71 protein-coding genes (2 of these 71 cut by a window edge) are annotated in these 115,343 nt (G+C 73.6%); 24 read left to right on the top strand and 47 right to left on the bottom strand.

The window, feature by feature from the left end:
- Both ACIHAD_RS32220 and ACIHAD_RS32215 read left to right on the top strand, forming a co-directional pair.
- A protein-coding gene (locus ACIHAD_RS32220; RefSeq protein WP_397358456.1) for an SGNH/GDSL hydrolase family protein crosses the window boundary here: on the top strand, positions 1 to 535 show its 3' portion. 38 nt of this gene lie to the left of the window's left edge; the window shows 535 of its 573 coding nt (coding positions 39-573); its start codon lies beyond the left edge, outside the window; it ends in the stop codon at positions 533 to 535.
- A gap of 292 nt (positions 536 to 827) precedes the next feature.
- Positions 828 to 1,097 carry a hypothetical protein gene (locus tag ACIHAD_RS32215; protein ID WP_397358455.1) on the top strand — a complete coding sequence of 90 codons (270 nt, stop codon included), beginning with the start codon at positions 828 to 830 and terminating at the stop codon, positions 1,095 to 1,097.
- Between the two features lie 73 nt (positions 1,098 to 1,170).
- Here ACIHAD_RS32215 and ACIHAD_RS32210 read toward each other — a convergent pair whose 3' ends face one another.
- From ACIHAD_RS32210 to ACIHAD_RS32185, 6 genes are read right to left on the bottom strand one after another with little or no spacing between them, the layout of a single operon-like run.
- Positions 1,171 to 2,529 (bottom strand): carboxylesterase/lipase family protein, encoded by a 1,359-nt coding sequence (locus ACIHAD_RS32210; protein ID WP_397358454.1) that lies wholly within the window; start codon positions 2,527 to 2,529, stop codon positions 1,171 to 1,173.
- Positions 2,526 to 3,848, bottom strand: a complete 1,323-nt coding sequence (locus ACIHAD_RS32205) for a M28 family metallopeptidase (protein WP_397358453.1) — start codon at positions 3,846 to 3,848, stop codon at positions 2,526 to 2,528. The genes ACIHAD_RS32210 and ACIHAD_RS32205 overlap by 4 nt, the downstream gene beginning before the upstream one ends.
- Positions 3,845 to 4,645: a carbohydrate ABC transporter permease gene (locus tag ACIHAD_RS32200; RefSeq protein ID WP_397358452.1), complete on the bottom strand. Its 801-nt coding sequence runs from the start codon at positions 4,643 to 4,645 to the stop codon at positions 3,845 to 3,847. The genes ACIHAD_RS32205 and ACIHAD_RS32200 overlap by 4 nt, the downstream gene beginning before the upstream one ends.
- On the bottom strand, positions 4,642 to 5,565 hold the full coding sequence (locus ACIHAD_RS32195) for a carbohydrate ABC transporter permease (RefSeq protein WP_397358451.1): 924 nt from the start codon (positions 5,563 to 5,565) through the stop codon (positions 4,642 to 4,644). The genes ACIHAD_RS32200 and ACIHAD_RS32195 overlap by 4 nt, the downstream gene beginning before the upstream one ends.
- On the bottom strand, positions 5,562 to 6,815 hold the full coding sequence (locus ACIHAD_RS32190; RefSeq protein WP_397358450.1) for an extracellular solute-binding protein: 1,254 nt from the start codon (positions 6,813 to 6,815) through the stop codon (positions 5,562 to 5,564). Before ACIHAD_RS32190 ends, ACIHAD_RS32195 begins: the two co-directional genes overlap by 4 nt.
- A gap of 10 nt (positions 6,816 to 6,825) precedes the next feature.
- The gene (locus ACIHAD_RS32185; protein WP_397358449.1) at positions 6,826 to 7,683 is read right to left on the bottom strand and encodes an alpha/beta hydrolase; all 858 of its coding nucleotides are present in this window, start codon (positions 7,681 to 7,683) and stop codon (positions 6,826 to 6,828) included.
- A 66-nt stretch (positions 7,684 to 7,749) separates the two neighbouring features.
- Here ACIHAD_RS32185 and ACIHAD_RS32180 point away from each other — a divergent pair, with 66 nt between their 5' ends.
- A complete protein-coding gene (locus tag ACIHAD_RS32180; protein ID WP_397358448.1) occupies positions 7,750 to 8,436 on the top strand; it encodes a TetR/AcrR family transcriptional regulator in 687 nt (228 codons plus the stop codon).
- Here ACIHAD_RS32180 and ACIHAD_RS32175 read toward each other — a convergent pair.
- The 3 genes from ACIHAD_RS32175 to ACIHAD_RS32165 all read right to left on the bottom strand — a co-directional run bounded on the left by ACIHAD_RS32175 (position 8,406) and on the right by ACIHAD_RS32165 (position 12,960).
- Positions 8,406 to 10,298 carry a hypothetical protein gene (locus ACIHAD_RS32175; protein ID WP_397358447.1) on the bottom strand — a complete coding sequence of 631 codons (1,893 nt, stop codon included), beginning with the start codon at positions 10,296 to 10,298 and terminating at the stop codon, positions 8,406 to 8,408. The two genes, ACIHAD_RS32180 and ACIHAD_RS32175, sit on opposite strands and share 31 nt — an antisense overlap.
- A 2-nt stretch (positions 10,299 to 10,300) precedes the next feature.
- Complete coding sequence (locus ACIHAD_RS32170) at positions 10,301 to 11,881, bottom strand: hypothetical protein (RefSeq protein WP_397358446.1); 1,581 nt, start codon at positions 11,879 to 11,881, stop codon at positions 10,301 to 10,303.
- 68 nt (positions 11,882 to 11,949) lie between these two features.
- The gene (locus ACIHAD_RS32165; protein ID WP_397358445.1) at positions 11,950 to 12,960 is read right to left on the bottom strand and encodes a LacI family DNA-binding transcriptional regulator; all 1,011 of its coding nucleotides are present in this window, start codon (positions 12,958 to 12,960) and stop codon (positions 11,950 to 11,952) included.
- A 157-nt stretch (positions 12,961 to 13,117) separates the two neighbouring features.
- Between ACIHAD_RS32165 and ACIHAD_RS32160 the strand changes: the two genes are divergently transcribed.
- The 5 genes from ACIHAD_RS32160 to ACIHAD_RS32140 are packed head-to-tail and all read left to right on the top strand — an operon-like array spanning position 13,118 to position 19,665.
- Positions 13,118 to 14,407 carry an ABC transporter substrate-binding protein gene (locus tag ACIHAD_RS32160; RefSeq protein ID WP_397358444.1) on the top strand — a complete coding sequence of 430 codons (1,290 nt, stop codon included), beginning with the start codon at positions 13,118 to 13,120 and terminating at the stop codon, positions 14,405 to 14,407.
- Positions 14,401 to 15,255, top strand: coding sequence for a carbohydrate ABC transporter permease (locus ACIHAD_RS32155; protein ID WP_397358442.1), 855 nt, complete (start codon positions 14,401 to 14,403; stop codon positions 15,253 to 15,255). Before ACIHAD_RS32160 ends, ACIHAD_RS32155 begins: the two co-directional genes overlap by 7 nt.
- The gene (locus ACIHAD_RS32150; RefSeq protein WP_397358441.1) at positions 15,252 to 16,070 is read left to right on the top strand and encodes a carbohydrate ABC transporter permease; all 819 of its coding nucleotides are present in this window, start codon (positions 15,252 to 15,254) and stop codon (positions 16,068 to 16,070) included. The genes ACIHAD_RS32155 and ACIHAD_RS32150 overlap by 4 nt, the downstream gene beginning before the upstream one ends.
- Complete coding sequence (locus tag ACIHAD_RS32145) at positions 16,067 to 17,056, top strand: serine hydrolase domain-containing protein (protein WP_397358440.1); 990 nt, start codon at positions 16,067 to 16,069, stop codon at positions 17,054 to 17,056. Before ACIHAD_RS32150 ends, ACIHAD_RS32145 begins: the two co-directional genes overlap by 4 nt.
- Positions 17,053 to 19,665 carry a family 78 glycoside hydrolase catalytic domain gene (locus ACIHAD_RS32140; RefSeq protein WP_397358439.1) on the top strand — a complete coding sequence of 871 codons (2,613 nt, stop codon included), beginning with the start codon at positions 17,053 to 17,055 and terminating at the stop codon, positions 19,663 to 19,665. The genes ACIHAD_RS32145 and ACIHAD_RS32140 overlap by 4 nt, the downstream gene beginning before the upstream one ends.
- A 42-nt stretch (positions 19,666 to 19,707) precedes the next feature.
- Here ACIHAD_RS32140 and ACIHAD_RS32135 read toward each other — a convergent pair whose 3' ends face one another.
- The 4 genes from ACIHAD_RS32135 to ACIHAD_RS32120 all read right to left on the bottom strand — a co-directional run bounded on the left by ACIHAD_RS32135 (position 19,708) and on the right by ACIHAD_RS32120 (position 22,566).
- A complete protein-coding gene (locus tag ACIHAD_RS32135; protein WP_397358438.1) occupies positions 19,708 to 19,974 on the bottom strand; it encodes a hypothetical protein in 267 nt (88 codons plus the stop codon).
- Positions 19,975 to 20,055: 81 nt separating this feature from the next.
- A complete protein-coding gene (locus tag ACIHAD_RS32130; protein ID WP_397358437.1) occupies positions 20,056 to 21,138 on the bottom strand; it encodes a hypothetical protein in 1,083 nt (360 codons plus the stop codon).
- Between the two features lie 100 nt (positions 21,139 to 21,238).
- Positions 21,239 to 21,439 carry a hypothetical protein gene (locus ACIHAD_RS32125; RefSeq protein WP_397358436.1) on the bottom strand — a complete coding sequence of 67 codons (201 nt, stop codon included), beginning with the start codon at positions 21,437 to 21,439 and terminating at the stop codon, positions 21,239 to 21,241.
- Between the two features lie 176 nt (positions 21,440 to 21,615).
- Positions 21,616 to 22,566, bottom strand: a complete 951-nt coding sequence (locus ACIHAD_RS32120) for an acyl-CoA desaturase (RefSeq protein ID WP_397358435.1) — start codon at positions 22,564 to 22,566, stop codon at positions 21,616 to 21,618.
- A 217-nt stretch (positions 22,567 to 22,783) separates the two neighbouring features.
- Here ACIHAD_RS32120 and ACIHAD_RS32115 point away from each other — a divergent pair, with 217 nt between their 5' ends.
- The 5 genes from ACIHAD_RS32115 to ACIHAD_RS32095 are packed head-to-tail and all read left to right on the top strand — an operon-like array spanning position 22,784 to position 29,122.
- Positions 22,784 to 24,085 (top strand): cytochrome P450, encoded by a 1,302-nt coding sequence (locus ACIHAD_RS32115; RefSeq protein ID WP_397358434.1) that lies wholly within the window; start codon positions 22,784 to 22,786, stop codon positions 24,083 to 24,085.
- Positions 24,086 to 24,087: 2 nt separating this feature from the next.
- Positions 24,088 to 25,668, top strand: a complete 1,581-nt coding sequence (locus tag ACIHAD_RS32110; RefSeq protein WP_397358433.1) for a peroxidase family protein — start codon at positions 24,088 to 24,090, stop codon at positions 25,666 to 25,668.
- Complete coding sequence (locus ACIHAD_RS32105) at positions 25,665 to 27,830, top strand: hypothetical protein (RefSeq protein WP_397358432.1); 2,166 nt, start codon at positions 25,665 to 25,667, stop codon at positions 27,828 to 27,830. The genes ACIHAD_RS32110 and ACIHAD_RS32105 overlap by 4 nt, the downstream gene beginning before the upstream one ends.
- Positions 27,831 to 27,840: 10 nt before the next feature.
- Positions 27,841 to 28,095 (top strand): hypothetical protein, encoded by a 255-nt coding sequence (locus tag ACIHAD_RS32100; RefSeq protein ID WP_397358431.1) that lies wholly within the window; start codon positions 27,841 to 27,843, stop codon positions 28,093 to 28,095.
- 52 nt (positions 28,096 to 28,147) lie between these two features.
- On the top strand, positions 28,148 to 29,122 hold the full coding sequence (locus ACIHAD_RS32095) for a PIG-L family deacetylase (RefSeq protein WP_397358430.1): 975 nt from the start codon (positions 28,148 to 28,150) through the stop codon (positions 29,120 to 29,122).
- An 89-nt stretch (positions 29,123 to 29,211) separates the two neighbouring features.
- Here the strand turns inward: ACIHAD_RS32095 and ACIHAD_RS32090 are convergent, their stop codons facing one another.
- The 8 genes from ACIHAD_RS32090 to ACIHAD_RS32055 all read right to left on the bottom strand — a co-directional run bounded on the left by ACIHAD_RS32090 (position 29,212) and on the right by ACIHAD_RS32055 (position 39,014).
- On the bottom strand, positions 29,212 to 29,802 hold the full coding sequence (locus ACIHAD_RS32090) for a Crp/Fnr family transcriptional regulator (protein ID WP_397358428.1): 591 nt from the start codon (positions 29,800 to 29,802) through the stop codon (positions 29,212 to 29,214).
- Between the two features lie 207 nt (positions 29,803 to 30,009).
- Complete coding sequence (locus ACIHAD_RS32085) at positions 30,010 to 31,137, bottom strand: alpha/beta fold hydrolase (protein WP_397358427.1); 1,128 nt, start codon at positions 31,135 to 31,137, stop codon at positions 30,010 to 30,012.
- Positions 31,138 to 31,183: 46 nt separating this feature from the next.
- Complete coding sequence (locus ACIHAD_RS32080) at positions 31,184 to 32,128, bottom strand: chlorinating enzyme (protein WP_397358426.1); 945 nt, start codon at positions 32,126 to 32,128, stop codon at positions 31,184 to 31,186.
- 3 nt (positions 32,129 to 32,131) lie between these two features.
- The gene (locus ACIHAD_RS32075; RefSeq protein WP_397358425.1) at positions 32,132 to 33,868 is read right to left on the bottom strand and encodes an amino acid adenylation domain-containing protein; all 1,737 of its coding nucleotides are present in this window, start codon (positions 33,866 to 33,868) and stop codon (positions 32,132 to 32,134) included.
- On the bottom strand, positions 33,865 to 34,764 hold the full coding sequence (locus ACIHAD_RS32070; RefSeq protein WP_397358424.1) for a DUF6039 family protein: 900 nt from the start codon (positions 34,762 to 34,764) through the stop codon (positions 33,865 to 33,867). The genes ACIHAD_RS32075 and ACIHAD_RS32070 overlap by 4 nt, the downstream gene beginning before the upstream one ends.
- A 95-nt stretch (positions 34,765 to 34,859) precedes the next feature.
- On the bottom strand, positions 34,860 to 36,233 hold the full coding sequence (locus tag ACIHAD_RS32065; RefSeq protein WP_397358423.1) for an acyl-CoA carboxylase subunit beta: 1,374 nt from the start codon (positions 36,231 to 36,233) through the stop codon (positions 34,860 to 34,862).
- A complete protein-coding gene (locus ACIHAD_RS32060; protein WP_397358422.1) occupies positions 36,230 to 37,423 on the bottom strand; it encodes a cytochrome P450 in 1,194 nt (397 codons plus the stop codon). Before ACIHAD_RS32060 ends, ACIHAD_RS32065 begins: the two co-directional genes overlap by 4 nt.
- Before the next feature lie 100 nt (positions 37,424 to 37,523).
- Entirely contained in the window at positions 37,524 to 39,014 is a 1,491-nt protein-coding gene (locus ACIHAD_RS32055) for an MFS transporter (RefSeq protein WP_397358421.1), read from the bottom strand.
- A gap of 137 nt (positions 39,015 to 39,151) precedes the next feature.
- Here ACIHAD_RS32055 and ACIHAD_RS32050 point away from each other — a divergent pair, with 137 nt between their 5' ends.
- Complete coding sequence (locus tag ACIHAD_RS32050; protein ID WP_397358420.1) at positions 39,152 to 40,462, top strand: class I adenylate-forming enzyme family protein; 1,311 nt, start codon at positions 39,152 to 39,154, stop codon at positions 40,460 to 40,462.
- On the opposite strand, the gene ACIHAD_RS32045 is transcribed toward ACIHAD_RS32050, so the two are convergent.
- From ACIHAD_RS32045 to ACIHAD_RS32000, 10 genes are all read right to left on the bottom strand, one after another.
- Positions 40,463 to 41,002: a DUF1697 domain-containing protein gene (locus ACIHAD_RS32045; protein ID WP_397358419.1), complete on the bottom strand. Its 540-nt coding sequence runs from the start codon at positions 41,000 to 41,002 to the stop codon at positions 40,463 to 40,465. It lies immediately after the preceding gene.
- 5 nt (positions 41,003 to 41,007) lie between these two features.
- On the bottom strand, positions 41,008 to 42,069 hold the full coding sequence (locus ACIHAD_RS32040; protein WP_397358418.1) for a flavin-containing monooxygenase: 1,062 nt from the start codon (positions 42,067 to 42,069) through the stop codon (positions 41,008 to 41,010).
- A gap of 108 nt (positions 42,070 to 42,177) precedes the next feature.
- Positions 42,178 to 42,576, bottom strand: a complete 399-nt coding sequence (locus ACIHAD_RS32035) for a DUF3224 domain-containing protein (protein ID WP_397358417.1) — start codon at positions 42,574 to 42,576, stop codon at positions 42,178 to 42,180.
- A 47-nt stretch (positions 42,577 to 42,623) separates the two neighbouring features.
- Entirely contained in the window at positions 42,624 to 43,892 is a 1,269-nt protein-coding gene (locus tag ACIHAD_RS32030) for a beta-ketoacyl synthase N-terminal-like domain-containing protein (RefSeq protein ID WP_397358416.1), read from the bottom strand.
- Positions 43,889 to 44,128, bottom strand: a complete 240-nt coding sequence (locus tag ACIHAD_RS32025) for a phosphopantetheine-binding protein (protein ID WP_397358415.1) — start codon at positions 44,126 to 44,128, stop codon at positions 43,889 to 43,891. The genes ACIHAD_RS32030 and ACIHAD_RS32025 overlap by 4 nt, the downstream gene beginning before the upstream one ends.
- Entirely contained in the window at positions 44,125 to 45,342 is a 1,218-nt protein-coding gene (locus tag ACIHAD_RS32020; protein WP_397358413.1) for a hydroxymethylglutaryl-CoA synthase family protein, read from the bottom strand. The genes ACIHAD_RS32025 and ACIHAD_RS32020 overlap by 4 nt, the downstream gene beginning before the upstream one ends.
- On the bottom strand, positions 45,339 to 45,575 hold the full coding sequence (locus ACIHAD_RS32015) for a phosphopantetheine-binding protein (protein WP_397358412.1): 237 nt from the start codon (positions 45,573 to 45,575) through the stop codon (positions 45,339 to 45,341). The genes ACIHAD_RS32020 and ACIHAD_RS32015 overlap by 4 nt, the downstream gene beginning before the upstream one ends.
- The gene (locus ACIHAD_RS32010; protein WP_397358411.1) at positions 45,562 to 46,458 is read right to left on the bottom strand and encodes an LnmK family bifunctional acyltransferase/decarboxylase; all 897 of its coding nucleotides are present in this window, start codon (positions 46,456 to 46,458) and stop codon (positions 45,562 to 45,564) included. The genes ACIHAD_RS32015 and ACIHAD_RS32010 overlap by 14 nt, the downstream gene beginning before the upstream one ends.
- A 10-nt stretch (positions 46,459 to 46,468) precedes the next feature.
- Positions 46,469 to 66,772, bottom strand: a complete 20,304-nt coding sequence (locus ACIHAD_RS32005; protein ID WP_397358410.1) for an SDR family NAD(P)-dependent oxidoreductase — start codon at positions 66,770 to 66,772, stop codon at positions 46,469 to 46,471.
- A 4-nt stretch (positions 66,773 to 66,776) separates the two neighbouring features.
- Complete coding sequence (locus tag ACIHAD_RS32000; RefSeq protein WP_397358409.1) at positions 66,777 to 78,881, bottom strand: amino acid adenylation domain-containing protein; 12,105 nt, start codon at positions 78,879 to 78,881, stop codon at positions 66,777 to 66,779.
- A gap of 98 nt (positions 78,882 to 78,979) precedes the next feature.
- Here ACIHAD_RS32000 and ACIHAD_RS31995 point away from each other — a divergent pair, with 98 nt between their 5' ends.
- Complete coding sequence (locus ACIHAD_RS31995; RefSeq protein ID WP_397358408.1) at positions 78,980 to 79,714, top strand: thioesterase II family protein; 735 nt, start codon at positions 78,980 to 78,982, stop codon at positions 79,712 to 79,714.
- A gap of 6 nt (positions 79,715 to 79,720) precedes the next feature.
- Here ACIHAD_RS31995 and fabD read toward each other — a convergent pair whose 3' ends face one another.
- From fabD to ACIHAD_RS31975, 4 genes are read right to left on the bottom strand one after another with little or no spacing between them, the layout of a single operon-like run.
- Positions 79,721 to 81,985 (bottom strand): ACP S-malonyltransferase, encoded by a 2,265-nt coding sequence (fabD, locus tag ACIHAD_RS31990; RefSeq protein WP_397358407.1) that lies wholly within the window; start codon positions 81,983 to 81,985, stop codon positions 79,721 to 79,723.
- Between the two features lie 15 nt (positions 81,986 to 82,000).
- The gene (locus ACIHAD_RS31985; RefSeq protein ID WP_397358406.1) at positions 82,001 to 82,723 is read right to left on the bottom strand and encodes an enoyl-CoA hydratase-related protein; all 723 of its coding nucleotides are present in this window, start codon (positions 82,721 to 82,723) and stop codon (positions 82,001 to 82,003) included.
- The gene (locus ACIHAD_RS31980; protein ID WP_397358405.1) at positions 82,714 to 83,931 is read right to left on the bottom strand and encodes a hydroxymethylglutaryl-CoA synthase family protein; all 1,218 of its coding nucleotides are present in this window, start codon (positions 83,929 to 83,931) and stop codon (positions 82,714 to 82,716) included. The genes ACIHAD_RS31985 and ACIHAD_RS31980 overlap by 10 nt, the downstream gene beginning before the upstream one ends.
- A gap of 3 nt (positions 83,932 to 83,934) precedes the next feature.
- Positions 83,935 to 84,768: a DUF6039 family protein gene (locus ACIHAD_RS31975; protein ID WP_397358403.1), complete on the bottom strand. Its 834-nt coding sequence runs from the start codon at positions 84,766 to 84,768 to the stop codon at positions 83,935 to 83,937.
- Between the two features lie 133 nt (positions 84,769 to 84,901).
- Here ACIHAD_RS31975 and ACIHAD_RS31970 point away from each other — a divergent pair, with 133 nt between their 5' ends.
- Positions 84,902 to 86,185 (top strand): cation:proton antiporter, encoded by a 1,284-nt coding sequence (locus ACIHAD_RS31970; protein ID WP_397358402.1) that lies wholly within the window; start codon positions 84,902 to 84,904, stop codon positions 86,183 to 86,185.
- A gap of 2 nt (positions 86,186 to 86,187) precedes the next feature.
- Here ACIHAD_RS31970 and ACIHAD_RS31965 read toward each other — a convergent pair whose 3' ends face one another.
- The 3 genes from ACIHAD_RS31965 to ACIHAD_RS31955 form a co-directional block, all read right to left on the bottom strand.
- Positions 86,188 to 86,826, bottom strand: a complete 639-nt coding sequence (locus tag ACIHAD_RS31965) for a 4'-phosphopantetheinyl transferase (protein ID WP_397358401.1) — start codon at positions 86,824 to 86,826, stop codon at positions 86,188 to 86,190.
- 64 nt (positions 86,827 to 86,890) lie between these two features.
- Positions 86,891 to 87,694 (bottom strand): SMP-30/gluconolactonase/LRE family protein, encoded by an 804-nt coding sequence (locus tag ACIHAD_RS31960; protein ID WP_397358400.1) that lies wholly within the window; start codon positions 87,692 to 87,694, stop codon positions 86,891 to 86,893.
- Positions 87,695 to 87,761: 67 nt separating this feature from the next.
- Positions 87,762 to 88,679 carry a nitroreductase/quinone reductase family protein gene (locus tag ACIHAD_RS31955; protein ID WP_397358399.1) on the bottom strand — a complete coding sequence of 306 codons (918 nt, stop codon included), beginning with the start codon at positions 88,677 to 88,679 and terminating at the stop codon, positions 87,762 to 87,764.
- A gap of 147 nt (positions 88,680 to 88,826) precedes the next feature.
- On the opposite strand from ACIHAD_RS31955, the gene ACIHAD_RS31950 reads away from it, so the two are divergent.
- The 3 genes from ACIHAD_RS31950 (at position 88,827) to ACIHAD_RS31940 (ending at position 92,547) form a co-directional block, all read left to right on the top strand.
- A complete protein-coding gene (locus ACIHAD_RS31950) occupies positions 88,827 to 90,242 on the top strand; it encodes an MFS transporter (RefSeq protein ID WP_397358398.1) in 1,416 nt (471 codons plus the stop codon).
- 31 nt (positions 90,243 to 90,273) lie between these two features.
- Complete coding sequence (locus ACIHAD_RS31945) at positions 90,274 to 91,338, top strand: alkene reductase (RefSeq protein ID WP_397358397.1); 1,065 nt, start codon at positions 90,274 to 90,276, stop codon at positions 91,336 to 91,338.
- Positions 91,339 to 91,812: 474 nt separating this feature from the next.
- A complete protein-coding gene (locus tag ACIHAD_RS31940; protein ID WP_397358396.1) occupies positions 91,813 to 92,547 on the top strand; it encodes a glyoxalase in 735 nt (244 codons plus the stop codon).
- Between the two features lie 9 nt (positions 92,548 to 92,556).
- On the opposite strand, the gene ACIHAD_RS31935 is transcribed toward ACIHAD_RS31940, so the two are convergent.
- Genes ACIHAD_RS31935 through ACIHAD_RS31915 form a run of 5 tightly spaced genes read right to left on the bottom strand, consistent with a single transcriptional unit; the run spans position 92,557 to position 98,480 of the window.
- Positions 92,557 to 93,855, bottom strand: coding sequence for a phenylacetate--CoA ligase family protein (locus ACIHAD_RS31935; RefSeq protein ID WP_397358395.1), 1,299 nt, complete (start codon positions 93,853 to 93,855; stop codon positions 92,557 to 92,559).
- Positions 93,852 to 95,063: a hypothetical protein gene (locus ACIHAD_RS31930; protein ID WP_397358394.1), complete on the bottom strand. Its 1,212-nt coding sequence runs from the start codon at positions 95,061 to 95,063 to the stop codon at positions 93,852 to 93,854. The genes ACIHAD_RS31935 and ACIHAD_RS31930 overlap by 4 nt, the downstream gene beginning before the upstream one ends.
- On the bottom strand, positions 95,060 to 96,343 hold the full coding sequence (locus ACIHAD_RS31925; protein ID WP_397358393.1) for a phenylacetate--CoA ligase family protein: 1,284 nt from the start codon (positions 96,341 to 96,343) through the stop codon (positions 95,060 to 95,062). The genes ACIHAD_RS31930 and ACIHAD_RS31925 overlap by 4 nt, the downstream gene beginning before the upstream one ends.
- Positions 96,340 to 97,542: an ATP-grasp domain-containing protein gene (locus ACIHAD_RS31920; RefSeq protein WP_397358392.1), complete on the bottom strand. Its 1,203-nt coding sequence runs from the start codon at positions 97,540 to 97,542 to the stop codon at positions 96,340 to 96,342. Before ACIHAD_RS31920 ends, ACIHAD_RS31925 begins: the two co-directional genes overlap by 4 nt.
- Positions 97,539 to 98,480: a glycosyltransferase family 2 protein gene (locus tag ACIHAD_RS31915; RefSeq protein WP_397358391.1), complete on the bottom strand. Its 942-nt coding sequence runs from the start codon at positions 98,478 to 98,480 to the stop codon at positions 97,539 to 97,541. The genes ACIHAD_RS31920 and ACIHAD_RS31915 overlap by 4 nt, the downstream gene beginning before the upstream one ends.
- 199 nt (positions 98,481 to 98,679) lie before the next feature.
- On the opposite strand from ACIHAD_RS31915, the gene ACIHAD_RS31910 reads away from it, so the two are divergent.
- The 5 genes from ACIHAD_RS31910 to ACIHAD_RS31890 are packed head-to-tail and all read left to right on the top strand — an operon-like array spanning position 98,680 to position 104,894.
- Positions 98,680 to 100,476, top strand: coding sequence for a carbamoyltransferase (locus ACIHAD_RS31910; RefSeq protein ID WP_397358390.1), 1,797 nt, complete (start codon positions 98,680 to 98,682; stop codon positions 100,474 to 100,476).
- Positions 100,473 to 101,111 (top strand): hypothetical protein, encoded by a 639-nt coding sequence (locus ACIHAD_RS31905; RefSeq protein ID WP_397358388.1) that lies wholly within the window; start codon positions 100,473 to 100,475, stop codon positions 101,109 to 101,111. The genes ACIHAD_RS31910 and ACIHAD_RS31905 overlap by 4 nt, the downstream gene beginning before the upstream one ends.
- Positions 101,108 to 102,256 (top strand): UDP-galactopyranose mutase, encoded by a 1,149-nt coding sequence (gene glf / locus ACIHAD_RS31900; RefSeq protein ID WP_397358386.1) that lies wholly within the window; start codon positions 101,108 to 101,110, stop codon positions 102,254 to 102,256. Before ACIHAD_RS31905 ends, glf begins: the two co-directional genes overlap by 4 nt.
- Before the next feature lie 53 nt (positions 102,257 to 102,309).
- The gene (locus tag ACIHAD_RS31895) at positions 102,310 to 102,684 is read left to right on the top strand and encodes a hypothetical protein (RefSeq protein WP_397358385.1); all 375 of its coding nucleotides are present in this window, start codon (positions 102,310 to 102,312) and stop codon (positions 102,682 to 102,684) included.
- Positions 102,681 to 104,894 carry an Hsp70 family protein gene (locus tag ACIHAD_RS31890; RefSeq protein ID WP_397358384.1) on the top strand — a complete coding sequence of 738 codons (2,214 nt, stop codon included), beginning with the start codon at positions 102,681 to 102,683 and terminating at the stop codon, positions 104,892 to 104,894. Before ACIHAD_RS31895 ends, ACIHAD_RS31890 begins: the two co-directional genes overlap by 4 nt.
- A gap of 40 nt (positions 104,895 to 104,934) precedes the next feature.
- Here ACIHAD_RS31890 and ACIHAD_RS31885 read toward each other — a convergent pair whose 3' ends face one another.
- The 4 genes in view from ACIHAD_RS31885 to ACIHAD_RS31870 are tightly spaced (at most 24 nt apart) and all read right to left on the bottom strand, a layout consistent with a single transcriptional unit that may run on beyond the window.
- Positions 104,935 to 106,854 carry a hypothetical protein gene (locus tag ACIHAD_RS31885; protein ID WP_397358383.1) on the bottom strand — a complete coding sequence of 640 codons (1,920 nt, stop codon included), beginning with the start codon at positions 106,852 to 106,854 and terminating at the stop codon, positions 104,935 to 104,937.
- Positions 106,851 to 110,519, bottom strand: coding sequence for a DUF5682 family protein (locus tag ACIHAD_RS31880; RefSeq protein WP_397358382.1), 3,669 nt, complete (start codon positions 110,517 to 110,519; stop codon positions 106,851 to 106,853). The genes ACIHAD_RS31885 and ACIHAD_RS31880 overlap by 4 nt, the downstream gene beginning before the upstream one ends.
- Entirely contained in the window at positions 110,516 to 111,676 is a 1,161-nt protein-coding gene (locus tag ACIHAD_RS31875) for an AAA family ATPase (RefSeq protein WP_397358381.1), read from the bottom strand. The genes ACIHAD_RS31880 and ACIHAD_RS31875 overlap by 4 nt, the downstream gene beginning before the upstream one ends.
- 24 nt (positions 111,677 to 111,700) lie before the next feature.
- Positions 111,701 to 115,343: the 3' portion of a DNA-binding protein gene (locus tag ACIHAD_RS31870; RefSeq protein ID WP_397358380.1), read on the bottom strand. Its footprint extends 1,220 nt past the window's final position; 3,643 of the gene's 4,863 nt are visible here — the last part of the coding sequence; its start codon lies beyond the right edge, outside the window — the gene reads right to left on this strand; its stop codon occupies positions 111,701 to 111,703.

The raw sequence follows: 115,343 nt of genomic DNA, 5'->3' as shown, positions 1-115,343 counted from the left end.
CCACGGGGCGTTGCACACCTTCGGCTGGCGCGACTACACGCAGCTGTTCGCCGAACGGGTGCGCTTCGAGCTGAACCGGCCGGCCGACGCGGTCATCAACACCGGCGTCAGCGGCCAGCAGGTCTCCGAGCTCGACCTCGAGGGCGCGGTGCTGCGCCACCGGCCCGACGTGGTGGCGCTGATGTTCGGCCTCAACGACTGCGCGGCCGGGCCCGCGGGCCTGCCCGCCTTCGTCCGCGACTACGCCGCGGTCATCTCGCGCGTACGGGGAACCGGCGCGAAGGTCGTGCTCCAGACGCCCAACCGGGCCCCGGAGTCCGGCTGGGCCGACCTGCCCGCCTACGCGGAGGCGGTGCGCTCGCTCGACGCCGACGTACTGGTGGACCACCACGCCACCTGGGACGGCGGCGAGCACTGGATGGGAGCGGGGTGCCACCCCAACGAGTACGGGCACCGGGCGCTGGCCAGGAACCTGCTGCGGGCGCTCGACCTGTGGGAGCCGGTCGGGGTGAGCGGGTCGCTGTTCATCCCGTGACGCCGGGGATGACCGCCGCTCAGCCGGGGCGGCCTCAGCCCGGTCGTCGACGTGGAGGACCTGTCGATGGTCCTGATGCGCGTGGGCAACGGGGACCGAGGGCAGGATGGAGAACTTCGGCGACCACCGGGCCGCCGGTGTCATGTCTCGCGATTCGAGACGCCAGGCTCATCGGCCGCTTCGCAGGGGGGCGGCGTCGGGCGAGTGCCCGGCGCATGATTATGATCAAGATCGCGACGGAAACGATCTACCGTTCCGCCGCGATGGCCGCCCCACCCCCGAAGGGATGCTGATGCCCAAGCTCACCCGCGCCGCCGCGACCACGTTCGCGGCGGTCGCCCTGGCCACGACCTGCTCCGCACTGACGGCGCCCGCCAGCTCCGCGACCACCTCCGCCGCGTCGTCCACCTCGGTCGCGGCCTCCACCTGGATCAAGTACGGCGACTACTCCAGCCAGGCCAACTGCGTCGCCAAGGGCAAGCAGCTCAAGTCCAGCGGCGCCTACCTGTCGTACTACTGCGAGTACACGGGCTTCTTCACGCTGATGGTCCTGACCAGGTAATCGCCTGACCACCTCCGGCCCGGAGGTCATCTCCTCCGGGCCGGCGGGCTCGAAGATCACCAGCACCGGGATGTCACGGCGTCCGGCCGGTGGACTCGTCGAAGATCATGGCGTGCCCGAGCGGCCAGCCGGGATCGCCGGTGCGGGCGAAGCGCACCCAGGCGGCGTGCATCGCGTCGGCCACCGCCTGCGGCGCGCCCGGCCCGGCGGTGCGTTCGACGCCGGGCGCGTCCAGCACGTCGAAGACGAAGGGCAGATCGAGGTTGTGCACCGCGCCCACGCGTCCGCCGCCGACCGGGCTCTCGACGGGCGACTGCCACCGGAACTCGTAGGCGTGCGCGGGCCTGGCCTCGCGGATCCAGCGTGTCTCGCGGGTGAACAGGTGCCCGGTGACGGCGCGTCCGACGCGCTCCGCGGGGGTGAGACCGGGTTCGTCCACCTGGACGCCCAGATGGTCCAGCACGGCCTGCGCGCCGGCTTCGTCGAGACCGGCGGCCAGGCGGCGGACGAACACGTCGGCCTCCTGCGAGGTGCAGCCGACCAGCAGGGGAACGTCCGCGCTCGCGCCCGCGCGCAGGGCGGCCAGTGGGACGGCCGGGATCAGGTCGCCGTCGACGACCGGCTTGACCGGCACCGACTCGTTCAGCCCGCCGGAGTCGCCGGTGAGCGGCGGCGGCTGTTCGGCGACGAGCGTCTCGGGGGACAGCGCGGCGAAGGAGGACCTGGTCGGGGCGATCCCCAGCCGGGCGGCGAGCGTCCTGGCATAGTCGCGCGCCTCCTGCTCGGTGGCGACCAGGGTGGCCGAGCCGCTCATCACGATCGCGCGCCGGAACAGCCCTTCGGCGCGGGGCATCGTCAGCAGGGTGGCGACGGCGGCGGCGCCCGCCGACTGCCCGGCGATCGTCACGTCGCCGGGGTCGCCGCCGAACGCCGCGATGTTGTCGCGCACCCACTCCAGCGCGGCCAGCCAGTCGAGGACGCCCCGGTTGAGCGGGGCGTCCTCCAGGGCCAGGAAGCCCTCGAAGCCGAGCCGGTAGTTGACGGCCACGCAGACCACGCCGTCGCGGGCGAAGCGGTGGCCCTGGTGCCAGGCCGCCCCGTTGCCGCCGATGGAGAACGCGCCGCCGTGGATCCAGACCAGGACGGGCAGGCCCGCCGGGCCGGTCCGGGGGGTGCGCACGTCGAGGTTGAGGCAGTCCTCGCCGACCTGGAAGACGTCGGGCGCGTACAGGCCGATGTCCTCGCCGGCCGCCTGCGGGGCGGCGGGGCCGCGGGTGACGGCGGGCCGTACGCCGTCCCACGCCGGCGGCGGTACGGGCGCGCCGAAGCGGTGCTCGCCGAAGGGCGGGGCGGCGTACGGCACGCCGAGGAAGGCGAGCACACCTTCCTCGATCATGCCCTCGACCAGCCCCGCGGTGGTACGCACGATCACGTCCGGCGCCATCCGGCCGTCCCTTCGACGATTCTGACGGCCGCCCGGGTGAGCGGCTCAAGGGCGGCCTCGTCCACCTTGTCGAGGGTGTCGGCCGAGTCGAACAGGTACATGGGAGCCGACAGGAAGTGCACGAGCGGCACCCCTTCGGGATGGAAGAAGGCCCCGTCGGTGGGCGGCATCGGGGAGAACACGTCCGGCGGCAGCACGAACGAGCGCCTCAGGTCCTCCGCGACGAGGGCCGCCGCCACCAGGCTCTCCAGCTCCGGCTTCCTGGTGGTGAACCACCAGCCGGGCTCGGGGTCGCCGGTGGGCACCAGCTCGCCGTCCACGACCACGCACCGCCGGGCGGCGTGCTCCAGGTGGAGCTGGAGGACGACGTCGTCCAGCAGGCCGCGGTTCTCCTCGATGAAGGCCCGGGTGCCGGCGGCGTGCGCCATGTGGCCCGCGGTCAGCAGGAAGAGCAGGTTGTTCGGCCGGTCCCGCTCGGGCACGCCCGCCCAGTACCGGGCGGCGGCCAGCACCAGCGCGATCCCCGAGGCGTCCTCGACGGCCGAGGCCCAGGGCGCGTCGTGGTGCGAGCCGATGATCACCCACTGGTCGGAGCGGCCGGGCAGCGTGCCGATCACGTTGTGCGAGACGGCCGGGCCCGTTCGCGACTCGACGGTGAGGGTGCCCGTGCAGGGGCCCTCGTCGACCAGGTCGAGCACCCGCCGCGAGTCGCCGCCCGACAGCCAGACGGCCGGCAGGTCGCGGTGCACGGCGTCGTAGGGCACGTAGTAGTCGCGGGTCTCCCACGGCACCCCGGTCAGCGCCCCCGCGAAGGCGGCGGCGCCGCCGTCGATGACGCCCTGGAGCACGTCCAGGTAGTCGAGCTGGAACGGCAGCGTCTGGACCAGCTCGTCGAAGACGCCCTCGGGGTCGTGCACGGCCGTCGCCAGGTCCCTGACGTAGGACTGCGGCAGCTCGGTGAAGGCGTACTCGGGCACGACGATCGCGCCCGGCACGACCTCGCGGGTGACCGGCGCGCGCACGGTCGCCTTCGGCGTGGTGTACGGCAGGGCGGAGGCCGCCACCCGTACGACTCTGGACGGGTCGGCGTCCAGGCGCACCACCAGGGCCGCCGTCACCGGCCGCCAGACGGGCAGCTCGACCGGCGCCAGCCGTACGTCGTGCAGCCCGAATCCGGTGAAGCGCTCGGCGGCCCACGCGGCGGTCCAGTCGTCGGCCGGGTAGCCCGGACGCCTGACGCCCCGCGAGGTGACCGTCTCGATCCACTCCATCATGCGCGCGGCGCCGGTGATCAGGCCGGGGATCATCGTTTCAGCCCTCCGAAGGTGAGCCCCGCCACGTAGTAGCGCTGCAGCGTGACCATGAGGATGAACGGCGGCACGGCGGTGACCAGGGCCGCGGTGGTGGTCAGGTGGTAGGTGACGCCGACCTCGCTCTGGAAGTTGGCCAGCCCCACCGGCAACGGCCACAGCTCCTGCTCGTTGGCCACGATCAGCGGCCACAGCAGGTTGTCCCACTGCGCCAGGAAATGCACCAGGAACAGGGTGATGAGCGCGGGCTTCAGCAGCGGCACGGCGATGCGCGCGAAGATGCGGAACTCCCCCGCGCCGTCCACCCGCGCGGCCAGCAGCAGCTCCTTGGGGATGCCGAGGGCGAACTGCCGCACCAGGAAGACGCCGAACGCGCTGATCATGCCCGGCACCATCATGCCCTGGAACGTGTTGACCCAGCCGAGCTCCTTGACGATGAGGAAGACCGGGATGACCAGGACCATCGGGGTGAGCGCCAGCGTGCCGACCACCAGCGCGAACAGCAGGCGGCGGCCGGGGAAGGACAGCTGGGCCATCGCGTGCCCGGCGGCGGCCGAGAAGAGCACGTCCAGGACGCCGGTGCCGACGCACAGGATGAGGCTGTTGCGCAGGTACGTGGGCAGGTTGCCGTCGCCGAACAGCACCCCGATGTTCTCGGGCAGGTGGAAGCCGTTGAAGACCAGCCCGCGCAGGTCGGTGTCGTCGGGCGCCGAGGCGACGACGAGCATGGCGTAGACCGGCAGCAGCATGAACCCGACCGCGACGATCAGCCAGACGGTACGCAGGACCCTCATTCGTCGCCCCCCTTGAGGAACCTGAACTGCAGCGCCGAGACGATCACCATGGCGGCCAGCAGCACCATGCCCATCGCGGCGGCGTAGCCCATGTGCTCGTAGGGGAAGGCGTTGGCCCAGATGTAGTACGGCAGCACCTGGGTGGCGTCGGCGGGCCCGCCGCCGGTGAGCAGGAAGGCGGGCACGAACGCCTGCATCGATCCGGCCACCGAGATGACCAGGACGAACAGCAGGGTCCTGCGCAGCAGCGGGAGCGTGATCCGGGTGAACGTGGTCACCGGCCCCGAGCCGTCGATGGCGGCGGCCTCGTACACCTCGCCGGGCAGCGCCTGCAGCCCGGCGGTCAGGATGATCACGAACAGTCCCATGCTCTTCCAGACGACCATCACGACCAGGGCCCAGATGGCCAGGCCGGAGCTGGTCAGCCAGGACTGCGGCTCGATCCCGGCCAGGCCGAGGAGCGTGTTGGCCAGGCCGCGGTCGGAGTAGATGATCACCCAGACCATGGACGTGGCGGCGAGCGGCATCACGGCCGGGATCATGACGAGCGCCCTGAGCCAGCGGTTGAGCCGTCCCGGCCTGCTCAGCGGCACGGCCACCAGCAGGGCCAGCACGATCGTCGGGACGACCGTGCAGACCGTGTAGACGACGGTGATCCACGCCGAGTTGAGGAAGCCGGGGTCGGCGAACATGCGCTCGTAGTTGGCCAGGCCGATCCAGTTGGGCGTCCCCGCCATCTCGTAGTCGGTGAAGCTGAGATAGACCGCCGACAGGAACGGGACGAGCCAGAACACCACGAAGAAGACGGCCACCGGAAGGGTCAGCGCCACGCCCGCCGTGGCCTGGGGACGGGCCCTGACCCTGCCGAGCACGCCCACCGGATCATGGGGACGTGCGCCGACCCCGCCGAGCACGCTCACAGGGCCGGCCGCACGGTGGCGTCGAAGGTCGCCGCGGCCTCGGCGGGGGTCGCCTTGCCGTGGGCGACGGCGTCCACGGCACTGGCCGCGGCCTTCGCCAGTTCGAGGGTGCCGGGGATGATCGGGCCGAAGTCGACGTGCGGGAGGCTGTCGGCGACGAGCGTCATGATCTCGGACTTGCCGCGCGGCCCGGCGTCCCGCCAGCCCTTGGTCGGGATGATGATGCCGTTGTCGAGGTTGGCGGTCACCGACGGGCCGCCCTGCAGATAGTTGACGAGGTGCCAGGCGGTGAACTGGTTGGGCGAGTCCTTGGCCACGCCCCAGCCCCAGGTGTAGGCCGGGACGACGGACGGGCCGCCGGCCCAGGTGGGCATGGGCGCGACGCCGTACTGCTTGCCGAAGGTGAGCTTGTCCTTGCCCAGCTTCTCCAGCGCGGGCCCGAGGAAGGCGCCGCTGACGACCATGGCGGCCTGGCCCGAGTAGAACAGGCCGAGCGCGCCCAGCGGGTTGGACAGCTTGGGGTTGCCGATCCCCGACATGTACGTCAGGGCGGCGAGGCCCTGGTCGGTGGCGAGCGACGCCTTCGTGCCGCCCGCCGTGACGAGCTCGCCGCCCTTGCCGCGGACGAGGGCGGTCAGCATCATGAGGGCCCACTGCGGGTCGCCGTAGAGCCACTGGAGGCCGACCCGCGCGCGGTCCTTCGAGGTGAGCTTGGCGCTGTACTCGGCGATCTCCTCCCAGGTCGCCGGGGGCTTGTCGGGGTCGAGCCCGGCCTGCTCGAACCGGTCCTTGCGGTAGTAGAGCATGCAGGGGTTGAAGTCGATGGGCACGCCGTAGGGCACGTCCTGGTAGGTGAGCGGGGTGGTCGTGCCCGGCTCGTAGTTCTGCAGCGGCAGCGCCTTGGTGTCGACGGGCGCGAGCCGCTTCTTCCTGGCGTGGGCGGGGAAGCTCCAGTGGCCGATCTTGAAGACGTCGGGCGGGGCGCCGCCGCTGAAGGCGGTCAGCAGCTTGGCGTCGAGCTGGCCCACGGGCAGGTAGAGCAGCTTCACGTCGACCTTGAACTCGGCGATGTAGCGGTGCACGAGCTCCTGGAACTGCTGGCCGGTGTCCTGCGAGCCGTGCAGCCAGACGGTGACCTCGCCGTGCGGCCCGCCGTCCGCGGCCTGCTGCCGGGGCTGGTCCTTGCCGCATCCGGCGAGCAGGGTGAGCGCGCCGGCGGCGAGGAGCCCACGCCGCGTCAGATCCGCCATGGTGGTTCTCCTAGGTGAGGTTCTTGAGTGCCTGGTTCTGCCAGGCGGTGTTGGTGGGGAGCTCGGGGGCGCCGCCGGCGAACGCCGCGCGGGCCTGGGCGTCGGCCTGGAGGCGGTACCTCAGCCAGGCGGTCACGTAGCCGAGGAAGCCCCCGCCGGTGTTCTGGATGTCGTTGTGCCCCGCGCCCTTGAGCAGCGCCCGGCCCGCTCCGGCGGTGGCCTGGTCGTAGTAGCCCTGGACGGTCCCGGCCGAGGAGATCAGCCAGTCGTCCGCGCCGCTGAGGAAGAGCACCGGGCAGGTCAGGGCGGCCACGGAGAACTCGTCTCCGGGGCTGGCCATCCACTGCGCGGGCACGGCGATCGGCACGACGGTCTTGATCAGCCCGGCGGAGTGGTTGGCCGCGTTGACGACGCCGCCCGCGCCCTGGGAGTGGCCGACGGCGCCGACCTGGGCGGTGTTCAGCTTGCCGTGGAAGACGCTGGCGGGGTCGGTGCCGAGGCTGACGAGGTGCTGGGCGGCGGCGAGGATCTCGGCGCCGGTGCCCGTGGTGGTGTCGGTGGAGGCGACCACCGCGAAGCCCCAGGAGGCCAGGTGGTTGAGCAGCCCCGGGTAGTTGTCGGGGGTGGCCCACGAGCCGTTGCCCCAGGTCACGATCGGGTGGGTGACGCCGCCCTCCCCCAGGTTGGACGGGTAGTAGAGCCGGTGGCCGCCCGAGGTGCCGGTGGTGACCGGCCACGGACCCGCCGCCTTGTAGGTCGTCTCGATGGTGGAGGCGGCGCCGGCCTCGGTGGTCCACGACAGGAATCCGGCCGACATGAGGCCGAGTGCCCCTGCCCGCAACGCCTGCCGACGGGTGAAGTTCTCCATGGTCACCTCGTGGGATATTTGGAGACGTGAACGTCTCCTAAGAGAGGGAAGTACGATCGGTGAGCGATGTCAAGAGATGAACAGAAGGAAGTTCCGGCGGTCCGGCCACTTCCCAGAGGGCGGCACGGGCTCTCCCCCGACACGGTGCGCGAGTCCCAGCGCGACCGCCTCGTGCAGGCCATGCTGCGGCTCGTCGCGAGGCGCGGCTACGCCGCCACGAGCGTGCCGGACGTGATCGCCGCCGCGCGCGTCTCGCGCAACGCCTTCTACGCCCAGTTCGCCGACAAGGAGGCGTGCTTCCTCGCCGGGTGCGAGCGCGACCTGCCCGACATGATCGACTCGATCCACGCGGCCGCCTCGGGGGCGGGCGACCGCTGGCGCGAGGCGCTCCGGCTGGGCATGGACGCCTACCTGAGCTGGTGGCAGGAGCGCCCGGAGTACGCGCAGGCGTACTTCGTGGAGTTGCCCAGGGCCGGTGAGCGGGCCGTCGAGCAGCGCGAGGCCGCCTACCGGCCCTTCCTCGACATGCTCGGGGCGCTGGCCGCGCGGGCCAGGCTGGAGGATCCCGCGCTGCCGCCGCTGCGCGCCACGATCCCCCGCCTGATCGTCTACGGGACCACCGAGTTCGTCGCCTCGGAGGTGCGCGCGGGCCGCGTCGCCGGCCTGACCTCGTCGGCCGGCGACCTCTGCCACTACACGGTCGCCCTGCTCGCGGGCCCCGATCACGGCATGGCGACCACCCCTTCCGCCTGAACCAGCCAGCCTTCGGGGAAGCATCCCTCCGCCGCCATGTGGGCGACGGCGGCCAGCAGGCCGCCGTTGCCCGGCAGGTAGAGGGGCAGCAGGCCGGGCCACTGGTGGTTGTGGCCGCCGGCCAGGTAGGTGTTCTTCGGGGCGTCCATCAGCAGCGCGTCCACGGCGGTGCCGGGCTCGCCGAGCCGGGCCGCGCACATGGCGAGCATCGGGAAGTCCCAGCCCCAGGTGCTCTCCCAGTCCCAGTCGGCGAGCACGTCGTGCAGGGTGGCGCGCATGGTCTCGGGGTCGATCAGCGGGGTGGGCGGCACGAACCCGAGCGCGCCGGTCATCGAGGGATGGTCGGTCCTGATCGTGTACGGCTCCACGCCGATGGCCGCGTAGACGCCGTCGCGCACCAGCGGCCGGGCCAGGCCGTCCAGCACCCGCGCCCACTCCGGGTCGGGGCCGAGGCCGAGCAGGTCCCGCCACCGCTGGGCCGTCTCCAGCCCCCACCACCAGTAGGCCAGCTCGAACGTGGGATCGCGCACCGACCGCCTGGACTCGTGGTACGACTCCTGCGCCGGGACCAGCGGCGGCCCCAGATGCCCGCCGCCCGCGAACGAGGCCATGAACTCGGCCGTCTCGAACACCAGGTCCCGGTACTCCTCCAGCGCCCCCGGCCGGGCCCGGCGGAGCAGCTCGGCGAAGTAGATCAGGTGCGGCTGCTGCCAGACGATGAAGGCGCCGATCTCGCTCGGGCTCTCCCTGCCCTCCGGCCCCACCTGCTTGGGCCAGCGGGCGCCGCGGAAACCCTGCCGCGCGGCCGTGGCCCTGGCCCGCGGCAGGATCGAGCGGTACCACGGCAGGCTCCGCTCCAGCAGCTCCGGCCTGCCCCACAGGGCGAAGTGGGCGGCGTGCCACCAGTGCATCTCCAGGTGGAACTTGCCGCTCCAGGAGTTGACGGCCAGCCCGGTCTCCTGCGGCGGGGTGGTGCCCGCGCAGTTGACCGCGGTGAGGTACTGCGAGAGCACGACCCGGCGTTCGAGCTCGGGCGCCCGGGGGTCGGCGCTGCCGTCGAAGCTCACCGCTCCCCCGCTCGTCCAGAACCGCTCCCAGTGGGCGGCGGCGGCCGTACGGACCTCGGAGAAGGACGGCAGGGCGGCGCCGACCGGGTGGCGGGCGAACTCGACGACGAGCTCCAGCTCCTCGCCCTGGATCAGGTACACGTGCGGGCCGGGCGAGGTGAGCCGCGCCGGTCCCGTCCACTCGGCCGCCACGTGGTAGCGGTCCTGGTCCAGGACGCGGGTGAAGTCGCAGCGCGAGCCACGCCGCGTGTACGTCGTGGTGTGCCTGTCGGGTTTGTCCCAGTCGGCGGTGGTGTGCCAGCCGTCGCTGGCGTAGGGGAAGGCGATCCTGATCCCCGTGCCGCCCACGACGCGGACGGCCAGCAGGTCCCGCTCGGGATGACAGACCGTCTCCACCTCGTACGGCAGGCCGCCCAGCTCGAAGGAGCTGGACAGCGCGCCGGTCCACAGGTCGAGGGTCTGCGCCGACCGGCCGAGGGTGGCGCTCTCGCCGGCGTCGAGGCCGATCCGCCCGAGATGCAGGCGGTGCGGGTTCACGTGCAGCCAGCCCCCCGCCTCGGTGGCGGGGTACAGGTCCGGATAGCCGACGCCGTCGTAGTCGGTGAGCGCGTCCTCCAGCACGTGGCCCTTGGGGTTGGGCATCGTGTGCCAGCCCCACTGCGCCTGCGTGCCCAGCGGCTCGAAGGTCTGCAGCCCGGTGGCGTCGGCGGTGAAGGCGAACTCCCCGTTGCCCACGGTGAGCGGGCACCCGGCGTCGGCGACGGTGTGCCGGCGCACGAGTGCCCTTCTGTCCACGCTCACGCACACCCCGGCGTGCCGGAGGCGCGCTGCTGGCGCATGGCGGTCACGTCGCCCGCGACGTCCGACTGGGCCATCGGGCCGAGGTCGAGCACGACGTCGGTGAAGGCGAGCGACGCCTTGCGCATCACCGGCAGGTCGATCGCCTCGGCGCCGAACTGCGGCGAGAACAGCGTCTTGGGCGCGGCGATGGGCGCGATGACGGGCAGCAGGTGCTGGTTGTACGGCGTGCCCTCGCCGCCGAAGCTGCAGTGGCGCGGCACCGTGGCGAGGTCGGCGGCCGACAGGCCCTTGAGGATCGCGGTGCGCCGCACGTCCCGGTACTCGATGTGGCCCTTGACGAGCTCGCGCAGCGGCGTGCTCTCACTGACGGGGACCCACAGCAGCTCGGTGAGGGTGGGGCTGGCGACGAGCTGCTTGCCCGGCAGGCCGTTCGGCCTGGCGACCGCGTCGTAGCGCTTGGCGCCGAGGTGTTCGAGCACGACGACGGAGGAGACCTTGCCCTGGTCGTACTCGGCGTCGAGCTGGGCGGCGAGCTGGCCCGCGCCGCCCTCGCGGACGTCGGGACCGGTCAGGTGCTGGTAGAGGTGACCGGTCACGAACGCGAACTGCACGGTCCGCGGACGGCACTCCACCGGCAGCGACGACAGGTAGCGGGCCATCTCGATCATGGTGAGCGGGCCGTTGTCCCACACCGGGCTCATGCCGTCGGTGTGGCTCTCCACGACGATCTTCTGGGCGTTCCCGCCGGGCAGCGTGGCGAGCAGGGTCCGGGTGGTCGTCGGCGTCCAGGCGGCGTTCACGGTCAGCGCGGCCTGGACCGGCTGCCCGGCGGCCAGCGCGTCCTTGATCTGCTTGCCCTGGTCGGCGCCGACGTACGCGCCGGGCACGCCGTACGGCAGGCCCTCGTAGGGCGCGTACATGCCCTGGATCTGGGCGTGCGGGAGCTGGCTGATCTCGATCACGCCCAGCGCGCCCGCGGCGGCGGCGGCCTTGAGGTCGGCGTCGGCCGCGGCGGGGGCCTCCATCGACTCCGAGCCGAGCAGGTTGATCGTGAGGCCCGGGTCGTACATGGAGTAGCCGAGGGTGGGCGGATAGAACAGCAGGTTGGGCACGCTGGTCCAGGGCAGGTCCCGGACGACGATCTTCCCGGCGGCGTTGGCCGCGGTGATGTTCGTCCCCGCGGCCAGGTGGACGAGCGGCGCCGAGACGCCGCCCGCGCCGGTGGAGGAGGAGAACGGCACGGGGGCCGCGACCTGCACGGACGTGCCGCCGACGGTCAGGCCGGTGCCGAGGCTGTCCCAGCGGTCGATGGCGTAGGGCAGGGAGGAGAGCTGGAGGCCGGGGATGGCCGCCATTTCCTGCTCCAGCCAGTCGACGTAGCCGGCGTGCGCGGCCGAGCCGGTCGGCCGGGGCCCGAACGTCTTCTGCTGCCCGGCCAGGGTGCCCAGGCGGGCCTCGGAGGCGAAGGCGGCGGGGTCGACCCGGGCCGGGCAGGTGACCGCGGCCGGCCGGGCGAAGGCCGGTTGCGCGGGCGCGACCAGCGGGAGGAGAAGGGCTAGGAGAGCGAGTCGTCTCACGTGGGGGTCCTTCCATCGAATCGTTTTAATGCATGGTCCGCGGCAGTCCCCCGACGTGCGGCCGGCCCTCAGAGGCGAGGTGGTCCCGTGGTTCCGCGGACGATCAGCGTGGGCGACACCGACGACGCCACCGATCGTGTGCGTCCCTCGATGCGCTCGACGAGCAGGCGCGCGGCGGTCGCCCCGATCACCCGTCCGTCCTGGTCGACGCTGGTGAGCGAGACGCGTTTGAGCGAGGCGATGCCGATGTTGTCGTATCCGGCGACGGAGAGGTCCTCCGGCACCGACAGGCCCGCCTCGTCGGCGGCGCGTAGTACGCCGAGCGCCGCGATGTCGGCCCCGGCGAAGATCGCGGTGGGCCGGTCGTCGCGGGCGAGCAGTTCCCGCGCGCCCTCGAAGCCGCCCTCCTCGGTGAAGGAGGTGGCCAGCACGTCGTCGGCGAGCCCGTGGGCGCGCATCGCCTGGCGGTAGCCTTCGGCGCGCACCATGTGCGGCAGCCCCTGGGCGCGGGCCCGCTCCAGGTGGGTGATGTGCGCGATCCGGGTGTGCCCGAGCCCGACCAGGTGGTCGACCACGAGCCGGGCCCCCATCACGTCGTCGTCGACGACCGCGTCGTAGGCCGCGGCGCCGCCGTGCCTGCCCACCACGACGACCGGGACGGCCGCCGCGATGGCGGCGAGTTCGGCGTCCGTCATGACCGGTGAGATCAGGATGAGGCCGTCCATGCTCCGGTCGATCATGGCGTCGGTCATCCTGGCCTGCGTCTTGGGCTCGATCCCGCCGGGCCCGAGCAGCACCTGGTACTCGGTGTCGCCCAGCCGGCCGGTGATGCCCTCGATGATGTCGGGGAAGAACGGGTTGCGGGTGTCGGAGAGCAGGACGCCGAGGGTGTAGGTGCGCCCTCGCAGGGCGCGGGCCGCGGCGTGCGGGCGGTAGCCCAGCTCGTCGATGGCCTGCGTCACCTTGGCCTGCATCTCCGCGCTCACGCCGTAGGCCCCGCGTACCACCTTGGACACGGCGGCCGTGGAAACCCCGGCCCGCCTGGCCACATCGGCGATCGTCACCCGTCCGCTCGTCACACGCCGTCCTTCATGTGTCCCTGTAGAACGAACTACACATTTACTGAGAGCAGAGGCTAACCCCCTACTACTCCTCAGGTCCACCCCTTGACGGACGTTTCTGGCATGCCGTAGAACGTTCTACACAAATCTCCCCCACATGAACAGGAGCACGAGCGTGAGAGCACCAACTCGTCCGCTCGGCGCGGCGCTCGGCGCCGTCCTCGCCCTGTCCCTCTCCGGCTGCGGATCCTCCGCCCCCGAGGGGACCGGTCAGGTGAAGCTGACCATCTGGCACAACAGCGCGGACCCGGCGCCGCTGCTGGAGATGTACAAGAAGTTCGAGAAGCAGTCCGGCCACAAGGTCGAGCTCGTGTCGATCCCGTCCGACGGCTTCGAGGACACCACCCAGACCAAGTGGGCCACCGGCGACCGCCCGGACGTCCTTGAGTACCACGCGACGGTGAGCGGCCTGCTCGCCCTCAACCCGGCCGAGAACCTGCGCGACCTGACCGGCGAGGCCTACATCGCCAGGTCCGGCGACCTCTACCAGGCCGCCGGGTCCGTCAACGGCAAGGTCTACGCCGCCATCACCGGCTTCCCCCAGGTCTTCGGCCTCTACTACAACAAGAAGGTCTTCACCGAGGCCGGGCTGACCCCGCCCACCAGCTTCGCCGAACTCGCCACCGCCTGCCCCAAGCTCAAGGCCGCCGGTGTCACGCCGGTCTTCGAGTCGGGCGGGTCGATCTGGCCGGTGCAGATCCTGCCCATCCTCTACCTGGCCGGCGCCAACCAGGCCAACGCGTACGGCAAGGCCATCGCGGGCCACAGCAGCACGCTGGCCGACCCCGGCTCGCCGTTCGTCGCCGGCCTGACCGCCTACGCCAAGCTCAAGGCCGACGGCTGCTTCAACAAGGACATCGTCACCGCCAAGTTCGAGGACTCCATGAAGGCCCTCGTGACCGGCAAGGCCGCCATGGTCGCCCAGCACTCCGACATGCTCCCGGCCCTCCTCGCGGCCGCCGGCGGCGACCAGAAGGCCGTGGACGAGTCCGTCGGCTTCGTCGGCCTGTCGAGCGACAAGCCGCTGGTGACGTACGCGCCCGGCCCGATCGGCACGTTCTACCTGCCCAAGACCGGTGACGCGGCGCGGGAGAAGGCGTCGCTCGACTTCGTGCGCTTCATGACCGGCCCGGCCTACGCCGAGTACATCGCCGCGTCCAAGACCTTCCCCGTGCTCAAGGACGTGCCCGACCCGCAGGGCGTCTCCTCCGTGCTCCAGGACGTCAAGAAGGCGTACGACACCGGCGCCGTCATCGCCTTCAACTCCGACATCCCCGGCATGGGCGGCCTGGCGCAGCTCATGTCCGAGCTGATCGCCGGGCAGAAGGATCCGCAGAAGGCGGCGACCCAGCTCCAGGGCCAGGTCGAGCAGGCGGCCAAGGCGGCAGGGCTGCCCGGATGGTGATGCGGAACAGGGCGGCCTGGCTGCCGTGGGCCCTGCCCGCGATCGTGCTGGTCGCGGTCTTCTTCGTCGCCCCGTTCCTGCTCAACGTCCGGTTCGCGTTCTCCTCCTGGACGAGCTTCCGGGCCGAGATCACCTGGAACGGGCTGGAGAACGTCCGCACGCTGATCGACCAGGACCTGCTGGCCAACGCGGTCACCGTGACCGTGCTGTACGCGATCCTGTGCATGGCGATCCAGAACACCGTCAGCCTCTCGCTGGCCCTGGCCCTCCAGCGGACCAGCCGGATCAACACCGTCTTCCGCTCGGCGTTCTTCCTGCCGACGCTCATCTCGCCGCTGGCCGCCGGATACATCTGGCGCGGCCTGCTGGCCCCCGACGGGGCGGTCAACTCCTTCCTCGGCATCGAGTGGGCGTGGCTGGGCGAACCGTCCACCGCGCTGGTGGTGGTCGCGTTCATCGACGCGTGGAAGTGGAGCGGGCTGATCACCCTCGTCTACATCGCGGGCCTCAACTCCATCCCGCAGGCGCTGCTGGAGTCGGCGACCGTGGACGGGGCCGGCCCGTGGACCCGGCTCCGGCGGGTGGTGTTCCCGATGCTCGCCCCGGCGCTGACCTTCAACGTGGCGGTCACGCTGGTGGGCGCGCTCAGCGCGTACGACGTGATCGCCGCCACCACCGGCGGCGGGCCCGGCGACCACACGCGGGCACTGAACGTGGTGATGCGCCAGCAGTGGGGACAGGGCTTCTTCGGCTCGGCCAGCGCGCTGGGGTTCACCGTGACGCTGCTGGTGATCGCCACCGCCGTGCCCCTGGTGTGGTGGCTGCGACGCAGGGAGGTGACGGGATGAGAGCGGCACTCAAGTACGCGGCGCTGACGCTCTTCGCGATCCCGTGGGTGCTCGTGCCCGTGTGGCTCGTGGTCGTCAACTCCTTCAAGCCCGCGGGCGAGGCCGCCGAACTCGGCCTCGGCCTGCCCAGGACGTGGGCGATCGCCGAGAACTACGGCATCGTGCTCGACCGGGGCGGCTACCTGACCGGGCTGCTCAACAGCCTCAAGGTGACCGTGCCGATCGTGGTGGCCGTGGTGCTCCTCGGCGCGGCGGCGGCGTGGGCGTTCGGGCGCAGCCGGTCGCGGTGGCTGCAGGCGGCCTACTTCGTGATGGGCCTGTCGATCCTGCTGCCGCCGTCGATCATCCCGACCGTCTACCTGCTGCGCGCCCTGTCGCTGGACGGCGGCTCGCTCGGCTACGTGCTGACGATGACCGGCTCCCGCCTGGGCATCGTGATCTTCCTGGCGACCGGCTTCGTCCGGGCCTTCCCTCAGGACCTGGAGCACGCCGCCGCCATCGACGGCGCCTCGCGCCCGCAGGTGTTCGTCCGCATCCTGCTGCCCCTGCTGCGGCCGGTGCTGTTCGTCGGCGGCGTGATCCTGATCATCAACGTCTGGAACGACTTCTTCTTCGCCCTCTTCCTGCTCCAGGGCAGCGCGAACGCCACGCTGCCGCTGAGCCTGTTCCAGTTCGCCTCCGGCACCCTGCAGAGCCTGAACTGGAACCTCGTCTTCGCCCACGTCCTGCTCACCACACTGCCCCTCGTGGCGGTGTACGTCGTCGCGCAGAAGCGCGTCCTGGCCGGCCTCACGGAAGGTGCACTGAAGGGATGACCACGCACGACATCGCGCTCGACTGGGTCAGGCGCGAGATCAAGGAGGGACGGCTGCCGTGCGCGGTGTTCGGCGCCGCCACCTCCGACGGGATCCAGGTGCTGGAGGCGTTCGGCGCGCACGACGGCCGCGCGACCAGGACCGAGGACCACTTCGCGCTGTTCTCGGTGACCAAGCCGCTGATGGGGCTGCTCGCCCTGCGTCAGGTCGAGCGCGGGCTGCTGTCGCTGCGCCGCCCGCTGCGGGACGCGCTGCCGAACTTCCCGCGGCCCGACGTGACGCTCTGGCACCTGCTCACCCACACCAGCGGCATCGCCGAGCAGACGCTCACCCCCGACGACCTGCTGGAGCACCTCGTCACCGCGCCGGCGATGTTCGAGGCGGGCACGCTCAGCCACTACTCCAACCTGGCCTTCGCCGGGATCGCGGAGATGGTCCGCGACGTCACGGGCCGCGACGTGGCCGACCTGATCGACTCCGACCTGAACACGCTGGTGCCGGGCGGCGGGCGGATCACGTTCGACCCGGCGTGCGAGGCGGCCGAGGTGCACGGCGTCGAACTGCTCGGGCCCGGCTTCGACTTCGACGCGTTCGTCCGGCTGCGCCACCCGGCGGGGGCGCTGTTCTCCCGCGCCGAGGACCTCCTGGCGCTGGGCGGGGCGCTGCTGCGCGGCGACCGCTCGCTGATCCACCCGACCACCCTGGCCGCCATGACGACCCCGCAGACGACGGGCCTGGTCAAGCTGCAGCCCGACCCGGTCAACGCCGGGCAGGACTGGGGCCTGACCTGGAACCTGCGCCACTCGGCCCCCGGGCTGCTCGAACGGCGGCTGTACGGGCACGGCGGCGCCTCGGGCTGCCAGTGGTGGATGTACCCGGAGCAGGACGCGTGCTTCGTGCTGCTGATCAACGTGATGGCGCCGAGCCTGTACGGCGTCGACGTCGACGGTCTGCACAACGCCTTCACCACCGGGCTCGATGCGTGAACCGGGAATCGGGGGTGCAGGTCTCGGGCGCGCAGACGCCCTACATCCGTTCGGCCCCGTCCGGCCCGCGGGCGGGTCTGACGTGCGGTCTGGCGGATCCGGTGGGCGTGGACGAGCCGTCGCCCCGGCTGTCGTGGGACGCGCGGCTGACCGAGGAGGCCACCGTGGTGGTGGCCGCGGACGGGCGCGAGGTGTGGCGGTCGTCCGTGCCCGCCGGAGCGCACGGCGTGGACGTGCCGGATGAGCTGCTGGCGGCGCTGACGCCGTACACGTGGCGGGTGGAGGGCCAGGCGACCGGCGCGTTCACCACGGGCCTGCGGGCGCGCGGCGAGTGGGACGCTCCCTGGCTGCCGGGCGACGACCGGGCGGCGGTGGGCCTGCGCGGGTCGTTCACGTGGCGTCCCGCTCCGGGACGCGCCTGGCTGGCCGCCACCGCACTGGGCGTCTACCGGGCCCTGCTCAACGGGGCACGGCTGGGCGGGGAGGAGCTGGCCCCCGGCTGGACCGACTACGGCCACCGCACCCGCTACCGGCTGCTGGAGCTCACCGACCTGCTCGTGCCCGGCGAGAACGAGCTGGAGCTGTGGCTGGCTCCCGGCTGGTACGCCGGTCACGTCGCCGGCGGCGGCCCCCGCCGCTACGGCGACCGGCCCGCCGCCAGCGCCCAGGTGCTCGTCCGGGACGACGACGGCCTGCGCCGCGTGTTCGCCACGGACGCGTCCTGGACCCGGCGGGACCTCGGCCGGCCGCGCGCCGACCTGGTGATGGGCGAGACCGTCCAGGCGCCTTCCACGCAGACCGGACCGGCCGGGACGGTGGCCGTCCCGCGGATCCTGGTGGAGGCCGACCCCGCTCCCCCGGTGCGGGTGATCGGCACGGTGCCCGCCGTGTCCGTGACCGAGCCCGTGCCGGGCGTCCAGGTGGCCGACTTCGGGCGGAACGTCGTCGGCCGGATTCGGCTGCGCGTCGAGGCGCCGGGGCCCGTACGGATCGTGGTGCGGCACGGGGAGGAACTGACCGCGACCGGGCGGCTCTACACCGACAACCTGCGCACCGCGGAGCAGCGTGACGAGTTCGTCCTCGGCCCCGGCCCGCACGTCGTGGAGCCGGCGTTCACCCTGCACGGGTTCCGCTACGCGGAGGTCACCGGCTGGCCCGGCGCGCTGCGGCCGGACGACCTGGAGGCGGTGCTGCTGTCGTCCGCGCTCGCCGTCACCGGCTCGCTGACCGTGAGCGACCCCGCCGTACGGCAGCTCGTCGCCAACATCGGCGCGTCGGCGGACGGCAACCTGGTCAGCGTGCCGACCGACTGCCCGCAGCGCGACGAGCGGACCGGCTGGACGGCCGACATCTCGGTGTTCGGCTCGACGCTCAGCTTCCTGCGGCACACGCAGGCGTTCCTGTCCGGCTGGGTCACGACGCTGATCGACGGGCAGCGGGCCGACGGCGCGGTCCCGCACGTCGCGCCGGTCCTGCCCGAGTACGGATACGACTCCCCCGTGTGGTCCGACGCGCTGGTCGAGGTGCCGTGGCTGCTGTGGCGTCGCTACGGCGACGACCGCACGCTGCGCCGCGCGTACGACCCGATGCGGCGGTGGGCCGACTACTGCCTGGCCCAGTCCGAGGACGGCGTCAGACCGGGCAGGGCGCTGGGCGACTGGCTGGCCCCCGGCACGGTCGAGACGCCCAAGAGCCTCATCGCCACCGCCGCCCTGGCCCGCACCCTCCGCCTGGTCGCGCACGCGGCCGACGTGCTCGGCGAGCCGCACGCCCCCGAGTACGGCGAGGCGTTCACCCGCGTGTCGGACGCCTTCCGGCGGGCCTTCCTCAACGGCCCGAGGCTGCACACCGAGACGCAGACGGGCTACGCCGTCGCCCTGGCCTGGGACCTGGTCCCGCCCGAGGACCGGGCCGCGTCGGCGCAGGCGCTGGCCGACCTGGTCCGCGCCGGCGGGCACCGGCTCATGACGGGCTTCGTCGGCACCCCCCTGCTGCTGCCCGTGTTGTCGGAGACCGGCCACCACGACCTGGCGTGCCGGATCTTCAACCAGGAGGGCTACCCGTCCTGGCGTTACCAGCTCCGCGCCGGGGCGACGACCATGTGGGAGCGCTGGGACGCCTGGCATCACCGGCACGGCCTGCAGACTCCCGCCATGAACTCCTTCAACCACTACGCCTACGGCTGCGTGGGCGACTGGCTGTTCCGGCACGTGGCGGGCCTGGGCGACGACCCGCGCGGGACGGGCGGCGGCTTCGGCGAGCTGCTGCTGCGTCCCGGCCCCGTCCCGCTGCTGCGGCAGGCGCACGCCCGCTACGACAGCGCGTCGGGGACCGTCGAGTCGGGCTGGCGGGCCGGGCCGGACGGGGTCCAGTTCACCTTCGCCGTACCGGAGGGCGTGACCGCCCGCGCGGTGCTGCCCGTACGCGGCGCGTGGGACGGGATGGCCGTCAACGGCACCTTCCTCATGGGCCTCGGCGAGCAGTTGCCGACCACCAGACTGGCCGACGGGGGCTGCGCCCTGAACCTGCCGCCGGGCCGCTGGTCGTTCACGGCCCCCGCCGCGGCCACGTCCCACCTGCTCCAGGAGTGGGACGACCTGGGCCGGTGAGCCGGACCGGCGCCGCGCACGGGCGCACGGCGTCCACGGACGTCAGCCCGCGAGGTCGCCGAGCCAGCGCAGCGCGGTCAGGCTCGGCATGAAGCCGTACTCGCCGCCACGCGTGACGACGAACCGTGGCAGGGACTCCAGGCGCCGCCGTACGGGACGCCGGGGGATGGTGAAGTCGCCGGAGCCGTCCGCGGAACCGGTCAGGGGATCCCTGGCCGGGCCCGCGCCGAAGAAGACGCCGTCGTTCATCCATTCGGTCTGGACGAACTCGAACTGCCGCCCCAGATGGGCTCCGACGAAGGCGAACATCAGCCCCCGGTCGGCGCCGTCGTCGTCCAGGACGCCGTCGGGCAGCGGCGGCCCGTAGCCCGTAGACGGTGCCGCGCCTGATCATGCGGTGCAGCCTCGGGACTCCGGCCACCGCCGCGTCCCGAGGGTTGGCCCGGCGGATGTGGCAGCCGCCGGGGGTGGTGAAGCCCGCGGGGTCGTCCCGCTGGTAGAGGAAGGCGTTGCGGCGCGCGGCGTCGGCGCCGAGGCCGGGGTCGTCGTGGAGCGGGCAGAGCGCGAGCGGCGCGCCGCTGCGCCAGCGCCCCATGATCTTCGCGGCCAGCAGTTCCTCGTCCTCCGGGCCGGTGGCGTTGTCCCTGAGGTAGCGCCGGAACAGCGCGACCCGCTGGTGAAGCTTGCGGAAGGCCACGTAGGTGCCGTTGCGTCCGAGTACGTCGGGTTGCGGGGCCTGGGTGCCGCCGAGCTCGTCGGGGTGGTCACGGCGTAGTGGGGAAGGTGCATGTGGAAGTTGAAGTGGGACACCCCTTCCAGCCACCCCCGGGTGTCCAGGTCCCTGGCGATGGTCAGCGGGGCGTTCCTGCCCACGTCCGTCACCGCGGGACGCAGCCCGTAACGGTTCTCCACCGGCACGCCCAGCCCCGCCATCAGCGACCGGGTGTACCTGCCGAAGCGCTGCCGGCGGGGTACGAGCGCGTCGCCGTGATGGTGGTACTCCACGTCGCGCACCGCCAGGTCGTCGCTCGCGCCGACGTCGTGGTGCGGTCCCAGAGCCAGGCAGGTCCCTTCCCGGGTGAGGAACTCGCGCAGCGCCTCGATCTCCGCGGGCGTGGCCTCCTGCCCGGTGATCATGTGATCCAGTCCCCACACGAACAGGGTGTCGGTGTCGGCCAGCACCCGCTCGTCCAGCGGGGTGTGGAATCCGGCCTGGTCGACGCGCTGGTACACGGGCACCGGGTATCCGGTGGCCTCGTGGACGAACCGCTGGAAGGGCAGCCAGCCCCAGAAGAACAGTTCCAGGCCGCCCGCGATGCCCTGCTGGAAGCGCATGGGGTCGGACCACTGCGGGTCCTCGTAGGCCGGCCACTGGACGCGGCGCACCTCGGTCATCGTGGAGAACCGGTTGTCGAGCACGGTCACGTCCCGGCCCGCTTCGGCCGGGTAGCTCCATGCGACGTAGATGCTCACCCGCCGCCGTCCGGGGCGTACGGGCGTGGCACGTGGTTCTGGTTGTAGGTGCGTGCCGTCTTCGGCTCACTCATCTGATCTCCTGCGCCGTCCGCGGCCGTCACTGCAACTGGTCGAGCATTTCCGACAGGGCGCTCTTGACCCGCAGCGCCTTCTTGATCTCGTCGGCGGTGACGTACGGGTACTCGCCGTACTCGATGAAGCTCGGGCAGTGATGCGCGCGGACGAACCTGACGAACGCCTCGGGGTTGGTCTTCCAGTCCTCGGGGAAACCTTCGAGGTTCTCGAAGACCGTGTTCACCCCGCCCTGGTGAACAGCGCGATGGCGTCTTCGGTGTACTTGTCGAAGTCGGTGTCGAAGAGCCGTCCTCTCCACCGTCGTGCTCATGGGAGGAGGGCTGAAGCAACCTGACTGACGTCATCCTCCCATGGCGCGGCGCCGGGTCGCGGTATCACACGCGAACGCCGGCCGCCGTGTCATCGCGGGGAGTCGGGGACGTGCTCGGCGCGACGGGCCGTCAGGCGGTCGGGGGCCGGCCAGCGTACGCCGTGGGCCCACCCCGCCCGCTCGAACCAGCGGATCAGCCGCGCACTGGGGTCGAACTGGCCCTTGAGCACGCCGTGCCGGGCGCAGGCGGGCTCCACGTGGTGCCAGTTGTGCCAGCCCTCGCCGAGCGTCAGCATCGCCACCCACCACACGTTCGACGAACGGTCCCTGGTGCGGAACGGACGGTCGCCGAAGGTGTGGGCGATCGAGTTCACCGACCAGGTGACGTGGTGCACCACGGCGTAGCGGACCAGGCCGCCCCACAGGAGCCCGCTCCACGCGCCCGACCACGACATCGACCACAACCCGCCGGCGGCGGCCGGCAGCGCGAGCGACAACAGGACGACCGCCGGGTAGGCGGCGTCGAACCGGCGCACGTCCGGGTCGGCCAGCAGGTCCGGCACCCAGTGCCGGCGGCTGGAGCGCCGGCGGGCCGTGTAGAACCAGCCGATGTGGGCGTGCAGCATGCCGCGCAGCAGCGCCGGGCCGCTGTCGCCGTAGCGCCAGGGCGAGTGCGGGTCGCCTTCGCGGTCGGCGTACTTGTGGTGGCGGCGGTGCTCGGCGGCCCACAGCGTGAGCGGCCCCTCGACGGCCATGCCGCCGGCCAGCATGAGCGCGATCCGCAGCGCCCGGTTGGCCTTGAAGGCGCGGTGGGTGAACAGCCGGTGGTAGCCGATGGCGATCCCGAAGATGCTCACCAGGTACATCACGACCGCGATCACCAGGTCGCCGGGGCCGATTCCCCAGCCCCAGGCGGCCGGCACCGCGAGGGCCAGCAGCAGCACGGGCAGGACGACCAGGACGACCAGATAGGCGGTGCGGCGGCCGGTGGTGACCGTCACCGTCTCCGCCGTGCCCGGCTGCGGCATGGGTGACGTCACGTTTCCTCCCATGAGCGGTACAGGACGATCAGGCTCCTTATTCAATGACCAGGCTCATGGACTGCGGCAATGTCCCGACAGTGACGGAGTGATTACCGTGGGGCACCAAAACACTGCACTCCCTCGTCATGAAGAAAGGGTGTGACGCATCCCTAGATTGTGATTGCGCATCGTGATCATCCCTGTGCGCTCCGATATCAGGCGGAAGGTCCACGCAATGGGTGCTGTCGATCAGGCGACGACGGGCGGCTATCTGGAGAGGTACGACGAGGCCCTGGCCAGGGACCCGATCTCCGCGTTCGGCCTGGTCCGGGAGTGGATGCGGACCGACTGGCGGAGCCTGTTCGCCGAGCTGCGCGAGCGGCGTCCCGTCTTCGTCACCCCCGCCTTCACGGTCGTGACCCGCTTCGCCGACGTCGCCGAGGTGCTCTCCCACGAGCAGGTCTTCTCCGTACGCGCCTTCGGCCCACGACTCGACGCCGCGCTGGGCGCCCCCTTCATGCTGGGCAGGGACGCCACGCCGATGAACTGGCGGGAGAAGGGCCTGATGCGGCTCATGCTCGCCCCGGAGGACGCGGCCGGCGTGCGCGAGCTGACCGGCCGCCTCGCCGACGAGCTGCTCGACGCCGCCTGGCCCGGCGGGCGCGTCGAGGCGGTCCACGACTTGTTCCGCCCGGTCGCCCTCGGCGTGTGCGCGCGCTACTTCGGCGTGCCCGGCCCCGATCCGCGGACCCTGGGCCGGTGGACGCGGGCGATCGTCGCCGACGGCTTCGCCAACTTCCTCGGCGATCCCGAGCTCCAGGTGGCGTCCGTCAAGGCGGGCACCGAGCTGGTCGGACACCTGCGCGACCGCCTCGCCGAGCACCGCGCCGCGCTGCGCGCCGGAGCGGACCTCCCCGACGACGTCTTCACCCGCCTGGTCCGGTCCTCCCTGCCCGCCGGGGCCGGCGTGACCGACGACCGCATCGTGATCAACATGGCCGGGCTGCCGCTGGGCTTCGTGGAGAGCGCGCCGGGGGCCATGGTCGAGGCGGTCGAGCAGCTCCTGCTGCGCCCGGGGGTGCTCGCCGAGGCCGCGGCCGTCGCCGCGGACCCCGAACGGTTCGATCCGTACGTCTGGGAGGCGCTGCGGTTCAGCCCGTTCTTCAAGCTGCTTCCCCGGCTGTGCGAGCGCGACCATGTGCTGGCCGCCGGCACCCCGCGCGCCACGGCGATCCCCGCGGGCACGTTCGTGCTGGCGGCGCCGGCCTCGGCCATGTTCGACGCGGCCGTGGTGCCGGAGCCCGGCGAGTTCCGCCTCGACCGTCCCCGCCACCATCAGCTGTTCTTCGGGGCCGGTCATCACGCCTGCCTCGGCGTGCACGTGGCCGGGGTGGTGATCGCCGAGACCGTACGCCGCCTGCTGCTGCGTCCCGGCGTACGGCTGCTCCCGCCGCCGGCCGGACGCGTGGAGCGGACGCTCGGCATCTTCCCCGACGCCTTCGCCCTCGGGCTCGGCACCGACGCGCGGGAGGGCTGACGATGGCGGCGACCCGAGCACGCAGCATCGCCACGGACGGCCTCTCCAACCGGCTCAGGTTCCTGGCCCTGACCAACGGCCGGCCGCTCTGGGACCTGCTGCAGAGCAGCCGGCCGGTCCGGCGCCGGATCAACGCCTCGCTGATCGACCACGCGATCCGCGAGATGCCGCCGCGCCCCGAGCCGCTGAGCACCATGGCCGACTACACCTCGTGGGCCTCCTTGACCGACCGCACCTACAGCGGCCGGCACCTGCCCCCGGTCGCCGCCGCCGAAGGGAGGCTGCCCAGCGCCGAGAGGGCCGCCGACCTGTTCACCCGGGGCGAGTCCATGATTCCCTGCCCGCGTTCCACGGTGCTCTTCGCGTACTTCGCCCAATGGTTCACCGACGGTTTCCTGCGCGGCGACGTCAACGTCCCGCGCGACCCGCGCAAGAACAGCTCCAACCACCACATCGACCTCAACCAGGTCTACGGCCTCGACGAGGCGGCGACCGCCGCGCTGCGCACGTTCGACGGCGGGCTGCTCAAGAGCCGGACCGTCAACGGCGGCGAGTTCCCGCCCTACCTGTGCGAGAACGGCAAGATCAAGCCGGAGTTCGCCCCGCTGCGCGTCATCCGCTTCGAGCACCTGTCCGACGCGCGACGCGACACGCTGTTCGCCACCGGCAGCGACCGGGGCAACGGCCAGATCGGCTTCACCATGCTCACGGTGCTGTTCCTGCGCGAGCACAACAGGGTGGCCCGCCTGCTCGCCATGGAGAATCCGCGCTGGGACGACGAGCGGCTGTTCCAGACGGCCCGCAACATCCTCATCGTGCTGCTGATCAAACTGGTCGTCGAGGAGTACATCAACCACATCACCCCCTACCACTTCCGGTTCACCCTCGACCCGTGGTTGTCGGCGAGGCTTGACCGCGCGGCCTGGCACCGGCAGAACTGGGCCTCGGTGGAGTTCAACCTCGTCTACCGCTGGCACAGCCTGGTCCCGTCCCGCCTGTCGGTGGCCGGGCGCGAGCTGCCGATGGCCGAGACGTTCTTCGCCGGTGACCTGATCCCCGAGCCCGGCCTGGGGCGGCTGTTCGAGGACGCCTCCCGCCAGAGGGCCGGTCGCATCGGCCTGTTCAACACCGATCCCGTCCTGCGTGAGATCGACGTGGCCAGCATCGCCGACTCCAGGGCGCTCGGCCTGGCGCCCTACAACGGCTACCGCGAGCACTGCCGCTTCCCCGCGGTGCCCACCTTCGAGCAGATCTCCGGCGATCGGCGGGTCAGCGGCGCGCTGCGCGAGCTCTACCGCGACGTCGACGACGTCGACCTGTACGTCGGGCTGTTCGCCGAGGAACCCGGCTCCCCCGAGGCGATCCTGCCTCCGCTGCTGACCAAGATCATCGCCATCGACGCGTTCTCCCAGGCGCTCACCAACCCGCTGCTGGCTCCACGGATCTTCAACGCCGCCACGTTCTCCCCCCAGGGCCTGCGGATCATCGCGGCCACCCGCACGCTGTCGGACGTCCTGCGCCGCAACACGCCGGAGGACCCGGCGCCCCGCCTCGTCAGCATGTCCCGGCGGACCCGGCCGTGACCGGCCACGACGATCCGGCCGCCGGACCCCTGCGCGCCCTGGCCCGGGAGCTGGTGGACGTCGCGGTCACGATCCAGGACGCGGCGGCGCACGCCACGGCCGCGCTGACCGACGACGCGCTGCTGCGCGCCCTGCCGCGCGCTCCCTCGGCGGCCCCGCCCGCCTACCGCGCGCTGCTCCGCGCCACGACGAACCGCCGGGGCCTCGGGTACTCCTTCACCGGCGGCCGGCTGGCCACCGCGGCCGCCAAGGCCGGCGCCATGCTGGGGGCCGAGAGCCTGGCCGTCCGGGTGCTGGCCACGTCGCTGCGGTTGCGCGTGGCGGCCGTGGCGGTCACGCATCCCGAGCTGACCGGCGACCCCATGATCGTCCGGCTCATCGACGCGGCCGCCGCCGACCGCGACCTGGAGGCCGTCCGGGCCCTGCGCGCGCTGCTCAAGGACCGCGGCGCGGTGCGCGCGCTCAGCCAGCTCGCCCCGGTCTTCGGCGAGGTCCTGGCGCTGCGCGCGCTGCTGGACGAGAACCCGCTCAACGACGCCGCCGCCTGGCTAATCGCGACAGGAAGGGGTTTCGCCACCGCCGATCCGATCATCGGCGTGAGCAACAGGGCGATCGCCGTCCTCGACGTCGGGGAGGGCGCCGCGCGCCGCGTTGAGCTGAGCGCGGCCGAGTCGGCCCGGCTGTGCACGCGCGGGTCGCTGCTCGCCTTCCTGGCCAACATCAGCACGATCGGCACCACCGGGCGGGCCCTCATCCAGAGCGTCGAAGGCCCCGACGGCGTGATCCGTCACGTCCTCCACGCGCCGGGCATGCGCATGGGACGTCCCGACGGCGAGTCGCCCCAGGACCTGCTCGGTGCGTTCAGCAGCGCGGTCCTGGCCGGCAGCCCCTACAGCCGGGCCCTGGCCGAGGCCGTCGCCGACTACGGGCCGCCGCCCGGCGCCGAACTCGCGCTCGTCGGGCACAGCGCGGGCGGGGCGGCGATCATGAACCTGGCGCAGGACCCCGCCTTCTGCGCCCGGCACACGGTCACGCACGCCGTCGCCGTCGGGTCGCCCGTCGACTTCAAGCAGCCCGCCGACCCGCGCACCTGGGTGGCCAGCATCACCAACCAGCACGACATCATCCCCACCCTCGACGGGCAGGGCGCCGGCACCTGCTTCGACCTGCACCCCGACTGGTACGTGGTGGACTACTGCGATTCCACCCACCTGTTCCCGCAGTGTCACAGCATCGAGCGCTACCTCGCCAACATCACCGACGACCTGCCCGAGGCTCGCGATCTCATCGAGGAGCGGCTCGCGCCGTTCCGGGGGCGGGTCGTGCGTTCCCAGGCGTACCTGCTGTTCGACCGGCCGCCCGACCCGGCGGAGTTCCCCTTCCTGACCGTGCCCACCCGCGCCGTGGACGGTCTGGAGGGGGCCGTCGAGCTGCCGATCAGGTGCGGCGACGGCGACGCGCTCACGGCGTACTTCGCCGTCGGCGCGGCGGCGGCGGCCGGGCTGCTGGAGGGCACGGGGCTCGGTCCCGCCGTACAGGTGGCGGGGCGGGCGCTGGTCGCCGTGCACGCCGCCTTGAACCGGCACACCAGCGCGGGCGGCTACGCGGAGTTGCAGGTGGGCGTGGTCGTGCCCGGCCCGTTCCGTTCTCCCACCCGGTCCGGCCTGCTGGGGCGCGGCTCCCGCCTTCTCGGCCGGCCCGACCTGCTGCGGGCGGCGGACCTGCGCCGCTCCGGCAGCTTCCTCGTCGGCTCGGCGGTGGACAGCGCGGCCGTCCGGGACCTGGGGTCGCGGTTGTGGGGCGGCGAGACGTACCTGACACCTCTGGAGCTGCGGCTCGGCGCCCGGTCCGCGCACGTCGCCGCCGGCCGGATCCTCACCCTGCGCGGGCGGCTCGGTCCCGGTCTGCCGCTGAACGATCCCGGCCTGGTCGGCTACGCGGGCGAGGCCGGCGCCGTGCTGCGGTCCTGCGTACGGGCCCGCGGGCGGGCCCGGCTGCACGCGGCGCCGTCACTGCGGCTGGCCGTCGAGCCGCGGTCGGACCACCCGCTGGCCGACCGGCTCCGCGAGCTGGCGCTCGACGGCGCCCGCCCGCTGCTGTGCCTGTCGGCCACCACCCGCCAGACGCTCCGGGACGCCGCCGTCCCGGAGCCGCAGGGCTGACGGAGGAGCCATGTCCGCCCGGATCGCCGCGATCATCGCCCACGCCGAAGTCCTGCGTGCGGACGCCCGCGCCCTCGCCGCCTGCGCCGAGCGCCTGCGCACGATCGAGGCGGGGCTGAAGGCCGACGACGGGACACCACCCTGGCTGCACGCGGCGGTGACCGCCCACCTGAGGGCCTGCCTCACCGCCGCCGCCGACCTGGAATCCGCCGCCCGGCACCTCCTCCGCTACGCCGACCACGCGAAGCCCGCCGACCGGCCCTGAAGGGCGACAGCGCACCGAGGTCTGCTGGTGGCGGTACGGCGCGGGCTTCGCCGTGAACGTGTTCCTGCGCGACGGCGACGCCGTGTACCGCGCCTGGCACACCGACGGCCGCGGCACCGAGCAGCTCACGCACACCTTCGCGCTGGTCGACCTGCTGCCGTACGGGCGGCAGGAGGAGTGGCAGGACTCCCCCCGACGGCTGGCCGCGGTCGCCCGCCTACAGCCGATGGCCCTCCGCCAAGGACATCGCCGTCCGTTACGGGCCGGATCAGCAGGTTTAGCGATCTCTGTGCATGTCAGGGGGAAGGGCATGACGGACGACTTACAGCCCATGCCCGATGACTGGACCAGAGCCCTGGCCGTCGTGGCCCATCCCGACGACATGGAGTTCGGCAGCGCCGGCGCCGTGGCCGCCTGGACCGGGGCCGGCAAGCAGGTCGGCTATCTCCTGCTCACCCGCGGCGAGGCGGGCATCGACTCGATGCCGCCGGAGCAGGCACGGAAGGTGCGGGAGGAGGAGCAGCACGCGAGCGCCGCCGTCGTCGGCGTCTCGTCGGTCGAGTTCCTCGACCATCCGGACGGCGCGATCGAGCGTTCCCCCCGGCTCCGGCACGATCTGGTGGCGGCGCTGCGCCGGCACCGGCCCGAGCTGGTGGTCACGTTCAACCACCACGACTTCACCTTCACCGGGAAGTGGAACAGTCCCGACCACCGCGTCACCGGCCGGGCCGTGCTGGACGCGGTCCTCGACGCGGGCAACCGCTGGATCCTGCCCGACGCCGGCGCCGAGCCGTGGGGCGGCGTCAGATACGTGGCGATCGCCGGTTCCGTCCGGCCGACGCACGCGGTGGACGTGACCGGGTACCTGGACGCGGCGCTGGCCTCGGTCGAGGCGCACGCGGCGTACCTGGCGGCGCTGGGGGTGCCGCCTGGTGGCGCGCGGGCGCCGCTGGAAGGGTTCGTGAACGCCGCCGGGCAGCGGTTCGGCGGCCGTCCGGCGGTGCCGTTCGAGCTGATCGCCTGCTGAGCGGCCCCCGGCCCGGTCTGCTGCCTGCGGGCCGGGCCGGGGATGGGCCCGGGACGGGCCCGGGACGGGCCCGGGACGGGCCGTCGCCGTCAGTCGGCCTCGTCGACGTATTCGGCCAGGCGTTCCTCGTTCACGACCAGGTACGGGTCCGAGGTCGGCAGGACCAGGCCGGCGTCCTTGAATCGTTTGAGGAAGAATCCGACGCGGGACCGGGTGGTGCCGACCATGCCGGAGAGTTCTTCCTGGGTGATGCGTTCCTCGATGGCTCGCACATTCGGGGCACGGCGCTTACCGATCTTTCTTGATAAGCGCAGGAGAACGGAGGCGAGGCGCTGCTCGCTGTCCATCGTGACCATTGTCGCGATCACTTCCTGCTGTTCGCGGAGGCGCAACGCGAGATAGTCGACGAACCCGTCCATGAGCTCGTTCTCGGCCATGGCGGCGCGGAAGCGGGCGGCCGGGATGCGGCGCACCCAGGTGGTCCGCATGGCGGTGGCCGTCTCGCTGCGCTCGGCCCCGAGCAGGGAGGACTCGCCGAAGATGTCGCCGGCGGTGAAGATCGACAGCAGGCACTCCTTGCCGCAGCGGGCGTACATCTGGGTCTTTATCTGGCCGCTCTCGATCACGTAGATGTTGCTGTCGCGCTGGCCGCAGTTGTAGATGTTGGCGCGTCTCGGCACCCGGATCGAACAGGCGCCGGACGTTTCGTGCGAGATGAAGGAGCGGAGCCCGGATCTTAGTCGCGCGACGTCGGATGACTGCATCTTCCCGCCCCTCGGCTTTTATTTCACGTCGCCGTTGCTCCTACCCATCAATCGACTGATTAACAAGCTGCACCACAATTCCCTGACTTGTCCGGAGAATTTCCTGGAGACGAATTTCGGCTGTTATCGGGCTACCGCTGAATCAATAAAGTCGCGGGCCATATCCATCAACTCCGGGTCACCCTTGAACAGCGAGATGTGGTCGCCGTGCGCCCGCAGATGCAGGATGGCGTCGGGCAGCGCGCCCGCCACCGCCTTCGACCCCGCCGGGTGGGCGGTCTCGTCGTCGTGGCTGGAGACCACGAGGACGGGCCGGTCGATCCCGGCCAGCCAGGGGCTCACGTCCGTCGTCATGATCTGGGCGTTCAGGCGGCAGTAGCGGTGCAGCAGATCGGGCGTCGCGTACGGGTAGACCACCAGGTGCGCCAGGTCGGGCGGCGCCGAGGAGAGCATCGTCTGGCAGAGCACGGGATGGATGGAGGCGGCCCGGTCCGGGCCGGTCGCGGCCATCTCCATGAGCGCCACCAGGTTCTGCTGGTGGTGGGTCCGGTCGGCGCCCTTCACGGCGGCGAAGTCGCCGTGCCAGAGGCTGAGGGAGTCGACGCGGCCGGGGTCGAGGCGCGCGGCGGCCAGGCCGATGACGGCTCCGCCGCACAGGCACATCACATGAGCGCGCCGGACGCCGAAATGGTCCATGACCGCGAAGAGATCACCGGCCTGCGCCGTCACCCCCGCGTCGGGAAGGGCCGCCGAGGAGGCGTGCCCGAACAGCGCGCGGGTCTCCCAGGTCAGGACGCGATGGGTGCGGGACAGGAAGCGGATCCACTGCTCGCCCAGGCGGGCCGGCATGCCGCAGGCGGCCACGATCACGACGGCCGGCGCCGCCGGGTCGCCGGCCGCGTAGGCGGGCAGCGGCGGGCCTCCGTCCGCCGGTACGACCTCGTCGCGCACGCACAACCCCTCGAAGCCGTCCCGCGCCGCGCCGTCCACGACCTCGTCGACGACGGCCGGCGGCAGGTCCTCGCCCATGCCGTCGTGCAGCGCGAGATGGTCGCTGACCAGGCGTTCGAAGGTGTCGAGCGAGGCGTGGTCGGCCAGTGCGAACTCCGGTGCGCCCAGCCGTCGGGTCACACGGCCCAAGAGGGAGGCGAGGCCGGGCGGGCCGGCCAGGCGCACCGGGTGCCGCAGGACGTCCACCAGGGGCCGCGCGTCCTGCACGGCCCGGGTCAGACGTCTCAGTTCGGCGGCCACGAGATGATCACCGCATTCCGTGGGTCGGGAGAGGTCACCGCGGGCCTCATCGGGTGGTGAAGGGGTGGCCGGTGGTGGTGGCCGTGGCGATCCGGTTGCGCGGGTTGGCGTTCCGGCCGGTGACCAGGACGGCGCCGTACCGGTCCAGGCTGACCCGGCCGCCGTACTCCTCGATCTCGTCGGTGTCCGGGTAGACGTCCACCTTGGTCGGCACGTACCGCGCCGCGAACCCCAGGCGCATCTCGTCGGTCAGGCCCTTGTGCGGCAGCGAGGCGTGCATGAGCGTCGACCAGAACAGGATGGCCTCCCCCGGCCGCATCACCATGGAGACGGCCTGGGACTCGTCGGGCTTCCAGTCGGGGTCGATCTGCAGGTCGCGGTAGTCGTAGCCGAAGAAGCCGCGCCGGACGCCGTCCTTGTCCTCCTGGTTGATCTTGTTGGGGTCGTAGTGCATGCGCTTGGTCTCGTCGTAGAACATCGTCTCGTGGGTGCCGGGGATGAACTGCAGGCATCCGGTGTCCTCGTTCGCCTCGGTGAAGGCGGTCCAGACGGTGATCGTGCCGCCGAACTCCTCCGCCTGCGGCCAGACGATCTGCGGCTTGCCGGAGGCATTGGCGAAGGTGTCGGCCTGGTGCCAGTCGGTGCCCTCGTCGCCGGGGTACTTGGGGAAGAACTCGGTGCGCCAGCAGAGCACGTCCGGGCCGAGGACGCTGGCGACGCGGTCCACGATCTGCGGCCGGCTGATGTGGTCGGCCAGGAAGGCCGAGTCCAGGTGGCGGTCGTAGTTGGAGATGTTGGTGTTGCCCGAGGCGGCGTCGTCGCGGTAGACGGCGTTGCCGCGGTCCATGAGACGCATCCGCTCACGCCGCCAGTTCTGGCGCATCTCGTCGATCTCGTAGACCTTGAACGGCCCGAAGTAGCCCTGGGTGTGGAAGCTCTTCAGCTCCTCGGGGGTCATCGAGTACCCGCCCCGGAGTGTGGTCTCCTGCATGGTCTATCCCCTCACGGTCAGTCGTTCCTCGACGCAGGAGGCCAGGCAGGCGACCGACGCCTCCTCCTCCAGTTCGCGTCCCGTCAGCTCCAGCCCGAAGCGCTCGTTCACCTGGGCGATGATGCGGGTCATCGCCAGCGAGGTGGCGCCCAGGTCGAACAGGTCCACCTGGGGTGGCACCTCGTCGCGTTCGAGCACGTCCTCGGCGATGCGCTGCACGACCTTGGCGGCCGACGATGCCTGCGCGGACCTGGCCAGAGCGGCGCGGTCCGCCTTTCCCTGCGGCGTCATGGGGATCTCCGACACGATGTGGTAGGTGGACGGGCGGGCGTGCGCCGGCAGCCGGCCCGCGGCCCGCTCGGTGAGCTGCTCGATCAGGTCCGGCCCCGGATCGCCGTCCGGGACGACGAAGGCCAGCAGCCGGACGTCGCCCTCTCCGTAGTCGCGGTGGGCCACCACCGCGTGGACGACCCCCGGATGGCCCAGGAGGCACAGCTCGATCTCCCTGGGCTCCAGGCGGAACCCGCGGACCTTGATCTGGTCGTCGGACCGCCCGAGGTAGGCGTACTCGCCGCCGGGCAGGCGGGTGACGACGTCGCCCGAGTCGTAGCGGCGCCCGCCGTCCGGCGAGACCCTGAAGCGCTCGGCGGTCAGCTCGGGCCGGTCGAGGTAGCCGCGGGCGAGCCCGGGGCCGGAGACGTGCAGGTTCCCGGTGGTGGCCGGGCGTCCGTGCTCGTCGAGCACGTCGAGGCGCAGGTCGGGGATGGGCACGCCGATCGGGCTCAGCTCCGGGTGGTCGAGGTCGGCCGCGCGGACGCGGCGGTAGGTGACGTGGACGGTGGTCTCGGTGATGCCGTACATGTTGACCAGGTGCGGGCGGTCGTCGCCGTAGCGGTCGATCCACGGGCCGAGCAGGTCGACGTCCAGCCGCTCGCCGCCGAAGACGACCCGGCGCAGCCGGTAGGGCGCGGGCCGCTCCTGCCGGGCGTCGGCCGCCACCAGGTGCCGGAACGCGGAGGGCGTCTGGTTCAGCACGGTGACGCCCTCGTCCACCAGCAGCCGGCGCAGCGACTCGGGCGATCTGGCCACCTCGGCCGGGACGATCACCAGCCGGCCGCCGTACAGCAGCGCGCCCCACAGCTCCCACACCGAGAAGTCGAAGCTGACGGAGTGGAAGAGCGTCCAGACGTCGTCGTCGGCGAAGCCGAACCACTGCTCGGTCCGCTCCAGCAGGCGCACGACGTTGCGGTGCTCGACCAGCACCCCCTTCGGGGCGCCGGTCGAGCCCGAGGTGTAGATGACGTAGGCCAGGTCCTCGTCGCGGGCCGTGTCCGCGGGACGGCCCCGCGGCGGCTCGGCGTCGGCGAGCACGACCTCGCCGGGCAGGACGCCGCCGAGCCGGGCGGCCACGCCGGACGTCGTGACGACCGTGCGCACCCCGCTGTCCTCCAGCAGGTACGCGATCCGCCCGGCCGGGTAGCCGGGGTCGATCGGCACGTACGCGCCGCCCGCCTTGAGTATCGCGAGCAGCCCCGCCACCAGGTCGATGCCGCGGTCCGCGCACAGCCCCACCAGCACGCCGGGGCCGGTCCCCGCGGCCTGAAGGAGGCAGGCCAGCCGGTCGGCCCGGGCGTCCAGGTCCGCGTAGGTGATCTCCTCGGCGCCGCAGGTCACGGCGATCCGGTCGGGGGCCTTCGCGGCGCGCTCGGCGAAGATCTCGTGCAGGCAGCGGCCGCTCATGTCGCGTACATCCCCCAGTGGTGCGGGGTGAGGCCGGTGTCGGTCATGCTGCCGGGCACGAACATCCTGGCCCAGGTGCCGCCGCCGCGCTCGGGCGCGATGCGCTGCTGGAAGTACAGGTCCCGCACCTTCTCGTCCTTCACGTGCAGCGCCAGGACCTTGTAGTAGGTGCTCAGCGACTTCATGTGGATGAGCCAGTGGATGCGGTCGGCCGCGCCGAAGGCCTCCTCGTAGACGAAGACGGTCGCCTCGCCGGGCAGGTTCTCGTTGATGGACTCGGCGGCCTCGCGGGCGAACGTGCGCCCCTCGGACCGGAAGTCGTAGTCGAGCTGGGCGGTCCGGTGCAGCAGCAGGCCGCAGTTGCCCGAGTGCACGAGCTGCTCGTAGGGCTGCGGCACCTGCTCGCGGGCGCCGGGCAGCCCGGTGATCTCGCCCTGCTCCAGGTAGACCGTGGACTGCTTCTCGCGCTCGCCGTCGACCGCAGTCCCGTACATGCCCCAGAACTGCGGCAGCAGCACGGTCTCGGTCATGCTGCCGTCGACGAAGATCTCGTCCCAGCCGCTGTCGGCGGTGTTGTCGCGGTACTCGCCGTCGGAGGTGCCCATGTGCACCATCTGCTCGTAGGCGTGCAGCGAGCTGAGGTGGATCAGCCAGTGCAGCCGGTCCTTGGTCCCGAACGTCTCCTCGTACAGGAAGACGCTGGCGACGCCGACCTGCTTGGCGGTCACCATCTCCGCCATCATGCGGGCGAACTTGCGCCCTTTGGCGTGGGAGCCGTTCCTGACCTGCGCGGTCCGCTCGACGATCACGCCGGCCGTGGCCGAGTTGATCAGATCCGCCGCGGGCACCGAGGTCTGCTGCTCGGCCGGCGGGATGACGGGATTCGGGTTGGTCATCGTTCCACTCCGTCTGTCGGACTTGTCCGTCACGCTAGTGAGGGGCCGCCGTGCTGCCTGCTCAATAGTGAGCAGGGGCCTCCCGGCGGGAGGCCTCACAGCGGGATGTTGGTGTGGTCGCCGCGCAGCGGCACGGCCTTGAGCAGGGCTTCGGCGAGCCTGCGCCGGGTGCCGGCGGGCTCGATCACCTCGTCCACGACGCCGATCTCCACGGCTTTGCCGACGCCGCCGGCCTCCCGTTCGTGCTCGGCGACGAGCCGGCGGCGCAGCTCCTCGCGCCCGGCCTCGGGGCCGTCGCGCAGCTTCCTGCGGTGCAGGATGTCCACGGCGGCCTCGGCGCCCATGACGGCCACCTCGGCGGTGGGCCAGGCGTAGACCGTGGAGGCGCCCAGGGCGCGGGAGTTCATGGCGACGTACGCGCCGCCGTAGGACTTGCGCAGCACCAGCGTCACCCGGGGCACGACGGCCTCGGCGAAGGCGTGCAGCAGCTTGGCGCCGCGCCGGACCACGCCGTCCCACTCCTGCCGGACGCCGGGCAGGTAGCCGGGCACGTCCACGAGCACGACGAGCGGCACGCCGAGCGAGTCACACATCCGGACGAACCGCGCCGCCTTCTCGGCCGCCGCCGCGTCGAGGCAGCCGCCCTTGCGCAGCGGGTTGTTGGCGATGACGCCGACGGTCCTGCCGGTCAGCCGGCCGAGCGTGGTGACGAGGTTGGGCGCCCACTTCGGGTGCAGTTCCTCGCCGGGGCCGTCGAGCAGCCTGGCGACGATGGGATGCACGTCGTAGGCGCGGTTGGCGCGTTCGGGGAGCAGGTCGCCGAGCCCGGGGTCGGCGCGGGCCTGCCAGGGGCGCAGCTCGCCCTGGCAGCCGAGCAGGGTGGTGATGCGGCGGGCGGAGCCGATGGCGCCCTCGTCGTCCGGGGCGGTGAGGTGGGCCAGGCCGCTGCGGCTGCTGTGCGGGCCGGGGCCGCCGAGGTGTTCCATGTCGACGTCCTCGCCGGTGACCTTGCGGACGACGTCCGGGCCGGTGACGAACACGCGACCGCTCCCGCTCATGATCACCACGTCGGTGAGCGCCGGGCCGTAGGCCGCGCCGCCGGCGGCCGGGCCGAGCACGACGGAGATCTGCGGGACGACGCCCGAGGCCCGGACCATCGCGGCGAACACCTGGCCGACGCCGTCGAGCGCGGTGACGCCCTCGCCCAGCCGGGCGCCGCCGGAGTGCCAGAGGCCGACGACGGGCGCCCGCTCCCGGACGCCGAGGTCGATGGCACGGACGATGCAGGCGCAGCCCTCGGCGCCCATCGCGCCGCCCATGCGGCCGGGGTCGGTGGCGTAGGCGACGGCCGGGCCGCCGCCGATGCCGCCCCGGGCGGCGAGCACGCCGCAACCGTCGTCGCCGGGCAGCGGCCGGACGGTGCCGGGGTCGAAGAGCGCGCGGACCCGGTCCCGCGGGTCGCGGCTCATCCCCAGGTCACCGGGAGGGCGTGCACGCCGTACACGAACATGTCGGAGCGGAAGGGCACCTCCTCCAGCGGCACCGCGAGGCGCAGCCCCGGGAGCCGGGCGAACAGCGTGGACCAGGCGATCTCCAGCTGGGCGCGGGCCAGGAGCTGGCCCATGCACTGGTGGACGCCGAAGCCGAAGGACAGGTGCTCCCGCCGGTCGGCGAGGTCGCCGAAGCGGCCGAAGTCGAGCCGGTCCGGGTCGGCCCAGACCTCCTCGTCGCGGTTGGCCGCGGCCAGCACCACGACCACGCCCTCGCCCTTCCTGACGAGCCGGCCGCCCACCTCGACGTCGGCGGTGGCCGCGCGGCGGGCGCCGTAGTCGATGACGGTCTGGTGGCGGATGATCTCCTCGATGGCGGCGGGCAGCGCCTCGGGACGTTCGCGCAGCTCGGCCAGGCGGGCGGGGTTCTCCAGCAACGCCACGGTGCCCACGCCGATCTGGTTGGCGATGGTCTCGTAGCCGGCCACCATCAGCAGCGTCGCGATGCCGACGACCTCCTCGCGGCTGACCTTGGCCGCCTCGCGGTGGGCGCCGAGGCGGCTGAGCAGGTCGTCCGCGGGCCGCTGCTCGCGCTCGGCGACCAGCCGCTCCAGGTAGTGGCGCAGGTCCTCGCGGACCTTCATGCGCTGCTCGGGCTCCACGTTGCGGTCGCCGATGACCTTGGTCGTCTCGTGGAAGTAGTCGCGGTCCTCGTACGGCACCCCGAGCAGCTCGGTGATGACCTGGGACGGCAGCGGCAGGGCCAGCGTCTGGACCAGGTCGGCCGGCGGGCCCTGGGCGGCCATCTCCTCGACGAGCGTCCCGGTGATGCGCCGAATGGCCGGGCGCAGCGCCTCGACCCGCCTGCGGTTGAACTCCGGCAGCAGCAGGCGGCGCAGCCGCGAGTGGTCGGGCGGGTCCATCCTGATGAAGGTGCCCGGCCCCGGAGGCTGGGAGGTGAGCCGGGCCGGGAAGCCGGGGGTGGCGAAGTCGGAGCTGAAGCGGGCGTCGCCGAGCACGGCGCGGGCGTCCTCGTACCGCGTCACCAGCCAGACCTCGCTGCCGTCGAAGTCCAGCCGGACGCGCGTGATGGGCCGTCCCGCCTGCAGGTCCCGGTACTCGGACGGCGGGTCCAGCGGGCACGTCCTGGGGAGGGGGTAGGAGTCCATGCCAGCAGCCTCGCCCGCGCGCCCGCGTCCGTCTGCTCAACTGTGAGCAGGCACGGCGATGGCGGGGCCGCGCACGGCCCCGCCACCCGGTTGACCGGGATCACGCCCTGGCGGCACGCCCCTGGTTCCGCGCGGCCTGCTGGTCCGCCTTGCCCGCCTTCGACCTGCCCATGGACATGTCGCGCAGCGGGACCTCCTTCAGGAACAGGCTGGCCACCAGGCCGATGCCCACCGCGATCGCGCAGGCGAGGAACAGGTCGCCCAGCGCGTCGGCGAGCACCGCCGGCGCGACCCCCTCGCCGCCCTGGCCGGCGGCGCCGAGCCGGGACGACATGATCGAGCCGAGGATCGCCAGCGAGACCGGCCCGGCGATCATCCGCCAGAACTGGATCTGGCTGGTGCCGACGCCCACCTGCTCCATCGGGATCGCGCTCTGCACGACGGCCGTGGCCATCGGGAACGCGACGCCGATGCCGACGCCGATGAGCACCATGGCGACGATCGGCAGGCCCTGGCCGCTGTCCGGCCCGACGGCCGACAGGATGAGCAGCCCGGCGACGATGGCGGCCATGGCGAACACGCCGAGCAGCCGGTAACGCGGCATGGCCGTCATCGCCTTGCCGGCGATCGGGGCCATGAGCATCAGGCCGAGCATCATCGGGATCAGCAGCGTGCCGGAGTGGGTCGCGCTCACGCCGAGCACGCCCTGGTAGAGCAGCGGCACGTAGAAGGCCGTGCCCATCATGGCGAACGCGGAGAAGAAGGCCACCACGGCCATGACGGACACCTGGTTGCTCCGGAACAGCGCGAACGGCACCAGCGGGTTCTTGGCCACCCGCGTCTCGACGAAGTAGAACACCACGAGCAGCACCGCGCCGCCGACCAGCAGCGCCAGCACCTCGGGCGAGGTCCAGGCGTGCCCGTCACCGGTGAGCGTGAGCCCGACGAGGATCGGGACGAGCCCGGCCACGAGCGTGACGACGCCGGCGAAGTCGATGTCGCGCCAGCTCGCGCCGCTGCGCACGAACGGCACGCCGATCAGCACGGCGGCGATCGCCAGCAGCCCGATGGGCACGTTGACGTAGAAGACCCAGCGCCAGCTCCAGTTGTCGGTGATGAGCCCGCCCAGCGGCGGCCCGATCACCATGCTGAGACCGGAGAAGCCGAAGAAGACGCCCTGCATCTGGGTGCGGCGCTCGGGCGTGTAGACGTCGGCCAGCAGCGTGAAGACGTTGGCCATCAGCACGCCGCCGAACAGCCCCGCCAGCCCTCGCGCGCCGACGAGCTGGGGCATCGTCTGGGCCGCGCCGCACAGCCAGGACGCCACCAGGAAGCCCGCCAGGCCGACGAGGAGCACCGGTTTGCGGCCGAACAGGTCGCCGAGCTTCCCGGCGATCGGCACGACGACGGCGGCCGCGACGGCGTAGGAGACCCCCACCCACGCGTACATCGACAGGCCGTGCAGGTCGGCGGCGATCCGGGGCATCGCCGCCCCCACCACCGAGACGTCGATCGACGCCAGGGCCAGGGCCAGGAGTGCGCCGATGGTGGCGAACAGCTGGCCGCGCGTACTCGAACCGGTTTGGTTCATGTCATCGCCTCCCTTGTTCTTGGCAGCCGTCCCACTTCTTCGCGGACCCATGCCGACTCCAGCCCACACGAAAGCGCCCCGCGGGTCTGCTCAACACTGAGCATCCGGGAGGCGCCCGGCTTCCTAGCATCGGCCGCATGACGACGAACCCGGCAGAACTGGTCAGCGCCCGTGCGGGCGATCACGTGGCACTCGTCGTGGACGGCGAGCGCGAGCTGCGGGTGGCGGACTGGACCGCCCGGTCGGAGGAGCTGGCCGCGCGGCTGGCCCCGGTCAGGACGGCGCTGCGGCACGACGACTGGATCGAGCACGCCGTCGCCGCCCTGGCCGTGCACCTGGCCGGCGGCACCGTGCTCGGCCTGCCGCCCGCGCTGCCGGACGCCGAGGCGCGCGCCCGCCTGGCCGAGTGCGGGGTGGGCCAGGTCCTGCCCGGCCCCTCGGGTGACGCGGCGGGCGCGCGGGACGACGACGTCGCCGAGATCCTCTACACCTCGGGCACGACCGGCCGTCCCAAGGCCGTGGCGGTCCCCGTCGCGAACCTCACCTACGGCCACGAGGGCCGCGGGAAGCTGTTCACCGGCGTGGACGGGGTGCTGGCCGCCGTCCCGCTGGGCACGAACGCCGGGCACAGCGCGCTGATGACGGCCATGACCGCCCCGGCGACCACGTACGTGCTGACCGGCCTCGGGCCGGAGAACGTGGCCCGCATGCTGGAGAAGCTGCGGGTGCCGATGGCGATCGTCCCGCCGTCCACCGCGACCCGGATGGTGGCGCACGGGTGGCACGAGCGGTACGACCTGTCCGGCCTGCGGGCGCTCATGCTGGGCTCGGCGCCGGTGCCGATGGCCACGGTGGCCCGGCTCATGGAGGCGCTGCCCGGCGTGCGGATCGTCATCGGCTACGGCTCGACGGAATCGGCCCCCGCCTTCGTGCACCGCCCGGTGGAGACCATGCCCACGGAGGCGGACGAAGGGCTGCTGGGCCTGCCGAGCGCGGGCACCGAGGTGAGGATCACCGACGCGGGCGAGATCTGCCTGCGCTCGGCCGCCCCCCGCCGCCGCTACCTGAACGACGCCGCCGCCGACGAGCGGACCTTCCGCGACGGCTGGACCCACATGGGCGACCTGGGCGAACTGGACGGCGAGGGGCGGCTGCGCTTCTTCGACCGCGCCGCCGACGTGATCGACGCCGGCGGGCGCCGGATCTCCTCATTGCGGGTCGAGCACGCCCTGCACTGGCATCCCGAGGTGGTCGAGGCCGCCGCGTTCGAGGGGCCGCAGGGCGTCACGGCGGCCGTCGTGCTGCGCTCCCCCGTGCCCGAGGACGAGCTGCGCGCCTTCGCCGCCGACCGGCTGGAACCGGCCGAGCGGCCGGCGCGGTACGTCGTCACCGGGTCGCTGCCGCGCGGGCCGATCGGCAAGACGCTCAAGCGCCTGCTGGCGGGCTAGCTAGCCCCCGGCGGCCAGCTCGTGCAGCTTGGAGACGGTCTTCCAGTTGCGGGCGGTGGCGGTCACGCCGAGCTTCCCCTCCCAGAAGGAGTAGGACAGCTTGGTGTTGCGCACCCCGTCGGGGCACCAGACGTAGATCTCCCTGCCGACGTGCTCGAACACGTCCGGCTTGAAGGCGTCGGGGTCGAGCGCCTTGATCGGCTTGCCGTCGGGCCTGCCCGACAGGAACGTGACGAGGTAGAGGGCGTCGTTGTCGGCGACGTCGCCGAGCGGGTTCGCCTTGAGGATCTCGCCCAGCTCGGTGCCCGTCCTGGCCAGGACGGGCACCTGGACGCCCAGGTCGCGGGCGAGCGCGGCCTCGATCTCGGCCGCCGCCTTGTCGGGGCTCTTCCCGCTGGTGTAGACGACGTTGCCGCTCTGCAGGTGTGTTCTGACGTCCTCGAAGCCGAGGCCGGCCAGCAGCTCGCGCAGCTTCGCCATGCTCACCATGTTCCGGCCGCCGACGTTCACGCCGCGCAGCAGCGCCACCTGCCTGGACATGTCGCTCAACCCCTTCTGCCCGCCACCGCCTGGGGACGGAACTGCCTGATGCGCTCGACCAGATAAGCCGCGTCGTCCTTTACCCACCAGATGAGCGCCGAACCGTAGGAGTGCTGGCACTGCATGCCGAGGACGTACAGGCCGGGGGCGGCGGTCACGCCGCGCTCCTGCTCGATGCCGCCGCCTTCGGCCACGACGGGCGCGTGCACCCAGGAGTGGTCGTAGCGGAAGCCGGTCGCCCAGACGACGGCGTCGACGTCGGCCGAGCGGCCGTCCTCGAAGCGCATCGTGCGGCCCTCGGCGTCGACCGTACGGCCCACGAGCTCGAAGCGGTGCCGCTTGGCCAGCTTCTTCAGGCTCGGCCCGACCAGGATCGTCTTCTTGTGCAGCCGGTCGCGCTCGCCCATCAGCGGCTTGGCGATCAGCCCGAACTTGTCGCCCCACCAGTGCAGGCCCTTGCCCAGGAAACGGCGGCCGAAGTGCGGCAGCGGCGAGCCCTGCGAGAGCAGGACGCGACGCCCGGCGGCCAGCTCGGGCGCGATCTGGGCGCCGGAGTTGGCGGCGCCGACCACGACGACGGTCCCGCCCGGCACCTGGGACGGGTTGCGATAGCGGCCGGTGTGCACCTGGACGACCTCGGGGTCCAGCCTGCCGGCGAGCTCGGGCAGCTTCGGCACCCGGTAGGCGCCGGTCGCGATGATCACCTGCGGCGCCTCGTACGTGCCCTTCGTGGTCTCCAGCCGGTAGCCGCCCTCGATCGGCTCCAGGGAGGTGACGCGGGTGCCGAGCCTGACCGGCAGGTCGAACTCCTCGCCGTAGGCCTCGACGTAGTCGGCCATCTCCTCTTTGGTGGGGAAGCGGTTCTTCCCGCCGGGGAAGCGCAGGCCGGGCAGGGCACAGTACTCGGCGATCGTGAACAGCTCCAGGGAGTCCCAGCGCTGCCGCCACGCCTCTCCGAGGCGGGGTTCCTCGTCGAGGATGACGAAGGGGATGCCGGCCTGCTTCAGGTAGTAGCCCGCGACGAGCCCGCTCTGGCCGCCACCGACGACGATCACTTCAGTGTCCATGCGGCCATCGTTCCGCGCGGGCGCGAGGCGGTCTGCTCAACACTGAGCAGATCCTGACATGCGAGTACGCGGAGCCCCCGGCCCCGCGTACCCGTCCGCGTGCGGCGCCTACTTGAGGGTGAAGTTGAGGGTGACCTCCGCCGAGCCGTCGGTCTTGGAGACGTATCCTCCCTTGCCGCTCAGGCCCTTCAGCTCGTCGGTGCCGGAGTTCGGCACGACGGACCAGTCGGCCTTGGCCACGCCGCCGTCGAAGGTGCCGGTCGCCTGCAGCACGAAGGAGCCCTTCTTGCCGCGTACGCTCCCGACGACCTTCTGCAGGCCGACGAAGCTGGCCTCGGTGTCGCTGGCGTAGGCCATCAGGTACTCGGCCTGGCCCTCGCCCTCGATGTCACCGCTCCAGGCGTTGGTGACGTGGGCCTGACTGAGCTTGGGCTGGCCCTTCTTCTCCTCGTAGGGCTTCTCGTCCCATCCGGTGATCTGGTACGAGCCCTTACCTTGGGTGGTCATGTCAGCTCCTTTTTTGCTCTCTTTTTCGCTACCCCTGACCCTGGGCGCTATGCGTCGGCCGTCGGCCAGCGCTCACGCCCGAGGACTATGCAGGTGTTGAAGCCGCCGAACCCGAAGCTGTTGGACAGCGCGTAGCGGATGTCGGCGGCGCGCAGCCTGCCGGGTGCGAGCCGGCAGTCGCGGTTGATCGGATGGCGCAGGTTCAGGTTGGGATGGACGAAGCCGCGGCGCATCTGCACCACGGTCGCGATCGCCTCCACCACGCCGGCCGCGCACATGCAGTGGCCGACCAGCCCCTTGGTGGAGTTGACCCACGGCCGGCCGAAGCTGTCGCCCAGCGCCCTGCGCAGCGCGGCCAGCTCGGCCACGTCGCCGCTGGGCGTCGCCGTGGCGTGGGCGTTGACGTAGTCGATGTCGCGCGGCCCGACGCCCGCGTTGGCCATGGCGTTGACCATCACCTTGGCCTCGCCCTCCTCGCGCGGGTCGGGCAGGCTGTTGGCGTCCAGCTTCAGGTCGTAGCCGCACAGCTCGGCCAGCACGGTCGCGCCGCGGGCGGCGGCCGAGCGGGCGCTCTCCAGCACGACGCAGCCGGCGCCCTGGCCGGGCACGAACCCCTCGTGCTCCTCGTCGAACGGCCGGCACCTGGCCTGCCCGGACTCCTCGACGCCCGCGACCGCGCCCAGCGTGGCCAGGCCGCGCTTCTCCATCGGCGACAGGTCGGTCATGGCGCCCACCACCAGGCAGACGTCCACGGCGCCCGACTCCACCAGCCGGCTGCCGTTGATGATCCCCACGTTGCCGCTGGCCGAGGCGCCGCCCACGGTGTAGCCCTCGCCCCTGATGCCGAACACCTGGCTGAGCGTGCCCACCCGGTCGGTGTCCATGAAGTGCAGGGCGAACCTGGCCGGCAGGTGGGCGGGGTTGTCCTCGTACTTGGGGTGCAGATCGTGGGCGTAGCCGGAGCTGAGGTTGTGCCCGGCCACGACCAGGCCCATCCGCTCCGGGTCGGCCCGCGCCTCGTGCAGCCCCGCCTGCTCGTACGCCTGCATGGCGGCGACCAGGTCCATCTGCAGCGGCTCCGGCGAGCGGCCGGCGGCGCGAAGGGCGCTGCGCACGACCTCCGCGGGCAGGCGGCGGGCGGCCACCGCGTTCTGGAAACGGAAGCCCTTGACCAGGGCGGCCAGCCGCGGCCCGCCGTCGCCGGGGTCGGGCACCGGCCCGATCCCGCACCGTCCCGCCCGCAGCGCCCTGGTGAACGACGGGACGGTGGAGGCGATCGAGCAGACGATGCCCATGCCGGTGACGACGACCCTCATGAATGCCTCGCCAGCAGATCCACCAGGGACCGGATGTCGTGCACCTCCTGGAACTCCGACACCGGCACGGTCAGCCCGAGGTCCTCCATGCTCATGGTGACCACGTCGGCCCGGTCGACGCTGTTGGCGCCCAGGTCGGTCAAGGTGCCCTCGTTCGTCACGTCGCCGGGCCGCAGGTCCGGCAGCACCTTCAGGACGTTCTGCTTGACGGTCTCGAAAATCTCCGCGTCGGTCATGGTGCCAGCCATTCGTAGGTTCGGTGGTAGTCCTTCGTCCCGGTGTTCACCAGGAGGTCGCGGTCGAAGCGGGCGCGGCTGAGCAGGTGCTCGTACGCGCCCACGTCGACCTGCCTGTCCCGCTCCGGCACGAGGCAGGTGAGGGTGTCGGGCAGCAGCGCCGCGTACTCGTCGAAGCCGAGCTCGCAGCGGCCGTCCAGGTGGTCGCCGATCCGCATCTTCGCCAGCGTGCTCGCCGACTCCTCGTCGACCAGGCCGCTGAAGAACTCCGACGAGCAGCCCGATCCGTAGGAGTAGAGGCCGACCCGGGCCGGGCCGTCCAGGGCGGCGTGGTCGATCAGGCTGGCCAGCGCCAGGTAGACCGAGCCGGAGCAGAGGTTGCCCACCCGTCTGGGGTAGGCGAGCGAGGGCAGCACCCGCCGCTCGAAGTCCTCCTCCACCGACGCCGTGCCGCCGCCCGACTCGCGCATCAGCTTGCGGTGCGCGGCCTTGACCATCCCGGCGAACGGGGTGTGCATCGCCAGGTGGTCGAAGGTGGTGGCGAAGTCGGCGTCCGCCACCCTGGACCGGTAGCCGGCCAGGCAGCTCGTGAGGCAGTCGAGGTAGGCGAACAGCGAGCGGTCGGAGTCGGCGATGTCGAACGTCGGCCCCGGCCGCGCCGAGTCCATCGTCTCGTAGCTGTGGTTGCCGAACGCCCCCAGATCCAGGTCCAGGACGCGCGGCCGGTCGCCGATCAGCACGGCGGCGGCCCCGGCGCCCATGGCGGGCTCGGCGTAGGCGGCCCGCTCGTCCACCAGCGCCACGTCCGTCGCGATGACCAGCGCCTTCGCGCCGGGCGACACCCCCGAGGCGACGTAGGCGGCGGCGAGCTGGACGGCCGCCGTGGCCGCGTAGCACGCCTGCTTGACCTCCACGACCCGGCAGCTCCTGGGCAGGCCCAGGTACTCGTGCACGTAGGAGGCCACCGACTTGCTGTAGTCGAGGCCGGACTCGGTGGAGGTGATCAGGATCTCGATGCGGTCGTCGGCGGCGATCGGCCGGGCGGCGTTGACGGCGTTCGTCACCGGGTCCTCGAAGGGCAGGCCGACCGAGCGGTTGCGCATCATCAGGTTGCCCAGGCGCTCGGCGTCGAGCCCGCGCCCCTCGAACAGCTCCGGCACCGGGATCTGGGCCAGGCCGCAGTAGACGTTGAGTGCCTCGATTCCGACGTTCACCTCACACGCTCCCACAGGAAGTCGACCAGGGCGTCGATGCTGGGCACGCCGCCGAAGGAGGACAGCGGCTCGCGGACGCCGAGCCGGTCGAGCACGGCCAGGATGATCTCGACCCGGTCCACGGAGTCCGCGCCCAGGTCCTTCAGGTGCGCCCGGCCGTCGATCTCGACGCCGGGCAGGATCTCGTCGATCGCCTTGTGCACGACGCCCTCGACGTGGTCACGCGTCGCCATCGGTGTCTCCCCTCCTGAGCACGCGCAGGGTGCTGACCGCGATCACGCGGCCCCGGTCCTCCATGACGAGGTTGACGATCTCCTCGTTCTCGTCCTCCGGCGCCGGCCAGCACTCCAGGCTCACGCGCAGCACCGAGTCGGCGTTCGCGTTGCCCAGGTAGCAGAGCCGCTGGTCCAGCACGACGCGGCGGAGGAAGTCGGCCACGCCGAGCCCCCTGTGCCGCCAGAAGCGCAGCAGCACCCAGTCGACGATCGAGAAGTAGGAGGCGAAGTAGAGCAGGCCCACGCCGTTCAGGTCCCTGGACGGCTCCACCGGGTAGTCGGCGGTGAACGTGACCGGATTGTCCGGCTTGCGGGCCAGGAACGTGCCGGTGCTCCTCGCGTGGCCGTAGACCTTCCTCGGCGAGTACGCGCCGGGCAGCGTCGGCAGGTGCTCGTGCCTGAAGTCCACCGGGGACGACTTGACCAGCCCCTCGTTGCTGCCGGGGGCGCTGCGCGAGATCCAGCGGTTGAAGGTCTCGACGTAGATGCAGCCGGGGTCGTCGAAGGCGTAGAAGCGGTCGGGGTCGAGCTCGTCCGTCCGGCCGCCGCCGCGGCCGATCCGGTGCAGGGCCAGCACCGACTCGCTGCCGAAGCCGAACAGCCGGGAGGTGACCTCCAGCTCGTCGCCGAACGTCAGCGCGTTGACGTGCAGGTCCCGGCTGCCCCTGACGTGGAAGTAGAAGAAGGACAGGTACGTCGGGTCGCCGGCGGCGTTGCGCGCGTCGAAGGCGTTGGTGCCGCACAACGCGCTGACCGTGTCCCAGGTCCAGTCGCCGACCTCGCCCATGAACAGCGAGCCGGGCCCGCACATGCCGGGTTTGACCAGCTCTGTCCTGGTCACGGTGCTCTCGTCAATTCTGTTCATCATGGAACTCGCAGATCAGCCGGTTGACGTGGTCGGGGCTGGTGAGCTGCGGGAAGTGACCCGCGTCGGGGATCTCCTCGTACCGGGAGTCGGGGATCAGGGCGTGCAGCAGGTGCGCGGTCTTGGCCGGGATGACGGTGTCGTACCGGCCCTGGACGATCAGCGTGCGCGCCCGGATCTCCGCCAGCCGGTCGCCCAGGTCCGGGCGTTCGGCGAACACGTCCAGGTAGCGCAGGCCCACCTGCGGGGCCATGCTCTCCGCGCGCAGCAGCAGCCGCATCAGGCCGTCGCGCCGCTTGCGCAGCCGCTTGGATCCGCTGCCCTCGACGACCCGGTCGAAGTCCTGGGTGGCCACCACCTCCAGCTTGTCGATGTCGCCGACCCGGTTGCCGATGCGGCAGGAGCTGCCGATCAGGATCAGCGACTCGGTGTCGTCCGGGTGGTCGAGCGCGTACGTCAGGGCGACCAGCCCGCCGAACGACGCCCCGGCCACGTGCGCCGGGCCGCCCGCCACGTCGTGGCAGAGCCGGGCCAGGCCGCCGAGCGACAGGTCCGCGGCGGCGGTGGTCGCGCCGACGCCCGGATGGTGCACGCTCGTCACCCGGTAGCGGTGCGCCAGCCCTTCGAACTGGCGGGCGTAGACGCCGGCGCCGATGTTGAACGGGTGCATGAGCAGCAGCGGCGGTCCGGAGCCTGCGGCGAACAGCTCGACGTCGCCGTCCCGGGTGGTGACGATCTCGTGCTCGACGTCGGGGTTGTGCTCGCGCAGGATCGCCAGGTTGGGGTTGTCGCGGGCCCCTCCTCGGGCGGGCCGGGGGGTGGGGGTGTCGGGGGTCGTGCGCCGGGCGGGCCGGGCGGAGGGGGTGTCGGGGCTCCTTCGCCGGGTGGGGCGGGCGGTTGGGGTGTCGGGGGTGAGAAGGGTGGCCAGGCGGGCGGCGGCGTCCTTGGCCTCCTCGACGCTCAGGCCGACCGGCACCGCCAGCCGCACCACGCCCTCGCGGCCGAAGTGCGGCGCGCCCCTGATCCCCGTCTTCCGGAAGATCCGCACGTGGTCGGCGTCCTTGAGCAGCACGCAGTGACCGCCGGGCGGGCCCTCCAGCGGAACGCCCGCCTCCGACAGGCCCTGCCGGAGCGCCGCCACCGCGTCCCCGCGGGCGCGCACCTGCTCGGCCACCGTCTCGCGGTCCTCCAGGGCGGCCGCGATGATCCTGCGGTTGGCCAGGCCGACGTCCCTGCCCCAGGTCTCCAGCCGCTCGGCGACCCGCTCGCGCAGCGCGTCGTCGCGGGTGGCGAGCAGGCCGCCGAACGGCACCCCGAAGTCCTTGGACAGGCTGATCGTGGCGCTGTCGGCCAGTGCGAGGATCTCGCGGACGACCTCCCACACGTCCCTGCCGTCCGCGACCGCCACGGCGTTGTCCACCACGCGGGCGCCGTCCACCACCAGCGGGACGCCGTACCGCGCCGCGGCCTCCTTGACCGCGCGCAGGTTCGCCAGGGACGTCGGCGCGCCGCCGGCCGCGTTGTTGCCCACCTCCACGCAGACGAACGACACCGGCTCCTCCCCGGCCAGCTCCGCCCGCAGCGCCTCGACGTCCACCTCCGGGCCGCCGGGGAGCTCGACCGGCTTGAAGCCGTTGTCGCCCAGGTTCAGGAACCATGTCGGGAACAGGCCGTTGTGCAGCACCCGTCCCGGCCTGCCCGGCCGCGACCGGCACAACAGCGCCTCGGCCGCCCGGCCGGAGCCCGTCGGGACGACGAAGGGGAACGGCAGGCCCTTGATCTCCGTGTCCGGGCGGGCGGCCGACCGTTCCGTCAGCCGCCGCAGCCGCTCGGCGATCCAGGGGGCGTCCAGCTCGGCCCAGGAGTCGGTGATCAGGTCGGTGGAGACGTGGTGGGCGGGGACACGGGCCGGCTCGCCGCCGTACCGGGCCAGAAGCTCGTCCCGGGCGGGCTTGGTGTCGGCGGGCTTCTCGTCGGGGGGGCTTTCGTCGGTGGGGTCGGGGTCGGTCTGGTCGTCGGGGGTGGGGTCGGCGCCGGTGGCGGGGCGCAGGTCGGGGTCGGCGATCATGAGAATGATCTCCGACACCGGCGTGCGGTCCTCCCCTTCCGGCTGGCACAGGTAGATGGGGACGTTCACCGGCCGGAACTTGTTCTTGAACTGGAAGTTCCCCTCGCCGAAGATCCCCGCCGAGCGCAGCTCGTCCAGCGCCTGGCGCACGTCCGGGGCGGCGTTGGCCGACTCCTCCGTCTCCACGCCGAAGCTCGCGCCGAAGCTGAACATCGTGCATCCCTCGTCCACGAGCTGCTCGATGATCCGCACGATCGCGAACTCCAGCCCGCCGAGCGGCATGCCCTTGGGGTAGAACTCGACGTCCAGCAGGTAGCCGTTCTCCGACGGGATCTTCGTGATGACGACGGCGTTGGCCACCTCGTCGTCCAGGTAGGTGACGAAGACGCGGTGCCTGCGGTCCAGGCGGCCCTCCTCGATCTCCCGCCGGACGACCGACACGTACGGGTTGACCATCTGCTTGCGGCCGGCCCACTCGTCCACCAGCCCGGCCAGCCTGCGGTCCATCGCGGGGTCCTCGCCCGAGCGGTACTCGGCCGTCCGGCACTCGCCCGCCTTGCAGAAGCGCCGCACCATGTAGCGCAGGCGTTCCATCCGCCCGCCCTTCAGCGTGAAGGAGCCCAGGTCCTCCAGCCGCTGCACGGCCCCGAACGGCGTCGCGCTGTACGGCTCCCCGCCCACCTCCCGCACCGGGAGGAGGGACAGGAAGTTGGGCCGCAGGCCGCGCGCCTTCGCGTAGGCGGTGTACTCCTCGACCAGCTCGTGGAAGTACTCCTCGGAACCGGCGTAGCTCCAGGCCAGCAGGTTTCCGGCGTTCTCGGAGACGTGCAGGTAACCCTTCCTGGCCGAGCCGACGAAGGCCAGGGGGGCGATGTCGCGTCCGGCCAGGCCGCCCTCCTTGGCATGGCGGCGGTCGATGCCGGCCACCAGGTCGCGCAGGTCCGGGTGCCGGTGCAGGTCCCGCTTCAGCAGCACGGCCGGCTCGCCGTCGCGTGCCCGCGTCTCGTGCGTGGCGGGTCGTCCGTCCGGCTCCTCCGGGAGGCGTACGGACTCGACGCCGCGCTCGTCGCGCAGGTGGGCGGCCAGGTCGGCGAGCGTGGGGTGGTCGAACAGGAGGGTCTTGCGCAGCGCGCCGACCTGCTTCTCCAGGACGTTCACCACGCGCAGCATCTCGAAGGAGGTGAGGCCGTTGTCGGTGAAGCTGCGGCTGGTGTCGAGGGGGCGCTCGGTGATCACGCCGACCAGCTCCGCGAGCCGGTCCTCCAGATCGGCCGCCTTCCCCCGCGCGGTGTGGGGGGCCTCGGGTCGTGCGGGTTCGGGAGTCTTGGGTCGCGTGGGTTCGGGCTTCGGGGTGGGGGTGGGGGTGGTGGATTCGGTGATGGCTGATTCCACGGCGCGGGCGAGCCGGTCCACCGTGTCGTACTCGTACAGCTCGGCTGCCTGGAGGTCGAGGGAGAAGGCGGCGTTGATCGCCTTGACCAGTTCCATCCGGAAGATGGAGTCGAGTCCCAGCTCCTCGAAGGGGGTGTCCACGTCCACGCCGGCGGGGTCGGCGTCCAGGATCGTGGAGAGCCGTTCGCGCAGCATCTCCTCCACCCCGGCGGGCCCACCGGCGCTTCCGGCGGGCGCGACCGGCGTCTCGTCCGGCCGTGCGGCCTCCGCCCGCCCGGCGGGGGCGGACGCGTCCGGCGTCCGGCCGCCCTTGGCGGCGCGCAGGCGCACCTTTCCCTCGCTGGTCCGCCGCACGACCCCGCTGTCCGAAGGGGCTGCGGACGGGACGGCGGACGACACGGCGGCCGGGGCGGCGGCCCGGGACGGCTCGGGAGCGGTGAACCAGTGCTCGACGCGGGCGAAGGGCGGGCCGGGCAGCGAGACCCGCACCGGGCGCGGGCCCTGCCACAACCCCTGCCAGTCCACCTCGCTGCCGGAGACCCACGCCTCGGCGAGGTCCTCCAGCCCGGTCCCCCACGGCGCCGGGGCGTCCTTGCGGGCGGTGCCCCTGTGCGCGCCCGCCGGCTCGCCGCTCAGCGCCCGGACCGCCTGCTCGCGGTCCCTGACCACCACGGCGAGCCGTTCGGCCAGGTGGCGGCGTCCGTTCTGCAGGGTCCAGGCGATGCGGTCGAGGTCGATCTCCGGATGTTCCCGGATGTACCGGGCGACGTCCTGCGCGTACTCCTCCAGGGCTTCGCGGCGGGCCGCCGACAGGACCAGCAGCCGCGGCTCCCCCGCCGTCCCCGCCGGGATCTGCTGCCGGTACGCCTCCAGCACCACGTGCGCGTTCGTGCCGCCGAAGCCGAACGAGCTCACCCCGGCCACCCGGTCGGCCCCGTCCCACGGCGTGAGCCGCGTGTTGACGGTGAACGGGCTCCCCTCCAGCCGGACGTACGGGTTGGGGCGCTCGTAGTGGATCGTCGGCGGCAGGGCGCCGTGGCGCATGCAGAGCAGCACCTTGAGCAGCCCCGCGATGCCGGCCGCCGCCTCCAGGTGACCGATGTTGGTCTTCACGGTGGCGAGGGCGACGTGCGGGACGTCCGGCACGGGCCGCCCCCGGTCGGCGTACAGCCGGGCGAACGCCTTCTTCATGCCCTCGATCTCGATCGGGTCGCCGAGCCTGGTGCCGGTGCCGTGCGCCTCGATGTAGGTGACGCGGGCGGGGTCGACGTCCGCCTTGCGGTAGGCGTCGACCAGCACGCGCGCCTGCGCCTCCGGGTTGGGCGCGGTGAGCGAGCTGGCCCGGCCCCCGTGGTTGACCGCGCTGCCCCTGATCACGGCGAGGATCTGGTCGCCGTCCTCCAGCGCCGTCCGCAGTGGCTTGAGCAGTACGGCGCCACAACCCTCGCCCCGGCCGTAGCCGTCGGCGCGCTCGTCGAACGTCTTGCAGACGCCGTCCTCGCTGATCATGCCGGACTTGGCGAACGCGATGTAGAGCCCCGGGCTCAGCGTCAGGTTGACGCCGCCGGCGATGGCCGCCTCGCATTCGCCGTCCTCGATGGCGCGTACCGCGTGGTGCAGGGCGACGAGCGAGCTGGAGCAGGCGGTGTCGACCGCCTCGCTCGGGCCGCGCAGGTCCAGCAGGTGGGAGACGCGGTTGGCCAGGATGCAGTCGGCGACGCCGCTGGCCGTGTGGGCCTCGACCGGCACGCCGTGCTCGCGCAGCAGGTCGTCGTAGTCGCACGCGGACACGCCCGCGAACAGGCCCGTCCTGGTGCCGGCCAGGTCGGAGGGGCGGTGGCCGGCGTCCTCGACGGCCCGCCAGACGGTCTGCAGGAACAGCCGCTGCTGCGGGTCCATCATCGCCGCCTCCTTGGGCGAGATGCCGAACAGCGCGGCGTCGAAGGAGCGCACGTCGTCGAGGAAGCCGGCGCGGACGTTCGCCGTCTCGGGGTTCTCGCGCAGCTCACGCCGGTCGTCGGGGACCGGGCGGGTGAGGTCGTGGCCCTCGGCCAGGTGACGCCAGAAGTCGTCCAGGTCGGTGGAGCCGGGGAACACGCCCGCCATGCCGACGATCGCGACCCCGCCCGTTGCCGGGGCGCTCGTCGCCGTGCCGGTCGTCGCCGGATTGCTCGTCGCGGTGCCGGCTGTCGTGGTCGGGGAGGTCCCGGCGCCGGGCCGTGGGGGCGAGTTCACGGTCTCCGGCGCCGGGCCCGGCTCGGCGTCCTCCCGCCGCCCGGCGGGGGCGGCGAGAGGTTCTCCGGCTGGTTTCGCGGAGGGGCTGGTCGGGGTGTGGACGGCGGCGAGCTCGGCCGGGTGCTCGGCGAGCAGGTGATCGCAGAACGTGGCCAGGTCGGTCGCCTCGAAGAGCACGGTCGGCAGCAGGTCCAGCTTGTACCGTTCGTTCACCTGATCCACCAGCTCGGCCATGGAGATCGAGTCGAACCCCATGTCCATCAGCTCGGCGTCGAGATCCACGTGCTCCTCGCCCACCAGCAGGAATCCGGCCGCCGCGCGACGCAGCTCCCCCCGGACCGCCTCGATCAGATCGTCGCCGGGCCCGGTCGTCTCCGGCGCGGACATGGGCTCACTCATCTCCATAACCTCGGATTCGGGGGTCGCGGGCGGCTGGGACCGTTCGGGGGCGGGCGCGGAGGGGCCTTCGACCACGGCGAAGCTCGTCTCGGCTCCGGCCAGCCCCCTGGCGAAGGCGGTCAGACCGGCGGCGGTGCTCATCGGGACGCTGCCCCAGCGGCGTTCGAACAGCCGGCGGGTGGCGTCGTCCACCTTCATGCCGCCCTCCTCCCACAGCGGCCAGCCGACGGCGAGCGTCCTGCCGTGCCCGAGCCGCTCGCGCCGCTCGGCGAAGTGGTTGAGGAAGGCGTTGGCGTAGGCGTAGTCGATCTGCCCGATGTTGCCGGTCTCGGCCGCCACCGAGGAGAACAGCGCCAGGAAGTCCAGCGGCTGCCCGCGCAGGGCCTCGTCCAGCAGGACGGTGCCCAGGACCTTGGGCCCCAGCACGGCCCGCGTGTCCTCGGGACGTTTGCCCACGGCCCGCGCGTCCCGGTGGATCCCGGCGGCGTGGATGACGCCGTGGAAGGGGCCGTACCGGTCGCGCAGGTCACACAGGTCGGCGGCCGAGCACACGTCGGCGCGCACGTAGACGGCGGGCAGCCCGGCGATCCGGCGCGCGATGTCGTCGCCGGGGTCGGACCGTCCGGTCAGGATCAGCCTCGCCGCCCCGCGCCCGGCGAGGAAGCGGGCGAACGCCAGCCCGATGGCCCCGGCGCCGCCGGTGATCAGGTACGTGCCGTCCGGCCGGACGTCCAGGCCCGGCGCAGGCGGCTCGTACGGTTCCATGCCCTTCAGCAGGCGGACGCCGTCACGGTAGGCGACCTCGGAGACCCGCTGCTCGGGAGCGCTTCCGGCGGCGGGCGCGCGCAGTTCGGCCGCGACCTGCGCCGGGGTGGCGCCGGTGACGCACACGCCGCTGAATCCGGTGTGCTCCAGAGCCAGCGTCCTCAGGGCGGCGGCCAGGGCGGTGTGGTGCGGCTCGCCGGTCGCGGCGGACACCACAACCCTGAGCGGGCCCCCGTCGCGCAGGACGGCGGTGGCCGTGCGCAGCAGGACGTCGAAGGCGGCGGTCCCGGGGAACGGGTCCGAGGGGGCGATCACGATCGCGTCCGGGGTCCGGTCGAGGCCGCCGAGCTGCCGGGCGGCCTGCTCGGAGGGATCGTCCGCCGGGAAGGCGTCGCCGGGGCGGAGCCGGGTGCCGCCGAGCGCTCCGGCGAGCTGGTCGTCGTCGGTGATCACCAGGAGGGCTTCCGGTTCCCGGGGGCCTTCGGGGAGTGCGGCGGGCGTCCAGCGGGGCCGCAGGTAGGTGCAACGGCCGTCCGCGGCCTCCCGCCCCACCGCCTCGTTCCGCGGTCCCTGACCGGAGGCCGGCTCGGTGGCGAGCTCGGAGCCCGCCTGAGGGGCGGCGGCGGCGTCGGCGGGCGTCGGTTGGAGGGCGGGGGGTCGGGGCGTGGTGCCGGGTTGGTCGGTGGGCTTGCCGGCGGCGTCGCCGCTGATCTGGTTCGTGGGGTCACCGCTGGTCTGGTCCGTGGGGTGGGTGGTGGGGGTGGTGGCGGTGGTGGGGAGCCAGTAGGGGCGGCGGTCGAAGGGGTAGGGCGGGAGGGTCACGCGACGCGGGTGGGGGGTGGGCCAGTTGGCGGCCCAGTCCACCCGCACGCCGGCGACCCATCCGGCCCCGAGCCCCTCCGCGCCGTCCTCCGGCGGAGCCTGGCCGGCGCCGGGATCCGCCGTCCCCACGAGGACGCCCTCAGCCTCGCAGTCGCCCGCGAACGAACGCAGCCGGGCGGCGAGCTCGTCCAGAGTGGCTGCCCGGACGGCGAGCCGTTCGGGCAGCTCGGCGCGGCCCACCTGGGTGGTGTAGGCGAGCTCCGCCAGCCCCGCCCGCCCGCTCGCCGCGACGTCCGCGACCCCGCCCGCCATGGCACGCAGCTGGTCGCGGGTACGCGCCGAGAGCAGGATCACCTGCTCCCCCTCGTCGGCCGGCTCCGGCGGCGTCCCGGCGGTGGGCACGTACTCCTCCAGGACGACGTGCACATTGGCCCCACCGGCGCCGAACGAACTGACCCCCGCCCGGCGCGGGAACGTCTCGCCGTCCAGGAAGGGCCGCTGCCAGTCGGTCAGCCGGTCCGGCGGCCGGAAGGGGGACGCGGCGAAGTCGATCTTCGAGTTGGGCGTCTCCAGGTTCGCGCAGGGAGCCACCTGGCCGTGCTGGAACTGCAGCAGCACCTTGGTCAGCCCCGCGATGCCCGCCGCCCCCTCCAGATGCCCGATGTTGGCCTTGACGGAGCCGACCATCCGGTCCACGCGGTCCCCGTCCACGGCACCTTGTAGGGCGAAGGCGCGGGTCAGGCTGGCGATCTCGATGGGGTCGCCGAGCGCGGTGCCGGTGCCGTGGGCCTCGACGTAGGAGATGGTCCGGGGGTCCAGTCCCGCCCGCCGGACCGCCTCGGAGACCAGGTCGGCCTGGGCGCCCGGGTTGGGCACGGTGTATCCGGCGGTCTTGCCCCCGGCGTTGGCGAAGGCGCCCTTGATGACGCCGTAGATCCGGTCGCCGTCCGCCTCGGCGTCGGCCAGGGGTTTGAGCAGCACCGCCCCGACGCCCTCCCCCGGGACGAACCCGTCCGCCGCCTCGTCGAACACCTTGCAGGCGCCGTCGGCGGCGAGCATGTTCAGGGAGCAGAGCGCGACGAAGTGGGCGGGGTGCAGGATCAGGTTCACGCCGCCCGCGACGGCCTGCGCGCACTCGCCGCGCCGCAGGCTCTCGCAGGCGAGCTGGACCGCGGTCAGCGACGACGAGCAGGCCGAGTCGACGGCGAGGCTCGGCCCGCGCAGGTCGAAGAAGTACGACACCCGGTTGGCGATCGACCAGTACGCCGAGTGCGCCCCCGCGTACCGGCCGTCCGGCCAGCCCTCGGCCGCCGCCATGCGCCCGTAGGAGCCGTACATGGTGCCGACGAAGACGCCGGTGCTCGGCTGCCTGGTGTGCTCGCTCAGGTAGCCGGCGTCTTCGAGCAGGGTCCAGGCGGTCTCCAGGAACAGGCGTTCCTGCGGGTCGGTGATCTCGGCGTCGCGCGGCAGGATGCCGAAGAACGGCGCGTCGAACTGCTCCACGCCCTCGATGAAGCCTCCCCACTTGCTGTAGGTGCGCTGCTTGCGTCCGCGTTTGGGGTCGTACAGGGCGTCCAGGTCGAAGCGGTCCGCCTCGGTGATGCAGTTCGCGCCCTTCGCGAGGTTGCTCCAGAAGGCGTCCAGATCGGGGGAAGCCGGGTAGCGGCCGGTCACCGCGACCACGGCGATGTCGAGGGCCCGCGAGACGGGCTCGCGCCGCGGCGCGGCCCGCGCGGGCTCCTCCCGGACGGGCTCCTGTCCCAGGGCCGCGCGCAGGCGCCCGCCGTGCTCGCTCTGCAGGTACGCGGCCAGCTCCTCGATCGTCAGGTTCTCGAACAGGAGCGTGGACGGCAGCGGGCCGAGGTCCTGCTCGAACCGGTGGATGACGTTCTGGCTCACCAGCGAGTCGATGCCGAAGGTCTCGAACGTGGCGCGCTCGTCCAGGTCGGTCGTGCCGTACTTGAGCACCTCGGCGAACACCCGCTTGACGTAGTCGCGCGCGCCGCCGGCGGAGGCCGTCTCGCCCACCAGGACGCACTGGTCGAGCTCCTCGACGGGCGTGCCGGGGATGCCCAGGGTGCGGGCGGGGGTGAGGCCGGCGGCCCTGAACGCCCGCTGCCACTGGACCGCGCCGAGCAGCGGGCTGTGCGGCAGGCGCAGTTCCTCGTCCGTGAAGCGCCACCATCCCGGGGTCAGCCCGAACGTGAGGGTCAGGAAGTCGGCCGCCCTGGTCACCTCGTTGACCAGCAGCCGGCCGCCGGGACGCAGCAGCGCGGCGGCGTTGCGCAGCGTCCGGCCGACGTCGGCGGTGGCGTGCAGGACGTTCGTGGCCAGCACGACGTCGTAGGCCCCGGTCTCGAAGCCCTGCTCGGACGGGTCGCGTTCCACGTCGAGGAGGGCGAGGACGAGGTCCGGGCGGCGTCCGGCGAACTCGCGCTCGCCGTGGCGCAGGAATCCGGCCGAGATGTCGGTGTAGGTGTACTCGACGTCCCGGCCTTCGAGGGCGTCCAGGACGAAACCGGTGCCGGCCCCCGTACCGGCCCCGATCTCCAGGACGCGGCGGGGGCCGCCGCGGGCGACCTCCTCGGCGAGCAGGCGGTTGAAGTGGTCCGAGACCGCCTGTCCCTTGTAGACCTGCTCGACCAGGCTCATCGAGCCGCCGGGGAACAGCACCTCCATGGGGTCGCGCTCGCCCGCCAGCACGCCGGGCAGCGCCTCGACGCAGGCGGTCAGCAGCTTGACGTGCGGCTCCAGGTCGGGGAACCGGGCCAGCACCTCCTCCGGCGACGGCTCCCGCGCGGGCCCGTCCAGCAGGTCGAGCACGGCGGCGTGCAGCCGCCGGCGGTCCTCGCGCACGTTCCCGACGGCCCTGACCCGGTCGGCCGAGCGGCGCAGCAGGCCGCGGGCCAGCTCGTCCAGCTCGCCGAACGCCACCCGCGCCCGCTCCAGCTCCCCTCGCCCGCCGGTCCGCCCGGACTCAGGGGGGATGTCCGGGATGTGGATGCCGATGTGGGCCAGGCCCTTCGGGTCCGCCTTGACGACGAGGGCCTGCCGCGCGCCCGCCCTCAGGACGGACGCCAGCACCGCCATGCCCTCCTCGGGCTCGATCGAGCCGATGCCCAGCTCGGCGAACCGGCCGTCGTAGCCGCCCCCGGAGACCGCGCCGACGCTGCCCCAGTACCCCCAGTTGATCACGCTCACGGGCCGGTCGCGCAGGCTCAGCGCGTAGGCGTCCTCGAACGTGCCCGCCGCCGCGTAGTTCGCCTGCCCGCCCACCTCGACGAACGAGGCCGCCGACGAGAAGTAGGCCAGGAAGTCGAGTGGCAGGCCCGCCAGCGCCTCCGCGAAGACGGCCGCACCGGCGACCTTGGGCGCGAGCACCTGGGTGAAGGCGTCGTCGTCCATGTTGGCGAGCGTCATGTCGCGCAGCACCAGAGCGGCGTGGAAGGCGCCGTGGATCTCGCCGAACCGCTGCCGGGCCGCCTCGACGGCCCTGCCGAACGCGGCCCGGTCGGCCACGTCGGCCCGCAGGTACACGGCCCGCCCGCCGAGCGACTCGATCTCGGCGAGCTGCTCACGGATCTCCGGGGTGATCTCCCGCCGCCCGACCAGCGCCAGCCGTGCCCCCACGGTGGCGGCCAGATGCCTGCTCAGGGTGCGCCCGAGCCCGCCGGTCCCGCCCACGATGAGGTACGCCCCGCCGTCCCGGTACGGTCCGCCGCCCTCCAGGGGCAGGGCCAGGGGTTCCAGGGTGCGGATGTGGCGGTGGCCGTCGCGGAGGGCGACCAGTTCGTCGGCGCAGCTCTCGGCGCGTAGCAGGCGGGCGAGGTCGGCGGGAGGCGGCGGCGCGGCGCCGACGTCGATGGTGACGACGGTCCAGTGCGGGTGCTCGGCGGCCACCGCCCTGGTCAGGCCGATCACGCCGGCCGCGTGCGGGACGATCTCCTCGTCCCCGACGCGCACGGCTCCGGCGACGACCACCTTGACCGTGGGCGTCCACCCGCTCCGGCCCTGCTCGGAGAGCCGCTTGACCAGGCGGAACACGTCGTGGGTGGTGGGGTCGTCGGCCGGCGGGCCGTCCTGGCCGGTCACGGCGAGGACGTACACCGTGTCGTACCGTCCCTCCGGCGGGGCGGCCAGCGGCGCCAGGCGGCCGTCCTCGTGCGCGTCCAGCAGGGCGCGGGCCAGCGGCTCGGCGGCCGGGGTGTGCAGGACGAGCGCCCGTCCCCCACCGTCCTGCGAGGCGACGGCGGGTCGCGTCCTGTGCCAGACCGGGGCGAAGGTCATGCCCGCCACCGTCGGACGGGCCGGCCGGGTCCGCAGGACGACCCCGCGGAACTCGGCCCTGACCTGCCCTGCGGCGTCGGCGAGGCGGACCGTGTACCCGTCCCGGCCCTCGTCGGTCACGTGGGCGTAGGAGGGACCGGTGACGGGACCGTCCAGCTCGGCCGACTCCACGCTGAACGGCATCGCGGGCTCGCCGTCCTCGGGACGCAGCGCCGCGACGGTCTGGAGGGCGCCGTCCAGGAGCGCCTCCCAGCGCGCGCCGTCGCGCAGGACGCCGAGCGCCTCGCCGTCGCCGACGCGGACCTCGCGCAGCACCCGGAACCCGGGCCCGTAGTGCAGCCCGGCGCGGTCGAAGGCGCGGTAGAGGTCGTCGGCCGGACGACTGCCCGCGCAACGCGCCTCGATCGCCGCGACGTCCAGCCGCCGGAGTGCGCCCTCACCGGTCCGGAGCTCGCTGTCGCCGGTCCGGAGCTCGCTGTCGCCGGTCCGGAGTGCGCCGTCGCCGGGTCGCAGGGTGCCGCGGGCGTGGCCGTCCAGCTCGACGCCGCCGTCGTCGTGCACGACCACGTCCAGGGGACGGGCCTCGCGCACCTCGAACGGGCGCAGCCACCGTACCCGCTCGAACCGCACCGGACCGGACAGCCCGGCGCGCTCGGCGGCGATCGTCAGGAAGGCCACGCCGGGCAGCACGGGGGTGCCGCCGATCCGGTGGTCGGCGACCAGCCGGTCGTCAGGACGGATCCACGCGTCCTGAGCGGGCCGGGCGGGGTGGCCGTCGCGGCCGTCGCGGCCGATCCAGTGGCGCTGGTCGTGCGCGAACGGGTGTCCCGGCAGCGGCACCCGCCGTCCGCCCGCGGTCAGGTCGTCCCAGGGGAGGTCGCCGCCGCCGGTGTACCGCTCGGCGAGGCGTCCCGCCTCACCGCGTGCCGGGCGGGGGCCGTCGCGCAGCTGGCCGCGCAGGTCCGCGAGGTCCCCGGCCACGTACGCGCACCGGGCCCCCGCCAGGTGCGGCCGGCCGACGGCGAGCGTACGGGCGACGTCGCGGACGTCCAGGTCAGGGTGGGCGTCGAGGTGGGCGGCCAGGCCGGTGCGCAGCCGCGCCAAGGTCTGCTCGTCCGAGGCCGACAGGGGCACGACGACGTCCTCGCGCCCGCCGGTACGCGGTTCGCGGGAGGGCGCCTCGGCGACCACGACGTGGCAGTTCGTCCCGCTGAAGCCGAAGCTGCTCACGGCCGCCACCCGTTTCCGCGAGCCGCCGGCCGTCCAGGGCGACAGCTCCGTGACCACTTCGAGCGCGCCGTCCGCGAAGTCGATCTTCGGGTTGGCCCGGGTGAACCCCGGCGACGGCGGCAACTGCCGGTGCCGCAACGCCAGCAGCGTCTTGAGCAGCCCGCCGATCCCGGCCGCCATGGTGGTGTGGCCCACGTTCGCCTTGAGCGACCCGATGCGGCACGGGCGCTCGCGGTCCATGCCGAACACCTTCGCCAGCGCCTTGACCTCGATCGGATCGCCCAGTTCCGTCCCGGTGCCGTGCGTCTCGACGTAGTCGACCTCGCCGGGCCCGATCCCGGCCCGCCGGTGCACCTCGGCGAGCAGCTCGGCCTGGGAGGAGGCGCTGGGCGCGGTGATGCCGTTGCTCGCGCCGTCGCCGTTGACGCCGCCGGCCCGGATGACGCCGTGGACGTGGTCGCCGTCCGCCAGCGCCCGGTCCAGGCGCTTCAGCACCACCACGCCGACGCCCTCGCCCAGCACGATCCCGTCGGCCGACTCGTCGAAGGGCGCGCAGGTCCCGGTGGGCGAGAGCATCCCGGCCTTGCTGCACCAGATGTGCATCCTGGGGGTGTTCATCACCGCCACCCCACCCGCGATCGCCGCCTCGCACTCGCCGCGCCGGATGCTCTCGCAGGCCAGGTGCACGGCCACCAGCGAGGACGAGCACGCGGTGTCCACGGCCATGGTCGGCCCGCCGAAGTCCAGCAGGTACGCGATCCGCGCCGGCAGCACCGACGAGGCGTTGCCGAGGAAGGCGTGCCCGGTGTCGTCGCGCCCGGCCGCCGCGAGCAGGCTCGCGTAGTCGCCGGCGCCGCAGCCGACGAAGCAGCCCCACGGCCTGCGTCCGGACCGGCCCGCGTAGCCGGCGTCCTCCAGGGCGTGCCACGCCTCCTGGAGGAACAGCCGCTGCTGCGGGTCCATCGTCTCGGCCTCCAGCGGCGAGATGTTGAAGAAGCCCGCGTCGAAGGCGTCGACGTCGGTCAGCATGGCGGCCCATTTGCTGTACGTCCGGCCCGGCGCCATGCGGTCGGTGTCGTACACCCGCGAGACGTCGAACCGCTCGGGCGGCACCTCGCGGATGCTGCACCGGCCGTCGGCCAGGTTCCGCCAGAACGCCTGGAGGTCCGGCGCGTCGGGGTAGCGTCCGGCCATGCCGATGACGGCTATGTCCTCCTCACGGGCGGGGGGTTCCTCGGCGGGCCGCACCGCCTCCAAGGTGACCGTGCCGGTGCGCGCAGGGGGCTCCTCGGCCGCAGGTTCCGGCGCGGCGCGGTCGCCGTCGAGCGAGGGCAGGCGGACCCGTCCCGCCCGGTCCGGCGTCTCGGCCCGCTCGGAGGGGGCGGGTTGCTCGGGTACGAGCGGGCGCTCCTCCGGGGGTTCCTGTTCGGGGGCGGGACGCGGCGGAGGCACGGTGAGGCCGTCGGCGGCCACGGCGTCCCGGACGGCCTCCACCAGCGCGGGGACGGTCGGATGGTCGTAGACGGCGACGGAGTCCAGGTCGAGCCCGAAACCGCGGTTCAGGTCCCGGACGATCTCCACGGCCCCGATCGAGTCCAGTCCCATCTCGCTGAAGCTCAGCGCATCGTCCACCTCGTGGGCCTGGAGGTAGAGGTGGCTCATGAGGGTGCCCTCGATGACCCGCCGTACCTCCGCCGGCTCGGGCCCGGCCACTGCGGGACGGGCCTCCTGACGGCCGGGCGCGGATCGCCCACCCCGGGACCCGCCCTCGGGAGCCGCCGGTTCGGCGGACCCGCCCTCACGAGCAGCCGGTTCGGCCGATGCGCCCTCCGGTGGGACCGTCTCGGAGGGGGCGCCTCTGAACGTGTCCACCTTGGCGAAGTAGTCGTCGACCCGGGCCAGCGACTCCTTCCCCAGCACACGCTCGTGCATCCCCGACTCACCCGCGATGACGCCGGGCAGCCGGTCGAGCACCCGTCCGGCCAGCTCGGACTTGAGCGCCCGCAGGGCGGGCAGCGGCAGCGCGGCGATCGAGCGGGCGTGCCTGAGCGCCGCCTTCAGCACGGCCCCCTGCGGCAGGACGGTCACCCCCGCCCCCCGCCGGGCCAGCTCCTCGCCCGTGACGGAACGGCCGGTGTAGAGCATCTCGTGCGCCGCCGACCGGCCGAGCCGCTCTTCGAGGATGTAAGTCGCGCCCATCCCCGGCGTGAAGCCGAACTTCATGAAGTTGGCGCTGTAGACCCCTTCGGCCGCCATGATGACGAGGTCGGCGAACAGCCCGAAGGCCAGCCCGCCGCCCGACGCGTGCCCCTGGACGGCGGCGATGACCGGCCGGTCGCACCGCAGCAGCCCCTCGTAAAGGAAGGGCACGTCCGTGAAGCGTCCCTCGCCGCCCGCGAGCGTCCGCAGCGCCTCGGGGGTGGCGCCCATGCTGAAGACGTTGCCGCTGCCGGTGAGCACGACCGCCTTGACGTCCTCGCGCCCGGCGATCTCGGCGAACGCGGCCTGGAGATCGTCGATGAGCTCCCGGGTGAACATGGACGCCCCGGACCCCATCACCACCAGCGCCACCCCTTCGGGCAGCACCTCGAACCGCACCCCTTCACCGTCCGGCACGAGCTCGACGTCCCCCTCGTCCGGCGTCTCCACGGGCGGTTCAACGGCGCGCTGCCAGCGGCCGAGCCAGCAGCTCTCCTCCTGGAACGGGTAGACCGGCGCCGGCACCAGCCGCCCGCCGTCGTGGCACGCGCGCCACGGCACCTCGGCTCCCCGGGCCCAGGCCGCCGCCACCTCCTCCAGCCGTCCGGCCCGGAACAGCCGGACGCAGTCGTCCTCCGACGGCGTCCCGTCGCCCTCGCCGTCGTCGCCGCCGCCGGAGCCGGTGAAGGCCCCTGGGCCGGGGTTCGCACCCCGCGCGTACGCCTCCAGCCCCGCCCGGAGCGCGGCCACGTCGTCCACGACGAGCGCCAGCCGCTCCGCCATGCCGGTCCGCCCGACCTGCGAGGTGTAGGCGAGGTCGGCCAGGCCCACGCCGGGTCCGGCCGGGTCGGGGACGGTGTCGGCCGGGTCGGGGACGGTGTCGGCCGGGTCGGGGACGGTGTCGGCCAGGTCGGCGACGGTGTCGTGCAGTGAGAGGCCCTGACCGAGCTGGATCAGCGCGGCCGGGTCGAGCCCGAGGTCGCCCAGCGAGTCGGCGGGGTCGAGCTGGTCGGCGGGGATGCCGAGCAGCGCGGCCACCCGTTCCGCACCGCCCCGGGAACGGGCCTCCGGCGGGAATCCCGGGGAGCCGGACCCCGCCAGGACCCCCAGGGAGTCGGTCTCCGGCGGGAACCCCGGGGAGTCGGGCTCCGCCAGGAACCCGGCCCAGGCGCGGGCGTAGTCGCGCAGCGCCTCCGGCGTACGGGCGGAGAGCACGAACAGGCAGGGCCCGTGCGCGCCCGGCGCGGGCACGGGCTCAGGTGCCTCCTCGACCAGGACGTGCGCGTTCGTGCCGCCCGCGCCGAACGCGCTGACCCCGGCCCGCCGGGGCGTGCCGCCGGCGCGGGTCCAGGGTTCGAGCGCGCGCTGCACGTGGAAGGGCGTGGCGTCGAAGTCGATCTTCGGGTTCAGCTCCTCCGCGTGCAGGGACGGCACCAGCCGCCCGTGCCGGAGCTGGAGCAGCACCTTGGTGAGCCCGGCGATCCCGGCGGCGCCCTCCAGGTGCCCGATGTTGGACTTGACCGAGCCGATCGCGCAGTCCGCGTCCTCCGGTAGGGCCTGGCGCATGCCCTCGACCTCGATCGGGTCGCCGAGCGAGGTGCCGGTGCCGTGCGCCTCGATGTAGCCGATGCTCGCCGGGTCCCAGCCGGACCTGCGGATCGCCGTGCCGATGAGCGCGGCCTGCGAGCGCGGGCTCGGGACCGTGGCGCCGCTGGTCCTGCCGGTGTGGTTGACGGCGGTGGCGGCGATGACGCCGTAGACGTGGTCGCCGTCCGCCCTGGCCCGCGAGAGCGGCCTGAGCAGGACGGCCCCGACGCCCTCGCCGGGGACGTACCCGCTGCCGCCGGCGCCGAAGGCGCGGCACCGGCCGTCCTCCGACAGCCAGTGTCCCTGGGCGAGTTGCAGGTACTTCTGCGGGTGGACGGTCGCGTTCACGCCGCCGGCCAGCGCGAGGTCGCACTCGCCGCGCCGCAGGCTCTCGACGGCCAGGTGCACGGCGGTCAGCGAGGAGGAGCAGGCGGTGTCCAGCGCGATGCTCGGGCCGTGGAGGTCGAAGGTGTAGGAGACGCGGTTGGCGATGGAGGCGTGCATGGCCGTGGGGGCGACGCCGCCCTCCCCGCCCTCGACGAGCTGGTAGTGGTTCCACATGACGCCCGCGAACACGCCGACGCTCTGCTCCGACAGCGACTCCGGCGGGTGGCCGGCGTCCTCCAGGGCGTGCCAGCAGGTCTGGAGGAACAGCCGTTCCTGCGGGTCCATGCGTTCGGCGTCGCGGCGGGAGATGCCGAAGAAGGCGGGGTCGAAGCGGTCGACGCCGTCGAGGAATCCGCCCCATTTGCCGTACGTCCTCCCGCGAGCGCCCTTCTCGGGGTCGTAGATCTCGTCGTGGTTCCAGCGGCCGTCCGGGATCTCCTCGATGCAGTCGCGTCCTTCGGCCAGGTTGCGCCAGAAGGCGCGCAGGTCGGGGGCCTGGGGGTAGCGCCCGGCCAGCCCGACGACCGCGATGGGCTCCTCGACGCGCGCCCCCGGCTGGTCCTGGCGTGCCTCGGGCTGGTCGCGGCGCGTGCGCGGTTCGTCGCGGCGCGCTTCCCGTTCCTCGGCGCCCGCCACGGAAGCCGAGGTGCGGGGCGCGGGTTGTGGCGGGGCGACCGGCAGCAGGTCCCGGATGCGGCCGGGGTCGCCGTGCAGCACGGTCAGGACGTCCCCGGTCCCGCTCAGGGCGCGGTCGAGCACGTCGAGGGCGACCTCGGTGGGCAGCGGGACCATCCCGGTGGCCGTCCGGGAGTGCTCGACCGTCTCCGGTCCGACCCGCATCCCGCCCTCGGCCCAGTACGGCCACGCGACCGCCAGGGTCCGGCCCGGCCGGTCCCCCCGCGCCGCCCGCCGGCGCGCGAACTCCTCCAGGTACGCGTTGGCGAACGCGTAGTCGGCCTGCCCCGGGTTGGCCAGGGACGCCGACACCGACGAGAACACCACGAAGCAGTCCAGGTCGTCGTCCTCGGTGGCGGCGTCCAGGTGGCGGACGCTGAGGGCCTTGGCCGCCACCACGGCCTCGATATCGGCGGCCCGCTTACCGGGGTAGAGCCCGTCGCGGTTGACGCCCGCGCAGTGGAAGACGCCGTCGATGCGGCCGTGGCGCTCCCGGACCGTGGCGAGGGCCCGCTCGACCTGGTCCGGGTCGGTGAGGTCGGCGGAGATCTCCGCGTTCCTGCTGACGGGGACGGCCCTGGCCCGGTGGCGGCGTTCCAGGTGCTCGGCGAGGAGGCGGCCGATCCCGCCCGTCCCGCCGGCGATGACGTACACGCCGCCCGTCCTGACCGGGACGGTCCCGACGCCCTCGGACGGCTCGGCCGGGAGCCAGCGGCGCACCAGGCGTTCGCCCCGCTCGTAGCGGATCTCGGGCTCGGCGGAGGCGTCCCGCAACGCATCGGCTTCGGAGGCGGCGGTGTCCAGGCGGATGCTGCGGCAGCGGATCAGCGGGGTCTCGGCGGTGATCGTCCTGGCCAGCGCGGCGACGGCCTCGTGGGCGGGGTCGTCGCCGGTGTGCGCGTACGTGAGGGTGACCGGACGCTCCGGTTTCGCGGCGAGGACGGCCTTCGCGGTCTCCCAGACGGCCAGGCACGGGTCGGCGGGCTCTCCTGGCGTGGCCCGGATCAGGAGGTGCCGGGAACCGTCGTACCGGGCGCCGGGGGTGATCTCGCGGTACTCGCCGGGGTCGTCACCGTCCTGCGGCAGCGGCACCCACACGTCGCGGAAGCACAGCGTCCCGCCCTGCTCCGGCGGTTCCGGGGGGACGTCGTAGGTGGCGGAGAGATGGGCGGCGAGGCTGTCGATGTCGCCGTACTCGAAGAGCAGCGTCGGGTAGAGCCGCCGCCCGACGATCTTCTCCAGCCGCTCACTGATGTCCACGAGGGTGACCGAGTCCAGGCCGAGGTCGTAGAAGCCGGTGCCGGTGGGCACCTCGCCGGGCGGGCGGCCGAGCGGCCCGGCGACGAGCTCGCGCAGGCGTCCGACCAGGTCGCCGGTGCCGTTGCGGCCGGTGGCGGGCGGCTGCGGCCGTCCGGGGTCGCCGAGCAGCCGCTCGATCAGCCGCGGGGACCTGATGCGCTTGCACGACAGCCCGCCGAACCCGGCGACGAAGTGTCCCCGCTCGTCGTAGAGGCCGAAGTCGTTGGTGATCACGTCGCCGGACGGCGCGATGCTCTCCGGCCGTGGCGCGTACACGTGGAAGGCGGCGCCGAGCCGCCGGGGCGCGCGGAACTCGGCGATGTAGACCGGGATGAACGGCTCCTGCCCGGACGCCTGGGTCTGGCCGAGCCCGGCGAGCGTGGCCGCGTCCAGGCGGGCGGGGTGCAGGTGGAAGCCCTCGTGGCCGGGGGCGGGCGAGTCCTGCCGCAGCTCGGCGAGCAGGTAGCCGTCGCCGTGGTGCAGCCGTCCCGCGCATTTCATCGGGTCGCCGTGGCTGATGTCCTCGGCCCTGGCACGGGCGTACAGGTCCTCCATGTCGCCCTGCCGCCGGGCGCCCCGGCGGAGGGCGTCCAGGTCGATCGGGCCGGGCTCGGGGCCGCTCGGCGTGCCCACCTTGCCGGTGAGGTTCCGCCGCCAGCCGGACAGCGGCGTCCCGTCCCTGCTCCAGCGGCTCTCCGCCCGCACGTCCTCGCCCTCGACGGTGACGCGGATCTCGCGGTCGGCCTCCGGCTTGGTGACGATCGCCTCGGTGAACAGCACCTCGCGCAGGACGATCTCGCCGGGGTCGCGCCCGGTCGCCATCAGCGTACGGAACACCAGATCGAGGAACGTCACCCCGGGCATCACGGAGACGTCGTGCACCCGGTGGTTCCGCATGATGAAGTCGGTGTGCTTCAGCGTGGTGTGACACTCGATCGCGGGCATGGAGTCAGCGCCTCCCCGTGGTGATGTTCAGGTCGAGCAGCGAACTGGCGTCGTCCGGCGGGCCGGGATCGGGGCTCCGGCCGGGGTCGCGGGCCGGAGCGGGCTCTCGGGCCGGGGCTGGATCGCGGTCCTGGGCGGGGGCGCGGTCCAGCCACAGCCGCCTGCGCCGGAAGACCGGCGCGGGGGCGGGCTCGCGTACCGGCCCCGCGCGCAGCCGGGGGTCCGGCTCGCTCAGCACGAGGTGCGCGTTGGTGCCGCCGAGCCCGAACGAGCTCACGCCCGCGACCCTCGGCGAGGGCCAGTCCCGCGGCTCGGTGGCGGGCTCGAAGGGCGAGGCGGCGAAGTCGAACCGCGGGTTGGGCCGCTCGCAGGACAGCGTCGGCGGGATCCGCCCGTGCTCGACGGCCAGCGCCGCCTTGATCAGCCCGGCGATCCCGGCCGCGCTGAGCGTGTGCCCGATGTTGGTCTTCACGCTGCCGATCGCGCACGTGCCCGGGTCGCCGCCGCCCTCGCCGAACACGCGCGTCAGGGCGCGCAGCTCGATGGGGTCGCCGATGAGCGTGCCGGTGCCGTGCGCCTCGATCAGTCCGATCTCCCTGGGCGTGCGGCCGGCCGCCGCCAGGGCCCGGCGGACCACGTCGGCCTGCGCCTCGGGGTTGGGCGTGGTGACGCCCATGGTGCGGCCGTCGTTGTTCACGGCGACCGCCTCGATGACCGCGTGCACCCGGTCGCCGTCGGCCAGCGCCGCGCGCAGCGGCTTGAGCAGGACGACCCCGCACCCCTCCCCCGGCACGAACCCGTCGGCGCGCTCGTCGAACGTGTGACACAGCCCGGTGGGCGACAGCGCCTTGGCCGCGCTGAGCTGGAGGTAGTCGTTCTCGTCCAGGAGCACCTCCACCCCGCCCGCCAGGGCGACCTCGGCCTCCCCGGCGAGCAGGCTCTGCGCGGCGAGCTGCACGCCGACCAGCGAGGACGAGCAGGCGCTGTCCACGACGAGGTTGGGACCGCGCAGGTCGAAGTGGTGGGCGACCCTGGCCGCGATGAAGTTCTGGTCGGAGGCCAGCCCGCCCGGCCGCACGCCGACCCGGCGCCCGTAGTCGGACATGCGGGCTCCCGCGTACACGCCGGCCCGGCGTCCGCGCAGTTCGGCGGGGTCGTAGCCGGCGTCGGCGAGGCAGGCCGCGCAGCACTCCAGGAACATGCGGATGGCCGGGTCGAGGGCGCGGGCCTCGTCCTCGCCCAGGTCGAAGTAGTCGTTGTCGAAGTCCTCGATGCCGTCGACGAAGCCGCCCCACTTGCTGATGCTGCGGCCGAGGGCGGGCTCGGGCGCGTACAGCTCGCGGTGGTCCCAGCGGGAGGCGGGCACCTCGCGCACGTCGCACCGGCCCTCGGCGAGGTTCCGCCAGAACGCGGCCACGTCGGGGGCGCCGGGGAACCGGCAGGCCATGCCGATGATCGCGATCCTGCGATCCTCGGAGGCTTCCGAGCGGACGGGCTCCGGCGCGATGTCCGGCGCGGCCTCCCCGGCCTTCGCGGTCTCCCCGGTCTCCCCGGTCTCCCCCGGGGCGGCCTTCTCGGGGACGCCCAGGCGGTCGCGGAGCTGCTCCAGTGTCGGATGGTCCAGCAGCAGCGACGGTTCCAGGCTCTCGCCGAGCCGTTCCTCGATGCGCTGCACCAGCTCGGCCAGCATCACCGACTCGACGCCGAGGTCCCCGAACTCCGCCGTCGGGTCCAGCGCGTCCACGGGGATGCCGATCGTCTCGGAGAACAGGACGGCCAGCCAGTCGGGCTCGCGCTCGCGCTCGGGCTCGGGCTCGGGGGCGGGGGCGCCGGGGGCGGGACGGCGAGCCGGCCGTCCGGGCAGCCTGATCAGCCCCGGGACGTCCACGGACGCGCCGGACGGCGGGCACGGCAGGACCGTCGCGCCGCGCGGCAGCCCGATCACCCGGTCCAGCACCCGCAGCCCCTCCCGGTCGCCGAGGGCCGCGAGACCGACCGCCTCCCCGACGTTCGGCCTGCCGCGCGCCCCGCCGGACTCCCGCCACTGCGGCCAGTCGACCGACCGGAACTCGGCCCGCCCGGACCGCCGCCTGACCCCGGTGCAGAGGTCGAGGAAGGCGTTGGCGGCGGCGTAGTCGGCCACCCCGGCGGCCAGCGCGGGCACGGCGGCGCAGACGGAGGAGAAGGTGACGAAGAAGGCCGGACGGTCCCCGGCGCACGCCTCGTCCAGCGCCTCCAGGAGGTCGGTCTTGGGGGCGAGCACGGCCCGCAGGTCGTCCTGGGACTTGTGGGCCAGCGACGGACGGCCCCGGCTGGAGCGTCCCGCGCAGTGGACGACGCCGCCGATCGGGCCCAGCTCGCGCCGCACGCCGTCCAGGAAGTCGGCCACCCCGGACGGCGGCCCGGTGTGCACGACCACCCGCGCGCCCATGCCTTCCAGGCCGAGGACGGTGGCGACGGCCTCCTCGCCGGAGCCGTCCCACTGGTCGCGCGGCGGCAGCGGCCGGACGCCGAGCAGGGCGAGCCGGCGCGCGCCGCGTCCGGCCAGGTGGCGGGCCACCAGCGCGCCCAGCCCCCTGGTGCCGCCGCTCACGACGTAGACGGCCTCGGGATCGAGGACCGGCTCCGCGTACGGGGCGGACAACTCCCGCAGATCCGGACGGAACCGTCCGCCGTCGCGGTAGCAGACCTCCCCGTACGGCTCCGCGGCCGCCCACTCGGCGCGGATCTGGGCGGCCGAGGGCCGGTCGCTGTCCAGCACCGTGGCCGTGACCGCCGGGTACTCGGCGGCCAGCATCCGTACGAACCCCGCCATCCGCGCCCCGGCCAGGCTCGGCGAGGCGCCGTCGAGGTCCAGCAGGCCACTGGTGACGTGCAGGATCCTGAGCGGGCGGCGCCGGGCCAGGGCGGCCCGCAGGACGGCGAGCCGGTCCAGCTCGTCGTCCGGGTTCGCCGCGCCGAGGTCGCACAGGTCGATCCAGCCGGTGAACTCCTCCGGGACCGGGTCACCCGCGCGGACGGGCACGACCTGGTCGCCGAGCGAGCGCGCCAGCTCCTCGGAGGCGTCGCCGAACAGGCACACCACGGTCCCGCCGCCCAAGGTGCCCGGGTCGCGGGCGGGCCGCTCGGACACCGCCCAGGTCCGCTCGAAGAGCGGCGTCTCGGACGCACCCGCTTCCGACCCGCCCAAGGCTGGCTCACCGGACGCGCGTTCGCCGGACGTGGGCTGGCCCGAGGCGGGTTCGAAGGGCCAGCACCGCATGCGGTCGAACGGGTACGACGGCAACCCCACCAGCCGCGCGCCCGCAGGCGGCGTCCAGTCCACGTGGCCGCCGTCCACCCAGTGCCGTCCCAGTTCCAGCAGGTCGCCGGGCCGCCCGGACGGCGGGGCACCCGGACGTACCCGGCCGCGCAGCACGTCGGCGGGCTCCGACCGGGCGAACCGCTCCAGCCGTCCGCACAGCTCCGCCACGTCCGGGACGACCAGCGCGAGCCGTTCGCGCAGCGGCTCCCGTCCGGTCTGGAGGGTGTGGGCGACGTCGGCGAGGCTCTCGGGCGTCGCGCGCAGGTGCCCGGCCAGCCGGGCGGCCATGGCGCGCAGCCGCTTCTCGTCGTGGGCCGACAGCACGATCAGCTGCGGTCCGGGGTCGGGGGTGCCGGTCCCGGCGGGCGGGGGCTCCTCGATCACGGCGTGCGCGATCGTCCCTCCGGCGCCGAACGAGCTGATGCCCGCCCGCCGGGGCGCGCCGCCGGGCCCCTCGGGCCAGTCGGCCGCCTCGCGCTGCACGCGGAAGGGGATCTCGTCCCAGGCGATGTCCGGGTTGAGCTCGTCGGCGTGCAGGGAGGGGACGAGCCGCCGGTGCCGGAGCTGGAGCACGATCTTGGTGAGCCCGGCGATCCCGGCGCCCGACTCGACGTGCCCGAGGTTGGACTTGACCGACCCGATCGGGATGCTCCCCGGCGCCGCGCCCGTCCGTCCGAACACCCGCATGAGGGCGTTGATCTCGATGGGGTCGCCGAGCGCGGTGCCCGCGCCGTGGCATTCCAGGTAGCCGATGCCGGCGGGGTCCACGCCCGCGTCGGCGAGCGCGCGGGCGACGAGCTCGCCCTCCTCGACCGGGCTCGGCACCACCCAGCCGTTCGTACGGCCGGAGTGCACGACTGCGGTGCCCCTGATCACGGCGTGGATCCGGTCGCCGTCCGCCTTCGCCCTGGCCAGCGGCTTGAGCAGGACGACCCCGGCGCCCTCGGCGGGCACGAAGCCGTCGCCGCCCGCGCCGAAGCTGTGGCAGCGCCGGTCCCCGGCGGTGAGCCGCATGCGGGCGTGCTGGACGAACTTGTTCGGGTGCAGGTTGAGGTTGACGCCGCCGGCGATCGCCAGCTCGCACTCCCCCTGGCGCAGCGACCGGACCGCGAGGTGCAGCGCGGCCAGCGACGACGAGCACATCGTGTCGACCGACATGCTGGGCCCCTTGAGGTCCAGGTGGTAGGAGACGCGGTTGGCCACGCCGCCGAGCGTCGCGCCGGTGTCCTGAGGCGTGCCGCGCAGGCTCTGCTCGACGCCGAAGAAGGGGTACTCGTTGTACATCACGCCCGCGTAGACGGCGACGTCGGAACCGTGCCGGTCGCGCAGGCGGGTGCGCGGGTAGCCCGCGTCCTCCAGGGCCTCCCAGGCGACCTCCAGGAAGACGCGCTCCTGGGGGTCCATGAGGGCCGCGTCGCGCGGGGTGATGCCGAACAGCAGCGGGTCGAAGTCGGTGACGCCGTCGAGGAAGCCGCCCCACATGAGGTCCACGGGCCAGCCGTCGCGGATCCGGTCGCCGGGGACGCCGGACAGCGAGTGCCGCCCGGCGGCCAGGTTCTCCCAGAACGCGGCCAGGTCGGGGGCGTCGGGGTAGCGGCCGGCGATCCCGATCACCGCGATCGCGCCGTCGTCAGCGGTGTCGGCGTTGTGGGCGGCCACCGGCTTCGCCGTTTCCGCCGGTTTCGCCGGTCCGGGCCGCTCAGGCTGCTCAGGCCGTTCTGGCTGTTCGGGCCGTTCGGGCCGTTCGGGCCGGGGCGGCGGCGGGGCGGGGGCTCTGGCCGACAGCGCGGCGGCGACCCCGGCCAGGTCCTTGTGCTCGAAGAAGAGGGTCCGCGACCGCTCGCCCAGGTCCCGTTCCAGCCGCGCGTTGAGCTCGACGATCTGGTACGACGTCAGCCCGTACTGCTCCAACGGCACCCGCGCCCCCAGCCGGTCGGCGTCGATGCCCGAGACCTCGGCGTAGACGCCCTTGAGGTACTCCTCCATGTCCCCCGTGTCGGCCCGGGACGCGTCCGGCTCCGCCCGCTCGATCCAGTACGCCTCGGCCTCGAACGGGTAGGAGGGCAGCGCCACCCGTCCGGGCGGCTGCGGCCAGAACCGTTCCCAGTCCACGTCCTGCCCGGCCACCCAGGCGGCGGCGGCCTCGGCCTCCGTACCGGCCGGACCGGCGCCTCCACCCGCGCGACCGGCGAGCACGGACGGATGCGCCCGGCCCGCCGCGAACGCCTCCAGCCCCTCCCGCAGCCCGGCCGCGTCACGGCAGACGACGGCGAGCCGGTGCGCGAGGGCGGAACGCCCGGTCTGGGTGGTGTAGGCGATCCGGCGCACGTCCCGCTCCCCGGCTGCGGCGGCCAGGCGACCGGCGGCGGTCACGAGCCGCTCCGGCGTCGCGGCCGAGACCAGGACGGCGTGCTCGCGGCCGTCGTCGGCCGCGCTGCCCCCGCTCTCGCCGGGAAGGGGCGCGCGGACGACGGCGTGGGCGTGCGTGCCGGTCGCCCCGAAGGCGTTGATCAGCGCCCGCCGCTCGCCGGTCCACGGCTGCGCCTGCTCGGGCACGCTGACCGCGTCGGTGGGAGGCTCGGCGAGCAGGGTGGGCGCCAGCCGTCCGTGCCGGAGCTGGAGCAGCACCTTGGCGAGCTGCGAGGCGCCGGACGCGGCTTCGAGGTGGCCGATGTTCGGCTTGAGCGTGCCCGCCGCGACGGGCTCGGGCCGCCCGCCGAAGACCTCGGCCAGCGCCTCCGCCTCCGCCGCGTCGGCCAGGGCGGCCCCGGCCGCCGCGCACTCGACGTAGGAGACGTCGCCGGACCCGGCGCCGGCCCGCTCCAGGGCGCGGCGCATGGACGCCGCCATGGCGTCCGCGCTCGGCGCGGTGAACCGCCCGGTACGTCCGGTGTGCGCGACCCAGGTGGCCTCGACCACGCCGTGGACGGCGTCCCCCGCCCGGACGGCGTCCGCGACGGGCCGCAGCAGGAAGGAGCCGACGCCCTCGCCCACCGTCCAGCCGGGCCGGTCGGCGTCGAAGGCGGCGGCACCGGCCTCCTCGGCCAGCAGGCCCAGCCCGGCCAGCAGCGCGGCGTGGTAGGGGTCGGCGAGCAGGTTGACGCCCGCGACCACGGCCGCGTCGCAGTCGCCCGTGCGGATGGCCTGGGCGGCCAGGTGCAGGGCGGTCAGCGTGGACGAGCACGACGTGTCCACGGCGATGCTCGGCCCGGTGAAGCCGAAGAAGTACGAGACGCGGTTGACCATGTCGGACGCGGTCGCCGAGACCACGGCCGGGCCGCCGGCGCGCCAGGCGGCGGCGCCCGCGTGCTGGTAGTCGTGCCACATCGAGCCGACGAAGACGCCCACCCTGGGGGCGGTCCGGTGCAGGGAGTCCGGGGTGTGGCCGGCCTGTTCCAGGCACTCCCGGACGCTGTGCAGCAGGAGCCGGAGCTGCGGGTCGAGCGTCGTGGCCTCCTTCGGCGAGATGTGGAAGAGCAGGCTGTCGAAGCGGTCGATGTGCTCCAGGTAGCCGCCGGGACGCTCGCCCCTCGGGTGGGGGCCCACGCTGCGGGTGCCTGTGCTGAGGTTGCGCCAGAAGCCGTCCAGGTCGTCGGCGCCGGGGAAGCGTCCGGCCATGCCGATCACGGCGAGAGCGGCCGCCGGCTCCGCCCGCCGCCCCGACTCGGCGCGAGGGGCCGGTTCCGTCGCCGGGGTGGCGAACACGGGGACGGCGTCGCCGGTCGCGTGCTCGGCGGGGCCGCCCAGGAACGCCTGGAGGAAGTGGTGGCCGTCGTCGAGGTCGAACTGGTCGCGGACGCGGTCGAAGGCGACCTCGCCGATGGGGCAGAGCCCGATGCCGCAGGCCGCCTGGCCGGTCATCAGGAGCTGGCCGAGGTAGCCCGCCTCCAGGGTCAGGTAGCGCGGGCTCTGGTCGCCGTACAGGGGTTCGATGCCCTTGGTCTGGCCGATGAGGTAGAGGCCGAAGCCGGCGCGGTCGTACAGGTCGCGGTTGTAGACGAAGTGCACCGTACGGTCGAGCTCGGGGTGGGCGTTCACCAGGTGGAGGGCGTGCTCGCTCGGGTTGTAGTAGTAGATCCCCTCGGCCACGCCGTCGATCGCGCCCCTGGTGACGTGCAGGTACGCCTGCACCGCGTACGTGTCCCCGGCCGACGGGTACAGGTGGCGCTCGCGGTCGCCGAGCCGCCGTTCGCGCAGCAGGCTGAGCAGCCGGCACAGCGACCGGTACGGCAGCGAGCCGGGCTCGAAGTCGCGCACGCTGGCACGCCGGGCGAAGTGCTCCTCGGGCACGTCGAGGCGGTCCAGGCGGATGAGGCTGGCGTCCGGCTCCAGCGGGCGCAGGTTCCACCGGGCCGCCTTGAACGCCTCCCGGTCCTCGGGCGAGAAGAAGTCCACCTCCCCCGGCCCCGCCGCCTCGGCCTCCGCCTCCGCCTCGGCCTCCACCGGCGCGGCCTTCTCCGGTTTCGCGGGCTTCTCGACGGGAGGGGCGGCGGGAGGGGCGGCGGGGCCGCCCACGACGGCGGCGATGCCGGTGACGGTCGGGTTCTCCAGGAGCAGCGCCACCGGCACGCGCCTGCCGTACCGCTTCCGCAGCGCCTTCGAGACCTGGACCATGGTGAAGGAGGTGACACCCTGATCCCAGAGGTCCTGGCCGGGATCGACCTCCTCGACCCCGATCAGCTCGGCGAACAGCTCGGCGATCTCCGTCACCGTCCGCCCCGCGACCTCGGGCTCGGGCTCGACCTCGGGCTCGGGCTCGGGCTCGGGCTCCGGCTCCGGTTCCGGTTCCGGGGCGCGTTCGGCGAGCGGCCACGGGAGCGCGTCCCGGTCCAGCTTGCCGTTGGAGGTGGCCGGGAACGTGCCGACGAACGCCACGTGGTTGGGCACCATGTACGCCGGCAACGTCCCGGCCGCGTGCGCCCGCAGCTCACCGACGTCCGGCTCCGCGCCCTCGGGCATCACGTACGCGACCAGCTTCCGCTCCCCCGAGCGGTCGTCGCGGGCCAGGACGACGACGTCCCGCACCCCCGGGTGCTGCCGCAGCCGGTGCTCGATCTCGCCCAGCTCCACCCGGAACCCGCGGATCTTCACCTGGTTGTCGGCCCGCCCGAGGAACGTGATGTTCCCGTCCGGCAGCAGCGCGGCCCGGTCGCCGGTCAGGTACATGCGCCCGCCCGCGAACGGGTCCGGCACGAACCGCTCGGCGGTCAGCTCGGGCTGGTTGCGGTAGCCGAGGCTCAGGCACCTGCCGCCGATGAACAGGTCGCCCTCCTCCCCTTCGGCGCAGGGCCGCCGGTCCTCGTCGAGGATGTAGTAGAGCGCGTCGTCGATCGGGCGGCCGTACGGGATGCTCCGCCACGACGGGTCGATCTCCCCCACCTCGAACCAGTTCGACCAGACGGTGGCCTCGGTGGCGCCGCCCAGGCTGACCATCCGCGCCCGCGGGAAGGTCGCGCGCACGGCGTCCGGCAGCGGCAGCGGCGTGTAGTCGCCGCTGAGGAAGACCAGCCGCAGGTCGCCGGTGCCCTCGTGGCCCCGCCGCTCGGCGAGCAGCGGGGCGAGCTGGTTGAGCGTCGTGGGCGCGGAGTTCCAGAACGTGATCGGCTCGTCGATGAGGACGTCCAGGAGCAGTTCGGGGTCGCGCTGCTGGGCCTCGTCGGCGATGTAGAGCGAGGCGCCCCGGCCGAGCAGGCCGAAGATGTCGAACACCGACAGGTCGAAGCCGAGCGAGGTGACGCAGAGCCCGACGTCGGAGGCGTCGAAGTCGAAGGTGCGGTAGCACCAGTCGAGCAGGTTGAGCAGCGGCCGGTGGCTGACCTCGACGCCCTTGGGCTTGCCGGTGCTGCCCGAGGTGAAGATCACGTACGCGAGGTCGTCCACGGTTCCGGCGGGGGGCGGGTCGCCGCGGTCGTCCCCGCCCGCGTACAGCTCGACGGCGCGTACGCCCTCGGGCACGGCCCAGCCGGACGTCTCCGCGCAGGTGAGCACGATCCCGGCGGCGGCGTCGTCCAGCATGACGGCGGCCCGTTCGTCGGGCAGGGACGGCTCCACGGGCAGGTAGGCGCCGCCCGCCTTGAGAATCCCGAGGACGGCGGCCACCATGTCCGGCCCGCGGCACAGGCGCACGCCGACCACCGTCCCCGGCCCCACGTCCAGCTCCTTCAGCCGCCAGGCGGCGGCGTTGGCGCGCCGGTTCAGCTCCCCGTACGTCATGGTGCCGCCGGCGTGCCGCAGCGCGACCGCGTCGGGCCGGGCGGCGGCCTGCCGCTCGAACAGCCGGTGGACGGGGCGCAGCCGGTCCTCGAAGGCCGCGAACAGCTCGGCGAGGTCGGGGAACTCCGGCTCCAGGGCGTCCCAGTGGTAGTGCAGCCGGTCGCCCTCCCTGATGACGATGCAGTCGAGCGCGACGTCCGGGGTGTAGGTCATCCAGGGGCCGGCCTCGACGCCGTCCGGCAGAGGGTGCTCGGTCAGGTCGAGGGTGCTGGTGTAGACGACGGGGAAGGCGTAGGCGCGGAGTCGGCGTTCCCTCATGACGTGGCCGCGCAGCGTGGCCAGGCCGGTCAGGGCGCCGTTCGCGGCGTCGGCGGCGATCCGGTCCGGGTAGGACTCCTCGTCGGTGACCCAGCTCAGTGCGGTGAACTCACCGGGCCGCAGCGGCTCCGACCCGGCGGTCCAGCGCACCACGGACACACTGAACGGGCCGGGGAAGCGTGCGCGCAGCGCGCCGGCCAGGGCGGCGAAGACGGTCTCGTCGGAGACCACGGCGACGCTGCCGCTCAGCCGGACGCGGCGCGCGGGCGTGGTGGCCACCTCGGGTCCGGGCGGCAGGTCACGGAACCGCTCGTCCCAGTAGCCGCCCCCCTGCGGATCCTCGACGGAGTCCGGGGCCGCGGAGGAGGGGCGCGGCTCGGCCGTGGGGTCGGCGTAGAGCCTGAACAGCTCGCGCAGCACGATGTGGATGCTGCGCCCGTCGAGCACGGTGAGGTCGACGGCCGCGTGCACCGTCTCGCCGCTGACCCGCAGCTCCCAGTGCGGCCAGCGGCCCAGCGGGAACGCCCGCCCGGCCATCTCCTCGGCCTCGACGCCGGGGGTCTCCGGGATGCTCCAGTTCTCCGGCGCGTGCGGCCTGACCCGCCGCGTCCCGTCGTGCGTGACCTCCGAGCGCAGCGCGTCGTGGGCGGCCACCAGGCGCAGCCAGGCCCGTGCGAGCCGGTCCCGGTCCAGGTCGCGGACGTGGAAGCTGTGGTGGACCTGGCAGCCGTCGTACGGGTGCGAGCCGCCCGCGCGGGCCACGTAGTACGCCTTCTGCAGCTCGTTGAGCGGCCGGACCTCCTCCTCGCCGGTGTCGGCGGCCAGGGCGCGCAGCGCGTTGGTGAAGCGGGCGAACAGGGTCTCCGGCTCGCCGGCGGTGAAGCAGCCGGGCACCAGGTCCCAGCGCACCCGCAGCTCGCCGTCGTGCTCCCACATCTGGTGGTCGAGCGCGACGCCGGAGGTCTGGCTGAGCGCGTACGACACCGGCGGCACGGACTCGTCGGGCCGGGCGTCCAGCAGGCTGGTGAAGACGACGGGCAGCGCGGTGCGCTCACGCAGCTCCCGCATGACGGTCACGCCGGGGACGCCCGCGTGCCCGAGGTCGCGCCACAACCGCCGGTGCACCTCGCGGACCGCCTCCTCCAGCGGCTCGCCGAGCGTGTTCTCGGCGACGAAGACGGCGGTGCCGGTGAACGGCCCGACGACCTCGTCCACCTCGCGCGGCAGCCAGGCCCGGCCGGTCGTGGTGACGGCCAGGGAGCAGTCCTGGCCCCTGCCGACCGTCTCGGCGAACAGGGTCAGCACCAGGGCGGTCGGCGAGACGTCCAGCTCGGCGGCCCTGGCGCGCAGGGCGCCCCACTGGGCGGCGGTCAGCGAGCCGGTCAGCGCGGAGCGCGGCGACCCGTCCGGGACGCCGGTGGCGGGGCCGGGCGGCAGGTCCGCCAGGCGTTCCCGCCAGTAGTCCAGGTCGTCCCGGTGGCGGGGGCCGCGCCGCTGGGCGTCCAGCGCCAGCAGGCAGTCGCGGACGGACAGGCCGCCGTCCGCCAGCCGGTGGCCGGGGTCGCGGTAGCAGCGCCACCAGTCGCGCAGCAGCACGTCGAGCCCGCGCCCGTCGGTCACGCTCGCGTCGATGCCGAAGTGCACGGTCCCGGGTGTGGTGACCTCGACGGCGAACGGCGGCCAGACGCCGGGCTCGTAGCGCCGGTGGGCGAGGCGTTCGCGGGCGCCGGGCCGGTCCACCGGCAGGTCCCAGGAGGGGGCCCGGTCCAGCACCCGCTGGGTGCCGTCGTCGCCCAGCTCCAGGCGCAGGGCGTCGTGGTGGTCCACGACGCGCTGCCAGGCCGCGCGCAGGCGTGCGGGGTCCACGCCGGGCACCTCGAACTCGCGGTAGACCTGGCAGCCGACCGGGTCGGGGGTGACGTCCTCGTCCGCGCCCATGACGTACGCCTGCTGCAGGGGCGTCAGGGGGAACGGCTCGTGCCGCTCGCCGGGGGCCGCGCCGACCGCCGGGCCCGCCGGGGCGGTGTCCTCTCGCGTCCCGGCCAGCTCGGCGATCCGCTCGGCCAGCTCGGCCGGCGTCCCGCAGTCACCCAGCCGCTCGACGGGGAGGTCCAGCGAGAACTCCCGCTGGATCTCGAACCACACCCGTACCGCGGAGATCGAGTCGAGTCCGCTGTCCTTCAGTGAAGCGTCGGGGGTCAGCTCCGCGCCGCCGGGCAGCACCTCGGCCAGCAGGCGGATGACCGTCTCCGTCACGCGCTCGTCGTGCTCCATGGGCCTCCTCCCTCACTGCGACGCTAGTGAGGACGGCGCGCGCTGCCTGCTCAAGACTGAGCAGGCAGCGCGAGGCGATCGGCCGTAGCTTCTGGGCCATGCCTGGTTCCTGGATAGCGGGCGGCGAGCCCAGAGCCGACGCCCGGATCAGACTGTTCTGCTTCGCGCACGCGGGAGGCGGGTCGGCGCTGTTCCGCAGATGGGACGAGCACCTGTCGCCGGACGTCGACGTCTGCCCGGTGGTGCTGCCGGGCCGCGAGTCGCGCCTGCGCGAGCGGCCCTACAACCGCATGGAGCAGCTCGTCGGGCCGCTGTCGGAGGCCATCGAGCCGTACACCGACCGGCCCTTCGCGCTGTTCGGGCACAGCATGGGCGCGGTCGTGGCCTGGGAGACGGCCCGCCGGTTCCCGCCCGCGGTGCTGTTCGTGTCCGGACGCCGCGCGCCGCAGCTCCCGACCCGCCGCCGCCGTTTCAGCGACCTGTCGGAGGAGGAACTGCTGACCGAGATGGGCAAGCTGAACGGCACGCCGTCGGAGGTGATGGACCAGCGCGGCCTGCTGGAGGTGTTCCTGCCGAGCCTGCGCGCCGACTTCGAGCTGAACGAGGCGTACACGCCCTTGCCCGGCCCGCGTCCGGACTGCCCGGTCTCTGCGCTGCTCGGCGACGCCGACCCCGAGGTCGACCCGGACGAGATCACCGCCTGGGGCGACGCCACGGGCGGCGGATTCACGCTGCGCGTGTTCGGCGGCGACCACTTCTACCTCAAGGGCCCGCGGCCCGAGGTGCTGGCGGCGGTGCAGGAGGACCTGAACCGCCACCTCCTCCGCGTCTGACAGCGTCTAACCGTCCTTGGACAGGTCGCGCAGCCGGGCCTCCAGCAGCCCGGCGGCGGCCTCCATCAGCCGGTCGGCGATGACGTCCACGTGCCTGGCCCGCCAGTCGGCCAGCTCCGTGCCGGCCACCCACCGGTTGAACGCGCCCATGGCGGGCCCGCAATGGACCTGGTAGTCCACCTGCCGTCCGGCCTCGCCGCGCAGCGCCAGCCTGATCGTGTGGACGAAGTACCAGCGGAAGACGAGCGCCATCCGGTGCCTGGGGTCGCGTTCGGCGCGGGCCAGCTCGCCCGGCCTGCGCGCGGCCAGGAACGCCCGCGTCTCCTCCCACACCTCCGCGAAGGAACGGCGGAAGAACTTGTCCTGGATCGTCCGCCTGGTGCGCTCGTCGATCTCCTCCAGCGAGCCGTATCGGCGGTAGAGCTGGTAGAGCTTGTTGGCGCGGGCCGGGAAGAGCGTGCCCTTCCTGGCCACCTGCACCTGCGCGCCCAGCTCGAACATGTCGCCGGCCGGGGCGTAGGCGGTGTCCTGCACGTCGAGCCCGGCGAGCAGGTCCTTGACGGCGTCGGACGTCCCCGCCTCAGGGGTGCACTGGTTGACGCTGCCGGTGACGATGAAGTCGGCGCCGAGCACGAACGCTGCGGCGGCCGCCTCCGGGGCGCCGATCCCGCCGGACGCGCCGACCCTGATGCGCCGGGCGTAGCCGTGCGCGGCCATCTCCTCGTCGCGCAGCCGCAGGATCGCGGGCATCAGCGCGTACGGCGAGCGCCCGTCGGTGTGCCCGGCGGAGTCGGCCTCGACGCAGACGTCCGCGCTGACCGGCAGCTCCGCGGCGACCTCCGCCTCGGCCGCGCTCAGCGCGCCCTCCCGGACGAGCCGGTCCAGGACGGCCTCCGGCGCGGGACGCATGAAGGCGGCGGCGACCTCGGGCCTGGAGACCTTGGCCACCACGTGCCGGACGGCGACCGGCCGCCCGGACGCGTCGCGGTGCGCGCCGCTGTAGCGGTACCGCACGAGGGGCGCGGTGACGTGCGGGAAGGCGGCGGCCTCGATGTGCCGCACGTCGCGGCGGAGCAGCAGGTCCACGGTCTCGCGCTCCAGGCCCTCCTCGTCGAGGCCGTGGAGCAGGTTCACGCCGTACGCGCCGTCCGGTCCGAGGGCGTCCTGGATGGTGTCGAGCGCCGCGGCGATCTCGTCCAGGGTGAGCCCGCCCGCGCCGAAGAAGCCCATCAGCCCGGCCCGGCCCATCCTGATCACCAGGTCGGCCGAGGCGATGCCCTTGAACATGGATCCGGCCAGGTAGGCGTGGCGGACGCGGTAGTCGGCGCGGAACTCGGCCGACCCGAGCGCGACCCCGGACTCCCGGACGGCGGGCGTCGCCGTCTCCCGGACCGCGGGCGTCGCCGTCTCCCGGACGGCGGGCGTCGCGGGCTTCTGGGCGGCGGGTTCCGCCGGGTGGCGCCGGGTGACCGTCCACAGCTTGGTGAGCACGTCGCCGGGGCCGATCTCCTCCAGCTCGTTCACGCCCTGGCCCATCAGGTAACGCAGGCCGTCCACCCACCGCACCGGGTTGCAGATCTGGCGGCGCAGCAGCTCGGCCGCCTCCGCCACCCGGTACGGGCGTCCGGTCACGTTGGAGATGACGGGAACCCGCGGCTCCTCGATGCGGACGCCGTCCAGCGCCTCGGCGAAGGCGGCGGCGGCCGGTTCCATGTAGCGCGAGTGCGAGGGGACGCTCACGCTCAGCGGCACCCACTTGCCGGGGACGCCGCGGCGCATCGCGTCCAGCTCGTCCTTGGGCCCGGCCAGGACGACCTGTTCGGGGGAGTTGTAGTTGGCGACGTCCACGCCGGTGCCCGCCAGCAGCTCCTCCAGCCGTTCGGGGTCGGCGCCGAGGACCGCCGCCATGGCGCCGCCGCCCGCCGCCGACATCACCTCGCCACGCCGCTTGACCAGGGCGAGCGCGGTCTCGAAGTCGAAGCAGCCGGCCGCGAACAGCGCCGCGTACTCGCCCAGGCTGTGCCCGGCCAGGTAGTCGGGCCGGCCGCCCTCCTCCTTCCGCGCGAGGTAGCTCAGGGCGTTGACCGTGAACAGGGCGGGCTGCACGTAACGGGTCTCACGCAGCCGCACCGGGTCGTCGCACAGCTCGGCGACGGAGTAGCCGAGGATCTCGTCGGCGCGGGCGCACAGGCCGGGGTACCGCTCCAGGACGCCCGCCCCCATGCCCCTGCGCTGCGACCCCTGCCCGGGGAATACCCACACGACGGACATCAGGCGCGTTCCTCTCTAGCGTTCCCAGGGAAATCTCTTCTCGGTCGCGTAGTCCACGAGCCTGCGGCGCACCTCGGGGCTGGACATGAGCCGGCCGAACTCCTTGACCGCCACCTGCTCGGTCTCGTCCGACAGGATCCACAGCTCGCGGAAGTAGCGCTTCATGTCCGTGACGATCGACCGGTCCAGCTTGGTCAGCCGGTACGCCAGCCGCCGCACGAGCGCCTCAGGGTCGTCCGACACCTCGTCCACCAGGTGGAAGGCGGCGGCCTCTGCGGCGCTGACCGGCTGGGTGCTCAGCGTCATCGCGTACGCCTTCTGGAAGCCCGTGCGCCGGATCAGGAACGGCAGCACGCAGCACGGCAGCAGCCCCCACAGCGCCTCGGGGAGGCTGAAGGTGCTGCGCTCGCTGGCGAAGACGAAGTCGCTGGCCGCGGCCAGGCCCACGCCGCCGCCGGCCACCCGGCCGTCCACCCGGGCGACCACGGTCACCGGCGTCTCGGTGAAGCGGCGCAGCAGCCCGTAGAACGCCCGGCCGCCGTCGGCGACGTCGGCGCCGGCCGCCTCCTCCAGGTCCATGCCGGTGCAGAAGACGCCGTCCCCGCCCTCCAGGAGCAGGATGCGGCAGCCGGGCGCGCGCTCGGCCTCGTCCAGGGCGGCGCCCAGCTCGTCGATGGCGCGGTCGTCGATCGTGCGACGGCGCAGTTCGTGCCGCAGGGTCGCCGAGGTCAGCTCCATCTGTACTCCCGGTGGAAGTCCGCGATGCGGTCCAGCACCAGCAGGCCGCGCCCGCCGAAGGCGTCCTCGTACAGGTCGCCGTACGGCTTGGGGTCCAGCACCGCGTCCCGCACGCCGAAGGCGCGGTCGGCGCTCAGCTCGGTCAGCGCGTCCAGCTCCTGGACGCCGATCTCGCGCCGGTCGTCCAGGGCCTCGGCGATGCCGCTGCGCCCCTGGGCCGGGATCACCCCGCTGAAGAACTCCGACGCGCAGCCCGACCCGTACGAGAACAGCCCCGCCCGCCTCGGCGCGTCGAACGCGCCGTGGTCGATGAGCGAGCACAACGCCAGGTAGAGCGCGGCCGAGTAGGTGTTGCCCACCCGCACGCCGTAGGCCAGGGACGGCGCGACCCGCGCCGTGAAGTCGGCCTCGATCTCGCCCGGTCCCATGCCCTTGAGCTTGCGCAGCAACATCCGGTGCGCGCCCCTCACCATCCCGGCGAACGGCGTGTGCAGCGCCAGGTAGTCGAAGGTGTCCACGATGTCGGCCCCGGCCACCCGCCGCCCGTAGGCCGCGAAGCACTCCTCGGCGCAGCGCATGTACGCCAGCAGCGACAGATCGGGGTCGACCGCGTCGGTGTCGTGGCGCGGCCGGGCCGTGTCCATCACCTCGAAGGTGTGGTAGCCGCTGGCGCCGGGGTCGAGCCGCAGCACCCGCGCGTCCTCGCCGACCAGCATCGCCACCGCCCCGGCGCCCTCGGAGGGCTCCCAGTAGGTGGACTTGGCCGTGCCGCTGGCCGCGTCCGTGGCGATGGCCAGCGCCTTCACCCCGGGGATCGGGCTCGCGCCGACGACGGCCGCCGCGCACTGCAACGCGGCCGTCCCGCCGTAGCAGGCGTGCTTGACCTCGAACGAGCGGCATGCCGGGTTCAGCCCGAGATGGTGGTGGATGTAGGTGCTGATCGGCTTGCCGAAGTCGAGCCCCGACTCGGTGCCGACGACCAGCAGCTCGATCCGGTCCCTCTCCTCCGGGGCGAGCGCGTCCAGCAGCGGGCGGGCGGCGTTGACCGCGTTGGTGACCGGGTCCTCGCAGGGCAGGTTGACCGAGCGCTGCTCCATCATCAGGTTGCCGAAGCGGTTCACGTCCAGGCCGCGCGCGTCGAACAGCGCGCGGACGTCGGTGTACGCCCTGCCGACGTACGCGTTGATCGCCTCGATCCCGAGAGCCATGGCTCAGGGCACCATCAGGACGTCGTGGATGCTGGTCGGCACGAACAGCCGGTCCCACTGCCCGCCGCCGTGCCGTTCGGGGACCCGTTCCACGTCGTAGACCTCCTTGCGCATGCCCTCGCTCCGGTCCACCTCCCGCACGGCCTGGTAGTCGTCCAGCTCGCGCAGGTGGATGAGGGCGTGCAGGCGGTCCTGCCGGCCCCACGTCTGCTCGTAGATGTAGGCGGTGGCGCGGCCTTCGAGGTCGGCGTTGACGTACCGGGACCAGTCGTAGAGGAACTGCCGTCCCTCCTCGCGCAGCTCGTAGCGCGCGTCGGCGGTGCGCAGCACGATCGCCCCCGCGGTCGCGGAGTTGAGCTGCTCCTTCTGCGTGGTCTGGTACGTCGCGGGCGGCACGAACGTGCCGGGCACGTCGTGCACGTCGTCGGTGAACCCGTGCTGCGGGCACATGACCGTCTCTTGCAGGCTGCCGTGGACGAACATCTTCTCCCAGTTGCCGCCGCCCTTCCCGGGCAGCCGGTCCTTGAGCGAGATCTGCTGGAACGCCTCGTCGTGGTCCACCATCTCGATGAGCTTGCTGTACTTCTCGGGGGACTTCATGTGCACGAACCAGTGCAGCCGCTCGCGTACGCCGAAGACCTCCTCGTAGCAGAAGGTGGTGGCGACGCCGGCCTGGGCGCGGTTCATGTAGTCGAGCAGGTCGACGCTGAAGTCGCGGCCCTCGCGGGCCATGCCGTACTCCAGCATCCCCACGCGGTGGATGATCAGGCCCGCGTTGCCCGAGTGCAGCAACCGGTCGGGGGGCAGGGTGGTCTGATACTGCGCCGGCTTCGTCATGCCCCGAATGTCGCCCAAGGGCGCGGGAACCTCCGCTCAATATTGAGCAGGGCCCCCGGGGAGCGCGGCGGACGGGCTCAATATTGAGCAGCAGGACGGGCCTCCGATCGGCCTAGCCTCTGCTGTGCCTGACATGCCTCTGGGAGCCCACGAACTGCTGGTCCTCATGCTGCAACTGGGCCTGCTCCTCGGCCTCGCCGTCCTGCTCGGGCGGCTGGCCGCGCGCCTGCGCCTGCCCGCCATCGTCGGCGAGCTGGCCGTGGGCGTGCTGCTCGGCCCGTCCCTGCTGAACCACCTGGCCCCCGCCCTGAAGTTCACCCAGCTCCACCTGCTGGACGCGGTGGGCCAGGTCGGCGTGCTGCTGCTGGTCGCCATCACCGGCATCCAGCTCGACTTCGGCCTGGTCCGGCGGCGCGGCGCGACGGCGGTCAAGGTGAGCGTCGCCGGTCTGGTCGTGCCGCTGGCGCTCGGCGTGGCCGCCGGTTACCTGCTGCCCGCCTCCCTCCTCGTGGAGGGCACCAGCGTCACCGTCTTCGCGCTGTTCCTGGGCGTGGCCACGTGCGTCAGCGCCATCCCCGTGATCGCCAAGACGCTGACGGACATGAAGCTGCTGCACCGCGACGTCGGCCAGCTCTGCCTGACCGCCGGGATGGTGGACGACGCGTTCGGCTGGTTCATGCTGTCGGTCGTCTCGGCCATGGCGACCACCGGCGTGCGCACCGGCCAGATCGTGTTGTCGCTGGTCTACCTGGCCGCGCTCGTGCCGTTCGCGTACTGGGTCGGCCGGCCGCTGGTGCGCCGGGCGATGCGGGCCGCCACCCGGTCGGCCGAGCCGGGCCCGGCCGCGGCCGTCGCCGTGGTGCTGGTGCTGCTGGCCGCCGCCGGCACGCACGCGCTCGGCCTGGAGGCCATCCTGGGCGCGTTCGTCTGCGGCGCCCTCATCGGGCGTTCCGGGCACGCCGACGCCGCCTGGCTCGCTCCGCTGCGGACGATCGTCCTCAGCGTGCTCGCGCCCCTGTTCTTCGCGACGGCCGGGCTGCGCATGGACCTCACGCTCCTGGCCGGGCCCGACGTCCTGGCGGCGTCCGGGGTCGTGCTGGGCGTGGCGATCGTCGGCAAGTTCCTGGGCGCGTACCTGGGGGCGCTGCTGAGCCGGATGAACGCCTGGGAGGCGTTCGCGCTGGGGGCCGGTATGAACGCGCGCGGGGTCATCGAGGTCATCGTGGCGATGGTCGGCCTGCGCATCGGCATCATCGACACGGCGATGTACACGATCGTGATCGTCGTCGCGATCGTCACCTCGCTCATGGCCCCGCCGATCCTGCGCGTCGCGATGAGACGCGTCGAGCTCACCGCCGAGGAACGCCTCCGCCGGGCCGAGCACGACCAGCTCGTCGAGCCCGGACGGCGCGGCTGACCCTACCGGGGGACGACGATCGCCGTGGCCAGCAGCCCCGGGGCGGCCGTCCAGCGGCCCGCGAACTCGGCCATGGGCGCGTCCGGCGGCAGCAGCCTGGCGCGGAAGCGGCCGTCGAGGGTGAAGGTCAGGGAGCCCTCGTCGAACCCCAGCCACTCGCCGGTCAGCGGGAACCACGCCTTGTAGACCGACTCCTTGGCGCTGAACAGCAGCCGGTCCCAGCGGGTGTCCGGCCTGAGGGCGCCGAGCTCGCGCACCATCGCGGCCTCCTCGGGCCGGGCGACCAGGCGGAAGACGCCTTCGGGCAGGGGTTCGTGCGGTTCGGCGTCGATCCCGATGCTGCGCACGTCCCACGCGCCGGCCACCGCCGCCGCGCGGAACCCCGCGCAGTGCGTCATGCTGCCCACCGCGCCCGCCGGCCAGCGCGGCGCGCCACGCCGGCCGGGGACGATGGGCGCGGGCGGGATGCCCAGGGCCGCCAGCGCCTCGCGGGCGCAGTGGCGTACGGTGGCGAACTCGCGCCGCCGTCCGGCGACCGCCTTCCTGACCGCCGCGCGCTCCTCGGGGAAGAGCGGCACATCGGGCGGGTCGCCGTACGCGGTGGAGACGGCGACGTTGTCCGGGACGAGCGTCTCGATCATCGACCGGCCTCCCGTCTGCTCCTTCCCCGTCTACCCACGACCCGCCGATCACGCCTCCCCGCCGCTACGGCCGTCCGGCGTGCGGTACGGGCACCCGGACCGCCTGCACCCGGCCGGTCCGGCCGGGGTCCTTCATGGCCGCCTCCATGCCGGGCCAGACGGCCGACAGCACGTGGAGCGTGCGGCCGTCGTCGCCGCCGAGCATGCAGGCGAAGCAGCCCCGGTCGGCCTCGACGACCTGGACGACCTCGCCGCCCTCGCGGACGCGTACGCACCGCTGGTTGGGCACGTCGGCGTACCAGAGCGCGCCCTCGGCGTCGAGGCAGACACCGTCGGGGACGCCGTCGCCGCAGTCGGCCCAGACCCGGCGGCCCGACAGACCGCCGTCCCCGGCGATGTCGAAGGCGGTCAGCCTGTTGGCGTGCGACTCGGCGACGATCAGCGTGGCGCCGTCGGCGGTGACGGCCATGCCGTTGCCCCACGCCAGGTCCCGGGCCACCTCGGCGGCCCGGCCGTCCGGGGTGACCAGGACGACGTTGCCGCCGTTGACGTAGGCGTTGCCCCGGCCGTCCACGACGATCTCGTTGAACACCTCGCCGAACGCGGTGAGGTCGGCGTGCCGGACGAGCGCGCCGTCGTGCTCCCGCCGCAGCACCAGCCGCTCCTGGCCGGACACGACCAGCGCCCGGCCGTCGGGCAGCCAGTCGAGGCTGTACGGGATCCAGGTCGGCACCTCGAACTCGACCCGGCTCCCGCCGTCCCGGCCGACGGTGACGACCTGGCCCGTGCCCCAGTTGGCGAACCAGAGGCGGCCGTCGTGCCAGCGCGGCGACTCGGGCAGCCCCAGCCCGGTGAGCAGTGTTTCCATGGTGGCTCCTCTCTTCACCGGTTACACGAAGAGCCCCGCCGGAGATCGACAGCCGGGGCCGCCCGTGCTACCCCTCGTCGCCGAGCGGTTCGAGGACGAAGACGGGGATCTGGCGCTCGGTCCTGCGCTGGTAGTCGGCGTAGTCGGGGTAGGCGGCCACGGCCCGCCGCCACCAGCCGGCCTTCTCCTCCCCCGACACCTCGCGCGCCCGGTAGAGGCCGGTTTCCGTGCCGTCCTGGAGCTCGACGACCGGCTCGGCGAGCACGCTGGCGTACCACTGGGGGTTGACCGGCGCGCCGCCCAGGGACGCGACCGCCGCGTAGCGCCCCTCGTGCTCGACCCGCATCACCGGTGTCCTGCGCAGCTTGCCGGTCTTGGCGCCCCGGTAGCTCATCAGCACGACGGGCAGGTCCTTGATGGTGACGCCGTCGGTCGTGCCGGTGCGCATGATCTGCTCGACGTGCTCGCGGACCCACTCCGACGCGCTGGGCTCGTACTCGCCGGCCGGCGCCCGCACGGCCCGCCGCGCCCCCTCCGAGCCGTGCCGCCGGCCGGGACGCTTGTCCACGTTGTCGGTCAGGGTGGCGATGAGGGCGGGCAGCCCGGCCACCGTCTCCGCCGGCAGGCCCGCCACGGTCTCCTCGGCCAGGTCGACCCAGAGCCGCTTGACCTGCTCGGCCAGCGCCCTGCCGCTGTCGGTGAGCTCGACCACGCTGGCCCGCTTGTCGGACGGCGCCGGGCTGCGGCGGATGTGGCCGGACGCCTCCAGCTTGCGCGTCATGAGCGTCACGCTGGGCGGCTCGCATCCCAGGGCCTCACTGAGCTGCGCCTGGATCCGCGGCCCGGTACGGGCGAGTTCGAGCAGCAGCGCCTCCTGCCCGGGGTGCAGGCCGAGCGGGGTCAGCAGCGTGGCGGCCCTGGCCCGGTGGCGCAGGCTCAGCAGGCGGATCGCCTGGTTGATGGCGTCGGCTCGCGCGAAGTCCATGATCGCTCCTTGACGAAAATTAGTTATCTGCATAATAGTTATCCGCGTAATCGAATCCTACACGGCATCCGGGCGCCACGCGTGGCACCTCGCGAAGAGCCCCCGATGCGGCGCCTCCCCGGCGCGCACACAAGGACGGAAGAACTCATGACGAGCATCGGCACCGCGCCCCCGCGGGCCACACCCCGGACCATCCCCGCCTGGCTGATCCTGGCGCTGGCCTGCGCGGGCCAGTTCATGGTCATCCTGGACGCCTCCATCGTCAACGTCGCCCTCCCCGCCGTCCGCGCGGAGCTCGGCTTCACCCCCACCGGGCTCGCCTGGGTGGTGAACGGCTACCTGCTCGCCTTCGCCGGCTTCATGCTGCTGGGCGGCCGGGCCGCCGACCTGTTCGGCCCGCGCCGGACGCTGGTCACCGGGCTGGCGCTGTTCTCCGCCGCCAGCCTGGCCGCCGGCCTGGCGGGCGCGGCGGAGGTCCTGGTCGCGGCCCGCGTCGCGCAGGGCGCCGGAGCCGCCATGATGGCCCCGGCCACGCTGGCCGTGATCAACACCTACTTCACCGAGCCGGGCGCGCGCGCCAAGGCGTTCGGCGCCTGGTCCTCCGCGGGCGGCGTCGGCGGGATGATCGGCGCGGTGGCCGGCGGCGCCATCACCACCGGCCTGTCGTGGCGCTGGGTCTTCCTGATCAACGTGCCGGTCGGCGCGCTGCTGATCGCCGCCGCCCTGACCGCCCTGACCGCTCTGGCCGGCGTGCGGACCGCGCGGCGCGAGCCGCTCGACCTGACCGGCGCGGTCACCGGAACCGCCGGCCTGGCGGCGCTGATCTACGGGGTCATGCAGAGCGCCGACCACGCCTGGTCGTCCGGGCGGGTCGTTGTGCCCGTGCTCGCGGGGCTGCTGCTGCTCGCCGTGTTCGCCGTGGTCGAGGCGCGCTTCGCCGACCGGCCGATGTTGCCCCTGCGGCTGCTCGGGATCCGGGGGGTGGCCGTCGGGAACGGCATGCTGCTGCTGTTCGGCGGGGTCACCATCGCGATGTGGTACTTCACGTCCCTGTTCCTGCAGAACGTCCTGGGCTTCAGCGCGTTGCCGGCGGGGCTCGGGCAGACTCCGGCGGCGGTGACGTTCATGCTGGTCGCCCGGGGGGCCGCCGCGCTGCTGCCACGGGCCGGGGCGCGTCTCCTGGTGCTCGGCGGCGGCGCGTTCTTCGTGGCCGGGTTCGGCTGGCTCTCCCTGGCCCAGGCGGACGGCGGCTACCTCACCGGCGTCCTCGGGCCCACGCTGCTCGTCGCGGCCGGCATCGGGCTGACCTTCCCCACCCTGATGGCCGCGGCGACCGCCGACGCTCCGGAGGGGGAGGCGGGCGTCGTCGGCGGCCTGGCCAACACCACGAGCCAGGTGGGGTCGTCGATCGGGCTGGCGGTCCTCGCGACGGCCGCGGGCGCCGTGGGCGCCGCGGGCTCCCCCGCCGCCCTGGCCGACGGCTACGGCCTGGTCTTCCGCATCGCGGCGGGACTCGGCCTGGCCCTCGCGGCGGGCGCCTTCCTCCTGCCCCGCCGCAAATAACCCACCCACCCCCTTCTCCGAGGAGACAGCCATGTCCACCACCTTCCATCCGATCGCCGTGGGCGGCACGAAGCTGGCCAACCGGGTCGTCATGGCCCCGATGACCCGCAGCCGCGCCCGTGACGGACTGGTGACCGGCCTGACGGCCCGGTACTACGCCCAGCGCGCCTCCGCCGGGCTGATCGTCACGGAGGGCGTGCAGCCGTCGGTGATCGGCCAGGGCTACCCGTTCACGCCGGGCCTGCACGACACCGCGCAGGTCGCCGCCTGGCGCGAGGTCACCGGCGCGGTGCACGCGGCGGGCGGGAAGATCTTCGCCCAGCTCCTGCACACCGGCCGCATCGGCCACCCGGTCCTGCTGCCCGAGGGGCTGGTCCCGGTGGCGCCGTCGCCGGTGGCCGCGCGCGGACAGCTCTTCACCCCCGACGGCGTCAAGGACTTCGTCACCCCGCGCGAGCTGACGGAACCCGAGATCGAACAGACCGTCGCCGACTTCGCCGGCGCCGCCCGCAACGCCGTCGAGGCGGGCTTCGACGGCGTGGAGGTGCACGGCGCCAACGGCTACCTGATCCACCAGTTCCTCGCCCCCGGCACCAACCGGCGCACCGACGGCTGGGGCGGCTCGGTGCCGGGACACGCCCGGTTCGCCGTGGAGGTCGTCTCCGCCGTGGCCGGCGCGATCGGCGGCGACCGTACCGGGCTGCGCATCTCCCCCGGGATGCCGAACAACGACATGCGCGAACCCGACCCGGGGCCCGTCTACGAGGAGTTGCTGCGGCGGACGTCCGGGCTGGGGCTGGCGTACCTGCACATCATGGAGGCGGGCGACCGGGAGCTGACGCGCGCCCTGCGGCGGCGCTTCCCCGGCCCGCTCATCCTCAACCCGCACACCGGCGACCGCCCGACCGGCCCCGAGGACCTCGCGCTGATCGACGACGGGACCGCGGACCTGATCGCCTTCGGACGGCTCTTCCTCGCCAACCCCGACCTGCCCCGGCGCCTGGCGACCGGCGCGCCGCTCAACACCCCGGACCCCGCCACCTTCTACGGCGGCGCCGCCGAGGGCTACACCGACTACCCGCCCCTGCCCGCCTGACCAGTGCGGGGGGGTGCGGGCGTGGCGAATCGTCCCGGAAGGACGCCATTTGATCTTCAAGGGCGCGATCGCGGGCGTAGATCATTTAGGTCCGAATATCGGTCGGATCTGAAGTGACCGTAATGCGAAGAAGGCCGCCGCTGACGGCGACGGTCAGGGCGATCGGCGCCTACGTCCTGGTCAGCCCGCTCCCGCCGCCTGGACAAGTGCGAGCAGAACACCACCCCTCCCCGAACAGAATTCAGGACCGGCGCATTTCATAAAGAATTCGGAAGAAGAATTTCTCGGCCCATTCGGGATGGGTGAATTCCGCCCTGCCCGCCCCCGCCGCCGCACAATTCCCGGAGCTGCGGAAATCATATTGTGCGCGTAATTCAGCTGCCGCAATTCGGCGGCCGGGGGGAATGGAACGATCCATATGCGAGGCGGCGCCTCAGATGCCAGCATCGTCGGACGACCCGAAAGGTGGAGCCCATGACCGAGCCCGCGATCCGCCCGAACGAGACGACGGTTCCGTTGCTGCCCTGCGCGTCCGTCGAGAAGACCCTGGAGTTCTACGAGGCGCTGGGGTTCACCGTCACCCACCGGCAGACCCGGCCCTATGTCTATCTGGCGCTGCGCTGGAGCGGGTTCGACCTGCATTTCGGTCCCGCGCCGAAGGAGTTCGACCCGGCCAGGGGGGAGTCCGGGGCGTGCCTGGTCCTGGTCGACGCCGTGGCGCCGTACCACGCCGCGTTCGTCGCGGGCATGCGCCGGGTCTACGGCAAGGCGCCGAGCTCGGGCCTGCCGCGGATCACGCGCTACCGGCCGGGCGCGTCCAGGTTCACGCTGACGGACCCGTCCGGGAACTCGATCATGTTCATCCGGCGGGACGAGCCGGCCGAGCTGGAGTACGGCGGCTCCGCGAAGCTGACGGGCCTGGCCAAGGCGCTCGACAACGCCCGGATCCTGCGCGAGTTCAAGAACGACGACCTTCAGGCGTACCGGGCACTCAAGTCGGCCGTGCGCAGGCACGGCGCGCAGGCTCCCGCGGCCGAGCGGGCCATCGCCCTGTGCCACCTCCTCGACCTGGCCGCGGCGCTCGGCGAGCCCGCCGAACCGTGGCTGACCGACCTGCGCGGCACGGAGCTCACCCCCGCCGACAGGCGGCGCGTCGAGTCGGAGCTCGGCCACCTGACCGGCCTGCGCGAATGGCTGGGCCCGAGCTGAGGACCGGGGTCAGGAGGCGGGCGTGTTGTGCATGATCTTGACCATGCGGACCTTGCCGTTGGGTTCCGGGGTGATCACGTCCACCGTGCGCGCGGTCACCTCGAAGTCCGTGGCGACGGCGGCGACGGCGTCCCGGATCCGCCCGGCCAGGTCGGCGGGGGCCGACGGCGAGGGCACCAGCAGGATCTCCACCGCGCCCGGCCGGTACTGGAGGACCTGCACGCCGCGCACGCCCTCCGTCGGCATCACGGCCGGGTTGGTGAGGAAGTTGGCGTGCACCGTACGTCCGTCGGCGGCCACGACGCGATCCTCGGTCCGGCCCTGGATCCGCCGGATGATCGGGGTGTGGAACGCGCGGCACGGGCAGTCGTCCGGCTCGATGAGCACGCGGTCGCCGAGCCGGTAGCGGATCAGCGGCATCGCCTCGGCGTGCAGCCGGGTCACCACGATCTCGCCCTCGCCGTCGGCCGGCGACACGCTGCCGTCGTCGTGCAGCACCTCCACCACCACGTCGGCCGAGCGCAGGTGCATGGCGCCCTCGGGGCAGGTGCGGCCGATCGTGTACGCCTCCACCGAGGCGTACACCTCGTGGCCGCGCGCCCCGAAGTAGCCCAGCACGTGCTCGCGCGCCTCGGGGGTCAGCGTCTCCCCGGCGAAGATGACGGTGTGCACGCCGCGGTAGGCGACCTTCCTGCGGAGCAGCTCGTCCACGAGGGTGACGATGCAGCCGGGGAAGCCCCACAGGAACGTCGGCCGCCCGCGCAGGAACGCCTCGACCTGCTCGTCCAGGCTGCGGCTGGTGTTGACGTGCGTGGTACGGGCCAGGCCGAGCCGCTGCAGCCGGTGCGGCCGGAACTCGCCCACCCGGAAGTAGCCGATCCGGTCCCACGGACGCAGGCCCGAGGCCAGCAGGTCCTGGAGGTAGGTGGCGCGCAGGTAGCCGAGGTCGCCCTCGGAGTAGAAGGGACGGATGGGCACGCCGGAGGACCCGCTGGTGGGCGCCTCGCGGGTGTTCTCGGGGGTGAACCCGGTGGCCATCAGCTCGGCGGGCGGCAGGTCGCGCAGCGTCGCGCGGTCCAGCATCGGCAGGGCGCCCAGGTCGGCGGCGGTGGACAGCGCGGCCACGGCGTCGGCCGGGAGCACGCGGCGGTAGTACGGCACGTTCGCGTGCGCGTGGCGGACGAGCCCGGTCAGCAGCCGGTCCTGCACGACCCGCACCCGGGCCGGGTCCAGCCGGTCCCGCGAGCGCGCCAGGTACAGGTTCCGCAGCACCGGCACCACCGGGATCGTGCTGGGCAAGCCCTTCATGAGGTCTCCTTCTTCAGCGTGGCCAGCATGACGCCGCCCTTGACCACCTCGCCCGCGCAGTACACCAGCAGCGCGCCGAACGCCGCCGCGGCGGGCACCAGGAACCATCCGGCGGCGGCGACCACCGCGAACTGCAGGCACGCGGCCACCGCCGCCAGCCGCCGTCCCCGGTCGTCGGTGTTCTCCACCAGCAGGAACGCGGGCAGCACGGCCGCCGTCAGCGCCGCCTCGGCCAGCAGCGCCGCACCGGTCGCCACCATGCCTTGATGGCCGCCCGCCAGCACCACCCCGAGCACGACCACCGCCACGGCCCCGGCCGGCACGGCGGGCGCGAGGATGCGCCGCGCCATCCGCCGGGCGCCGGCCTCGCCCGTGCCCTCGATCCAGACCGCCACCCGCGGCTGGAGGATCCGCAGCAGGTACGACACGCCCATGACGACCACGGACAACGCCACCGACCACACGTAGAAGACGCTGGTCTTGTGCGCGTCGTCCAGGTGCGCGAAGTACGCGAACGTCACCGAGGTGGCCGCGACGCTGGTCACCTCGCCGACGCTGAGCAGCGCCGCCGCGCGCACCGCGGGCCGGTGGGCGCCCTTGTCCGGCTTGGCGGCGCGTCCGCGCAGCAGCCCGGCCGCCAGCACGATGTTGAGCACGACCAGCACACCGACGTGCAGGGCCAGCAGCGCGTTGGCGCGCATGCCCGTCCAGGCCACCAGCCCCACGCCGGACGCCTGCGCGACGGCGAGCGTCAGGTACGCCAGCACGTCGATCCGCGCCCGGCCGCGCAGCCGGTTCAGCGCCGCCATGACCGCGCAGCAGCCCAGCCCGCAGGCGTAGGCCGCGGCGGCGGCGTACCGGGCGGGCGCGCCGCCGGGGTCGGCCGCCGCCAGGGCCAGCCACACCGGCACGGCCAGCGCGAACGGGGTGGCCGCCAGCAGCATGAACAGCGGCCGCAGCCCCTGCCCGCCGCGCCGCGGCACCAGCGCGAGCGCCGCCTTCTCGATGCCGCTGGACGTCAGCGCCAGCAACCAGCCGGACACGCCGTTGGCGGTGGCGTACAGGGCGAACTCTTCGGCGCCCCAGAGGCCGAGCAGCACCAGGTTCGCGGTCCACAGGGCCGCGCGGAACGCGCCGCGCCCGGCGAACAGGGCCGCGGTCACCGCCACCAGACGCGGCGGCGGCCTGCGGCGCAGGCTCACGGTCACGGTCCGGCCTGGGCCGACTCGACGAACCTGCCCTTGCCGCCGGGGGTGAGCGTGACCCGTTCCGCCCGCTCGAAGCGCACCTCGACCGGGCCGCCCACCTGCCGCGACAGCCCGCTCCGGTAGGCCGCGGCCACCTCGTCGAAGTCCCGGCCCGCCTCGGGGACCAGGTGGACGGTGACGTTCCCGTCGGCGTCCTGGCGGACCATGCTCTCGGCCACGCCCGGCGTCCACATGGCCAGCGACAGGAACGTGGCCGTGTAGACGCGGTGTCCGCCGGGGAAGGTGATGAAGTCGTCGGACCGGCCGCCGGTCACCCTCATGCGCCTGAACCGGTTGCCGCACCCGCACTCCCCCGGCACGATCATGCCGCGGTCGCCCAGGCGGTAGCGGATCAGCGGCATCGCGCGTTCCCTGAAGTGGCTCACCACGACCGCGCCGTCCACGCCGTCGGGCACGGGCGCGCCGGTGTCGTCCACGATCTCCAGCCGGACGCGGTCCTCGTCCACGTGCATCGCGCCCCGGTCGCACTGGGTGGAGACGGTCAGCACCTCGTACGCCGAGTACTCGTCGTACACCGGGACGCCGAAGCCGTTGGCCAGCAGCTCGCGCACCTCGTCGGTGAGCAGTTCGGAGTCGGTCATGACCATGCGCAGCGTGCGCCGCAGCCGGGCCACGTCGGCGGGGGAGGCGGCGCGCAGCAGCCCGCGCAGCACCACCGGGTAGCCCATGATCAGGTGCGGGCGCACCTTCAGCACGTCGGCCAGGATCTTCGCGTCGCCCTGCCCGGCGCCGATGACCGTGCGCGGGAACAGGCCGATCCGCTGGAACCAGCGCAGCGGACGCGGGAACGGCTTGATGTGCGCGATCCGCCACCACGGCCGGTAGCCCGACAGCAGGAAGCGGCGGAAGATCGTCGCGCCGTGGTAGCCGTAGGCGGCCACGTCGTGCCGGACCTCCAGGACGCGGCCCGTGGTCCCGCTGGTACGGTCCAGCCGGTAGTCCTTCGTGCCCAGGCCGGGCGTGTGGAAGCGGGACAGGTCGCCGTCCAGCACGGTGGTCTTGTCCAGGATCGGCAGCCTGGCCAGGTCGGCCAGGCTGTCCAGGGGCACGTCGTAGCGCGGGTCGGCGTAGTGCGGCACGTGCGCGCGGGCGAAGGCCAGCAGGTCGCGCAGGCCGTCGAGGGTGAGCCGGTCGGTCTCGGCGCGCGGGCGGCGGATGGCGCGGAAGGCGTCCACGACGTGCCGCACCTCCCGCACGGCGACGCCCAGTCCGTGACTCACAGGCCGTCCCCGATCTCGAAGCGGAGCAGCCCGGTGGCCTCGCGCAGCACGCCGGCCAGGGCGTCCGGGCCGGGGGCGGCGGCGGTCAGGTAGCCGAGCTTGGCGCCCGCGCGGGTGTAGCGCTCGACGTGGTCGCCGGGGGCGGCGGCCAGCACCAGGTCGACGACGCCGGGCAGCTCCCTGACCCGGTCCTCGCCGTGCACCCGGACCAGCTTCCCGTCGCGTCCGGCGCCGAGGACGCGGACCGCGCCGTACCTGGTCGCCGCCGGCGTCAGGCACGGCGTCTCGCCCATGGCCGACAGCACGTACTGCTCGACCACGTCCACGCCGTGGACCAGGCCCAGCAGCTCGGCCAGGCCGTTGCCGCCCAGGCGGGCGCCCATCTCGACGAGTACGACCTCGCCCGTCCCGGTCACCAGCACGTCGGCGCTGAGCGGTCCCTCGCGCAGCCCGGTCTCGGCGCAGACCGCGTCGAGCATCGGGCGCACGGCGTCGGTGACATGGGCCGGGCCCGGCATGGTGTGCTGGACGGTGATGAACAGCGGCGGCGGGGTCAGCTCCCGTTCGGCCAGCCCGATCAGCGCCACCTTCCCGCCGATCACGAACGCCTCGGCCGTGTAGTGGGCGCCCTCCAGGAACTCCTCGGCCACGATCCGCCCGGACAGCGACCACTCCCTGGCCAGCCGTACGGCCTCGGGCAGCTCGTCCGGCGCGGCGCACAGCGACACGCCGCGGCTGCCGGAGGAGTCCACCGGCTTGACCATGAGCGGGAACCCCAGGCCGGGGGCGTCCCGCAGCACTTCCTCCTCGGTGCCGCTCACGTGACGGGGGCCGGGCAGGCCGAGCCGGGCGCACATGGCGCGGAACCAGCCCTTGTCGACCGAGCCGCGCACCGCGCCCTCCGACAGCCCGCACGGCAGGCCGAGCCGGGCGGCCAGGGCGAGTTGCGAGGGCAGGTTGACGTCGCTGGCCGGGGAGACCACGCCGGCCAGGTCGGCGCGCTCGGCCAGGGCCCGCGCGACCCGCGGCACGTCGCGGGTGCTGAGGTCGAGGAACTCGTCTGCGTGCGCGACGCCGGGGGCGTCGGCCCGCATGTCCACGCAGATCGTGCGCACGCCGAGGCGGGCCGCGGCGCGGATGGTGCTGATGGCGCCGTCCGCGCCGCCGAGGACCGCGATGGTGCGGCGGGCGCCGGTCACGTGAGCCTCCCGGCGAGCAGGTCAGCGGAATCGACCGGCACGTTGGCCTCCCGTACGAGGAACAGCGGCGGACGGGCCTGACCGCGAGAGATGTGCAGAAGTGTGCGGGCCATCATGGCCAGTCCGAACAGGGCGGCGGCCAGCGCCAGCCCGAACAGCGCCGCGCTGCCGGTGAGCCCGGCCAGCAGCGCCACGGGCAGGCCGACCAGCCCCGCCCACACCGCGGCCGCGATGGGCCGCGTCGAGAAGCCGAAGAACAGGTCCAGGGAGTGCCTGGCCAGCCCGCGCACGGTCACCTTGGACGAGCCGTGCACCCGCGGCCGGTGCGCGGTCGGCACGGTCGTCCAGGCGCGCGTCAGGCGCGGCAGCGTGGCCAGGAAGTACGGCGTGCCGAGCCGCAGGTCCACGATCCGGCGCGCGATGTCCGTACGGACCAGCCGGAACGTCGTGGCGCGCGGCGGGATCTCGATGCCCAGCAGCCGCCGTGCCAGCCAGTCGTGCACGATCGAGGCGGTCCGCCGCGGCCAGGGGTCCTTGCGGTCCACCCGGATGCCGAACACCGCGTCGTACCCGTCGGCGGCCCGCTCGATGAGCCGCTTGGCCTCGGCCGGCGGGAACTGCAGGTCGGCGTCCAGGTGCAGCACCCAGGGGTTGCGGGCGTACCGATATCCGGCCGAGAACGCGGCCTCAACGCCGAAATTCCTGGACAACGATATGAACGACACCCGATTGTCACTCTCGGCGATCACACGAATGCGCCCGAGCGTGTCATCCGTACTGCCGTCGTCGACGAAGAGTATTTCGAGATCGCCCTGGTCACCCAGCGCGTCGGCGATTTCGCGATAGGTGTCAGGGATGTTGTCGGCCTCGTTCAGGCACGGAACGACCACGGTGAGTGCCAGGCCGTCCGGCGGAACTGGAAGCGGATGTTCATTCATGGAACGGTCTTCACCACGTGCATCAACCCCGGTTCACCCCGCGACGGGGCCCGGGCATTCCCGCCCGGCTACGACCCCGGTTGCGGAATATATCCGCACGTGTCAGAAAAAAGCTAGGTATTGATTTCTTTCCGGACGGTTTGTTAGGAAGATCTCCGACGCGGGGCCGCTGGGTCATGCGCATTGTCAGGGGGCATTCATGTTTGTGCTCGGCATCAGCCAGGTCCACGACTCGGCGGCGGCCCTGGTGGCCGACGGGACGATCGTGGCCTTCGCCGAGGAGGAGCGTTTCACCAGGGTCAAGCACGACGGCCGCTTTCCCGCGCAGGCCGTGCGCTACTGCCTGGAGGAGGCCGGCATCACGCTGGCCGACGTGGACCACGTCGCCTACTACTGGCAGGCGCCACGTGAGACGCTGCACGCGGCCGGTCACTTCCTCCGGCACCTGCCCCACACGCTGGCCGTCTTCCGCAACGACGCCGGCGACTACGGCGACAAGGCCAGCGGACTGCTGGAGACGCTCTCCGACCAGAAGGGCCAGGCCCACCCGGACGACTACAACGTGGGCGGCGCGCTGCTGCTGCACCTGCGGCGCGGCTTCACCCTGGAGACGATCCTGCGCGAGTCGCAGAACTTCCGGGGCAGGACGAAGTTCAAGGTCCACCTGATGGACCACCACCGCGCCCACGCCGCCAGCGCCTTCTTCATCTCGCCGTACCAGGAGTCGGCGATCATCACCTGGGACGGCATCGGCAGCGACGGCACCTCCACCTACCTCGGGCTGGGCAAGGGCGGCCGGATCCACGACATCCGGCGCATCAAGTTCCCGCACTCGCTGGGCGCCATGTACGCCGGCGTCACCGGCTACCTCGGCTTCAACCCCACCCGGGACGAGGGCAAGGTCATGGGCCTGGCCGCGTACGGCACCGACCGGTACGTGGACGACTTCGCCGACCTGGTCCGCCTGGGCGCCGACGGCCACTTCGAGCTGGACCTGAGCTGGTTCCGGCACCACGCCACCGGCAAGCACCAGATGTCGCGCAAGTTCCTGGAGCGCTTCGGCCCGGCCAGGCCGCGCGAGCGCGCCACCCCCTCCCAGCACTACGCCGACGTCGCGTACGCGCTGCAGGCCACGCTGGAGCGCACCGGCCTGCACGTCGCGCGCTGGCTCCAGGCCAAGACCGGCCAGACCCGCCTGGTCACCGCCGGCGGCGTCGCGCTGAACAGCGTCATGAACGGCCGCATCCTGCTGGAGACGCCGTTCGAGGACTTCTTCGCCCAGCCCGCCGCCGCCGACGACGGCTCGGCGCTGGGTTCGGCGCTGCTGCTGGGCGTGGAGAAGTACGGCATGCGCCGCCCCCGCGACCAGGAGTACATCTTCCTCGGCCCGCAGTTCACCGAGGAGGAGATGGAGCGGGCGCTCCAGGACGCCGGCCTGAAGTACCGGCGCACCGAGGACATCAACGACACGACGGCGCACGCGCTGGCCGACGGAAAGATCGTCGGCTGGTTCCAGGGCCGCATGGAGTGCGGGCCGCGCGCGCTCGGCAACCGCTCGATCCTGGCCGACCCGCGCCGCGCCGACGCCAAGGACCGGCTCAACGAGAAGGTCAAGCACCGCGAGCCGTTCCGCCCCTTCGCGCCCTCCTGCCTGGCCGAACGCTCCGGCGAGTACTTCGCCAGCGGCTACCCCTCGCCCGTCATGCTGCTCGTGTTCGACGTGCTGGAGCACCAGCGGGACAAGGTGCCGGCGATCACGCACGAGGACGGCACCGCCCGCGTCCAGACGGTCACGGCGGCCGACAACCCGCGCTACCACGCGATGATCTCGCGCTTCGCGGAGCTGACCGGCGTGCCCATGGTGGTCAACACCTCGTTCAACGACAACGAGGAGCCCATCGTGTGCACCCCGGAGGACGCCGTGCGCTGCTACCTCAAGACCGACATGGACGCCCTGTCGCTGGGACCGTTCTTCACGGAGAAGGACGTTCGTTGAGGCGCTGGTTGTGGCTGGCGCCCGCCGTGCTGGGCGCCGGGGCGGCGACACTGATCATGGTGATCCTGCCGCCGGACCGTACTCTGGACAACCCGTTCGAGGTCCTGTGGAAGGTCAGCCCGCTGGTGTTCGCGGTGCTGGCCGTGGCCGGGTTCCCCCGGCGTCCCGGGCTGGGCATGACGCTGATGTGCGTGCTGGTCGTCGGCTACATGGGCGTGCTCGACACGGTCAACGTGCTGCACATCTTCTCCTACGCCGAGTCCGCCGACCAGAAGGCCGCCTTCCCCGAGCTCTACCAGTTCATGATCTTCATGAACTCGTTCACCGTGCTGGCCGCGCTGTTCGCCTACCGGCTGGGCGGCGCGCGCTGGGACCGGGTGCTGAAGGTCGGGATCGCCAGTGTCCTGATCGTGATCTCCGGGCTGAACGACCTGTCGATGTGGCTGCTGGGCGACTGGCCTGAGGGCCGGCCCGCGACGCTGACGTGGGCCTCGCACATCGCGGTGTTCGTCGGCGGGCCGCCGAGCGTCGCCGTGGCGGTGGCCTTCTTCCTCGTCCACCTCGTCCTGGCCGGGGTCGTGCTGGCGCTGCCCGTGCGGCGCTGGCTCGACCGGCTGCTCCCGGCCGCCGCATGAACGCCGACTTAGTCGTCGTCGGCTCCGGCCTGTTCGGGCTGACCGTGGCCGAGCGGTGCGCGAGCGAGCTGGGGCTGCGCGTGCTGGTGCTGGAGCGCAGGGATCACGTCGGCGGCAACTCCTACAGCGAGCCGGAGCCGCAGACCGGCATCGAGGTCCACCGGTACGGGTCGCACCTGTTCCACACGTCCAACGCCCGCGTGTGGGACTACGTCCAGCGGTTCACGTCGTTCACGCCGTACGAGCACCGGGTCTACTCGGTGCACAAGGGGCAGGTCTACCCGATGCCCATCAACCTGGGCACGATCTGCGCCTTCTTCGGCCGCCACCTCAGCCCGGACGAGGCCCGCGACCTGGTCGCCCGGCAGGCCGCCGAGGTCACCAGCGCCGGCAACCTGGAGGAGAAGGCGATCTCGCTGATCGGCCGGCCGCTGTACGAGGCGTTCATCCGGGGCTACACCGCCAAGCAGTGGCAGACGGCCCCGGCCGAGCTGCCCGCCGAGATCATCGGCCGGCTGCCGGTCCGGTACACCTTCGACGGGCGCTACTTCGACGACCTCTACCAGGGGCTGCCCACCGACGGCTACGCCGCCTGGCTGGAGCGCATGGCCGACCATCCCAACATCGAGATCCGGCTCGGCGCCGACTTCTTCGACCTGCGGGAGAGCCTGGCCGGCGCGGTGCCCGTGGTCTACACCGGGCCCCTGGACCGCTACTTCGGCTACGCCGAGGGCGAGCTGGGCTGGCGCACGCTCGACTTCGAGACGTCCGTCCTGCCGACCGGCGACTTCCAGGGCACCTCGGTGATCAACTACGCCGACGAGGACCTGCCGTGGACGCGCGTCCACGAGTTCCGCCACCTGCATCCCGAACGCACCTGGTACCCGACGGACGCCACCGTCATCATGCGCGAGTACTCCCGCTTCGCCGGGCGTGCCGACGAGCCGTACTACCCGATCAACACCCCGCAGGACCGCGCCCGGCTGCGCCGCTACCGGGACCTGACCAAGGGCGAGCGGGACGTCTGGTTCGGCGGACGCCTGGGCACCTACCAGTACCTCGACATGCACATGGCCATCGCCGCCGCCCTCACCCTGTACGAGAACCGCCTGCGCCCCCGCTTCGCCGCCCGCGTCCCCGAGTAGACCGGGCCCGGCGGACGGTTGTGCCGGAACGGGGGGCGGTCCACACTTCTGGCATGCAGGTACTCGTGCGCCTCGACGGCGAGACGCCGGCCGCCCCCGCCCTCTCCTCCCTGGAGCGCCAGCTCCGCGGCGACAGCGCCTTCCGCGGCGTGGAGATCCGGGCCCTGTCCGGGCCGCCCGAGCCCGGCGCGATGAACGGGACCGTCGACGCCCTCATGGTCGCGGTCTCGGCCGCGTCCGGAGGGCTGGGCGTCTCGATCGTCCAGGCGCTGGCCGGCTGGCTCAGGACGCGGCGCCACAGTTTCACCGTCAAGGTCAGCCACGGCGAGCGCACGCTGGAGCTCTCCGTGGAGGCGGCCAAGGACCCGGCCAAGGTGATGGAGGTGGCCCGGCTGCTGGCCGAGATGCTGGAGCCGCCCGCCTCATGAGCGCCTGGCCCGACCCGGCCGGGTGCCGGGCCGTCCTCGTCGGCACGACGACGTACACCGACCAGGTCATGTGGCCCGCCCTGCCGGCCGTGCGGGCCAACGTCACGGACCTGGCCGAGGTCCTCACCGGCCCGCGTTCGTGGGGGCTGCGGCGTGACCACTGCGCGCAGCTCATCGACCCGGCCGGCTCCGACCACGTCCTCGACCTCATCCACGACGCGGCGACCGAGGCCGCCGACACCGTCCTCATCTACTACTCCGGCCACGGCGAGAAGACCGAGAACGACCTGCTGCTGCCCATCGCCACCACCCGGCCCGACCGGCTGCGGATCGGCGGCGTGCGGTTCTCGGTCATCCGGGAGATCATCCGCGAGCGCCGCGCGCCCCGCGCCGTGGTCGTGCTCGACTGCTGCTACAGCGGCATGGCGCACGGGATGGGCGGCCCGGCCCTGCGCGGGCTGATCGACACGACCAGCGCGTACGTCCTGACGTCCTCGGCCAGGGACACCCTGTCGCTCGCGCCGCCCGGAGAACGCCACACCGCCTTCACCGGTGAGCTGCTCAAGATCCTCCAGGACGGCATCCCCGCCGGGCCCGCCGACCTGTCCATCGGGGACGTCACCCGCGCGCTGCGCTACCGGCTGCTCGACCGGCGGCTGCCGCTGCCCGAGTACAGCCAGGCCGGCGCGGCGGACGAGCTGCCGCTGGTGCGGAACAGACCGGAGCCGGCACGGACGCGGTCCCGCCCCCGGCCCGCCCCCGCCCCGCCGCCGGGGATCCGCCTGGCCGGGGCCGCGCGCCGGACGGGCCGGGCCGTCGGCATCTCCTTCGGCGCGACCAACTCCGTGATCACCGTCGTCCACGGCGGCGAGACCACGGTCGTCCCCAGCTCCGAGGGCTCGCCCGCCACGCCGTCCGTGGTGGCCTTCGGGAAGAACGGCCAGATCATGGTCGGCGAGACCGCCAAGCGGCAGGCCGTCGTCAACGCGGAACGCACGGTCCGGTCTGTCGTCCTGGAGATGGGCACCGGCTGGTCGGTGCGGATCGAGGGCTCGACGTACTCGGCGCCGCAGATCGGCGCGCTCGTGCTGGGCAAGCTGAAGCAGGACGCCGAGGCGTACCTGGGCGAGCAGGTCACCGACGCGGTGCTCACCGTCCCGGCCTACTACGACGACGCCCAGCGCCAGGCCGTCACCGAGGCCGGCACGCTGGCGGGCCTCGACGTGCTGCGCCTCGTCAACGAGCCGACCGCCGCGGTGCTGGCGTACGGGCTCGACGAGGACGAGGGCCGGTCGATCCTGGTCTTCGACCTCGGCGGGCGCACCTACGACGTGTCCGTGCTGCACGTCGGGGAGGGTTACGTCGAGGTGCTGGCCACCCACGGCGACACCCGGCTCGGCGGCGAGGACTGGGACCAGCGGATCGTGGACGAGCTGGTCAGACGGTTCAGGGAGGCGCACGGCGTCGACCTGACCGGCGACAGGACGGCGGTCCAGCGGCTGCGCGAGGCGGCGGAGAGGGTGAAGGTCGAGCTGACCGGCGCGCGGGAGGCGCACATCGACCTGCCCTACCTCGCCACGGTCCGGCAGGCCCCGCGCCACCTGGACACGACGCTGACCCGGCAGGAGTTCCAGAGCCTGACCGCCGACCTGCTCGTCCGGCTCAGGGGGCCGTTCCGGGGAGCGCTCCAGGACTCCGGGCTCAAGGTGTCCGACCTCGCGCACGTGGTGCTGGCCGGCGGCGCGAGCCTGATGCCGGCCGTGACGGCGCTGGTGGCGGAGATGTCCGGCGGCAAGGCGCCCCTCACGCGCCTCGGCCCGGCGGAGGCCGCCTCGATCGGCGCGGCGCGGCAGGCGAGCGTGCTCAAGGCCGACCTGACGCCGGTGACGCTCGGCCTCCGGGGCAAGGGCGGCGTCCTGCGCAGGGTCATCGAGCGCGACAGCCCGGTCCCCGTCGAGCGGACGGTCACCTTCACCACGACCGCCGACGACCAGTCGTCGCTGCGGGTCGAGGTCTACGAGGGCGAGCAGGAGACGGCCGCGCTCAACGCGGTGCTGGGGACGTACATGGTGGGCGGCATCCCCGCCGCCCGGCGCGGGGAGCCGCGGATCGAGGTCACGTTCGGCGTGGACGCCGGCCTGACGTTCACCGTCACGGCACGGGAAGCGGCGAGCGGCGTCTTTCTTCCGGTGACCCGCCACCCCGCCTGACCGGGCCGCCCCTGGGTGGGCCGGCCCGGTCCCCGGTTGTTCAGGGGGTGGCCTGCCAGGAGGTGCGGACGAGGGCGCGTTCGGTGGCGGCCAGGTGGGCGGCCGCCGCGAGCCAGGCCCGCGCGTACCCGTCCGGTCCGGCCTCGGTCAGCCTGCCGAAGACGTCCCGTTCGCGACGGTCGGCCTCGTCGGCGAGCGCGACGGCCAGGTCGGCGGCCGTACGGAATCCGGCGCCGCGCAGGGACGCGGCCTGCCGGCGGGCGTCGCCGCCGCGCGCGGACTCGGCGACCGCCCTGCGTCCGCCGGAGACGGCCAGCTCGATCAGCCGGCGTACCCGCCAGAGCGGCGCGCCTTCCAGCGGGTCCATCTCGCCGTACGCGTCCCGGCCGGGCGGCGGGCAGGCGTCGGCGGGCGGGAGGTGCGAGCCCTGGATGCGGTCGTAGCCGAGGTCGGCCCGGCCCTGCCACTCGGGGGGCAGCCTCAGCGTCGCCTCCCTACCCGCGACCGGCCCCACGGCGAGCGGGACCAGCGTCGCCGCCCGGCCGGGCTCGACCCTGGCCACCACCCGTACCCGCAGGCCGGGCCGCGAGGCGAGCCGCCGCAGGTTCTCGACGTGCGCGAGGTCGGGGTGGCGGCTCGCCGGAACCAGCCGGACCACCGGCCCCTCTCCCACGTCCGCCGCTCGCGCCGCTTCCGCCCGGTCTTCGGGCAGGAGCTGGCGGGCCAGGACGTGGTCGCCCGCGGCGCCGACGATCACCAGGTCGCAGCCGACCGGCTCCCGTACCTGCTCGGCCGACTCCTCCTCGCTCCACGCCCCCGCCGACAACCGCTCCCCCGCCGCCTCGGCCAGCGGCCGGGTGAACAGCGCGCCGAGCGGCCCGTCCGTCCAGGCCAGGCCGTTGACCGGGGTGGCCCGTACGCCCTTGCCCGCGCCGAGGCGGCCGTCCGGGGAGACGGTGGCCCCGGCGATCAGCAGGCCGCCGCGGGCCAGTTGCGCGTGGCTCATCATGGCCGCCCCGATGGCGACGGTCGCGGTGGCCGCGCCGCGGGCACGGGCGGGGCCGCCGGGCCTGACGTCGGCGACCGAGAACCAGCGTCCGTCGTCGGTGACGAGGTGGGTGACAACCCCGCCGTAACCGGTGCTGCTGATCACGGGCTCGCGGAAGACGCCGTACACCTTCAGGCCGCCGTTCGGACGGTAGCCGCGCCGTACGGTCCCCACCAGCGCCGGGTCGGGATCGGACGCGGCCAGCCGGCCCACGGTGAGCAGCAGCTCCCGGAGGGCGGACACCAGGTCGGCGAGGCGGTGGCCGTCGTACCGGGCACGGGCCGCGCGCAGCCCGCGAACCACCCGCAGCGTGGCGGCCTCGGCCTTGGGCAGCCCGGCCAGGCGGGCGGTGTGGGCGGCTCTGAGCAGCTCCGCCTGCGGCACCGCGCCCGCGCCGGGCACACCGGCCGACAACACGGCGGCCGCCGCCCGCCACAACCCCACAGCCGCCGCCACCTGTGCCGGCCCCGGCACCACCCCGGCCGAGCCGGTTGCCTGGCCGGATTCCGCGGGGGGCGTGTCCGCGGGGGCGTCGGTGGGTGCACGCGTCAGGTGCGCGTCCGCGGGGGCCGGCGGTGTGGCCGCCTCGCCGTCCGGGGGTGGGGTGTCGGCCGGGTCGGCCAGGGGGCAGGCGGTGAGGAGGGCGGCGCGGTGGAGGCAGCGGGGCGCGAGGAGGCAGGAGCATCGTGCCTGCCCCTCCTCCGCGATCACCCCGGACGGCCCTGGGGACAGCGTGATCACCGCGTCCTCACCGCACGCGACCACCACGTCGACGCCGTCGGCCACCCGGTCGAGGGCGGCGTACTGGTCGACGGCCGCGTCCAGTTTCTTGCGCAACCTGCTGGTCAGGCCGTCGACGGCGGCGGCCACCACGTGCGGCGCGGCGGGCGGGAGCGTTGCAGAGCTGTTCACCGGACTTCTCCCCGGAGGCGGTCGCCCACCCAGCGGGCGAGGGCGAGCGGGCTGAGCGCGGCGACGGGCATGCCGGCCGCGACGAGCTGCTGGGCGATGGGCAGCGAGTATCGGGGCACGCCCTGGTCGTCGAGCGCCGCGCACCCCAGCAGGTGGACCCCGGACCCGGCCAGCGAGCGCACCTCCGCGAGCAGGCCGCCCACGGGATGGCCCTCCTCGAAGTCGCTGACGACGACCACGAGCGTACGGCTCGGCACGGTGACCAGCGTCCGGGCGTGCGCGAGGCCGGCGGCGATGTGCGTACCGCCGCCGACCCGCACTTCGAGCAGCAGGGACAGCGGGTCGTCCACCCGGTCGGTCAGGTCGATCACCTGCGTGGAGAACGTCAGGAAGTGCGTCGAGAGCGTCGGCACGCCCGCGAGGACGGCGGCGGTCAGCGCCGACCACACGACCGAGGCCTCCATCGACCCCGACACGTCGACCACGAGGATCAGCCGCCAGTCGGCCTCCTTCCTGGCCCGCGTGCTGAACACCGGCCGTTCGGGCACCACCACGAGCCGTCCGTCGTCGAGGCGGCGGGTGTGGGCCAGGTTGGCGCGCAGCGTGCGCGGCAGGTCGAGCCGGCCGCCGGGCCTTCTGGTCGGGCGCGGGTTGGCCAGGCCGGTCAGCGCGGGTCGCAACCGGGTCGCCAGCTCGCGGGTGAGCTCGGCGACCAGGCGCCGGACGAGCGGCCTGAGCTTGGCGACCTGCTGCTCGGGCAGCCCGCCGGCCAGGGACAGCACCGAGGTCAGCAGCTCCACGGACGGCCGCACGGCGGCCGGGTCCAGCTCGGCGAGCACGTCGTGCCGTCCGGCGTCGGCGGCCCTGGCCAGCACCTCCTCGCGTACGTCGCCGCCGAACAGGGACTCCAGCTCCTCGGCCCACTCGCGGGCCGTGGGGAACGGGGCCCCCTGTCCGCCGGCGTCGCCCTGCTCGAAGTCGTCGGCGCCCTCGCCGCGTCCGGCGCCGTAGAGCTCGTCCAGGGCGCGGGCGTACGGGCGGGCGCCGGCGGGCAGCCGTTCGTGCTCCCGGCCGAGCAGCAACCGCCACCGGTCGGCCGCGCCGATCCGCAGCCCGCCTCCCGGACTGCGTACGGACACCGGAGCCGCAGGCTCCGGAAGCGGCGAAGTCCCCGGCTCGCCCTCGCCACCCGGTTGCCGGGACGGGCCGTCCTCGCCGGATGGCCGGAGTGGGTCGTTCTGCGGGGCCGGGAGGCCGAGGGCGTTCAGGGCGGGTCGGCCGAGGGCGTTCAGGGCCGTGAGGCCGGCCAGGTCTGCGGCGGTCCAGGCGGCCAGCAGGTCGGGCGGCGCGCCCAGCACGAGGTCCGGCCGGTCACCGAGCCGCTCGGACACCGCCGCCAGCAGCCGGCCGCGCGCCGCCGGCGCCAGCGTGTCGAACCCTCCACGCAGGGCGGGCAGCCGGTCGAGGAACTCCTTGTCCGGCAGCTCGTCCACCCGGTCCATCAGCGGGTCGAGCGCGGCGGGCGCCGCCTGGAGCAGCGGTCCGGCGGCCGTGAGCACGCCGGTCAGCAGCAGGCTGAGCCGGCGGCGGCCGTCCGGGGTCGTGGCGGCGTCGATCCAGCCGGCGGCCCGCGCGCCCAGCAGGCCCGGACCGTCCAGGTCGAGGAGCACCCGGGCGGCCAGCGCGGCCCCCTGGACGAGCGGCGCCCCGGTACGCGCGAGCGCACCCAGCGCGTCGTCCATCCGCAGGCCCAGCCGGTCCTCGCCGGCCCGCGTGGCGAGCGCGACCAGCGCCACCGCGTCCTCGGGCCGGTCGCTGCCCGCGAGGCCGGGCAGGGACCGGACCGCGGCCTCCAGCAGCGTGACCGCCAGCTCGCCCGCCTGCTCGCGACCCTCCGGCGTGGTGCCGGGAAGGTGCTCGCGGCGCAGCGCCTCCAGCAGGTCGAGGGCGTCGAGCAGCTCGGAGAGGGTGGCCGTGGCGGGCAGCGTGCCGGCGGCGTCGGCCAGCCGCTGCTCGACCAGCTCCGGCAGGTCGCAGCGGGCGGCGGCGCGCAACCCGTCCAGGAGGGTGCGGCAGGTGGGCCCGCCGTCCGCGGACTCGCGCCGGTACGTCTCCCGGAGCGTGCCCGCCGCCGCCTGGGCCGCGGTCACGCCCCGGACGCCGGCCAGGTCCAGCAGCGCCGGGACGGCGGGCGTCCAGGCCAGACGCCACTTGGTGCTCAGCGCGGTGCCGTCGCCGGTGCCCGCGACCTGGATCGGCTCGCCGTAGCCGACGCCGCACACGTGCAGCCGGCGCAGCAGCACCTCACGGCGCGCGTCCAGCTCCGAGCGGAGCGGGTCCAGGCGTACCTCGCGCGGGTCGGGGTCGTCCGGGCAGGGCAGTCGGAGCGCGGCGAGCTCCTCCTCGACCGCGGGGCCGAGGCCGGAGCGCGGCGTGCCGGGCGCGGTGCGGCCCCGGGCCGTCCCGACGAACACCACGTCGAGCGCCTTGGCGAGCGCGCGTCCGCGTCCCAGGGGTTCGCCCTGGCCGAGGACGGTCGTGACCGCCTCCAGCAGCTCGCCGCGGCCGGGGGCGGGCAGGCCGCGCAGGCGGGCGAGGTCGCACGCCAGGCGCAGCGTCTCGACGGCCTCGCCGGTGCCCGCCGTGTGCCCGGCGGCCCGCAGCTCCCTGCACAGGTCGGTGATCGCGCGGGCGGCGCCGTCCCTGACCCGGTCCGGTACGCCGTCCGCCTCGAACACCGCCTGCTGCCAGCGCGGATCCCGGATCCCGGCCGGATACCCGGATCGGGAGTCGAGCAGGTCGAACGCGTACGGGACAAACGAGGTGACCGCCTCGAAAGCGACGCCCCCGGAGGAGACCGCCGCTTCGTCGGGGGTGAGCAGGGCGGGGGCGTGGAAGGCGCCGATCACTGCGGCGACCCGGCGTCCGCCGGACGCGGCGGCGGCCACGACGCGCCGCATGTGCGCCTCCCGCGCCAGGTCCCTGGCCTGGACGCCGTCGCCCGCCGCCGCGTCGCGCCGCAACGCCCAGCCGACGCCGAGGGCGGCCCGGCGTACGGCCTCCGGCTCGCAGCCCGGCGCCAGGACCTCCACGGCCCGGTCCCACATGTCGTCCCCCGCCCGCCCGGTGCCCGCCGCCGCCAGCGCGTCGGCGAACCTGGGGACGCCGGTCAGGCGGGCACCCTCGGCAACCTCCCCCTCAGGGACGACGCCCTCAGAGACCTCGGCGTCGGGGACGGGGGCGTCGGGGGGCGCCTGCCAGCCCGGGTCCGACAGTGGGAGGTCGCAGCACAGCACCTCCACGCCGCGTTTGACCGCCCACCGGATCGCCACCAGCTCCGGCGAGAAGTCGGCGAACGGGTAGAAGCCGAGCCCGCCCACGCCGTTCCCGGCCAGGGCGACCGGGGCGACGGTGGCGGGGTCGGCCAGGTACGGCAGCCACTGCTGGAAGTCGGCCGGCAGCTCGACGCACACCGTCTCCGGGTCGGCCGCCTCCAGCAGCTCGGGCAGCACCACGGCCAGGGCCGGGCTGTGGTGACGCACCCCCACCAGGTACGGCCGGGTGGCGGCAGCCAGCCCGGCCACCGCCACCCGCGGATCAGCCGCACCGAAATCGGCCACGGTGGTCGAGGGGTGTGGGGGTGGGGTGGTCATGTGGGGGGTCAACGGAGGGTCTCCCGGAGGTCCCAGAGGCGGCGCCACATGGCGGAGCCGTCCTCGGCGCGCCGCCGCACCGGCCCGTCCCAGTAGCCGAGCAGGCGTCCGTGGTCGGCGGGGTCGTCCTTGCGCACGACGCCCAGCAGGTGGCCCGGCACCAGGTCGAGGACGTCACTCCCCGGCAGGTACGCGGCCGCCACGCCGAGCGAGGCCGCCACCTGCACCGCCTCGGCGGTGGACATCACGGTGCCCGGCCGCTCCACGTCCCAGCCCTCGTCGGACCGCCCGGTACGCAGGTCGCGGAAGACCGTGACCAGCGCCTCCAGCACCGCGTCGTCCACGGCGAACCCGGCCCCGGCACGCTGGACGACCGCCGTGGCCTGCCGCCGGACCAGGGACGTCTCGGCCTCGGCGTCGGAGATGGGATCGACGGTCTCGAAGTTGAAGCGCCGCTTGAGCGCGGCCGACATCTCCGACACGCCACGGTCGCGGAGGTTGGCCGTGGCGATCACCGTGAACCCGGGGACGGCGGCCGCCTGCGCGTCGTCCGTCCCGGCCAGCTCGGGGACGCTGACCCGCCGGTCGGACAGGATCGACACCAGGGCGTCCTGCACCTCGGGCAGGCAGCGGGTGATCTCCTCGACCCTGGCCACCCGCCCGGACCGCATGGCGGTCAGCACCGGGGAGTCCACCAGCGCGCCCCGGCTCGGCCCCTGGGCCAGCAGCAGCGCGTAGTTCCAGCCGTAGCGGAAGGCGTCCTCGGTGGTGCCGGCGGTGCCCTGGACGGTGAGCGCGCTGGTGCCGCAGACCGCGGCGGCCAGCAGCTCGGACAACATCGACTTCGCCGTGCCGGGCTCGCCGACCAGCAGCAGGCCGCGCTCGCCGGCGAGCGTCACGACGCAGCGCTCGACCAGCGCGCGTTCGCCGACGAACTTGGGCGCCACCCTCAGCCTGGACGGCAGGCCGTCGCGGGCGGGCAGGGAGAGGGTCTCGTCGCCGCTGCCGCAGATGAAGGTCACGACGGCGCGCGGCGTCAGCAGCCAGCCGGGCGGGCGCGGGCCGTCGTCGTGGGCGGCGAGGAAGGCCAGCTCGGTGGCGTACCGCTGCTCGGCGGAGACCACCTGCGTGGCGGGGGTCGCCTCGTCGGTGAGGGTCATCGAATTCATGTCCTTAAGGGAGTAGGAGGGAGGTCAGCGGCGGCGGCCGCGTTTGACGTCGAGCTGCTCGAACCGGGGGACGTCGCCGTCCCGGACGCGCCGCCACGCCCTGGCGTAAAGGTCGGCCACGGGCTCGCCGGGCACGAGAGGGCCGTCGAGGCCCGCGTTCGGGCTGAACATGGGGAGCTTCCACTGCTCCAGCGGGAGCCGCGGCGTCCGCTGCTCCGACCAGCCGCCGGACAGGAACAGCGAGCGCCCGGCGCGGGCGCGGACGGCCTGGACGACCAGGTCGGCGTCGGCCAGCTCGGCCCGCGCGGCCTTGAGCCGGGCCGGCTTCCAGCCGGTCCACCGGGCGACGTTGCGGTCGGTGGGGTCGGGCATGCCCAGCAGCATCAGGTAGACCGCGGCGGCGTCCTCGCCGAGGCCGTGCGCCTTGGCGACGTCCACGACCAGGTCGGGGGCCGAGCGGGTGGGGTCCTGCGGCCACCAGGTGCCGTCGGCGTCCCGGTCGCCCTGGAGCGGGTCGCCGGGGTCGGCCAGCAGTGCCGCGAAGCGGGGGTCGAGGGCGGTGCGCAACGCGGCCACGGCGGGGAAGGAGCCGTTGAGCCCGATCAGGGCCCGCAGGTAGGGGTCCTCGCCGGCGGCGTCGAGCAGGTCGGGGCGGAGCGCGGGCGAGGGCTGGCTGTCGTAGGTCGCCATGACGACGGCCCCGTACCGCTCGTAGCCTTCGCCGGCCTCGGTCGGCGTCCCCGCGACCTTCTTGAACCCGGGCAGGCCGACGTACTTGTCGAGGTCGAGCAGCAGCCGGGGGTTGGCGAGCCGGTCGCGGACCGCCGACAGGGCGGCGGGCAGCCCGGCGCGCAGCGGGTGCCCGGCCGGCAGCCGGTGGGCCAGCCAGGCGGCCGTGGCGACGGCCATGACCAGCGACCGTCCGCTGAACCCCGTGCTCTGGCCGACGGGGTGGACGCGGTCGCCGCGCACCTCCCACTCCAGGTCCACGCTCAGCTCGGGAGTGGCGGCGGGGGCGAGCACGGCGCGCAGGGAGTGCGCCGCGTCGTCCCCGGCGCCGCGCAGCGTGCGGACGGCCTCGCCGAGCAGCCATTCGGGCAGGGCGAGCCGCTGCCCGACGCGGTCGTTCCACACCCGCGCGGCGGCGGCCACGTCGGGACCGTCGGTCCACAGGCGGGCCGGGTCGGCGGGCAGCAGCGCCGCGGTGACGATCTGCCGCACGTCGGCGCCGAGTGCGCGCAGCTCGTCCTTGGCGACGGCGGCCTCGGTCACCTTCACGCCGATCGCGGCGCGGGCCTCCCTGTCGAGGAAGGTCCGGTCGTAGGTGTCCACCTGCGGGAACCCGGCCACGATCAGCCGCGCGGCGGTCTGGGAGACCCCGGTGAGCCGGGCGAACTCCTCGGCGGCGGCGTCGTGCCAGGGGGCCGGGCCGCGCGCGGCCAGCTCGGTGAGGAACGACTCCAGCCAGCCCGCCTCCCTGTCTCCGCCGACGGGCGAGGAGTCGCGGACCGTGTAGGGCGCGGGCACCTCGAACGCCCCGGCGGGGTCGTGGCACAGCGCCGTCCATTCGAGCCCGTCGACGTCGGTCTCCCGCAGGTCGAGGAAGGCGGCGAACGCGCCGCCGCCGAGCGGCAGCACACCCGAGAGCGAGCCGCCCGGCGCGGTGCCGTCCGCGACGGCCATGTGCTCGCGCCTGAGCGTCACCGTCATGCGGCGCCAGCGGGACGAGCCCGCCGCGGTCGGCAGGCCGCCGTCACGCAGCTCGCCCAGCAGCACGCCCAGCGCGTCCCGGTGCTCTGCCGGCGTGGTCGGCGCCGCGCTGCGGTACGCCACGGCGGCGCACTGGTCGAGCAGGCGCTCCCACCGCAGGCCGGAGGCGGGCAGTCCGGGCAGGTGGAGGTGGTTGGCCACCTGCGGGCGGTCCTGTCCGGCGGTCACGGCCCGGCCCACCGCCCGGATCTGCTGGAACGCGGCGTCGCGGCTGTAGTGGTGATGGCCGCGGCCGTCACCGACGCCGTTGAGCGCCTCCGCCAGCAGCGCGTCCGTGGGCCCGGCCGGGCCCTGCACCTCGGCCGGACCGCCGGCCAGCGCGCGGTTGAGGTTGGCCACGACGGTGCGTACCGCGTCCTGCTGGGCGGCGGCGAAGCCGACGATCCCGGCCACGCCCTTCAGCAGCGCCTCGTGGGTGATCCCCGGCAGCAGCGCGCGGACCGCCGCGAGCAGGTCGGCACCCTGCGGCTCGGCCGCTTCGAGCAGGGCCGCGGCCGTCTCGCGGTCCAGGCGGCGCAGCACCGCCGAGCCCTCGGGGTCGCGGGGGCGCAGGCAGTACCAGTAGCGCTCGGGCGGCAGGATGGGCATGCCCGCGCCGAACGCGCCCGGCTTGGCGTCGGTCCGGTACTCGGCCAGGACGACGCCGTCGGCGTCCACGAGGCTGATCCGGTAGCTGGTGCGCACGACGGCGCAGGGCCGCTCCGCGCCGGGGAAGGTCAGCACGCGCACCGGGACGCCGGCGTCCGGCGGCAGCGTCACCGTGGTCCCGGACAGGTCCTCGGCGCGGTGGGAGCCGTCGGGCAGCTCCGTCACGCGCAGGCCGTACAGGCCGTTGACGGGGGCGCCGACCGGGGTGGGCCCGGCGGAGGGGGCGGGCAGCAGCCAGCCCTGGCCGGGCCTGACGTCCGGCGTGGCGGCGAGGAAGGCGGGCAGCGACCTCCTGCCGAGGGCGCCGCCGGCGGGGTCGAACTCGTACCAGCCGCTGTCGTGTTCCGCCCAGACCCACGTCCAGAAGGACGTGCCGTCGGTGATGAGGTGCCGCTCGTCGGGGACGGCCGTGTCGCCGGCGTGCAGCACGCCGTACCCGGTGGTACGGCCGCCGCCGGGCACGGCGAGGCTGACCGGGTCCTCGCCCAGGTAGTAGTCCAGGCGCGTGCCCCGGCTCCGGTCCGTCCCGTCCAGGTCGCGCACGCGGTCGGCGGAGGTGTGCCAGTAGCCGCGCAGCCCGTTGGCGCGGTCGCGGGAGTCCCAGTAGACGAGCAGCTCGCCGTCCACGTAGTGGAAGCCGGGATCGCTCCAAGTGTCGTCCCTGGGGACGCGCAGGTCGTGGGTGAGCACGGCGCCGTCGGCCGAGAGCACCCGGGCCTGCGCGGTGCCCGCGACGACCAGGTGGGGCCAGGCGTCGCAGACGACGAGGTCGTCGATGTCCTTCTCCGGGACGAGCTCGGCGGCGGCCTCCTCGAAGGCGGGCCAGCCCAGCTCGTCGATGATCCCGGACCGCAGGGCGCGGGCCAGCACCCCGGCCACGTCGGCGTCGGTGGCCGCCCGGCGCACCTCGTCCTCGGCCAGGGCCAGGGCCTCACCGGGCAACCAGGACAGGCGGCGCAGGGCGTCGGGCAGGGTGGGCAGGCCGGCGGCGGCCGAGCGCCGGGCGACCAGGCGTACCCAGTCGGCCAGCATCGGCCCTCCGCCCAGGGAGGCGGCCAGGGCCCGGACGGCGGCCCTGCCCTCGTCGTCGGCGTCCAGGTGGTCGGCGCCGCGCCGGAAGGCGGTGTGGAAGCGGCCGTCGGCGGCCAGGGCGAGCAGGTCGCGCCGGTCCTCGTGCCCGGCCCAGTGCGCCAGCCGGAGCCGGGCGCCGTCGCCGGGGTCGGCCACGGGGACGCCGCGGGCCAGCAGC

The organism is Nonomuraea sp. NPDC052265, assembly GCF_044547985.1.
Classification (GTDB): domain Bacteria; phylum Actinomycetota; class Actinomycetes; order Streptosporangiales; family Streptosporangiaceae; genus Nonomuraea.
This window is presented reverse-complemented; position numbering and strand designations above follow the sequence as displayed.

Bases quoted from the DNA above. Each gene is read 5' to 3' on its own strand.
- ACIHAD_RS32215 (WP_397358455.1), top strand. From the start codon at position 828: ATGCCCAAGCTCACCCGCGCCGCCGCGACCACGTTCGCGGCGGTCGCC.
- ACIHAD_RS32205 (WP_397358453.1), bottom strand. From the start codon at position 3,848: ATGATCCCCGGCCTGATCACCGGCGCCGCGCGCATGATGGAGTGGATC.
- ACIHAD_RS32200 (WP_397358452.1), bottom strand. From the start codon at position 4,645: ATGAGGGTCCTGCGTACCGTCTGGCTGATCGTCGCGGTCGGGTTCATG.
- ACIHAD_RS32190 (WP_397358450.1), bottom strand. From the start codon at position 6,815: ATGGCGGATCTGACGCGGCGTGGGCTCCTCGCCGCCGGCGCGCTCACC.
- ACIHAD_RS32185 (WP_397358449.1), bottom strand. From the start codon at position 7,683: ATGGAGAACTTCACCCGTCGGCAGGCGTTGCGGGCAGGGGCACTCGGC.
- ACIHAD_RS32180 (WP_397358448.1), top strand. From the start codon at position 7,750: ATGTCAAGAGATGAACAGAAGGAAGTTCCGGCGGTCCGGCCACTTCCC.
- ACIHAD_RS32155 (WP_397358442.1), top strand. From the start codon at position 14,401: ATGGTGATGCGGAACAGGGCGGCCTGGCTGCCGTGGGCCCTGCCCGCG.
- ACIHAD_RS32150 (WP_397358441.1), top strand. From the start codon at position 15,252: ATGAGAGCGGCACTCAAGTACGCGGCGCTGACGCTCTTCGCGATCCCG.
- ACIHAD_RS32145 (WP_397358440.1), top strand. From the start codon at position 16,067: ATGACCACGCACGACATCGCGCTCGACTGGGTCAGGCGCGAGATCAAG.
- ACIHAD_RS32135 (WP_397358438.1), bottom strand. From the start codon at position 19,974: ATGTTCGCCTTCGTCGGAGCCCATCTGGGGCGGCAGTTCGAGTTCGTC.
- ACIHAD_RS32115 (WP_397358434.1), top strand. From the start codon at position 22,784: ATGGGTGCTGTCGATCAGGCGACGACGGGCGGCTATCTGGAGAGGTAC.
- ACIHAD_RS32110 (WP_397358433.1), top strand. From the start codon at position 24,088: ATGGCGGCGACCCGAGCACGCAGCATCGCCACGGACGGCCTCTCCAAC.
- ACIHAD_RS32100 (WP_397358431.1), top strand. From the start codon at position 27,841: ATGTCCGCCCGGATCGCCGCGATCATCGCCCACGCCGAAGTCCTGCGT.
- ACIHAD_RS32080 (WP_397358426.1), bottom strand. From the start codon at position 32,128: ATGCAGGAGACCACACTCCGGGGCGGGTACTCGATGACCCCCGAGGAG.
- ACIHAD_RS32075 (WP_397358425.1), bottom strand. From the start codon at position 33,868: ATGAGCGGCCGCTGCCTGCACGAGATCTTCGCCGAGCGCGCCGCGAAG.
- ACIHAD_RS32070 (WP_397358424.1), bottom strand. From the start codon at position 34,764: ATGACCAACCCGAATCCCGTCATCCCGCCGGCCGAGCAGCAGACCTCG.
- ACIHAD_RS32065 (WP_397358423.1), bottom strand. From the start codon at position 36,233: ATGAGCCGCGACCCGCGGGACCGGGTCCGCGCGCTCTTCGACCCCGGC.
- ACIHAD_RS32060 (WP_397358422.1), bottom strand. From the start codon at position 37,423: ATGGACTCCTACCCCCTCCCCAGGACGTGCCCGCTGGACCCGCCGTCC.
- ACIHAD_RS32055 (WP_397358421.1), bottom strand. From the start codon at position 39,014: ATGAACCAAACCGGTTCGAGTACGCGCGGCCAGCTGTTCGCCACCATC.
- ACIHAD_RS32050 (WP_397358420.1), top strand. From the start codon at position 39,152: ATGACGACGAACCCGGCAGAACTGGTCAGCGCCCGTGCGGGCGATCAC.
- ACIHAD_RS32045 (WP_397358419.1), bottom strand. From the start codon at position 41,002: ATGTCCAGGCAGGTGGCGCTGCTGCGCGGCGTGAACGTCGGCGGCCGG.
- ACIHAD_RS32040 (WP_397358418.1), bottom strand. From the start codon at position 42,069: ATGGACACTGAAGTGATCGTCGTCGGTGGCGGCCAGAGCGGGCTCGTC.
- ACIHAD_RS32035 (WP_397358417.1), bottom strand. From the start codon at position 42,576: ATGACCACCCAAGGTAAGGGCTCGTACCAGATCACCGGATGGGACGAG.
- ACIHAD_RS32030 (WP_397358416.1), bottom strand. From the start codon at position 43,892: ATGAGGGTCGTCGTCACCGGCATGGGCATCGTCTGCTCGATCGCCTCC.
- ACIHAD_RS32025 (WP_397358415.1), bottom strand. From the start codon at position 44,128: ATGACCGACGCGGAGATTTTCGAGACCGTCAAGCAGAACGTCCTGAAG.
- ACIHAD_RS32015 (WP_397358412.1), bottom strand. From the start codon at position 45,575: ATGGCGACGCGTGACCACGTCGAGGGCGTCGTGCACAAGGCGATCGAC.
- ACIHAD_RS32005 (WP_397358410.1), bottom strand. From the start codon at position 66,772: ATGCCCGCGATCGAGTGTCACACCACGCTGAAGCACACCGACTTCATC.
- ACIHAD_RS32000 (WP_397358409.1), bottom strand. From the start codon at position 78,881: ATGGAGCACGACGAGCGCGTGACGGAGACGGTCATCCGCCTGCTGGCC.
- ACIHAD_RS31995 (WP_397358408.1), top strand. From the start codon at position 78,980: ATGCCTGGTTCCTGGATAGCGGGCGGCGAGCCCAGAGCCGACGCCCGG.
- fabD (WP_397358407.1), bottom strand. From the start codon at position 81,985: ATGTCCGTCGTGTGGGTATTCCCCGGGCAGGGGTCGCAGCGCAGGGGC.
- ACIHAD_RS31985 (WP_397358406.1), bottom strand. From the start codon at position 82,723: ATGGAGCTGACCTCGGCGACCCTGCGGCACGAACTGCGCCGTCGCACG.
- ACIHAD_RS31980 (WP_397358405.1), bottom strand. From the start codon at position 83,931: ATGGCTCTCGGGATCGAGGCGATCAACGCGTACGTCGGCAGGGCGTAC.
- ACIHAD_RS31975 (WP_397358403.1), bottom strand. From the start codon at position 84,768: ATGACGAAGCCGGCGCAGTATCAGACCACCCTGCCCCCCGACCGGTTG.
- ACIHAD_RS31970 (WP_397358402.1), top strand. From the start codon at position 84,902: ATGCCTCTGGGAGCCCACGAACTGCTGGTCCTCATGCTGCAACTGGGC.
- ACIHAD_RS31965 (WP_397358401.1), bottom strand. From the start codon at position 86,826: ATGATCGAGACGCTCGTCCCGGACAACGTCGCCGTCTCCACCGCGTAC.
- ACIHAD_RS31960 (WP_397358400.1), bottom strand. From the start codon at position 87,694: ATGGAAACACTGCTCACCGGGCTGGGGCTGCCCGAGTCGCCGCGCTGG.
- ACIHAD_RS31955 (WP_397358399.1), bottom strand. From the start codon at position 88,679: ATGGACTTCGCGCGAGCCGACGCCATCAACCAGGCGATCCGCCTGCTG.
- ACIHAD_RS31950 (WP_397358398.1), top strand. From the start codon at position 88,827: ATGACGAGCATCGGCACCGCGCCCCCGCGGGCCACACCCCGGACCATC.
- ACIHAD_RS31945 (WP_397358397.1), top strand. From the start codon at position 90,274: ATGTCCACCACCTTCCATCCGATCGCCGTGGGCGGCACGAAGCTGGCC.
- ACIHAD_RS31940 (WP_397358396.1), top strand. From the start codon at position 91,813: ATGACCGAGCCCGCGATCCGCCCGAACGAGACGACGGTTCCGTTGCTG.
- ACIHAD_RS31935 (WP_397358395.1), bottom strand. From the start codon at position 93,855: ATGAAGGGCTTGCCCAGCACGATCCCGGTGGTGCCGGTGCTGCGGAAC.
- ACIHAD_RS31915 (WP_397358391.1), bottom strand. From the start codon at position 98,480: ATGAATGAACATCCGCTTCCAGTTCCGCCGGACGGCCTGGCACTCACC.
- ACIHAD_RS31910 (WP_397358390.1), top strand. From the start codon at position 98,680: ATGTTTGTGCTCGGCATCAGCCAGGTCCACGACTCGGCGGCGGCCCTG.
- glf (WP_397358386.1), top strand. From the start codon at position 101,108: ATGAACGCCGACTTAGTCGTCGTCGGCTCCGGCCTGTTCGGGCTGACC.
- ACIHAD_RS31895 (WP_397358385.1), top strand. From the start codon at position 102,310: ATGCAGGTACTCGTGCGCCTCGACGGCGAGACGCCGGCCGCCCCCGCC.
- ACIHAD_RS31890 (WP_397358384.1), top strand. From the start codon at position 102,681: ATGAGCGCCTGGCCCGACCCGGCCGGGTGCCGGGCCGTCCTCGTCGGC.
- ACIHAD_RS31875 (WP_397358381.1), bottom strand. From the start codon at position 111,676: ATGAATTCGATGACCCTCACCGACGAGGCGACCCCCGCCACGCAGGTG.